Here is a 110,982-nt window from a genome sequence, read left to right on the forward strand (position 1 = left end):
CGATTTCACCGCGAGATCCCACCCCCCTGTCGTCATCCCGGAGAGGCTGCGCGAGCAGCCGGCTCCGGGAACCACGAAGTGACGGGCGTCACGAACTGCATGAAACCGCACGCCATTTCGAGATGTGTGAACACCGTAGACCCAGCGACGAGCGACCGATGCACCTCGCGACATCCGAAGCCCTGTGGTCTGCCGGTGGACCGCGGTTCCGCCCGCTTCGGCTGATGGCGCCGCTTGCCGCCGTCCTCGCCGCTGCCGCCTGGCCGGCCCTGGCCGCCGAATGGGATTTCTCCGGCTCGCTGCAGCTGGAGACCCGGGTGTTCCCGAGCGAGCCGGCCCATGCCGGCCAGAAGGACGCCACGCTCTCGCCCTCGGTCGCGGTCGAGCCGGAGCTGATCGTCGACACCGAGGCCGGCGCCGACCGCTTCACCCTGAAGCCGTTCCTGCGGCTCGACGCCGACGACGGCAACCGCAGCCACGGCGACCTGCGCGAGGCCAACTGGCTGCATTTCGGCGACGGCTACGACCTGGTGGTCGGCCTCGACAAGGTGTTCTGGGGGGTCGCGGAGTCGCGCCACCTGGTGGACATCGTCAACCAGGCCGACCTGGTCGAGGACATCGACCAGGAGGACAAGCTGGGACAGCCGATGGTGCAGCTGCAGGTCGGCACCGACTGGGGGGTGTTCCGGGGCTTCCTGATGCCGGTGTTCCGCGAGCGGACATTCCCGGACGACGACGCCCGGTTCCGCGGCCCGCTGCCGATCGCCGGCGATGCCGCCTACCAGTCGGACGCCGGGGAATTCCACCCGGACCTGGCGCTGCGCTGGACCCGGACCTTCGGCGGCTTCGACGTCGGCATCTCGCATTTCCGCGGCACCAGCCGGGAGCCGCGGCTGGTGCCCACCTTGCGCGACGGCCGCACCGAGCTGCTGCCGACCTACGACCTGATCGACCAGACCGGGGTCGACCTGCAGTACACCACCGGCGCCTGGCTGTGGAAGGTCGAGGGCATCGGCCGGGCCGGCCAGGGCGACTACTTCGTCGCCAGCGTGGCCGGCTTCGAATACACGCTGTACCAGGTCGCCGAGACCGACGCCGATCTCGGCCTGCTGCTGGAGTATCTCTACGACGGCCGCGAGGAGAGCGGCGACGCGCCGCCGACCCCGTTCCAGAACGACGTGTTCGTCGGCGCCCGGGTCACCCTGAACGACGAGGACGACACCACCTTCCTGGCCGGCGCCGTCGCCGACGCCGAGGACCGGTCGGTCTCGCTGTCGCTGGAGGCCAGCCGGCGCATCGGCAACGACCTGAAGGTCGAGCTGGAGGCCCGGCTGTTCCCCGACGTCGAGCCCGGCAACGCGCTGTACGGCATCCGCCGCGACAACGTGGTGACGCTGCGGCTCAGCCGTTTTTTCTGACCGGAAGGTCAGCATCCCGGCTTCCCGCCCTCACACGCGCTGGTTATGCTGCCGCGATCGTTCGAGGGAGTGCGGCATTGCCGATGCATGGGGCGGCCCGTCACGACATGGGTTCCGGCTCCGTCCCCCGGATCAAATCCGGGGGCCGGTCCGGAATGACGACGGGGGAGACAAGCTGGTCGGCGACGCGCCGCAACGCTCGATGGCGGCGCGACCTTCCCATTCCGTCGTCATTCCGGACGGGCGCGCCGCAGGGCGCGGCCGAGCCGGAACCCACCGGCTGCCGGGAGGACGGGCAATGATCCGGCGGCTGAGTGACCGCGTGGCGCAGGGGCAGACGATTCCTGTCCTGGTGGTGGTCGGCGCCCTGGTGGCGCTGTGGTACGGCTTCGCGGTCTACCTGAACGCGCCCTGGCAGCTCGACCTCTATGCCAAGGCGAAGGCCGACTGGACGGCGGCCGACTTGGTGCGCGACACCCTGAACCAGGAGCGCCCGGTGCTGCCGGCCGCCCACCAGGTGTTCGCCGAGATCTGGGCGACCACGGTCGACAGGCCGGTCACCTCGAAGCGCAGCCTCGTGTACCACGGCTGGATCACGCTCTCCGCGACCCTGCTCGGCTTCGCGATCGGCACCGGGCTCGGCGTGGTGCTGGCGGTGCTGATCCTGCACAACCGGGCGGTCGACCGCTCGCTGATGCCCTGGGTGGTCGCCAGCCAGACCATCCCGATCCTGGCGATCGCGCCGATGATCATCGTGGTGCTGAACGCCATCGGGCTGTCCGGCCTGCTGCCGAAGGCGCTGATCTCGGCCTATCTGAGCTTCTTCCCGGTGGTCGTCGGCATGGTGAAGGGGCTGCGCAGCCCCGAGGTCCAGCTGCTCGACCTGATGCACACCTACAACGCCAGCGCCTGGCAGACCTTCTGGAAGCTGCGCTGGCCGAGTGCCGTGCCATACCTGTTCACCTCGATGAAGGTGGCGGTGGCGATCAGCCTGGTCGGCGCCATCGTCGGCGAGCTGCCGACCGGCGCGGTCGCCGGCCTGGGGGCGCGGCTGCTGGCCGGCTCCTACTACGGCCAGACCATCCAGATCTGGTCGGCGCTGTTCGCCGCCGCGGCGCTGGCGGCGGTGCTGGTGATGCTGGTCGGGATCGGCAACCGGCTGGTGCTCAGGCGCATGGGGATGACGCCGTGAGGATGAGCCCGCAACCGCTGACGCGGCTGCAGACCGCCCTGGCGGCGGTGCTGGGCGCCGGCGGGCTGGCCGGCCTGGCGTTGCCGGCGTCGGCGACCGGCGCCACGGTGTTCGACGTGCCGGAGCTGGCGGTGTTCGCGGTGCTGGCGCTGGCCTCGCTGGCGCGCTTCCGGGTCGCCGTGCCGTACTGGATCGACGGCGTGGTCTCGCTGCTCGGCGCCATGTGCCTGCTCACCGCCCTGCCGGAGGTCGGGCGCGCCGGACCGGGCTACTGGCTGCTGCTGCTGGCGGCCTGGGCGGCGTCCTGGCTGTTCGTGGAGCGGCTGATCGCGGCCGAGCCGGGCACCGGCGGCGGGACCGGTCGCCAGGTCGCGCTGCGGCTGCTGGTGCCGGTGTATTTCGGGATCTGGATCCTGCTGCTGTGGGAGACCGTGGTGCGCGGCGCCGGGGTGCCGTTCGTGCTGCTGCCGCCGCCCTCGGCGATCGGGGCGCGGCTGCTGATGTCGGGCGCCATCCTGTGGGCCGACTTCCGGCAGACCTTCCTGCAGGCGGTGCTGATCGGCTATGCGCTCGGCTGCGGCTCGGCCTTCCTGGTCGCCGTCGCCATCGACCGCAGCCCGTTCCTGCAGCGCGGCCTGCTGCCGCTCGGCAACTTCGTGTCGGCCCTGCCGGTCATCGGCATCGCCCCGATCCTGGTGATGTGGTTCGGCTTCGACTGGCCGTCCAAGGCGGCGGTCGTGGTGGTGATGACGTTCTTCCCGATGCTGGTGAACACGGTCGCCGGGCTGGCGGCCAGCGGCGCCATGGAGCGCGACCTGATGCGCACCTACGCCGCCGGCTACTGGCAGACATTGTTCAAGCTGCGGCTGCCGGCGGCGGCGCCGTTCATCTTCAACGCCCTGAAGATCAACTCCACCCTGGCGCTGATCGGCGCCATCGTGGCGGAGTTCTTCGGGACCCCGATCGTCGGCATGGGCTTCCGGATCTCGACCGAGGTCGGGCGCATGAACATCGACATGGTATGGGCCGAGATCGCGGTCGCCGCGGTCGCCGGCTCGGCGTTCTACAGCGTCGTCGCCCTGGTCGAGCGGGCGACGACGTTCTGGCATCCCTCGGTTCGCAGTGGATAGAGGGTCAATAAGAAGGAGAGACAGGGTTATGAACAGGCTTCTGACGTCCATGGTGGCCGGCGCGGTCGCGTTGCTGGCCGGTCACGCGCATGCCGCCGACAAGGTCACCCTGCAGCTGAAATGGGTGACCCAGGCCCAGTTCGCCGGCTACTACGTGGCCAAGGACAAGGGCTTCTACGAGGCCGAGAATCTCGACGTCGAGATCAAGCCGGGCGGCCCGGACATCGCGCCGGCCCAGGTGCTGGCCGGCGGCGGTGCCGACGTGATCATCGACTGGATGCCGTCCGCGCTCGCCACCCGCGAGAAGGGCGTGAAGGTCGTCAACATCGCCCAGCCCTTCAAGTCGTCGGGCATGATGCTGACCTGCCGCAAGGAGACCGGCATCACGTCGCCCAAGGATTTCCCCGGCCGCACCCTCGGGGTCTGGTTCTTCGGCAACGAGTATCCGTTCCTGTCGTGGATGGCCCATCTCGGCATCCCGACCGACGGCAGCGCCAAGGGCGTGAAGGTCCTCAAGCAGGGCTTCAACGTCGACCCGCTGCTGCAGAAGCAGGCCGACTGCATCTCGACCATGACCTACAACGAGTACTGGCAGGTCATCGACGCCGGCATCCCGGCCTCCGACCTGGTGGTGTTCAAGTACCAGGAGCAGGGCGTGGCGACCCTCGAGGACGGCATCTACGCGCTCGAGGACAAGCTCGCGGACCCGGCCTTCGCCGACCGGATGGTGCGCTTCGTGCGGGCCTCGATGAAGGGCTGGAAGTGGGCCGAGGCGAATCCGGACGCGGCCGCCGGGATCGTGCTCGACAACGACGCCACCGGTGCCCAGACCGAGAAGCACCAGAAGCGCATGATGGGCGAGATCGCCAAGCTGACCGCCGGCTCCAACGGCGCCCTCGACCCGGCCGACTACGAGCGGACGGTCAAGACCCTGCTGGAGGGCGGCTCCGACCCGGTGATCACCAGGAAGCCGGAGGGCGCCTGGACCCACGCGATCACCGACAAGGCCCTGAAGTAGGGCTTCGCTGCCCGGCATCGGATGCGGAGGGGGCGGGCGACCGCCCCCTTCGTCGTTCCGGTCGAACCCGCGGCTCAGGTCGTTGGCCGCCCCGCTTGCCGCCGGCCGGCGCCTGCGCCATGTACCGACCATGCGCCCGCTGATCCTGCTGTTGTCGCTGCTGCTGCCGGTCGCGCTGTCCGGCTGCTACCTGTCGCGCTCGGCCGACCGGCCCGACGAGCTGGTCCGGACCTGGCGCGGCGCCACCGTCGCGGTGCCGTTCTCGACGGTCGATCCGGCGCTGGCCGACGTCGGCGGCCGGATGGCGGACGTCGAGGGCCGGCTGCGCGCGGCGGCGCCGGAAAGCCGGCTGCCGCTGGTGCTGTTCCTGCACGGCTGCAACGGCCTGCACCCCGGCTACCGGGTCGATCTCGCCTTCCTGCGGGCGCAGGGCTATGCGGTGGTGGCGCCGGACAGCTTCTCCCGCGAGTACAAGCCGCGGAGCTGCGACCGCCACAGCAAGAGCGGCGGCTTCCATCCCGGGGTGATCGGCTTCCGGCTGGCCGAGACCGAGTACGCCCTCGACCGGCTGCGCGAATTCCCGTGGGTCGACCCGGCCCGGATCGTGCTGATGGGCCAGAGCGAGGGCGGCATCACCGCCGCAAACTATGAGGGCGACGGCCTGGCCGGACGGGTCATCCTGGGCTGGACCTGCCAGATCCCGTGGCCGCCGCTCTGGGGCCTGCGCGGCGACCTGGATACCCCGGTGCTGGCGGTGGTCAGCCGCGACGACCCCTGGTTCCGGCCCTGGTACGTGGCGGGCGACTGCGGGATCGACATGGACGGCTTCGTCGACGCCCGGTCGGTGGTGCTCGACGGTTCGACCCATCACGTCATGCGGCTGCCGGCGGCACGGGAGGCGGTGGCGGATTTCCTGGCCCGGGTGGCGCCTACGTCGCCGCCATCCAGACGGCCATCGCCACCATCATGAGGTTCTCGGTCAGGGACAGGAAGCCGAGCGGGACGTTGCTGCCACCGCCGACGCAGGCGCATTTCAGCTCGCGCCGGTCGACATAGACCGCCTTGATCACCGAGACGGCGCCGACGGTGCCGATGAACAGCGCCACCGGGGCGGCGACCCAGGTCAGGACGCCGGCGATCATCAGGATGCCGGCGAACGCCTCGGCGAACGGGTAGACGTAGGCGTAGCGCACGACCCGCCGGGCCAGCAGGTCGTAGCCGAGGAACCGGTTCGAGAACCCCTCCAGGTCCTGCAGCTTCAGCAGGGCCAGGATACCCATGCTGAAGGCGACGAACCACTCGCCGGTGCGCACGGTGGCGACCGTCCCGAACGCCGCCCAGGCCGCCGCCAGCGCCATCAGCAGGGCCATGGCGAACACCGCGACCACCGGCTGGTAGCTGACGCCGTCGGGGTCCGGCGCCGGCTTGCCGAAATGCGTCCGCAGCTCGTCGTAGCCGCCGATCCGCCGGCCGTCGATGAAGGCCTGCGGGGTGGTCTCGACGCCGTGCTTGCGCATGAACGCGTCGGTCTCCTCGCGCGTGGTCAGGTGCCGGTCGTCGACCGCGTACCCCCGGCGCTTCAGAAGGTCGAGCGACTTCAGGCCGAACGGACAGAGGTGGTCGTCCATCACCATCCGGTAGAGGGTCGCCTGCTTGCCCTGGGTCGCCGTCATGCCCGTCCCGTCGGCTGGGGGTGCCTGCCCTGCCAACAGCCGGCGCGCCGGGGAGTTCCGCGAAGCCTCAGGACGCGAAGGCGTAGGCGCCGCCCTGTTCCAGGGCGCGCCGGTAGGCAGGGCGGGCGTGGGCACGCTGCAGGAACCGCCAGAGATTGGGGCGCGATGCGTCGAGGCCGGCGCGCGACACCGCGATCTCCAGCGGGAAGCTCAACATGACGTCGGCGGCGGTGAAGCCGTCGCCCATGAACCAGGGACCGTCGCCGAGCTCGGCCTCCAGGTAGTCGAGATGCGTGGTGAGCTGGCGCTCGACGAAGCCGCGCGCCGGCCGGCCGAGCCAGCCGAGGCGATTCAGGATCAGCTTCAGCTTCAGCAGCAGCGGCGGCATCGCCGAGCCCTCGGCGTAGTGCAGCCAGTAGCGGTAGCGCCAGTGGGCGTCGGAGTCCGGGTCCGGGGTCGGCGCCAGCTCCGGGCCGTAGCGGGTCACCAGGTAGTCGACCACCGCGCCGGTCTCGGCCAGCACCCGGCCGCCGTCCTCGATCACCGGCGACTTGCCGAGCGGGTGGACGCGGCGCAGCGACGCCGGCGCCAGCATGGTTCCCGGGTCCCGCTCGTAGCGGACCACCTCGTAGGGGCGGCCGAGTTCCTCGAGCAGCCACAGCACGCGCTGAGAGCGGGAGTTGTTCAGATGATGGACGCGGATCATCGCTCGGCCTTTCGGTTGCCGGTCGTCGATGATACGCGTTGCCGGCACCGCCAGATCGATTTTCCGGAGCCCGTCATGCGCCGCCGGCCGTCATCCAGGCTCCTGGTCGTCGACCCCGCCGACCGGGTCCTGCTGTTCCGCTTCATCCACCGCCGCGGCGCCTTGGCCGGCCGGGACTTCTGGGCGACGCCGGGCGGCGGCCTGGAGGACGGCGAGAGCTTCGAGCAGGCGGCGGTGCGCGAGTTGTTCGAGGAGACCGGCGTCCGGGTCGCCGCCGTCGGCGAGCCGGTCGCACGGCGCGAGTTCCCGATGCGCATGCCGGACGGCGAAATGGTGCTGGCCGACGAGCGCCTCTATCTCATCCGGGCCGAGAGCAGCACCCTGTCGCGTGCCGGCTGGACCGACGAAGAGCACGAGACCATGCAGGAGTATCGCTGGTGGTCGGTCGAGCAACTCGAGGTCACCGGCGACACCGTGTATCCCGAAGACCTGGCGGCCATCCTCGGGCGGGCGCGGGGCGCCGAGGAACCGGCGTGAGCGGGTGACCGCCCGGGCGCCCTGCCTGTTCTAGGCGGGCCCGCAGGCGCCCTCGAACGCCGACAGCGAGGCCAGCATGGGATCGATCAGATCCCGGTCACGGTCCGCAGGGTGGACCAGCCAGACCGGCAGCGTGAACTCCGGCGCCCCCGCGACCCGGCGCAGCCGGCCTGCGGAAACCAGCGGCTCGACGGAGCGGAGGGGGAAATACCCGGAGCCGCCGCAGGCCAGCAGGTGCCGGAGGCCGAGCCAGCCGACATTGACCGACAGCAGCGGCCCGGCGATGTCCGGGTAGGAAGCGCTGTGCTGGGCATAGAATTCCGGCCCCCAGTCGACATAGACATAGTCGGTGCCGGCGGCCGCCGGCGCGACCGTCTCGACCAGGATCAGGCGCTCGTCCTTCAGCGGCGTCAGTTCGAGGTTGGGGCGGCGCTGCGGGGTGTACATCACGGCGATGTCGATCCGGCCGTCGATCAGGCCCTGCATCAGGTCCGGCTCGAAGCCGATCTCGGCCCGGATCGAGACGTCGGGCGTCGAGCCGCGACACGCGGCCAGCCAATCGAGCAGAAACCCGTCCCACAGGCCGATCCGGGCGCCGACCACCACGCTGGCGCGGGAGCCTTTCGGAAGGCCGACGTCGTGCCGGGCCTGCTCGACGGTCCGGACCAGCATGGCGGCGTGCCGCTGGAACCGACGGCCGGCGTCGGTGAGGGCCGCCCCGGCCTTGTTGCGCACGAACAGCGGGCAACCGAGCAGATCCTCCAGCGTGCGGATGCGCGTGCTGACGGTCGACTGCGTGACGTGCAGCCGCTCGGCGGCGCCGACGAAGCTGCCGGCGGTGGCGACCGACAGGAAGGTGCGGGCGAGTTCGGTGTCCATGATGGAGGGATCATATATCGAATATGTCGATATTAAATATAGATATGTTTCGCTTATCGCGTTTGTTTCGACGCGCCATACTCATCCCCATCGATTCCGGGTCAGCAGTGCGGTGAGGCCGTGATGCGCATCGACGTCCACCCGTCGGAAGTCATGAGGCAGTCGTTCTGGCTCGGCGCCGTGCTGGACGGGCGCGAGCCGCACATGCACCGGCTGGCCGACTGCATCGCCCTGATCCGGCCGCGCATCGTGCACGCCGCCCGGGGCTACGACGACCGCAGCCTGATCTGGGCGCTGACGGCGATTACCGTTCATCTCGCGATCGAGGCGGACGAGGCCGAGCTGGCCGCCGCGATGTTCAGGTCCGATGCGCGCCTGCTCGAACTCGCCGGCGATACCGGGCCGGCGTCCGATCGCCGGAGGACCGGGAGATGAGTTACGCCTCGCCGCCCTGTTTCGCCCACGAACTGGCCTCCGCCGCCGCCGGCGTCACGGCGGTCGACCCGGTGGCCGCGGCCGACGTGGCGCGCTGGCGGAAGGCCGAACGCGCGCGCCTGATCGCCGCGCGGCTCCGGCTGTCCTCCGCCGAACGGCGGCGGGTGTCGCGCGCGGTCGCCGGTGAACTCGGCCGGTTCGCCGACCGGCTCGGGGCAACGGTCGTCGGCGTCTACTGGCCGTTCCGCGGCGAGCTCGACCTGGTGCCGTGGATGCGGACACTCGCCGCCGGCGGCACCCGGGTGGCCCTGCCGGTCGTCCACGAGCGCGGACGCCCCCTGGTGTTTCGCGAATGGTGGCCGGGCTGCCGGCTGGAGCGCGGCATCTGGAACATCCCGGTGCCGGCGGAGGGCCCGCCCTTGATTCCCGACCTGGTGGTGGCGCCGGTCGTCGGCTTCGATCACGACTGCTACCGCCTCGGCTACGGCGGCGGCTATTTCGACCGGACCCTGGCGGCGCTGTCGCCCCGCCCGACCGCGGTCGGCGTCGGGCACCTGGAAGCCGGCATCGCCACGATCTATCCGCAGCCGCACGACATTCCGATGGATGCCGTGATCACCGGGGACGGCCAGGTGATGCGCCGCGGCCGCGGGTGACGGAACCGATCCGGACCCGGCGGGTGTATGAGCGGTGCCGGCCGGAAGACGGCAGCCGGGTGCTGGTCGACCGGATCTGGCCGCGCGGCATCAGCAAGGGCAACCTCCGCCTGCAGCACTGGGCGAAGGAGGTGGCGCCCAGCGACGAACTGCGGCGCTGGTTCGGGCACGACCCGGAGCGCTGGGTGGAGTTCAGGCGCCGCTATGCCGGCGAGCTGGACGCCCGGCCCGAGCCGGTGGCGGCGCTGAGGGAGTGGCTGGCCTACGGGCCGCTGACCTTGCTGTATGCCGCCCGCGACGACCGCCACAACAACGCGGTCGCCCTGAAGGAATACCTGGAGGCCCGCGCGCCGGGCCGGGAGTGACGGATGGATCGCGAACGCCTGGCCGGCATGCTGCTCCGGGGCCTGCCGGACGCCCTGATCGTGTCGGACGCCGAGGGGATCATCGAGTTCTGGAACGCGGCGGCCGAGCGGGTGTTCGGCTTCTCCGTCGACGACGCGCTCGGGAGCAGCCTGGACATCATCATCCCGGAACGGCTGCGGGCCCGGCACTGGTCGGGCTATGCCGAGACCATGAAAACCGGTCATAGCCGCTACGGCGCCGGCGACCTGCTCGCCGTGCCGGCCCTGCACAAGGACGGCCGGCGGCTCTCGATCCAGTTCTCGATCATGATCCTGCGCGACGACCGCGGGCGGCCGACGGGCACCGCCGCCGTTCTGCGCGACGTGACGCACGAGTTCGAGGCGCGCCGCAAGCTGGAGCGGGATCTGGCGGAGCTGCGCCGGGCCGCCGCCGACAACAAGGACGAGGACACCGGCGCCAGCCTGGGTTGCCCCGGGCACTGGCGCCGGCAGTTCGGTTCCGCCGGGGACGGCGCCCGGATCGGCCCGGCCTGGCTGCCGAAGGCCGACTGAAGGCTCTCCTCAGACCACCGCCAGCCGCAGGTCGCCGACGCCCGCGGCATGGCCATGCAGCTTGTCGCCGCGCTTGACCGGGCCGACCCCGGACGGGGGGCCGACATGATCGGGTCGCCGGACTGCCTGATCTCGCCGTTGACCTTCAGCCACACCGCGCCCTCGCCCGGGTGGTCGCTTGCGGCCGGGCGATCACGTGGGACGTTTCGGTTTCTCGCTGATGGAGGTGAGCTGACGTCGGCGGGCAGGCGGCGGCGGGCGATCCAGGCAGGGCATGGACCCGTGGCTGTTGGAAGTGATCGGCATCGGGATCCGCCGGGCCGATCTGCCAGTCGCCGGGCGGCGGTTCCCGACGACAATTCCGAACGGCGAGCAGACCCAGGCCGACTGACGTCGCCACGTCCCGCATGAGGACGAACAACGGCTGGGTATCGTCGGTGTTGCCGAAGCAGGTCGTGGTCAGATCGGATTTCCGACCGCTTCGATCTGCCTGCTAGGAGAAGGTGAACCAGTCGGACTGGAGCTGCGAGACGGTGATGCCCGCGAGGGTCAGGGTGTTGCCGCTCCCGAGTGCGAACTGCACCCCGCCGGCGGTATCGCTCGCGCCCGCGACCAGCTCGGCGTAGGTATCGATCGTTGTCCCGTTGGCGTTGGACGCGATCTGTATCCGGTCGCCGGCGGCACCATCGAAGTCGGTTACCACGTCGACGCCGCCGTTGGCCTGTCCGACCACCACGTCGGCCCCCTCGCCGGTGGAGATCGTGTCGTTCCCCAGGCCGCCGTGGAACGAGTCGCTTCCGAGGTTGCCGATCAGCAGGTCGTTGTCCTGGCCGCCGAACAGCGCGTCGTTGCCCTGGCCGCCGAACAGCGTGTCGTCGCCCAGGTTGCCGTACAGGAAGTCGTCTCCGAGGTTGCCGTAGGCGAGGTCCGCATCCTGGCCGCCATAGGCGACATCGGCGTCCTGGCCGCCATACAGCGCGTCGGCCGCCCGGTTGCCGTACAGGAGGTCGGCGCCGACGTTGCCATAGACCACGTCGTTGTCGGTGCCGCCCCACAGCGTGTCGGAACCGGTGCCGCCGAAGACGGTGTCGTTGCCGCCGTCGCCGTAGAGCAGGTCGTTGCCGTCCCCCGAGCCGATGGTATCGTCTCCGTCGCCGCCGGACAGGGTGTCGTCGCCCTCGCCCAGCGAGAGGAACTGCGCGCTGCCGTCGCCGATCGCGAAGTTGGCGCCGGAGCCGCCGCTGACCGTGGCCGTGCCGATGATCGAGACGAACTCGATATTGTCGACCTGCAGGATCTTGCCGGTGATCGAGCGCATGTCGATCACGAACGCCTCGGACTGGCCGCCGCTCGACGTGCCGGTGATCACGATCGGGTCGTCGGTGGTGATGCCCGGGCCGATCGTCGGCACGATCGTGCGGATGTCCACCGTAGTGGTCGTCGCCAAGGCGTTCAGGAAGCTCTGCGCCCCGCCGATCATGCCGGCCTCGCCGGTCGGGTTCTGGGCGTCGATGGCGTTGACCAGGGTGGTCACTGCGCTGTCGCCGGACTGCGCGGTCGACGGCCCCGACGAAGTGATGGTCACCGACGGCGGCAGGGTCGCGGTCACCACGTTGCCGTTGTTGCCGGTGTTCTGGACGATTGCGGCCGAACCGCTGGCGCTGCCGGCGTTGGTGATCGTTCGATCGCTGCCCGAGCTGCCGCTCGCTCCGCCGTCGCTGACGGTCACGCCGCCGGACCCGGTGTCCCGCGCCGCTGTCGCGAAGTTGAGGTCGGTATTGTTGGTTATTCCTGCGAAGGAACCGCTCGAACTGCCGAGCACTTTGTTGGCCGCGATCTGGATGTAATAATCGGTCGAATATGAAAGAGTGCTGCCTGTATCAAGTGTAATTTGCGTGCCGTTTATACTGAGTCCTGAGTGCTCGGCAGAATATTGTGTCACGCGGACATCATCGCTGCTCCGGTAGATAGATATATCGACGTTTGCACTGCCGATATGCACCGCTTCCGAGAATGTCAGGACGATGTTGGCGTCGACTGCCACACCGGTCGTGTCATCGCCTGGTGAGCTGCTGACGAGTGTAACCGGCATGCGCGGATCTCCTTCACTCACGACAATCCAAGGGTCATCGCGTCCAGACCCGGCAGGCTAACGAACCTACGAAGCACCACATTCAAACGCAACATTCATGTAAAACATCACGGAAATTAAACATTAATTAACCAAGATGCGATAACTTACGTCTGTTTAAAGAAAAACATTCACACGTTGAAAACACCGCGGCGCAGCTGATAATGGAATGAGGCGGCTTGTCGACACGGATCGAAATCGGGCGCGTTGCGACCGAAACTTGCTGCGCGAGGCGCTCCTTCGCGCAGACGGAGCATCTCGAGCCTGGCGCTCTGCCGGCCGGTTCCGGCTCGACCGACAGCGGGCCTCCAGGATCGTTGCCCTGAGTGACCGATCATGACGACCGGCGGTAACCCGGTCGCCTGGACGACCCTCTTGCAGCAGGCCACGGCGCGCCTGCAGGTCGAGCCCGACGACATGCCGGCCCGGGTGATGCGGGCCGGTGCACTGCTTCATCTGGATCGCCTGGACGAGGCGGAAGCTTCGTTCCGTGAACTCGATCGCGTCCGCCCGATACAGCCATTCGGCCCGGAGGGGCTCGCCCAGGTAGCCGATCGTCGCGGCGATCGGGTCGCGGCGTTGCGTCTGTGGCGGCGGGTCCTGACAGGGTTTCCGGCGCACGCCCCGGCATGGCTCGGGCTCGGAACGCTGCAGCTGGTGGTTGGGCAGTTCGACGGTGCCGGCGGCTCCTATGCACGAGTGGGGGCGCTGGCCCCTGCCTCCCCGCTCGGTGCGGTCGGTGCCGCGGAAACCGCCGCCCACGCCCGCGACTGGGACGCCGCCCTCGAACGGTGGCTCGGGATCCTGCGCCGCTGGCCGGGGATCCCGAAGGCGGTGATCGGCGCGGTCACGGCGCTCGCCAACCTCGGACGGCTGGACGAGGCGGAGGCGCTTCTGGCGGGCCAGGGCGACGCGCTGCCCGCTCCGGATGCCGTGTTCGCCAAGGCGCTGATCCTGCAGAAGCGACAGCGCTACGCGGAGATCGCCAGCCTGCTCGACCGGAACGCCGCCACGGTCCCCGGACACCCGATGCTCCGGCTCATGCGGTTTCACGCGGCCACGGTCAGGGGCCGGCCCGAGGACGCGGCGCGCGCCCTGGCGCCCGCGGGTGGCGGACCACTGCCGCCCTGGGCCCGTGCAATGACCGCGGCGCATGCCTGCGCCGGCGGATCGGCGGAAGCGTGCGGCGAACTCCGGGCGCTCTGGCATGAGCATGGCGAGGCGCTCTTCACGCCCGACCTGATCGGCGTCCTCGCGCAGTCGCTCGGCGAAGCCGAGGGCCGCGGCGCTGTCGAACGGCTCCTGGCGTCCCTCGAGGCGTTGCATCCCTTCAGCATCAGGGCGATCAAGCTGCGGCTGTTTGCCGTGCTTGAGCGGTTGCGCTGGCAGGAAACCTGCCGACCGGGTGCCGACGGCGAGGCGATACGGGGGCTGGCAGCCGCCTTCGACCCGCAGCTGCCGTTCGGTCACGCCGCGCGCTGGCTTGCCCGGCTCGCCGACCGCTTCGATGCGCTCCGGCGGTGCCATGCGGCGTTCCCCATCGACACCGCCTGGCGCCGGGAGGCGGCCGCCGCCGTGGTGGACCGCATCCTCGACCATTGCGCGGAGAAGCGGCCGTTCAGCCTGATACGCCTCGGCGACGGCGAGGGGAATTTCCTGCCCTACCCGCCGGCCTGGGCGCGGTTCGAGGAGGCCGACCGGCGGTCGGTCCAGTATCTGTGGTGGGGAGAGCGCCGTCTCGGTCCGGCGGACGAAGCGGAAATCTCGTCCCTGCTCTGCGATTCCATACGACACGCCGATATCGTCGGCGTCCCGGACCTGTCGCGGCTGTGCTTCGGGATGCCCCTGCCGGCCCCGGCATCGCTGTACCAGAGCTGGCACGACTACCGGGGTGTGCTCGCCATTCTCGACCACCTCGATGGCGGCACGGCGGTGGGCGCCGGCACCTTGATCCGGCCGGAGCAGGTGATCACCTCCTGCAACCTGCATGTCGATCTGGCGTCGTGGGGGCTCTACGAGCGCCTGTTCGGCTCGATCCGGCGGGTGTCGGTGATCGGCTGCCACGCCGCCCTGCCGGCGGAGTTGGCCGCCCGGTTCGGGTTGACGGTGTCCCGCTTCGTTCGGATCCCGCATGAGCGGAAGTTCGGCGAGGCCTTCGGCTACGGGGACGACGGCGACCACTACCCGGATGCGTTCCGGCGGCTGCGGCGCGACCTGGTCGCGGAGCCGGGCGAAGTGTTCCTGGTCGCCGCCGGCATCCTCGGGAAGATCTACTGCGACTGGATCCGCAGCGCGGGCGGCATCGCGCTGGATATCGGCAGCGTGGTCGACCACTGGTGCGGCTTCAGTACGCGGACGCTGCGCCTGGCACCGCGCCGCTGACAGGTTCACGGGCGCCGTCCCGGGCGGTGCGAGCGGGAGGCCGGCGACGGCGTCTTCGGATCCGGGACGCCGTTGCCGTCCCTCTGCGGCGGTCGTGCCGGACCGTCGGTCAGATCACCGCCAGCTGCAGATCGCCGACGCCCGCGACATGGCCGTGCAGCTTGTCGCCGCGCTTGACCGGGCCGACCCCGGACGGGGTGCCCGACATGATCAGGTCGCCGGCCTTCAGCTCGAACAGCTCGGACAGGAAGGCGATCATCTCCGGCACCTTCCAGATCAGCTGGTTCAGGTCGCCGGACTGCCTGGTCTCGCCGTTGATCTTCAGCCAGACCGCGCCCTCGCTCGGGTGGCCGATCTCGCTCGCCGGCACCAGCGCGGTGCAGGGGGCCGAGTGCTCGAACGCCTTGCCGACCTCCCACGGGCGGCCGAGGTCCTTGGCCTGGCCCTGCAGGTCGCGCCGCGTCATGTCGAGGCCGACGGCATAGCCGTAGACGTGGTCGAGCGCGCTCTCCACCGGGATGTCGGTGCCGCCGCTCTTCAGCGCCACCACCATCTCGATCTCGTGGTGCACGTCGCTGCTCTTCGACGGGTAGGGGAAGTCCTGGCCCACCAGCAGGTTGTCCGGGTTCTTCTGGAAGAAGAACGGCGGCTCCTTGTTCGGGTCGTGGCCCATCTCGATGGCGTGGGCGGCGTAGTTGCGGCCGACGCAGTAGATCCGGTGCACCGGGAACAGGTCGGCGCTGCCGCGCACCGGCAGGGTGGCCACTTGCGGCTGGGCGATCACGTAGGGCATGTCGGTTTCTCGTTCATGGCGATGGGTCGGCGGCGACGGGCAGGCGAATGCTTCCCAGGAAATACGCCGCGCCCCGGCGGCCGTCCAGGCGAAGCTGTCGTCGCTCCGCTACCCGGCCAGCCCGCGTTCGTACAGCATGCCGAATTCCGGCTGAGGGTCGTCGACCCCGGCGAGGCGCAGGCAGTGCCAGGCCATCGCCAGGTTGCTCGACAGCAGCGGCTTGCCGGTCGCGGCCTCAACCTCGGCGACCACCGGGGCGACCTCCAGGCTGGTGCAGGACACGAACACCCCGTCGACCCCGGGCGTGCGGCCGGCGGCGATCGCGGCGTCGCGGATCGACTCCCGCGAGATCCTTGCCGCCTCCCGGTCGTCGGTGCGCAGGAAGGTGCCCATCGCCGCCACGCCGACGCCGCGACCCTCGAAGTATTTCCGCAGGTTCTCGTTGATCGCCTGGCTGTACGGGGTCAGCAGGGCGATCCGCTTCATGCCGAGCGTCCGGAACGCCGCGAAGGCGCCGGTGACCGGGTTGGTGAACTTGGCCTCGGGCCGGACCTTGCGCAGCTCGGCGGCAACGCCGTCCTCGCCGATCACCATCGACGCTGAGGTGCAGCCGAAGGCGACCACGCTGAGCGGGATGCTCGGCAGGATCAGGTCGGCGGTCGGCGCCAGGTGCGGCTTCATCGCCATCAGGTTCTCGGGCGTGACCTCGTTGGCCATCGGGATCCTCGCCTCGAAGAACGCCACGCCGGGCTGCCGGATGATGCCGCGGAACTCGTGCTCGACGGTCTGGTCCGTGGCCAGCACCACCAACCCGATGGCGGCCCGGCTGTAGATCCCCGGCGACAGGACCGAGGGCAGCACGCCGAGGTCGACGAAGCCGGAGCTGCGGTCGGTGGCGGGGCCGTCGGCGGCGAGGGCGGTGCTCATGGCGGGCCTCCCGGGTGGATGCTGGCGGGAGTTTACGCGCGGTGGCTGGGGTGGGCCACTGGTTTGGGTCGCTGCCGGCCGAGTGGACCATCCGGCCGGCAGGGCGGGGAGCGGTCGTTTGCCTTGACCTGTCCCTGGACGGCCAGCTGTGATGCGCAAACGAACGGAGAGGACTCCGAAGCTTGCGAAGGCAGTATCATTCCCGAAAGGTCGGGCTAGACCTATTCACCTGGGACATCCACCGGCTGATACGACTTTCAAGAAATCTGAAGGTCCTGTCGGTTCCGTTGAGCGAGATCGCCGAGATCGACGAAAACTGGTGGTATGGCGATCCGGGAAATCTGCCGACACCACGATCCATCGCGGCTCACATGGCGTTGGTCGAGCAGATCGACCTCGCTCATCCGATCCTGCTCTGCGCGGACGGTCGGCTGATGGACGGTATGCACCGGATTGTCAAAGCCCTGCTGGAGAACCGGACCCACGTTCCGGCCGTTCGCTTCCTGATCACGCCCGAGCCTGACTACACCAACGCCTCGGTTGATGAGCTGCCTTACACCGACGAGGAAATCTAGGGCAGACCGGCCGCAATGGGTCGACAGCAGCCACCCGACCGACCACTCAGCGTTATCCCCCTACACCGTCATCCCGTCCAGCGGCACCGCCGTCTCCCGCCCGGCGATCAGGTCCGCCGTGATCCGCGCCGAGGCGTGCGACATGGTCCAGCCCATGTGGCCGTGGCCGCTGTTGATCCAGAGATTGCCGTATTTCCGGCGGCCGAAGCGCGGCGTGCCCTCCGGCGTCATCGGGCGCAGGCCGGCCCAGCCCTGGGCGCGGTCGTAGTCGGCGCCGTCCGGGTACAGGCCGCGGACGACACCCAGCATGAAGTCGAAGTCCTGCGGCCTGTGGCTGGTGTCGTAGCCGGCGAACTCGGCGGTCGCGGTCACCCGCACCCGGTCGCCGAACCGCGAGATCGCGACCAGGTTGTCCTCGTCGACCGAGCCGACGGTCGGCCCGGCCTGGTGGTTGCCGACCGGGATGGTCAGCGAGTAGCCCTTGATCGGGTACACCGCCAGCGGGATGCCGATCCGGCGCGCGAACACCGGGCTGTAGTTGCCGAGCGCCAGGACATAGGCGTCGGCCTTGAGCGGGCCCATCGAGGTGGCGACGCCAGTGATGCGGTCGCCGTCGGTGTCGATCCGCACCACGTCGGTGCCGGTGCGGATCTCCGCGCCCATGCGCCGGCAGGCCTCGGCCAGGGCCTTGGTGAACATCCCGCAGTCGCCGGTCTCGTCGGTCGGGCAGTAGATGCCGCCGGCGATCGACCCGCCGCCTTCGGCAAGCGACGGCTCCAGCCGGACTACGGCCTCGCGGTCCAGCACCTCGGTCTGCTGGCCGTCGTCGGCGAGGATCTTCATGTGCTCGACGCCGGCCGCCAGCCGCGCCTCGGAGCGGTAGAAATACAGGATGCCGCGGGTGTTGCGGTCATAGTCCAGGCCGCCTCCCAGCTCGGCCCCCCCGAGTTCGGCCAGGGTCTCGTGCAGCACGCCCTGGGAGTACAGGCAGAGCCGGTGCTTGCGCAGGGTGTTCACCCGCGCCCGCTCCGCCGTGCACTGGGCCAGGAACTTCAGCGACCAGGACCACAGGCGCGGGTCGGCCGACGGCCGGAATCGCAGCGCCTGGTCCTTCAGGAACAGCGACTTCAGCAGGACCATGGGCGCGCGCGGCGACGACCACACGAAGGAGTGGCCGGGCGCGATCATGCCGGCGTTGCCCCAGCTGGTCTCGTCGCCGACCGCGGCGCGCCGCTCGACCAGCACGACCTCGTGGCCGTCCTTCAGCAGCTGGTAAGCCGTGGTGACCCCGACCACGCCGCCGCCCAGAACCGCAATCCGCATCGCCGCCCTCCTCCGCCGGGGAGAGCCTAGCGCCGGAGCGCGGTCGGGTGGAAGACCGACTACGCGCGCGGCGGCGGGTCTTCCGGCGGCCTCGACACCGTCCGCCGCTCGATCCACTTCAGCAGGCTGAGCACTGCGAAGGCGATGACCGTCAGGCTGAACGCCGCGGTGTAGTAGCCGCAGCCGGTCGCCACGCCGGCCGCGCCCGCCACCCACATGCCGGCGCCGGTGGTCAGGCCCAGCACCCGGTCGTGGCTCTGGATGATGGCGCCGGCCCCGAGGAAGGCGATGCCGGCGGTCACCGCCTCGACTACGCGGATCGGGTCGACGTTCTGCGAGCCCTCGGCCTGCTGCTGGACGTCGTGGTACATCGCCCAGGCCACCACCGTGAAGGCGGCGGCCGCCAGCGACGTCAGCATGTGGGTGCGCAGCCCGGCCGACTGGTTCTGGATCTCGCGCTCGATGCCGATGATCGCCCCGAGCGCCGCGGCCACCGCGAACTTGGTCAGCACCGAGGCCAGGGTCTCGCCCGGCAGGGGCGTCCAGAAGACGGTCGGATCGTACGGCATGCGACAAGACTCCGGTCGGAGGCGATGAACCGGCAACGCCCGGCGCCGCGGATGGATCCGGGATGCGGTGGCGGGCCGCATCGCCGCCCGGCGACGACCGCGACCGGGTCAACCCCCGCCGGCGTGTGGCGTGATGTATCAGGAGCGGTCACTCCAGTTGTCCCGAAGTATGAATTCAGGAAAATGCAATAGAATTCGCAAATATATTCAAGCTCATCCCGTAATAAATTTTAGAATATCGGAAATATTGCGTCGCAATTCCTTCGGCATCCCCCTATCTGAGGGAGGCGATTTGGCGCTCTCGCTCCGGCGACGCCGAAATCCCAAGAGAATCCGGTCGAGGAGACCACCGATGAATCTGCGCCCATTGCAGGACCGTGTCCTGATCCGACCGATCGAGCGGGACGCGACGTCCCCCGGCGGGATCATCATCCCCGACACCGCCAAGGAGAAGCCGTCGGAGGGCGAGGTCCTGGCCGTCGGCCCCGGAACCCGCGACGAGCACGGCAAGCTGCATCAGCCCGGCGTCCGGGCCGGCGACCGCGTGCTGTTCGGGAAGTGGTCCGGCAGCGAGGTCAAGCTCGACGGCGAGGATCTCATGATCCTGAAGGAAACCGACATCCTGGGCATCGTCGACCAGGTCGCCGCCAAGAAGAACGCCGCTTAACGCACCGGGAGAACGACCGTGAGTGCCAAGGAAGTCAGGTTCAGCACCGATGCGCGCGAAAGCATGCTGCGCGGCATCGACATTCTGGCCCACGCGGTGAAGGTGACGCTGGGCCCGAAGGGACGCAACGTCATCCTGTCGCGCGCCTACGGGGCGCCGCGTATCACCAAGGACGGCGTCACCGTCGCCAAGGAGATCGAGCTGTCCGACCGGTTCGAGAACATGGGCGCGCAGATGGTCAAGGAGGTCGCCAGCCGCAGCAGCGACCTGGCCGGCGACGGCACCACGACCGCGACGGTCCTGGCCCATGCGATCGTGCGCGAGGGCTCGAAGGCGGTCGCCGCCGGCATGAATCCGATGGATCTCAAGCGCGGCATCGACATGGCCGTCGCGGCGGTGGTCGCCGACCTCGAGAAGGTCTCGCGGAAGGTCCAGACCAATGCGGAGATCGCCCAGGTCGGCACGATCTCGGCCAATGACGACCACGAGATCGGCGAGATGATCGCGCGGGCGATGGCGAAGGTCGGCAACGAGGGCGTGATCACGATCGAGGAGTCGAAGTCACTCGAGACCGAGCTCGACATCGTCGACGGCATGCAGTTCGACCGCGGCTACCTGTCGCCCTACTTCGTGACCAACGCGGACAAGATGATCTGCGAGCTGGAAGACCCGTACATCCTGCTGCACGACAAGAAGCTGCCGGGTGTCCAGGCCATCCTGCCGCTGCTGGAGGCGGTGGTTCAGAGCGGCAAGCCGCTGCTGATCGTGGCCGACGACGTCGACGGCGAGTCGCTGGCGACCCTGGTCGTGAACAAGCTGCGCGGCGGCCTGAAGGTCGCGGCCGTGAAGGCCCCGGGCTTCGGCGACCGACGCAAGGCCATGCTCGAGGACATCGCCATCCTGACCGGCGGCCAGGTCATCAGCGACGACCTCGGCACCAAGTTCGAGAACGTCACCCTCGACATGCTCGGCACCGCCCGCAAGGTGCGGATCGAGAAGGACAACACCACGATCATCGACGGTGCCGGCAAGAAGAAGGCCATCGAGGCCCGCTGCACCCAGATCCGTGCCCAGGTCGAGGAGACCACCTCCGACTACGACAAGGAGAAGCTGCAGGAGCGGCTGGCGAAACTGTCGGGCGGGGTCGCGATCATCCGGGTCGGCGGCGCCACCGAGGTCGAGGTCAAGGAGCGCAAGGACCGTGTCGACGACGCGGTGCACGCGACCCGTGCGGCGGTCGAGGAGGGCATCGTCCCCGGCGGCGGCGTGACCCTGCTCTATGCCAGCCAGAAGCTCGGCGGCCTGAACCCGCAGAACGACGACCAGAAGGTCGGCATCGACATCATCCGGCGTGCCCTGCAGTCGCCGGCCCGGCAGATCTTCACGAACGCCGGCGCCGACGGCTCGATCGTCGTCGGGAAGCTGCTCGAGAAGGCCGACGCCGGCCACGGGTTCGACGCCCAGACCGGGACATATGTCGACATGACGAAGGCCGGGATCATCGATCCGACGAAGGTCGTCAGGCTGGCCCTGCAGGGTGCTGCCTCGGTCGCCGGCCTGCTGATCACCACCGAGGCAATGGTGGCGGCGAAGGTCGAGAAGGCCGACGCGATGGCCGGCGCCGGCATCGACTACTAGTCAGGTCGCGACACCCGTCGCGGCAGCGGTCGCCGGCAGCCCACCCTGGCTGCCGGCCGACCTCCAGCGAAGGAATCGACGTGACATGACCCTCAGGCTGGCGTCTTCCAACGACCACCAGGCGCTCGCCATCCGGGACCGCGTCCTGCCGCTGGTGCGGTCGCGCGGGACCATGGAGGAGCAGTGGGGCGGGCTCCGGCGCATCACGCTGTCGACGGGCCCCTGGTCGTTCAGCCACTGGACTCCGTTCAAGACGCTGGGGACCGGCGAGGCCTCGTCGCCGGGCTATCGCCATGCGATCGAGCAGCAGCGTGCCGGCCCGACCCTGGAGTACGGGCTCGACATCCGGCTTCGCGGCGCCAAGGTCCTGGGGCTGCTGTGGTCCGACAACGGCGCCTTCGACGTCAACCTGTTCGAGCGGGGGGATTGGGAGACGCTGGTCCTCGACCTGGCCGGCACGTTCGAAGGGCTGCCGGCCGGGACCGCGGGCGACGCCGTGCCGCCGGTCGACGGGGCGACCTGAGCCGCGGGCTTCCTTCCGTCGTGCCGGGGGCTACAGTGACGTCGCGGGATGGTGTCGCCGGCGCGCCTCGGCAACGGCATCGGCCAGGCTCGTGTATCGAAACTCGCCGACATGAAAATAGTCCATCGGCACCCTGGTGATGCCGAGCCGGGACATCTCGCTCTCGGCTTCCGACTCGAGGGGCGTCACGGCCGGCGGTTTCCGCGGTTGCGATGCCATGTGATCTACTCCTTCGACGAAATCCGGGGAGGGGCGGGGTCAGGGCAAGGCGCAGCCGGCCTTGCCGTTCCGGGCAGCAAGATCGCGCGCCACGGCGGCGTCCAGTTCGCTCGGATCGATCGTGAGCGTCTGCGACCGGCCCGGGTGATCCGGTGTCGGCCCGAGATGAAGCAGGGCCGCAACCCGTCGATACGCCGGGAACGAGACGCCTTCCAGGAGTTCCTCGTCGAACTCGATGCTGTAGGCGCCGGCCGGCAGGGGGTCGTCGAGGCCGGATAGCACGAAGGGGCGCTCGAACGTCACCTGCTCCGTGCGCGTACGGGTGGTCATCGCGGTCCTCCGTCCGTCGGCGGGCGCGGAGCGGACCGTCCGCTCCGCGCCGGCTGCTACGGCTTGGACGGCGCGGACATCGCCACAGGCGCCGGGCCCGGCTCGATCACCGGCTGAAGAACCGTCTGCACTTCCGCCGGTTTCTCGGCATGGGCAGTATCGAGCTTGTTGTTGTCCTGGTGGGTCGAGAATTTCTTGAACGACATGTGGTCCTCCGAATATACGTGAAATAAATTACCTCAAATACTTGGCCCCAAGACGCTTCGTTTACAATGAGAATGTTTCAATATAATTCCGGCTGTAGGAAAACTTACCCTGCCAGCCTCTTCGGCGCCGCGACCCCGAGCTTCCCGGCCCAGCCCTTCAGCCCGTCGACGATGCCCGGATACAGCGTCACCCCGTGCTCCAGCGCCGCCCGCCTGCGGGCCAGGGCGCCGTCGCCCGGCAGGCGCACCCGGTCGACGCCGGGGCGCGGCGGGTTGCCGCGGCAGGCCTGGGCCAGCCAGTCGGTCTGGCGGGTGTACTCCTCGACCCCGGCGAACGCGGTCGGGTCCCAGACCTGCACGAACACCCCGGCGCCCCAGCCCTCGGCCGGGTCGGCGCGGCCGTGGCCGGCCAGGCCCTGGGTCAGCGCCTCGACGATCAGTGCCAGGCCGTAGCCCTTGTGGCCGTGGTCGATGCCACCGACCGGCAGGATGGTGCCCGGCGGGTCGGTGAACAGCACCGCCGGGTCGGTCGACGGGTTGCCGTCGGCGTCGATCACCCACTCGTGGTCGAGTTTGCGGCCCTCCTTGTGCAGCCGGCCGGTCAGCCCGTTGGTGGTGATCGAGGCCGAGATGTCGACCAGGATCGGGTCGCCCGAGGTCGGGATGCCGACCGCGACCGGGTCCGGGGTGTACACCGCCCTTGTGCCGCCGAACGGCGCCACGCTGGCGACCGACGGGTCCGAGCAGGCGAGCTGGACCATCATGCCGTGTCGGGTCGCGCGCTCCAGGAACGCCGCCAGGCAGGCGATGTGGTGGGCGCGCCGGATCGACACGGTGCAGGTGCCGTACAGCCGGGCGCGCTCGACCGCCAGGTCGACGGCCGCCGCAGTCAGCCACACCCCCGACAGCCGGCGGCCGTCCCAGCTCACCACCGGGCCGCGGTCGGCCAGGACGGCCGGCTGGCCGCTCGCCGTCATGCTGCCGTCCGCGAGGGCCGCCAGGTAGGGCGGCACCAGCTGCAGGCCGTGCGTCGTGTGGCCCATCAGGTCGGCCTCGACCATCAGCGGCGCCACCACGGCGGCCTTGTCGGCGTCCAGCCCGGCGGCCGCGAACAGCGCCTCGGCATAGGCGATCAGGTCGTCGGCGGCGTAGCGTTCGGTCATGCCTCGGTCCTCCCAGGGGATCTTCGGGCCGGACCTTAGCGGGCCGTGGCGGCGCCGACTACCGGCTGCTAGACAGGCGGCGGAACGATTTCGGAGGACGCCATGGACGACCGGCCGCGGCTGCGCGACCTGGGGGTGACGATCGGCACGCTGCCGGCCGGTCCGGGCAACGCCATCACCGACGTCGCCGGCGTGGCGGTCGGCCACGTCACCCTGTCGGACGGGGCGGTGCAGACCGGGGTGACCGCGGTGATCCCGCATGCGGGCCACCCGTTCCGCGACAAGCTGCCGGCCGCCGTGCACGTGGTGAACGGCTTCGGCAAGAGCGCCGGGCTGATGCAGCTGGCCGAGCTCGGCACCCTGGAGACCCCGGTGGTGCTGACCAACACCCTGTCGGTCGGCACCGCCTCGACCGCCCTGGTCCGGCACATGCTGGAGACCACGCCGGAGATCGGCGCCAGCACCGGCACCGTCAACCCGATCGTCATGGAGTGCAACGACGGCGCCTGGCTGAACGACATCCGCGGCCTGCACGTCGGCGAGGAGCATGTCCTGCGCGCGCTGGCGGAAGCCGGCCCGGCGGTCGAGGAGGGGAACCTCGGCGCCGGCACCGGCATGAGCTGCTACGGCCTGGCCGGCGGCATCGGCACCGCCTCGCGGGTGGTCGCGCGCGGGCCGCGCCGCTACGCCCTCGGCGCCCTGACGCTCTGCAACATGGGCCGGATGGAGGATCTCAGGGTCGACGGCCGCCCGGTCGGCCGTGCCGTCGCCGAGCGGATCGTGGCCGAGAAGGCCGAGGCCCGCGAGCAGGGCTCGATCATCGTGCTGCTGGCGACCGACGCGCCGCTCGACGCCCGCCAGCTGCGCCGGCTGGCGGTGCGCGGCGGCGCCGGGATCGGCCGCACGGGAACGCATTTCGGCTCCGGCAGCGGCGACGTGGTGCTGGCCTTCGCGACCGCCGAGACGGTGCCGCACGCCATGCCGGAGGATCCCGAGGCGACGCGCCGGTCGCTGCACGAGGACGCCATGGACCCGCTGTTCCGGGCCGCCATCGAGGCCGTGGAAGAAGCGATCCTGAACGCCCTGCTGGCGGCCCGCCCGACCCGCGGCAAGCAGGGCCGCAGGCGCCGCTCGCTGGCCGAGTTCGCGGAGCTGGTGCGGGGCTGAGGCCCGGGCTACCCGGCCGCCGCCCGGCTGACCCGGTAGACGCTGTGCAGGCCGTCGGGCTCGACGTAGCAGCCCTGGAGGTGGCGGCGGCCGGCGGCGGCGAAGGCGGCGCGGCCGTGGGTCATGCGGTGGTTGTCGAACATCAGGGTGTCGCCCGGCTCGAGCCGGAACCGGATCTCGAAGGCCGGGTCGCCGAGCCGGGCGCCGAACAGGGCGCGGGCCCGGTAGAAGGCGGCCAGACGGTCCGGCGTGTCGGGCAGCACGTATTCCACGCGCGGGCTGAAGCGGATCCGCTCGAGCGTGCCGTCCTCGGCCAGCTCGACCATCCGGCCGACGTCCTCGAGCACCGAGCCGTCGCCGTCGTAGCGGTAGCGGATGCGCGCAGCGGCGAGGGCGGCGAAGGCGGCCGGGTCGTCGGCGCGCAGCGATTCGGCGACCGCGAAGCCGTCGGCCAGGGTGGATTCCCCGCCCTCCGCCTCGTTGACCAGGCAGCTCAGGAACTGCACCCCCGGGATCGGCCGTCGGTACGGGTTGTCGGTGTGGGCGTACAGCGGCAGGTCGGTGTAGGCGAGGTCGGTCGGCGCCTCGGTGACCCGCACGTCGTACAGCGTGCCGAAGTTGGTCACCCGGACCGGCCCGAACAGCCCGGCGACCCGCAGCACGGTGCCGGGCTCGGTCCCGCAGCCCCGGATCAGGCCATGGCCGCGGCGCAGGAACCGCTCCAGGTAGCCGGCCATGGCGGCCGGCCCGGCCAGATCCGCGAAGGCCGCCTCGTTGGCCCGGAAGCCGGCGGCGGCCCAGGGCTGGCGCGGCGGCAGGGCATCGGCGGTCCCGTCGACCTCGCCTTCCAGCCGGTCGAGCTCGAAGCGGACCGCCCTGCCGTCGCTGAACCGGACTTCGGTGCGCCCGCACGCCAGGACGGCGACCGACTCCACGGACAGCGCCGGGTCGAGGCGCCAGGGATCGGCCAGCCGCTGTCGCGAGGTCGGGTCGAAGTCGTCGGGCTCGCGGCTGCGCTCGCGCAGCCAGAGCGGGTGCAGCGGCACGCGGGTCCCGTCGGCCCGCCGGAACACCACCGCGCCATCCTCGACCCCCAGCGCCCGCAGCATCCCCGCCTCCCGGACCGTACGACCATCCGGCCGCGCCACGATGGTGCCGCTAGAAGCAGCCGTCGGCAATGCGGATCGGGAAGCGGCCGGCAGGCCCCGTTCAGGCCAGCCCGTACAGCGTCACCGGCTCGGTCACGCCGCGGATCGGGTGGGCGCCGACCGAGCGCAGCCTCGGGGTGCCGCAGGTCGAGGCGAAGGCCTCGGACGCCAGCAGGCTGTGCCCGAGCGGCCGGCACAGCGCCTCGATCCGGCTGGCCAGGTTGACCGCCGGGCCGATCACCGTGAAGGCCTGCCGGCCGCCGGCGCCGACATTGCCGTAGCGCACGGTGCCGACGTGCAGCGCCACCTCCAGCGGCAGCGCCGGCAGGCCGTCGTCCGCCAGCGCCGAGGCAAGCGCCGCGACCCCCTCGATCGCGGCGGTCGCCGCCTCCAGGGCGGCGGCGCAGGCCAGGGCCGGGTCGGCCTTCAGTTCGAAGGCCGCCAGGAAGCCGTCGCCCAGGAACGCCAGGATCTCGCCGCCCTGGCCGGTGACCGGCGGCACCATCGCGTCCATGTGGCGGTCCAGCAGGTCGACCAGCCGCTCGCCCGGCACGGCGTCGCTGGCGGCGGTGAAGCCGGCGAGGTCGGCGACCAGGATCACCGCGTCCATCGCCTCGGTCTCGCCCGGCTGCACGCTGCCCTCCAGGATCTGCGCGCTCGAGCGGTCGCCGACATAGGCCTCCAGCAGGTTGCGGGCGATCGAGCGTTCCAGCCCGGGCAGCGCGGCGGCGGCGGCGCGCGGCCCGACATGCTCGAAGATCGCGACGTCGGAGTCCCGGAAACCCCGGGGGTGCTTGGTCATCCAGCGGATGATCAGTCCCTCGCGGCGCGCGGTATCGTTGCCGCCGACCTCGAACAGCTGTGCCAGGTAGTCGGTGTGGCCCTCGGCCGCCAGTTCCTCGAACACCTCGAAGTCGGCGCGCTCGGCCGGATCGGCGAGGCGGCGGCGCATCCGGAAGGTGCCGGTCTCGATCATGTGCCTGAGCGGGCTGCGCATCCAGGCCGCGCCGCGGCTCTCGCTGTGCCGGAACACCCCGGTCTCGATCCCGGCGACCGTCGACCAGGACACGCCGATGGCGTCGATCGCCGGATGCAGGGTGCGGGCCGCGAGCCGGATCTGGTTGACCCGCACGCCGGCGTCGCAGACCGCGGCGGCGACGCGCTCGACCACGTCGTCTACCGGGGCGCGGCGCAGGGCCATGGCGACCAGGTCGGAATCGAGCGCCCGGATGACCGGGGCGGCGGGATCGGCGTCGGACATGCAGGCCAGCTCCAGCTCGGGAATGCCGCTTCAATCTGGGGCCTCCGGGCCGGCTTTCAAAGCCCGGGCCCCGCTGCTACACCGGAACCATGCGCTCCTCGCTCGCGTCCGTCATCGCCGCCCTGCCGGCCCTGCACGCCACCCCGGTCGGCGCCGCCTGGCGGCACGGCGACGGACGGGTCGAGCGGCCCGGGCCGGGCCGGGCGGCGGTGTGGGCGCACGAGGCGGCGCCGGTGGTCTGCCACGCCCGCTCGGTGGCGCGCCGGATCGGCGTCGACGCGGTCGAGGCGATGGACGTGCTGGAGCTGTTCGCCTTCGTGCGGCCGGCGACCTTCTGCCTGCCGACCCCGCGCGGCCTGGCCGAGGCGGTCGGGGTGCCGCCGCCGCACGGCCTGGAGGACGCCCCCGACGCCCTGCTGCGGGTCGCCGACGCACTGCTGGCCGAGCTGCCGGAGCGCGAGGCGATCGGCCGCCGCGACCGCTGGGCCCGGCCGATCGCCAGGATCATGCATGACGGCGGCTGGCGCTGGGGCCGGCTGGTGCTGCGGGCCCTGGGCGAGCCGGACCCGGGACCGCCGGCACCGATCCGGCCCTCGGGCATGGAGGTCTGGCGCGACCTCGCCGAGTGGTCCGAGCACGCGCCGCCGCCGCCGGCCGGCCACGAGCCGGTCAGCGGGGAGGAGGCCCGCGCCCGGCTGGCCGAGACCCTGGGCGACGGTGCCGAGGCGCGGCCGTCCCAGGCCGACTACGCCGCCTCGGTCGCCGCCGCCTTCCGCCCGCGCGAGCGCGAGGACGAGCCGACGGTGGTGCTGGCCGAGGCCGGCACCGGGGTCGGCAAGACCCTCGGCTATCTGGCGCCGGCCTCGGTCTGGGCCGAGAAGAACGAGGGGGCGGTGTGGATCTCCACCTACACCCGCAACCTGCAGCACCAGATCGACAGCGAGCTCGACCGGCTGTACCCGGACCCGGTCGCCAAGGCCCTCAAGGTCGTGGTCCGCAAGGGCCGCGAGAACTATCTCTGCCTGCTGAACCTGGAGGAGGCGAGCCGCACCCTGCCGATGCAGCCACAGCACGCCACCGCGCTCGGCCTGATGGCGCGCTGGGCGCGGGCGACCCGCGACGGCGACCTGCAGGGCGGCGACTTCCCGGCCTGGCTGACCGACCTGCTGGGCCGCGGCCGCACCCTGGGCCTCGCCGACCGGCGCGGCGAATGCGTCTACGCGGCCTGCCCGCACTACCACAAATGCTTCATCGAGCGCTCGGTGCGCCGGGCCCGCCGTGCCCGGGTGGTGGTCGCCAATCACGCCCTGGTGATGATCCAGGCGGCGCTCGGCGGGGTCGACGACGGCAACGTGCCGACCCGCTACGTGTTCGACGAGGGCCATCATGTGTTCGACGCCGCCGACGGGGCGTTCTCGGCCAACCTGTCGGCCCAGGAGACCGTCGAGCTGCGGCGCTGGCTGCTCGGGGTCGAGGGCCGGCGGGCCGGGCGGGCGCGCGGCCTGCGCCGGCGGGTCGAGGAACTGGTCGTCGACCGGCCGCAGGCCCTGGAGATGGTCGACGAGATCGAGGAGGCGGCCAGGGCCCTGCCCGGCGACGGCTGGACCAACCGGATCGCCGACGAGGCGCCGAAGGGGGCGGCCGAGGCGTTCCTGGTGCTGGTGCGCCGGCAGATCTACGCCCGCGTCGCCGACCCCAGGACGCCCTACGGTCTGGAATGCGAGGCCAAGCCGCCGGTCGAGGGGCTGGTCGAGGCGGCCGAGGTGCTGGACCGGGCGCTCAAGCGGCTGGTCGTGCCGATGCTGGCGCTGCGCGGCGAACTGCTGGCCCGGCTCGACGCCGAGGCCGACGAGATGGACACCGGGACCCGGCTGCGGATCGAGGCCGTGACCCGCTCGCTGACCCGGCGAGGCGAGTCCATGGTCGAGGGCTGGCGTTCGATGCTGCGCAGCCTGAGCGACGACACGCCGGCGGAATACGTCGACTGGATGGCGATCGAGCGGGTCGAGGGCCGCGACCTGGACGTCGGCCTGCACCGCCACTGGATCGACCCGACGGTGCCGTTCGCCGCCACCGTCGGCAAGGCCGCGCACGGCCTGGTGGTGACCTCGGCGACCCTGCGCGACGGCTCCGGCGACGACGCGGCGGACTGGGCCGCGGCCGAGACCCGCAGCGGCGCCGCCCACCTGCCGGCCCCGGCGATCCGCTCGGCGGTGGCGTCGCCCTTCGACTATCCGGCGCACACCCGGGTGTTCATCGTCAACGACGTGCGCAAGGACGACCTGGACCAGGTGGCGGCTGCCTACCGGGCGCTGTTCCTGGCCGCCGGCGGCGGCGCGCTCGGGCTGTTCACCGCCATCACCCGGCTGCGCGCGGTACATCAGCGGATCGCCGGCGCGCTCGACGAGGCCGGGCTGCCGCTCTACGCCCAGCATGTCGACGGCATGAACCTGACCACGCTGGTCGACATCTTCCGGGCCGAGGAGGAGGCCTGCCTGCTCGGCACCGACGCGGTGCGCGACGGGGTCGACGTGCCCGGCCGGTCGCTGCGGCTGATCGTGTTCGACCGGGTGCCGTGGCCGCGCCCGGACATCCTGTACCGGGCCCGGCGGGCGGCGTTCGGCGGAAACGTCTACACGGATATGCTGACTCGCCTTAGGCTGAAGCAGGCCTTCGGCCGATTGGTTCGCCGCGCGGATGATCAGGGGGTGTTCGTGCTCCTCGACCCGATGATGCCCAGCCGCCTGCTCGGCGCCTTCCCGGACGGGGTGGCGGTCAGCCGCTGCGGCCTGGCCGAGGCGGTAGCCGAGACCCAGGCCTTCCTGAACGGGGCGCGCCATGGCTGAGCGCGGCCGCATCCGCCGGGCCCGGCCCGGCGAGGCGGCGGCGCTGACCGAGCTGGCGCTGCGCTCCAAGGCCTACTGGCCCTACGACGACGCGTTCATGGAGGTCATGCGCCGGGTCCTGAAGATCACCGAGGAGGAGATCCGGGCACACCATGTCCTGGTGCATGAGACCGGCGGCGTGGTCGACGGGGTCGGGGCGCTGGCGCTGTTCGACGACGACTGGGAGGTCGACCACCTGTGGGTCGAGCCGGCGGCGATCGGCCGCGGCATCGGCCGGCGGCTGCTGGACGCGCTGCTGGCCCGGGCGGCGCGTCTCGGGGCCGGGCGCGTCCTGGTCGAGGCCGATCCCCACGCCGAGAGCTTCTATGCCCGACGCGGCGGCGTCCGGGTCGGCGAGCGGGCCAGCGGCATGATCGACGGACGCTCGCTGCCGGTCCTGGCGATCCATCTCGACGCCGGCTGACGCGGTGACCGGCGCGCGGATCCGCCGGGCCCGGCCCGACGAGGCGGCGGGGCTGACCGCCCTGGCGCTGCGGGCCAAGGCGCACTGGCCTTATGGCGAGGACCTGATGGCGGTGTTCCGGCGCTCGATCGTGATCGCCGCCGCCGACATCGCCGACCACCTGGTCCTGGTGCACGAGACCGGCGGAACGGTGGATGGCTTCGGCGTGCAGCGGCCGGGCGGCGGCGGTGCGGACATGGAACTCGACCATCTGTGGGTCGACCCGCCGGCAATCGGCCGCGGGGTCGGCCGGCGGCTGTTCCTGGCGTTCGCCGACGAGGCCCGGCGCTGCGGGGCTGCTCGCATCGTGCTGAATTCCGACCCGTATGCCGAGGGCTTCTACACGCGGCTCGGCGCGGTGCGGATCGGCGACCACCCGGTGGCCGAGATCCCCGGCCGGGTGCTGCCGCGCATGGCGTTCAAGCTCTGAGCTCGACTTTGGCCAAAATTGGCAGCGATGCTACCACTGCCGTGCGGCAGTGGAGCCATGCCGTGAGAATTCCTTGCTGTCCCGGTCGGCCGGCGACAGCGGGAAATTCTCATATGGCTGCGATCATCCACCCCCCCCCCCCTTTTGTCGTCATTCCGGACGCTCGCGCGCCGGCTCTTCGCGACTTCGTCGCTGCGGCCGGAATGACGACAGGGGGGGGAAGCCCGGCCCCCGCCGACGGCGTCGCCCCAACGGCGTCGCCCCAAATGCAGGTGTGGGGTCTCGCCGATGCACCGCATCGCCTTCGCCGCCGCTCCTGGCCGGTGGACTTCCTGACGCGACGCAGGCCATGCCGGAATACACTCTCAAGCTCTGAGGCTGAAGCGGGTCCAAACCGCGGTCGAGAACAGCGCCACCGCGCCGGCCTGGTGCAGGGCGCCGAGCCAGACCGGCACCACCAGCAGCAAGGCGGCGATGCCCAGCGCCACCTGCGCGGCCACCGCGACCGCCAGCAGCCGCAGCGGCAGGCGGGCGGCGTCCGGCGCCCGGCGCCCGGCCCAGTGGCAGAACCCGAGGGTGGCCAGCGCGGTGCCGACCGCCAGCCAGCGGTGGTTGAACTGCACCGCCGGGACCCACTCGGCCATCCCGGCCAGGCCCTGCTCCCAGTAGCCCTCGGGGACGAACGACCCGTCCATCAGCGGGAAGGTGTTGTAGGCGTAGCCGGCATCGGTGCCGGCGACGAAGGCGCCGGCCAGCACGGTCAGCGAGACCAGCGCCAGCACCGCCGTGGCTCCCGCCCGCAGTGCCGGAGTTGCGCCGGCCGGCCGCGGTGACAGCAGGTCGAGCGCCGTCCACAGCAGCACGCCCAGGATCAGGAACGCCATCGACAGGTGGGTGGCCAGCCGGTACGGGCTGACCTCGGGCTCGTCGGCCAGGCCGGAGGTCACCATCCACCAGCCGATGCCGCCCTGGATGGCGCCCAGCACGAACAGCGCCGCCAGCCGCGGCGCCAGCGCCCGCTCCAGCCGGCCGGCGGCCAGGAAGGCCAGGAACGGCAGCGCGAACACCACCCCGATCAGCCGGCCCCAGACCCGGTGCAGGTATTCCCAGAAGAAGATCGTCTCGAAGTCCGACAGCGTCATCCAGGCGTTGTGCAGCCTGTACTCCGGCGTCTGCCGGTACAGCGCGAACACCCGCTCCCACTCGGCCTCGGTCAGCGGCGGGATCCAGCCCATCAGCGGCCGCCACTCGACCATCGACAGGCCGCTCTCGGTCAGCCGGGTGATGCCGCCGATCACCACCATCGCCGCCACCATGGCGGCGGTCGCCAGCAGCCAGGCGGCGACCTGGGGCCGGGCCCGCAGCGCCTTGTCGGCGGCCTGGCCGCCCGCGGGCCGGTCGCGTTCCGGCCGGCGCTCAAGGGTCGGATCGGTCATGGTCATGGGGACGCTAGATGGCGCAGCCGGCCGGCCCGGTCAATCGAGCCGGCCGCCGCGGCGCTGCGGCGGATCGTCCCTCGCGGCCGGCCCGGCGGGCCGGCACCTCGGGATGACGCCTCGGGATGACGCCTCGGGGCCGGGCGGTCGCACCCGCGATCGACGCTTCCGGCGCCGCCGCTTCCTTCCTAGGATGCCGGCCTGAGATGCCGGTCCAGGATGCCGGCGGCCCGGACCGACCGGACCGCGCTACCCGCCGGATCGCCAGGAGGCCTCGATGAAGCTCCTTCGCGTCAACGACCACGACATGGCCTATCTCGACATCGGGGCGGGCAAGCCGCTGCTGTGCGTGCACGGCTCGCTGAACGACTTCCGCGCCTGGATGGCGGTGCTGAAGCCGCTGTCCGCCGGCCGCCGGCTGATCGTGCCGAGCCTGCGCCACTACTTCCCGGAGCACTGGGACGGCCGGGGCGGCCGGTTCACCATGGCCCAGCACGTGGACGACGTGATCGCCTTCATCGAGGGCCTGGGGACCGGGCCGGTCGACCTGATCGGCCACTCCCGCGGCGGTCACCTGGCGTTCCGGCTGGCGCTGCGGCGGCCCGATCTGGTCGACCGGCTGGTGCTGGCCGAGCCGGGCGGACAGCTCGACGACTCGCTGCTGCCGGAGGGGGCGGGCGACGGCCCGCCGGCCGCGGGCTCGCGCGCCCATGTGGCCGCGGCGTCGGAGAAGATCGCTGCCGGCGACCTGGACGGCGGCCTGCGCGCCTTCATCGACGGCATCAACGGGCCGGGCTCCTGGGACGCGCTGCCGGCGGCCGACCGGCAGATGCGCGAGGACAACGCCTATACCCTGATCGCCCAGGTCAACGAGGGCCGGCTGCCGTTCGCCAGGGCCGAGGCCGAGGCGCTGTCGGTGCCGACCCTGTTCGTCGGCGGGGCCGACACGCCGGGCATGCTGCCGGTGGTCCTGAAGGCCCTGGCGGCGCATGTGAAAGGCGCGCGCACCGTGACCATCCCGCAGGCCGGCCACAGCATGTTCCGCCAGCAGCCGGCGGCGTTCGCAAAGGCCGTGCTGGCGTTCCTGGAAGACTGAGCGCCGTCGCCGCATCGGCGCTTGCATCCGTCCCCGGCTTTGACTAGGTTCCCGGCCTCGGTCACGAGCCTGCGGAGAGGTGCCGGAGTGGTCGATCGGGACGGTCTCGAAAACCGTTGTGCGTGTAAGCGTACCGTGGGTTCGAATCCCACCCTCTCCGCCACTTGCTCGGGAATCCCGCAGATTCCCCAAAGGCTTCTGATCTCCACGAATGCGTCAATGGCGACATCGACCCCGGGTCCCGAGCGGGCTGCGGCGGCGGTCGTTCGCGGCGCGCGGGGGCCGGGCGGGCGGTCTCCGCGAAGCCGGGTCGGCCGGTGGCCCGAACAGCGATGGCACCGTCGTCTCGACGCAGCGGTTCCCGTGACGGCGGCGGTGTTCCGACGCGCGCGCCGACCGAATCAAATGCACCGTCAGCCAATTCCTGATGCGCCGGGCAGGCCGGGTCCGTCGACCATTCGACGCGGGTGCGACGGCGCCATATAGTCGCGGGCGTGCATTGTACCGGGGGAACTCCGATGGTCTCGCGTTGGACACGATCTGATCCGGATGCGCTTCCGGCCGACCACCTGCTGAACGTCGTCGGACGTGTCTTGTCCGGCCGGACCGGTGGCTCGCCGGCCGCCGGCATCCCGGGCGGGTCCGGAGGGGCTGGTGGCGACAGCAGGGCCATGCCGGCGGCCGCGATGGCGCCGGCCGAACTTGCCGCCGCCGACGCGGCGTTCAGCCGTGGCCTCGACCTGCACAACCACGGCGAGGTGCCGGCTGCCGAGGACCGGTACAAGCAGGCGCTCGTCCTCGATCCACATCATGCCGGGGCGTCCAAGTTCCTCGGCAAGGCCCGGTTCCGCTCGGGCGACCGCAGCGGGGCTCTTCGTCGGTTGCTGCCACTGGTCGCCGTCGCGTCCAAGGACCAGGCCGTGAGGGACATGTTCGCGGCGGTCACGCCGTTTCACCCGGGGGTGTCGAACGAGCCGATCGGCCGCCTCTACCGGCGCGACCACTTCGTCGGCGTGACCGACCGGGAGCGCGCCAAGCGCCTGTTCGCGCAAGCCATGGTCAACGTCGACCTCGAGCTGTTCTCCTACTGCAACCGGCGTTGCCTGTACTGCCCCAACGTCTTCATCGACCGGATCAGCACGAACAACTACCTGCCCGGCCCGGTCTACGAGATGATCGTCCGCGACCTTGCCGAGATCGACTACAAGGCAAAGATCACACTCAATTTCTACAACGAGCCCATGGCCGATCCGGTCACGCTGCAGGCCTGCCGCGAACTTAGGGCGGCGTTGCCGGGCGCGTCGATCCGGATGAACACCAACGGCGACTATCTCAACAGGGACTCCCTGGCCGAGATCCGCGATGCCGGGCTGAATCACCTGCTGATCTCGCTGCATGTCTCGGCCGTGGTCGACTGGGACGACGAAAAGGTCAAGTTCAGGGCCGAGCAGATCTACGATCGGGTCGGCCGCCGCCCGGAGGAGATCGACTTCCGGCCCGGCCAGTCCTATCGGGCGATCATTCCGTTCAAAGGCATGCGGGTCGAGGTGATGCAGGGCAACTACAGCCAGTTCGGCTACAATATCGGCGGACTGATGCGTCACATTCCGGCGCCGACCGAGCGCCTCTCGCCCTGCGACGAGCCGTTCAAGTCGATGACCGTCACCTACAACGGCAACCTGACGCCGTGCTGCCGCATCCGGGGCGATGCCGATGACCACAAGCCCTACGTCACCGGGAACCTCGCGGACTACGGATCGATCTACGAAGCCTGGGCGAGCGACGCCCTGGCCGGCTGGCGGCGCCACCTTCTCGGCTTCAACCCGAAGGCCAAGCCCTGCGACGAGTGCAAGGCGGTCCAGGTGAAGGACAGCCCGGCCGAGCGACGCAAGCGCGAGGCCGCGGCGCAGCTGATCCCGGACGACGAGCGCCGACTGGCCTGAGCGCCCGGCCGGGGCACGAGCCGCCCGGTTTCGGCGGCCCGCGTCCGGTCCGGGCGTGGTACAGGAGCGGTGTCGCAGGGAACGGGTCGAAACGACCCGCCGGCAGGGTTGCCGCTACTCCGCTGCGATCTTGTCCTGGGTCCTGGTCTCGAAGTCGCCGGCATCGTGGCGCTCGTGCAGCTGCTCGGCCTCCGGACCGGAGAGCCGGTTGACCATGCGGCCGCGGATCACCGCCGGGCGCCGGGCGATCTGCTGCTGCCAGCGCACCACGTTGGTGTAGCTGTGGGCCTCCAGGAAGGTGGCGGAATCGTTGTAGATCGTCCCGGCCACTAGGTTGCCGTACCAGGGCCAGATCGCCATGTCGGCGATCGAGTACTCGTCGCCCGCCATGTACTCGTTGTCCGCCAGCCGGCGGTCCAGCACGTCGAGCTGGCGCTTGGTCTCCATGGCGAAGCGGTCGATCGCGTATTCGATCTTCAACGGGGCGTAGGCGTAGAAATGCCCGAAGCCGCCGCCGAGATACGGCGCGCTGCCCATCTGCCAGAACAGCCAGTTCAGGGCCTCGGTCCGCTTGCCGTGATCCTTGGGCAGGAACGCCCCGAACTTCTCGGCCAGGTACAGCAGGATCGAGCCGGACTCGAACACCCGGGTCGGCGGGCTGGTGCTGTGGTCCATCAGCGCCGGGATCTTGGAGTTCGGGTTGACCCCGACGAAGCCGCTGCCGAACTGGTCGCCGTTGCCGATCCGGATCGGCCAGGCGTCGTATTCGGCGCCCGCATGCCCGAGCGCCAGCAGCTCCTCGAGCATCACCGTGACCTTCACGCCGTTCGGCGTCGCGAGCGAGTAGAGCTGCAGCGGGTGCTTGCCGACCGGCAGTTCCTTGTCGTGGGTGGGGCCGGCGATCGGCCGGTTGATGCTGGCGAACCGGCCGCCGTTCTCCTTGTCCCATTTCCAGACGGCCGGCGGCGTGTAGCCCGACGTATCGTTCATCTGCTGGCTTCCGTTCGTTGTTCTGCGTTGTGACAGATGGGATGCCGCCGGGCGGTTTCGACCGGTGGCCGCCATCCGGCGGGTCGACCCGCCTGCTTTTGCGCGGCATGGCTGTTTTCCGGCAATGCTAGGACGGCTGCCACAGCCGCGCCAAGCCTCGATTTCCGGGCCCGGCGACGCCCCGCGCCCTCGGCTCGCGGCGTCGCCGGCATTGCCGTTGTTCCGCACGGGCAAGGATCGGCGGCCTTGCCATGAAGGCGCTGGCGGGCGCCGCCGCAGCCGCTATCGTGGCGGGCAGCGACGACATCGACCGGGGACGTCATGACGCAGAACGACAACTGGGGCTGGAAGGCCCGGCTCGGCATGTTCATCGTCTCCAGCGAGGCGGTGCCGGAGGCCGAGTGGTGGGCGATGGCGCCGCCGCATGTCTCGGTGCACGCCGCGCGGGTGACCGCGAAGGCGCCCTGGGCGCGCTGGCGCGACGACCGCTCCGGCGTCGAGCTGGCCGACGACCTGGCGCGCGGTGCCGCCCAGTTCGCCGCCATGCGGCTGTCGGCGGTGGTGCTCGGCCACAGCTCCAGCAGCGTGCTCGGCGGATCGGGCTGGGACGAGGCGGTGGTCGCCGCACTGTCGGCGGCGGTCGCCCCGGGCACCGCGGTCACCACCAACGGCCTGGACTGCCAGGCGGGCCTGCGCGCCGCCGGGGTGCGGCGGCCGTTCGTGGTGGTGCCGGCCTGGTTCGACGAGGCGTTCGCGGTTGCGGCCGCCGGCTATTTCGCGGACCGCGGCTTCGACCCGGCCGGGCATCTGCGCTACGACCCCGGCCGCAAGTGGCGCGACATGGCGCCCGGCGAACTGTATCCGGCCGGCATGGGCTTCGAGCAGGAGGTCGAACCGCTGTACGCGCAGATCCGCACCGCCTGTCCGGCCGGCGCCGACGGCGTGCTGATCGCCGGCACCGGCTTCCGCTGCGTCGCCATCCTCGACGCCCTGGAGCAGGACCTGAAGCGCCCGGTGCTGTCGGCCAACCAGGCGAGCCTGTGGCGCGGCCTGCGGCTGAGCGGCGTGCACACGCCGGTCGCGGGCTACGGCAGCCTGCTGCGGCTGTGAACGCGCGCCGCCGGTGAACACGCGTCTGGAGAACCCGGCGCGCGGCGGCTAGCATCCTGCCCGCGCGGCGCCGAGACGCCGCGGATGCGGACGGGAGGAACGGCATGGAACTCAGGGGCGCGGTCGCGCTGGTGACCGGCGGCAACGGCGGGCTCGGGCAGCGGATCTGCCACGCGCTGGCGGCCGAGGGGGTCGACATCGCCGTGATGTACGCCCGCAGCCAGGAGCAGGCCGAGGCGGTCGCCTCAGAAGTGGCCGACCAGCACCGCGTCCGGGCCAGGGCGTTCGCCTGCGACATCACCGACGGCGCGGAAGTCGGGCGGCTGGTGGCCGACGTGACGGGGCATTTCGGCCGGCTCGACATCCTGGTGAACGACGCCGCCTACAACAAGGCGATCCCGTTCCAGGATCTCGACAACCTGACCGAGGAGGAGTGGGACAAGATCCTGGCGGTCAACCTAACCGGCCCGATGCGCCTCACCAAGGCGGTGGCGCCGGTGATGAAGGCCCAGGGCGGCGGGCGGATCGTCAACATCGCCTCGGTCGCCGGCCTCGGCCCGACCGGCTCGTCGATCGCCTATGCGGTGTCCAAGGCCGGGCTGATCCACCTGACCCGCTGCATGGCGGTTGCGCTGGCGCCGGAGACCCTGGTGAACTGCGTGGCGCCCGGCCTGCTGGAGGGCACCCGCGCGACCGCCAACCTGCGCAACGAGCAGATCGAGCGCGCCAACGCCGGCGCCCTGCTGAAGAAGGCCGCCGACAAGGACGACTGCGCCGACATGGTGGTCACCATGTGCCGGACCGAGACCATGACCGGCCAGACCGTGGTGATCGATGCCGGGCGGCTGTTCCACTGAGGGGGGGGCGACGAGGGCCGTACGACCGGTCGCCGCCCGGTTGATCGACCTCAAGGCGCCGCTTTCGGTTCCGCGATAGTCGGGGGGCTGCCGCCCCGACCGGTCCCGGATCCGCCATGCCCGACACCGTCTCGCCCTCCGTACTCGGAATCCTGCTGATCGGGCTGGTCGCGGTGCTGGCGGCGCCGATGCGGGCGGTGCTCGGGCGGCTAGGGCTGCCGGACGTGGTCGGTTACATCCTGCTCGGTCTTGCCCTCGGCGCGGTCGACTGGCGGTTCCGCCTCCTGACCGGCGAGACCCGGCACGGCCTCGACATGCTGGCGGCGGCGGGGGTCGTCCTGCTGCTGTTCCGTGCCGGGCTGGAGAGCCACCCGGCCAAGCTCATGCGCCAGCTGCCGCGTGCCAGCCTCGCGCTGCTCGGCAACGTGGTGGCCAGTGCCGGGCTCGGCTACGTCGCCTGCGTGTGGCTGCTGGGTATCGGGACGATCCCGGCGGTGTTCGTGGCGATCGCCTTGTCGGCGACCAGCGTGGGGGTGTCGCTGGCAGTCTGGCGCGAGGCCGGCGCCCTGGCGTCCGAGCAGGGCGCCCTGCTGCTGGATCTCGCCGAACTCGACGACGTCGCCGCGGTGTTCCTGCTGGCCGTGGTGCTGGCGCTGGCGCCGGTGCTGAACGGCAACGCAGACGGCGAGACCCTGCCGCAGCTGCTGGTCGCGGCCGGTTGGCTCGCGGTGAAGCTGACCCTGTTCGGCGCGGCCTGCCTGGCCTTCGCGACCTGGCTGGAGCGGCCGCTGACCCGATGGTTCGCGCGGCTCGACAACGACCCGGTGCCGATCGTCCCGGTGGCCGGCATTGCCTTCGTCATCGCCGCGATCTCCGACTGGCTCGGTTTCTCGCTCGCCATCGGGGCGCTCGCCGCCGGGCTGGCCTTCAGCCGCGATCCCGAGCGCGTGCGACTGGATGCCGGCTTCGACGTGGTCTCCCGGCTGTTCGTGCCGTTCTTCTTCGTCGGCATCGGTCTGGACGTCGCGGTCGATGCCCTGCCGGGGGCCCTGCCCGTCGGCGCCCTGCTGCTCGCGGTGGCCGTCGTCGGCAAGGTCGCCGGGACCGCCCTGCCGCTGGCCTGTGGGGTCGGCGGGGCCGGCGCGCTGCTGATCGGCGTCAGCATGGTGCCGCGCGCCGAGATCGCGATGATCGTGATGGATCGCGGCCGTGCGCTCGGCGACTGGGCGGTGCCGCCCGGGATCTATGCCGGGATGGTGGTGGTGACACTGGGCAGCTGCCTGCTGGCGCCGCCGCTGGTGGCGCTGCTGCTGCGGCGCCGGCCGCCGCCCGGGTGAGCCGGCCGGCGGCGTCGAGTACGGGGCCGCCGCAAGCATGATCGCAATCCCCCTTGCGCGCCCGTGGCGGCGATGAAAATCGCGGTGGCCGGATGCCGGCGTCCGCGCCTAGAGTAAAGCCCCTCCCATGCCGTGCGCCTGCCCGTCCGGGCCGGCTGCCCGCCGCCTTCAGCCGCCACCAGTCCCGGGGCACCGCCATGACCGATAAGACCGAAGACCTCCGCAGCTATGCCGGCGAGGAGCGCATCCGCAAGGGCACCCAGGCCGGGATGCCGCCGGTCGACCCGGCGACCAGGCGCGACCGCGGCGACGGGCCGTTCGATCGGCTGATCCTGCGCGGCGCCACCATCATCGACGGCACCGGCGCGCCGCCGATCAGCCCGGCCGACATCGTCATCGAGGGCGGCCGGATCGCCGCGATCGAGAAGGTCGGCCTGCCGCGCAAGCTGTCCCCCGATTCCCGCCGCCCGGCCAAGGGCGACCGCGAGATCGACTGCCGCGGCAAATACGTGACCCCGGGTTTCGTCGACTGCCACGCCCATATCGGCGTGCCCTACCACGCGCTGTCCGGGCCGATGGCGCCGGCCGACTACGTCTACAAGCTGTGGCTGGCGCATGGCGTGACGACGGTGCGGGAGATGGGCTGCTTCAACGGCCTGGGCTGGACCCTCGACCAGAAGGCCAAGGCGGCGTCCGGCGAGATCGCCGCCCCGCGGATCCTGGCCTATCCGTATTTCCCGGCCGTCAACGACATGCTGAAGACCATCCACACCCCGGCCCAGGCGCGCGAGTGGCTGCGTGCGGTCAAGGCCCGCGGGGCCGACGGCATCAAGTTCTTCGGCGCGCCGCCGGCGATCATGCAGGCGGCCCTGGACGAGTGCCGCGAGCTCGGCCTGCGGTCGGGCTGCCACCACGCCCAGCAGGCGGTCACCCGGATGAACAGCCTGACCACCGCGCGCTGGGGCCTGACGAGCCAGGAGCACTACTACGGGCTCGGCGAGGCGCTGTTCGAGAACCGGCTGATCCAGGACTACTCGCCGGAATACGACTACGGCGACGAGTATTTCCGGTTCTCCTTCGCCGGCCAGACCTTCAAGCAGGCGGCCGCTCCCGGCAGCGCCAAGTGGAACGCGGTGATGGACGAGTACCTGGAGCTCGGCTTCAGCTTCGTGCCGACCTTCACGATCTACGACGCCAACCGCGACCTGATGCGCACCCGGCGGGCCGACTGGCACGACGCCTACACCTACGCCAGCCTGTGGACCTTCTACCAGCCGGACGGCGGCGGCCACGGCAGCTACTGGCACCGCTGGTCGACCACCAACGAGGTCGAGTGGAAGCAGAACTACCGGCTGTGGATGCAGTTCATCAACGAGTTCAAGAACCGCGGCGGCCGGGTCGCCACCGGCTCCGACTCCGGCTTCATCTTCCAGACCTTCGGCTTCGGCTTCATCCGCGAGCTGGAGCTGCTGCAGGAGGCCGGGTTCACCCCGCTCGAGGTGCTGCGCTCGGCCACCATCCAGGGGGCGGAGCTGCTGGACGTGGCCGACGAGGTCGGCAGCATCGAGGTCGGCAAGGCCGCCGACCTGCTGGTGCACGACCAGAACCCGCTGGCCGACTTCAAGCTGCTGTACGCCACCGGCGCCATGCGGCTGAACCAGGAGACCAACAAGGTCGAATGGCCGCGGATCCTGCGCCACACCATCAAGGGCGGCATCGTCTACGACGTCGAGGAACTGCTGGCCGACGTCCGCGACATGGTGGCCGAGAGCCGGCGCGCCTCGCCCGAGCTGCCGCGGCCCTGATTCCGGCTCGGGGCCGCCGCCGCATGGCGACCGACTTCCACGTCCTGGCGGGCTTCCTGGGCAGCGGGAAGACCACCCTGCTGCTCGACTTCCTGGCCACGCCGGAGGGCGCCGACACCGCCGTGCTGGTCAACGACGTCGGCGCCATCGACGTCGACGGCGCGGTGGTGGCGTCGTCCGGCGACATGCCGGTCGCGTTCCTGTCGAACGGCTGCGTGTGCTGCTCGATCGGCAACGACCTGGTCGCCACCGTCGACGACCTGGTCTACGGCCGGATCGACGCCGGGCTGCCGCCGTTCCGGCGGATGATCCTGGAGTGCAGCGGGCTGTCGCGGCCGGGCCCGATCATCCGCTCGCTGGCCGACCTCGGCGCCCACGACTTCCGGGTGCGGGTGCTGTCGACCTTCGACGCCGGCCAGGGGGCCGAGCACGCCGCGAATTTCGAGGAGGCGGCGGCCCAGCTGGCGGCGGCCCAGACCGTGGTGCTGACCAAGCTCGATGCCGACGGCGCGCCGGCGGCCGGCGATGCGGCCGCCGCGGCGCGGGCGGTCAACCCGCTCGCCCAGCTCGTGGCCGAGCCGGACCGGGCGAGGCGGGCCGTCGCGGCGTTCGCCGCGCCGGGCGGCGGCGTCGCGCCGACTGCCGATCCGGCGGCGGAGCCGGGCGGCCTGCGCGGCATGCGCCATCCGCGCATCGGGGTGTTCCTGGCGACCGTTCCCCCGGGCCTCGAATGGGACGCGGTGGCGCACTGGATCGAGGACGTTGCGGCGCGCTGCGGCGACCGGCTGCTGCGCATGAAGGGGCCGGTCGCGGTCGCCGGGGTCGACGGCCCGCTGCTGATCCAGGGGGTCGGCACGATCTTCGGCCCGCCGATGCGGCTGCGGCCGGGCGCGGCCGGCGATCCCGGCTCGGTGGTGATCATCGCCCGCGACCTGCCGCGCGCCGAACTGGCCGAGGCCTGCGCGCCGCACGGGGTGGCGGTGGTGGAGACCTGAGGCATTGAATTCGTCATCAATCGATGACAGATTCGTGCCTGGAGGAGTCCTCGGATGCGCACCACCCTGGCCCTGGATGACGATCTGGTCGAGAGGGCCCAGTCCCTGACCGGCCTGCAGGAGAAGTCGGCGCTGGTCCGCGAGGCCCTCAAGGCACTCATCGAACGGCAGAGCGCGCGTCGGTTGGCCCTGCTCGGCGGCACCGAGCCGGATCTGGCGGCACCGCCGCGGCGCCGGCCCGACACCGCGTGATCCTGGTCGATACATCGGTCTGGATCGACCATTTCAGGGTCGCCGACCGGGTCCTCGCCGACAGGCTCGGAAGCGTTCGGGTTCTGGTGCATCCGTTCGTGATCGGCGAGTTGGCGCTCGGCAATCTGCGACAGCGGCACGAGATCCTCGCCGCCCTCGCGGACCTGCCGCGGTCCGTGGTCGCGACGGACGCGGAAGTGCTTCACTTCGTGGAGCGCGAGTCCTTGTTCGGCAGGGGCATCGGCTACATCGACGCTCATCTGCTCGCGGCTGCGCGTCTTACGGCCGGCACGCGGCTCTGGACGCGCGACCGGCGGCTGCGGGCCGTTGCCGAGACGCTGGGAATCGGGTCGGCCGAGGCATAGCCCCGGCTACGTCCGCTCGATCTCGTAGACCGCCTCGGAGTCCACGCCGTCCTGGAAGCCGGCCATGGTGCGGACGATGCGGGCGCGGTGGCGACAGGCCAGCCCCTCGATCTCGGCCGGCGGCACCGCCGCGTAGTGCAGGGCGGCCCGTTCGTCGCGGAAAACTGTGCCGTCGCGCAGCAGGCGATAGCGCATCCGGATCGTGCGGACCCCGCTGCCAGGATCGAACGTCATGCTCTCGGCGTCCTGGCGGATCGAGAGTCCGCCGGACGGAAGCGGCCGATCGAACGACAGGCCGGCGAGTTCCGCGGGCGGCACATGGCGGGTCAGCAGGTCGTGGCGCGGAACATGGATCACCAGGCGTCCGCCGCGGCGCAGGCTCTCGACCAGGCGGCCGAAGCAGGCTTCCCTGGCCCCGGCCGTCAGCAGGTGTGCGAAGCCGTAGTAGCCGATGGCGATCAGATCGACGGCGCCGGTCGCGTCGAATGTGTCGAGCCGGGCCGCCCTTACGGCGATCGGACCCATGCCGGGCGTGGTCGCCAGCTCTCTCTTGAGTCCGGCGATGAAGAAGGGCGAGCTGTCGAAGGCGAGGATCCGCCGGCCCGGATGGGCCAATGCCTTGGCGATCCGGCCGGTACCGCAGGCCGCGTCCACGATGCGGCCGCCGAGGGCGGCGGACAGCGCCCTGTAGTAGTCGAGATCGCCGGCGATGCTGGGTGCCGCGAACAGTCTGTCGTACAGTGCGGTGGCGATGCCGCGACCAGCATAGAATGCGGTTCCGTCCTCCGGGAGCACGCAAAGTTCCTCATGGTCCGTGACATTCCCCGTTCACTCCTGTCATAAGGCGCCCCTCCGCGTCCATCGCCAGTCGAGGTCCCGCATGACCGCCTTCGAGAACGCCCACCCGGCGTTGGCCGGCGCCCTCGCCGCCCAGGGCTACGAGACCCCGACCCCGGTGCAGGCCTCGGTGCTGGAGCCCGGGCACGCGACCGCCGACCTGCTGGTGTCGGCGCAGACCGGGTCTGGCAAGACCGTGGCCTTCGGCCTGGCGATCGCCCCGACCCTGCTCGACGGCGCCGACCGCTTCGCCGACCGGCCGGGCGAGCCGCTGGCCCTGGTGGTGGCGCCGACCCGCGAGCTGGCCCTGCAGGTGCGGCGCGAGCTCGACTGGCTGTACGCCCCGACCGGCGCGCGCACCGCGTCCTGCGTCGGCGGCATGGACATGCGGCGCGAGCGCGAGGCGCTGTCGGCCGGCGCCCATATCGTGGTCGGCACGCCGGGCCGGTTGCGCGACCATATCGAGCGCGGCTCGCTCGACCTGTCGCGGATCCGCGCGGCGGTGCTGGACGAGGCCGACGAGATGCTCGACCTCGGGTTCCGCGAGGACCTGGAGTACATCCTGGACGCTGCCCCGTCGGACCGCCGCACCCTGATGTTCTCGGCCACCGTCTCGGCGCCGATCGCCGAACTCGCCAAGCGCTACCAGCGCGGCGCGGTCCGGCTGGCGGCCTCGGGCGAGCGGGCGCCGCACCACGACATCGAGTACCGCGCCCATCTGGTCGCGCCGAACGACCGCGACAACGCGGTGGTCAACACCCTGCTGTTCCACGACGCCCGCAGCGCCCTGGTGTTCTGCGGAACCCGGATCGCGGTCCAGCACCTGAGCAGCCGGCTGGCCAACCGCGGGTTCTCGGTGGTGGCGCTGTCGGGCGAGCTCAGCCAGAACGAGCGCAGCCACGCCCTGCAGGCGATCCGCGACGGCCGCGCCCGGGTGTGCGTGGCGACCGACGTGGCGGCCCGCGGCATCGACCTGCCGACCCTCGACCTGGTGGTGCACGCCGACATTCCGAACAATGCCGAGACCCTGCTGCACCGCAGCGGCCGCACCGGGCGGGCCGGGCGCAAGGGGGTCAGCGTCCTGGTGGTGCCGCGCACCCGGCGCCACCACGTGATGCGCCTGCTGCAGTCCGGAAACCTGCGCGCCGCCTGGGCGCCGCCGCCGAGCTCGACCGAGATCGCCGAGCGCGACCGCGAGCGCATGCTGGCCGACGAGTCGCTGATCGCCGAGTCGTCCGCCGAGGAACTGGCGTTCGCCGCCGAACTGCTGGCGGCGCACGGAGCCGAGCGGGTGGCTGCCGCCTTCGTCCGGCTGCACCAGGCCAGCCGGCCGGCGCCCGAGGAACTGCTGGACGGCCCGGCCTTCGCCGAGGAGCCGCGCAAGGTCCGTCAGGACTTCCAGGGCGCGGTCTGGTTCCGGGTCTCGGCCGGCCACAGGGACAAGGCCGAGGCGCGCTGGCTGCTGCCGCTGATCTGCCGGGCCGGGCACGTGACCAAGAACGAGGTGGGTGCGATCCGCATCCTGCCGAACGAGAGCCAGGTCGAGATCGCCGCCGCCGCCGCCGACCGGTTCGCCGCGGCGGTCGCCGCCGGCGGCACCGGCGAGGACGGCGTCACGATCACCCGGCTGGTAGGCGAGCCGGCCCCGGCGACCAGGAGTCCGCGGCCAGCCGGCGGTCCCGGCGGCAAGAGCTTCAAGCCGGGCGCGGCGGGCCGCAAGGCGTCGAAGGCCCATCGCGAGGGCGGCAGGCCCGACGGCCCGCGTGCGGACGGCCCGCACAGGGAGGGGCCGCGCAAGGACGGCCCCCACCGCGGCAAGCCGCGCAAGCCCCGGCCCGCATGACCTGACGCGGGCGGGCGCATGCTGTCCTACCAGCACGGCTACCACGCCGGGAATCTCGGCGACCTGCACAAGCACGCCGCCCTGGCGGTGCTGCTGGATGCCCTGGCCGCCAAGGACCGGCCGCTCAGCTATCTGGAGAGCCATGCCGGCCGCGGGCTGTACGACCTGGCTGCGGCGGAGGCGCTGAAGACCGGCGAGGCGGCCGAGGGTGTGGAGGCGGCGCTGGCCCGCGGCGCCCTGCCGGACGATCATCCCTGGATGCGGGCGGTCCGGGCGGTTCGGGCGGCGCACGGCCCGAGCGCCTATCCCGGCTCGCCGGCGCTGGCGCGGGCGCTGCTGCGGCCGGCGGACCGGCTGCAGCTCATGGAACTGCACCCGCAGGAGCATGCCGCCCTGCGCCGCACCCTCCGGGGCGCCAATGTCCATGTCCATCGGCGCGACGGCTACGAGGGGCTGCCCGGCCTGGTGCCCCCGGTCCCGCGGCGCGGCATCGCCCTGATCGACCCGAGCTACGAGGTCAAGGACGAGTACGCCCGGGCCGCCCGCCTGGTGCTCGACACCCACCGCAAATGGCCGGAGGGCGTGATCCTGCTGTGGTACCCGCTGCTGGATTCCGGCCTGCACCGGGGGCTGCTGGACATCCTCGGGGCCGCCGCCCTGCCCGGGCTGTGGCGCCAGGAGGTCGGGTTCGCCGGCAGCCGGCTGCGGATGCGCGGCTCCGGGCTGGTCTGCGTCAACCTCCCCTGGGGCGTCGAGGCGGCGCTGCAGGCCGCCTCGACGGCGCTGTTCGGGTGAAGACGGAGCGGCGGGTGGGTTCCGGAGCCGGGCGCTCACGCGCCCCCTCCGGAATGACGAAGTGGGAAGGAAGACGACCTTCTGACCGTCATCCCGGAGAGTCCCGGACTTGATCCGGGACGGCTCCGGGATCCACGAGACGACGGGCGCCCCCCTACTTGACCGACGAGAACGAGGTCGGCTGCAGGATCTGGCTGGACAGCGAGGCGACGATGGCGCCGTCCTTCTCGGTCCCGGCCCGCGCCGCGAGCCATTCCGGGTCGCTGGAGAACGCCGTCCACTTCTGCTCGCGCTCGGCCAGGGAGTCCCACTCGAGCAGGTAGTACAGGTCCTGGTTGGACTCACCGATCAGCACGGTCCAGAACCCGGCCTGGCGGATGCCGTGCTTCTCCCAGATCTTCAGGGTGATGGTCTCGAACCGGTTCAGCAGGGCCGGCAGCCGCCCGGGCACGCAGTGATAGATGCGCAGCTCGTGGATCATGGAACGCTCGCTCCCTCGTCGCTCTGATTGGCGGGGCACGGTCCGGCCCCGGCGCGAGCCTGACGCGGTCCGGCCGCGATGGCGAGCGCAAACCTGTCGCCGGGGGTCCTACTTCTTCGGTCCGTAGAACGTCACGCAGGCCGGCCGGCTGCTGCCCAGCACCGCGGTCTGGTCGAAGCGCCCGGCATAGGTCTCGGCGATGGTGCGGACCGCGGCGTCGGCGGCCGGCCCGGGCGGGTGCACGACCACGAACACCAGCGTGGTCTCGTCGACCGGGCGTCCGGTCGGGCCGTCCCGCCAGTGGCCGCGGGCGTCGTACAGGGTGAAGCCGTCCGGGAACGCCGGCACGATCACCTCCCGCACGAAGGCCCGGACCTGGGCGTCGCCGACACCGCCGCCGTCGGGCTTGCCGCGGCCCATGTACAGCGTGCTCTCGATCCAGGCCTCGCCGGCGCATTCGGCGGCCGATGCCGGGACCGCCAGCAGCAGGACCGCGAGGACGAGAAGAACGCGCATGAAAGCCTCCCGATGGTTCCCGAGCAGTATCGGCAAGACGGCCGCCGGGGTCACGCGCCGCCGATTGCTGCAACCGCGTGACAAGCGTTGACCAGACAGTCAGGATACCTCCTGCCATCGCTGAAACGGGGGGCACGCCCGGGAACCGGGGACGGTGTGCGGGCGCAACCAGAACACGCTGATCGCGGGTGCAGGCAGGCCCGCGGCGTCGGGACGGAAATGCCGGACACAGGCAGAACGACGAGCGCGCAACAGGAGGCTTCTATGCGGGACTGGGGGAAGACGACGCGGCGCCGGGCGGCGGTGCGGATGGGTGCGATGCTGCTGGGCGCGGCGGCGCTGGCGGCCGGCATGGTGTCGCCGTCGGCGGCCGAGAAGATCAAGGTGGCGGGGATCTACACCCAGCCGATCCAGCAGAAGTGGGACGCCCGCCTGCACCAGGCGCTGGACAAGGCCGCCAAGGCCGGCGAGATCGAGTATGTGTTCGCCGAGAAGGTCTCCAACACCGACTATGTCCGGGTGCTGCGCGAATATGCCGACAGCGGCGTGAAGCTGATCGTCGGCGAGGCCTTCGGCATCAGCCGCGAGGCCCGCAAGGTGGCCGACGACTACCCGGGCGTGGCGTTCCTGATGGGCGACCCGTTCAAGCCGCACGGCAAGAACTTCGCGGTGTTCGACAACTACATCCACGAACCGTGCTACCTGATGGGCATGATCGCCGGGTCGATGACCAAGACCGACAGGATCGGCATGGTCGGCGGCTATCCGATCGGCGAGGTCAACCGGCTGTTCCACGCCTTCATGGCGGGCGCGAAGGCGGTCAACCCGAAGGTCGAGTTCAAGGTCAACTTCATCGGCTCCTGGTACGACCCGCCGAAGGCCAAGGAGGCGGCTTTCGCGCAGATCGAGGCGGGCGTCGACGTGCTGTACGCCGAGCGTGCCGGCGTGGTGTCGGCGGCCCGCGAGAAGGGCATCGTCGCGTTCGGCAACGTCAACGACATGAACAAGGAGGAGAACGGTACCAACGTGGTCGTCACCTCCGCGCTCTGGGACATGACCAACGCCATCAACCACGCCATCGCGCTGACCAAGGCCGGCAAGTTCATGGCCGAGGACTACAAGGAGTGGACGATGATGGCCAAGGGTGGGGCCAGCCTGGCGCCGTTCTACGAGTTCGAGGACAAGATCCCGGCCGAGGTGAAGGCCAAGGTGAAGGCGCTCGAGGCCGACATCCTGGCCGGCAAGTTCACCGTGGAGATCAACGACAACGAGCCGAAGTCGACCTTCTGAGGTCGGGTGGCAGGGGCGCCCGTCGCTCCGTGGGTTCCGGCTCCGTTCCGCCTCCGGCGGTCCGGTCCGGAATGACGGCGGGGAAGGGATGGCCATCCACCGTCGTCATTTCGGACGGCCGTGCCACTCTTGGCGCGGCCGAGCCGGAACCCACGCGGCGACGGGCGGGTGGCAATTGGAGATCTCCCACATGACGCTCGAGATCCGCGGGGTCACCAAGCGGTTCGGGGCGCTGGTCGCGAACGACGCGATCTCGCTGTCGGTGGCGCGCGGCGAGGTGCTGGCGCTGCTCGGCGAGAACGGCGCCGGCAAGACCACGCTGATGAACATCCTGTTCGGGCATTACGTGGCCGACGAGGGCGAGATCCTGGTCGACGGCACCGCGCTGCCGCCGGGCGACACCCGCGCCGCCATCGCGGCCGGCGTCGGCATGGTGCACCAGCATTTCGCGCTGGCCGACAACATGACGGTGCTGGAGAACGTCACGCTCGGCACCGAGAGCCTGTGGTCCTGGCGCTCGGACGCGGCATCGGCGCGGCGGCGGCTGCGCGGGATGGCCGAGGCCTACGGGCTGGCGGTCGACCCGGACCGGCGGGTCGACGAGCTGTCGATCGGCGAGAAGCAGCGGGTCGAGATCCTGAAGGCGCTGTACCGGAACGCCCGCATCCTGATCCTGGACGAGCCGACCTCGGTGCTGACGCCGCAGGAGGCCGACCGGCTGTTCGAGACCCTGAAGGCGATGACCGCCGAGGGGCTGTCGGTGATCTTCATCTCCCACAAGCTGCACGAGATCCTGGCGGTCAGCGACCGGGTGACGGTGCTGCGCCGCGGTGCCGTGGTCGGCACCGTCGAGACCGCCGCCGCCGACCGCGAGTCGCTGGCCGAGCTGATGGTCGGCCACAAGGTGGCGCGGCCGCGGGTCGAGCACCTGGCGCCGGGCCGGCCGGTGGTCGAGCTCGACCGCGTCACGGTCGCCGGGGCCGGCGGCGGCGCGCCGCTGCTCGACCGGGTCAGCGTGACGGTGCGCGAGCGCGAGATCGTCGGCCTCGCCGGGGTCGCCGGCAACGGCCAGTCGGCGCTGGCGGCGCTGCTGAGCGGGACCCTGGCGCCCAGCGCCGGCCATGTCCGGATCGACGGCGAAACGATCGTCCGGCACAGCGCCCGCGCGTTCATCGAGCGCCGGGTCGGCCGGATCCCCGAGGACCGCCACGCCACCGGGGTGGTCGGCGACATGGCGGTCTGGGAGAACCTGATCTCCGAGCGCCTGCGCGAGAAGCCGCTGTGGCGTTGGGGCCGGATCATCGACTTCGCGGCCTGCAAGGCCTACGCCCGGCGGCTGGTCGAGCAGTACGACATCCGCGGCGCCGGCATCGACGGCACCACAAGGCTGCTGTCCGGCGGCAACATGCAGAAGCTGATCCTGGCCCGCACCCTGGACCGGGCACCGCGCTTCATCCTGGCCAGCCAGCCGATCCGCGGCCTCGACGAGGGTGCCATCGCCGCCGTCCACAGGCGGCTGCTGGACGCCAAGCGCGACGGCGCGGCGATCCTGGTGATCTCCGAGGACCTGGACGAGATCCTGGCGATCGCCGACCGGGTGGTGGTGATCCACGCCGGCCGCACCAGCGCGCCGCTCGACGTGCGCGACGCCGACGCCCGCCGGCTCGGCCTGATGATGGCAGGCGACCTTCAGCGCGGGGTGGCGGAATGACCCTGGAGCCGCGCGAGCACGCCCCGGTCTGGCTGGCGGTGTCGGCGCCGATCCTGGCGATCGCGGCGTCCCTGGTGCTGTGCTCGGTGCTGATCCTGTGGACCGGCCAGCCGGTGCTGCGGGCCTATGCCCTGCTTCTGGGCGGCGCCTTCGGCTCGAGCTTCGGGATCGCCGAGACCCTGACCCGGGCGACCCCGCTGATCCTGACCGGGCTGGCCGCCGCGGTGGCGTTCCGGGCGAAGTTCTGGAACATCGGCGCCGAGGGCCAACTCTACTGCGGGGCGCTGGCCGCCACCTGGCTCGGCACCGGCATGGTCGACCTGCCGCCGGCGCTGATGATCCCGCTGCTGTTCGCCGGCGGCGCGGTCGCCGGCGGGGCCGCCCTGCTGCTGCCGGTGCTGCTGAAGGTCCGCCTCAAGGTCGACGAGGTGGTGACCACCCTGCTGCTGAACTTCGTGATCCTGCTGTTCGTGAACTTCCTGCTGGAAGGGCCGTGGAAGGACCCGATGTCGCTCGGCTGGCCGCAGGCCGCGCCGATCGTCGACAACGGCGTGCTGCCGGTTCTGCTGGCCAAGTCGCGGCTGCACATGGGGCTGCTGGTCGGGCTGGCGGCGGCGCTGCTGGTGTGGGCGGCGATGCGCTGGAGCATCTGGGGCTACGAGATCCGGGCGGTCGGGCTGAACCCGCAGGCGGCGGCGTTCGCCGGCATCCCGGTGAACCTGACCATGCTGCGGGTGGCGATGCTGAGCGGCGGGCTGGCCGGCATGGCCGGGGTCGGCGAGGTGGCGGGCCTGAAAGGCTACCTGACCCTCGACCTGTCGCCGGGCTTCGGCTACGCCGGCATCGCGGTCGCCATGCTGGCCGCCCTGCACCCGCTCGGCGTGGTGCTGAGCGCGGTGTTCCTGGCCGGGATCTACGTCGGCGCCGATTCCATGAGCCGGGCGATCAACATCCCGACCTACATCGCCGACGTGCTGGTGGCGTCCTCGGTGCTGGCGGTGCTGGTCAGCCTGATGCTGGTGCGGTTCCGGGTGCGGTGGCGATGAGGAACGGGCGCTGGAGCGGCGGGTGGGTTCCGGATCGGCCGCGCCGACGCGCGCCCGTCCGGAATGACGAAGCCAAAGGCTGGACCGCTCCTTCCGTTTCGTCATTCCGGACCGGACCGCCGGGGGCGGGACGGATCCGGAACCCACGCAGCGACGGGCAGATGTGGGTGCTGCGATGGACCTGATCGAGGTGTTCCTCACCGCCGGGTTCTGGGCGGCCATGATCCGGATCGCCTGTCCGCTGATCCTCGGCACCCTCGGCGAGCTGATCTGCGAGCGCGCCGGGGTGCTGAACCTCGGCATCGAGGGAATCATGACGGTCGGCGCCATGGCCGGCTGGATGTGGGTCTACCAGGGCGGCGACCTGTGGGGCGGCGTGGCGTTCGCGGCGTTCGTGGGCGCCTCCTTCGGGCTGATCCACGCCGGCTTCACGGTCTATCTCGGGCTGTCCCAGCACGTCGCCGGCATCGGGCTCACCATGTTCGCCTCGGCGCTCAGCTTCTTCACCTTCCGGATGATCCTGCCGTCCAGCACCACGCCGCCGAAGATCGAGCCGTTCCAGCAGGTCAAGGTGCCGGGGCTCAGCGACCTGCCGTTCCTGGGCGAGGCGTTCCTGAACCACACGCCGCTGACCTACGCGACCTTCCTGGCGGTGCCGGCCGTCATCTGGGTGCTGTACCGCACCCCGGTCGGGCTGGCGGTGCGGATGGCGGGCGAGAACCCGGTGGCGGTCGAGGCCCAGGGCATCGATGTGCTGGCGGTGCGCTGCGGGGCGGTGATGGCCGGCTCGGCGCTGATGGCGGTCGGCGGCGCCTACCTCACCATGTCGGCGTTCGACGCCTTCTACTTCGGCATGGTCAACGGCCGCGGCTGGATCTGCGTCGCCCTGGTGATCTTCGCGTCCTGGCGGCCGGGCAAGGCGCTGCTCGGCGCCCTGCTGTTCGCCGGGCTGGACGCCCTGCAGGTGCGGGCCCAGCAGTTCGCCGGCGGGCTCATCCCCTACCAGTTCTTCCTGATGCTGCCTTATGTGCTCAGCATCGCCGCCATGGTGGTGATGGCGCGCCGGGCGCGCTATCCCAAGGCGCTGCTGGTGCCGTACCGCCGCGGCGAGCGGCACTGACGACCGTTACGGGAGACCGACCATGCTCGACCTGATCCTGCGCCGCGCCGTCCTGCCGGCCGGCGGCGAGCCGGTGGACATCGCGGTGATGGGCGGCCGGATCGCCGAAATTCGCCCCAACCTCGAGGCCAGCGCGGCCGAGGAGATCGACGCCGGGGAACGGCTGGTCGTCCCGCCCTTCGTGGATTCGCATTTTCACATGGACTCGACGCTGAGCTACGGCCTGCCGCGGGTCAACGAGTCCGGCACCCTGCTGGAAGGCATCGCGCTGTGGGGCGAACTGAAGCCGGAACTGACGGCGGAAGCGGTCAAGGAGCGCGCCCGGCGGCTGTGCCGCTGGTCGATCGCCCGCGGCACCCTGGCGATCCGCAGCCATGTCGACACCTCGGACCCTGGGCTGCTGGCGGTGCAGGCGCTGCTGGAGGTGCGGGCGGAGATGAAGCCCTGGATCGACCTGCAGCTGGTCGCCTTCCCGCAGGACGGCGTGCTGCGCATCGAGGGCGGGCAGGACAGCCTGGAGCGGGCGCTCGACCTCGGGGTCGACGTGGTCGGCGGCATCCCGCATTTCGAGCGCACCATGGCCGACGGCGCGGAATCGGTGCGGCTGCTGTGCGAGATCGCGGCGGCCCGCGGGCTGCGGGTCGACATGCACTGCGACGAGAGTGACGACCCGCTGTCCCGCCATGTCGAGACCCTGGCATTCCAGACCCGGCGGCTCGGGCTGCACGGCCGGGTGGCGGGCTCGCACCTGACGTCCATGCACTCCATGGACAACTACTACGTCTCCAAGCTGATCCCGCTGATCGCCGAGGCCGGGCTGCACGCCATCCCGAACCCGCTGATCAACATCACCCTGCAGGGCCGGCACGACAGCTATCCCAAGCGCCGCGGCATGACCCGGGTCAAGGAACTGATGGCGGCCGGCGTCAACGTCGCCTTCGGCCACGACTGCGTCATTGACCCTTGGTACCCGCTCGGCAGCCACGACATGCTGGAGGTGGCACACATGGGCCTGCATGTCGGGCAGATGACCGGTCGGGCGGAGATGCTGGCCTGTTTCGACGCCGTCACGGTCAACGGCGCCAGGGCGCTCGGCCTCGAGGGCTACGGCCTGACGCCCGGCTGCCGGGCCGACATGGTAGTGCTGCAGTGCCGCAACCCGATCGAGGCGCTGCGCCTGCGCCCGGCCCGGCTGTTCGTGATCCGCGCCGGCCGGGTGATCGCCCGCACCGCGGCCGCCGATCCGGTGCTGTCGTTGGGGGCCGGCGAGGAGACGGTGAGCCTGGATTTCTAGAAGCCCGGGGCCCGGGCCCGTCGCGCCGTGGGTTCCGGATGCGTTCCGCCCTGGGCGGCCCGCTCCGGAATGACGACAAGAGGGAAGGGCGACAGACCGCCTGCACCCTCACCGTCGTCACTCCGGCCGGGCCGACATGGTGGTCCTGCAGTGCCGCAGCCCGATCGAGGCGCTGCGGCTGCGCCGAGGAGGCGGTCAGCCTGGATTGCTAGAGGGCAGACGATGGCAGGCCCGCCGTTCCGTGGGTTCCGGGCTCTCCGCGACCGTGTCGCTCCGGCCGGAATGACGACAGTGAAGAGTCGGCCAATTCCCTCTGTCGTCATTCCGGAGCGGGCCGCCGGAGGCGGGACGCATCCGGAACCCACGAAGCGACCTTCGGGATTCACACATTTCTCGGCGGCGGGTGGGTTCCGGAGCCGGACGCTCGCGCGTCCCCTCCGGAATGACGAAGGTGGGCAGGATTTGGCGGGTTTCCCTCCCGGATCCACCCCTCACTTCGTCATCCCGGAGGGGCTGCGCGAGCAGCCGGCTCCGGGATCCACTGCGGGACGGGCACTGCCAAATACTTCAAGAAGCTGACGTTTTCGCGATGTGTGAATACCATAGACGAAGCGACGGGCTCCTGCGCTCTCGGCTTGCTACGCCAGCGGGATCGCCGTTTCGCGGCCGCCGGCCTCGGCCGAGACGTAGCCGGCGTAGACCGTGGCGATGGTGTCGGCCGCCAGGCCGCTGTCGCTCTCGACCGGCTCGCCATAGGCCACGGTGCGGTAGAACGCCTCGATCTCCTGCGGGAAGCCGTTGGTGTGGTCCTCGTCCGGGATCGCCGGGGCCCAGCCCTGCTTGGTGCCGAGCTTCTCGACCAGGTAGACGTCCTCGAACGCCGCCTCGACCGGGTTGTAGGTCCGCATGCTGTCGTTCGGGTTGATGTTGCAGACCGCCCGATGGTTGTTGGCGATCACCTCGAGCCGGTTCTTGATGCCGCCCATCACGATCTCCGAGGCGAACACCGTGGCCAGGGTGCCGTCCTCGAAGGTGACGTGCAGCATCACCGCGTCCTCGATGTCGTGGTAGTCGGTCCGCAGGTGCCCGGCGTCGCGGTAGCCGGGCAGGCGGGTCAGCTCGTGGGTGCGGGCGGTGATGGTGGCCGGCCGGATCGGCCTGCCGTCGCGGGCCCGGCCTTCGACCCGCTTCAGGTACAGCACGGCGCTCAGCGGATGGCAGCCCTTGCCGACCATCGAGCCGCCGCCGGCGAACTTCCAGTAGCCATAGGCCGGCGAGTGAGAGCCGGAATGGCCCTGCTCGCCGTGCATCCACAGGATCTGGGCGCCGGTCTTCTCGATCACGTCGCGCTCCTTCTGGACCGCCGGCATGTAGACCCAGTTCTCGGCGTACAGCACGTCGGCGTTGGACTCCGCCTCGGCGTCCAGGATCCGGTTGACGCTGGCCATGGCGGCGTCGAGCGCCCGCTGCTTCGGCCAGGCGCGGCCGTCGAACTCGTCGCTGCCGTCGCCGAAGAAGCCGGTGAACGGCTTCTCGACGATCGGGTAGACGCCGCGCCGCAGGGCGGCGACGGCGATCGCCTCGTGGGTCACCGGCGGCGTGCAGACATGCACCACCTCGACCTGGTCGAGCAGGGCGTCGAGGTCGTCGAACACCGCGATGCCGCGCGGGGTCGCGAAGGCCTCGGCGCCGGCGCGGCTGCGGGAATGCACGCCGACGACTTCCGGCGTGACGCCGTAGACCCGTTCGACGGCGCCGTAGTGGAACGCCGCGGCGAACCGCGCTCCGACGATGCCGGCCCGGACCCGCTTCTTGTCGCGCATGACTTCCCCCTTTCAGTTCCACAACGCAACTTGCGCAGCAGCGGGTGGCTTCCGGAGCCGGGCGCTGGCGCGCCCCCTCCGGAATGACGAAAAAAAAGAACGGTCATCCCCACATTCCCGTCATCCCGGAGAGTCCCGGCCCTGGGCCGGGGCGGCTCCGGGACCCACGATGCGACGGGCGTCCGCGACATGCGGCGTGCGGGCGACGGTCACGGGATCAGCACCTCGCCCTGCATCAGCCGGCGGGCGGTGCGGAACACCAACGCGCTCCGCGCCTCGCCGCCCTCCACGACCGCCCCGACCGACAGCACGCCGGACGGGTTCGCGACCCGCACCTCGTCGCCGCCGCCGTGGCGGGCCAGGGCATGGGCGACGGTGCCGGGCAGGCGGGCCGCCACCCCCAGGCACATCGCCCCGGTCAGCGGTACCGCCCGGTGCGCCCGCTCCATGGAGATCATGCGGACCGCGATGTCCTGGGCGTCGGCGCCGACGGTCTGGCCGTCCAGGGTCCGATACGCTGCCGGCGCCGCCAGCAGCGCGACCTTCGGCACCGACAGGGCCGCCTCCTCGGGGGCGGCCGCCATGCCCATGGCGATCGCGGCCTGCCGGCGGATCCAGTCGAGCGCCGCCATGATGTCCGGCCGGGCCTCGATGGCGTCCGGCAGCTCGCTGCCGGCGAGGCCGAGGTTGCCGGCGGCCACGAACACGATCGGGTTGGCGGCGTCGACCATGCTGACCGCGACCGGGCCGACGCCGGGGACGTCGAGGTGGTCGCGGGCGTTCCCGGTCGGCAGCAGCTGCCCGGTCCCGGCGCCGCCCGGGTCCAGGAAGTCGAGCCGGATGCGCGCCCCGGTGCCGGCCACCCCGGCGATCGCGAAGTCGCCGGTCACCACCGCCTTGCCGCCGGCCACCGGGAAGCGGGCGTGGATCACCTTGGCGGTGTTGACCTGGTGGATGCGGACCAGCGCCTCGCCGTCGGCCGCCGCCACCAGTCCCTCGTCGACTGCGAACGGGCCGACCGCCGACGACAGGTTGCCGCAGTTCCCGGCCCAGTCGACCACCGGCCGGTCGACCGCGACCTGGGCGAAGCTGTAGTCGACGTCGCAGTCCGGTCGGGTCGGCGGGCCGATGATCACCGCCTTGGACAGCGACGAGATGCCGCCGCCCATGCCGTCGAGCTGGCGGCCGTAGGGATCCGGGCTGCCGATCACCGAAAGCAGGATCGGATCGAGGGCGGAACGGTCGGTCGGCAGGTCGCGGGCGTGGAAGAACACCCCCTTGCTGGAGCCGCCGCGCATGAACACCGCCGGGATCGCGCGCTGGGTCATGCCCGGGCCCGCCCGGCGAAGAACCGCCGGATCTCGGCGGCCGCCAGGTCCGGCTCCTCGTAGTGCACGAAGTGGCCGGAGCCCTCGGCGAAGCCGACCTCGAGGTCCGAGAAGTAGTCCGGCAGCATGTCTGCCCATTCCGAGCGCAGGACCGGGTCGTGGCGGCCCCACAGTACCCGCGTCGGGACCGAAATCACCGGCGGCTTCGGGGCGGTCCCTGCCATCGTCGCCAGGCGCCCCTCGTTGGCCGAGACGTACCAGTTGAAGCCGCCCTGCAGGTTGCCGGGCCGCAGGAAGTTGTCGACCCAGCGCTCCAGCACGTCGTCGAAGGCGTCCTTGCGGTGGCACCAGTGCCGGATCATGTGGCCGAAATAGGCCCGGCAGGTGTCGCGCGAGGCGCCGACCAGGGCCGGCGCGAACGGCATCTGGTGGAAGGTCTGGTACCAGATCTCGTTGATGTGGCCGGGCTCGCGCCAGCGCGCGCCGACCCCGTGGGTCGGGCAGTTGAAGAAGAACAGGCCCTTGGCCCGTTCGGGATGCCGCACGCCGATGCGCTGCAGCACATAGGCGGCGACGTCGTGGCCGACGAAGCCGACCCGCTCCAGCCCGAGCGTGTCGAGCAGGGCGACGATGTCGTCGGCCAGCACGTCGGCACCGGCCCGGTCGCTGCGCCCGGCATCCGGGTTGCCGCTTTCGCCGAAGCCTCGGAAGTCCGGTGCCAGCAGCCGGAAATCGCCGGCGAGCCGCTCGATCACCGGCTCCCAGGTCGCCCAGAACTCCGGCCAGCCGTGCAGCAGCAGCAGCGGCGGGCCGTCGCCGGCCTCGGCCAGGTGGGTGCGGAAACCGTTGGTCTCGTGGAACGAATGCCGGATCTCGGTCATCTCGGGCTTCCTCGGGGTCTACAGCCAGCCGATGCGGCGGAACACGGTGTAGGGCAGGATCGCCGACACCACCATCAGCGCCAGCGCGAACGGATAGCCCCAGGGCCAGGCCAGCTCCGGCATCGCCTGGAAGTTCATGCCGTAGATCGACGCGATCACCGTCGGCGGCAGGAACACCAGGGTGGCGATCGAGACGATCTTGATGATGGTGTTCTGCTCGTTGCTGATCATGCCGAGGGTGGCGTCCAGCAGGAAGGTCACCCGGTCGGCCAGGAAATGCGCGTGGTCGGTCAGCGAGGCGACGTCGCGCCCCAGGGTCTTGACGCGGCCGCGCACGTCCTTGGCCGGCCTGGCGTTCATCAACGCCTGCCCGAGATAGGTGGTCAGCCGGCCGATGCTCAGCAGGCTCTCCTGGATCTTGGCGTTCAGCTCGCCCTTGCGGCCGATCGCCCGCAGCACGTCCTGGTACGCCAGCTCGGTCTCGCGGCGGGCGGCGCGCGGCAGGAACACCTTGGCCGACAGCGCGTCCATCTCCGCGGCCAGTCGCTCCAGGGTGTCGGCGGCGCGGTCGATCACCGCGTCCAGCAGGCCGGCCAGGATGCCGGCGGCGTCCTCGTCGGCGCCCGGCTTCTGGCAGCGCGCCGCGTAGATCTCGAAGGAGCGCGGCTCGCTGTAGCGGATGGTCACCAGCCGGTCGGCGGCCAGGATGAAGGTGACCGGCCGGGCGACCGGCTCCTCGGTGTCGGTCTTCGACAGCAGGGTCGCGGTCATGAACAGGGTGCCGTCCTCCTGGTAGAGCCGGCTCGACGCCTCGATCTCCTGCATGTCGGCATGGCTGGGCACGTCGATGCCGATGGCCTGCTCGACCAGCCTCTCCTCCTCGGCGGTCGGCCGGAGCATGTCGATCCACACGACACCGGCCGGGATCTCGGTGGCGCCGGTCAGCCGGCCGAGGCGTCTGCCCTGGGCCAGGTAGAGGTCTAGCATGGTCGCCTCGTGCTCTGCCGGGACGTCGGGACCACCTCAGCCGGCCCCGTCGATCGGACGGTACAGGTAGCCGTCGCCGGCGCGCTCGACCCGCGCGAAGCCGGGGAACGGCACATGGGCGCCGGTGACCCGGATGCCGTCGGCGGCGACCTCGTCGAGGATCCGCCGGCGGGTGGCGATCGCGGTCTCGGGGTCGACGTCGAAGGCGAAATACCACTCCGGGTGGGCCATCTGCAGGGCCGGAAGATGCACCACGTCGCCCCAGATCAGCAGCGGGTCGGGGCCGCCGACCCGGTAGCCGACATGGCCCGGCGTGTGGCCGGGCAGCGCCACCACCGCCACCCCCGGCACCGGCTCGTCGCCCGGGTTGACCAGGGTGGTGCGGCCGGCATGGGTCGCGAAGCCCCTGCGGGCCATGTCGAGCTGGCCGCGCTGCATCTCGCTGAGCTGCTCGGGCGCGTCCCAGAACGCCCGTTCCGCTTCCGAGACGACCAGCTCGGCGTTCGGAAACACGCTGCGGTCGCCGTCGTACAGCCCGGCCACGTGGTCGCCGTGCATGTGGGTCATCAGCACCGCGTCGACGTCCTCCGGCCGCAGCCCGGCATCGGCGAGCGCCCGCAGCAGATGGCCGAGCCCCGGGCCGCGGATGCTGCCGTTGCCGGAATCCACCAGATATGTCCGGTCGGGTCCGACGATCGCGAAGGCGTTCACCGACACCGCCAGGTCGCCGGCGTCGACCCCGTGCGGTGCCGCGGCGGGCCGGGCGTCCTCGATCGCCACCCCGGGAAGCCGCGACAGGTCGAAGTCGACATGGCCGTCGCACAGCGCGACGACGCGGTAGTCCCCGGCCTCGGCGGTCACGGATCGGCCTGCGGATCGCCGGATGGCGGCGGTGACCGGCGCGGCGGTGGGGCTGTCGCTCGGCATCGGCTTCTCCCGGTCGTTCGGTTTCGGCTAGCTCAGCAGGTCGTGGGCGGCATGCCAATCCCGCAGCGACAGGCTCGGATAGGCGGGATGGGCCTCGTCGCCTGCCCGGATATCGGCCCGCACCCAGTCCGGCTTGTCGTCGAGCATGATGTGCACGATCTGCGGCGGCGCCGGCAGCGGCGTGTCGATGGCGCTGGCGAACGGATGCAGCAGTTCCGGCCAGCGCGGGTCCCAGACCCAGAGCGCCGACCCGCAGCGCCGGCAGAATCGGCGCTCGGCCGGGCTCGGGCGGCCGTCGATCACGGCGCTGAACGTCGCGACCTCTTCCGAGCCCACGACCTTCAGGCTGTCGGCATGGGCGCCGAGGTTGACGGCATAGCCGCCGCCGCCGTCGGTCTTGCGGCAGATCGAGCAGTAGCAGCGCATGTAGGGCACCGGCGCGTAGGCGTCGCAACTGAACGTCACCGCGCCGCAGCGGCAGGATCCTTCGAGGTGCATGGCGGTTCCTCATCCGTTCCGGCGGCCGGCCCGTACTGAACCGTGAGGCCGCCACGAGGTTCTCTTCCTTCGCCGGCAATGCTACCAGCAACATTGCCCCGGTCACCGTCGTCGGAGATCTTGAGTCCATGACAGTCGCGTCGCCATTGCGATTCCTGCACTTCACCGTCCTGTGCCTGACGCTGCTGGTCGCGGTTCCGGCTGCGGCGCAGGTCCCGGGCCTGCCCGGGACCGGCACGGCCGGCGACGGCCAAGCGGTGACCGGCGACCTCGAACAGCTGGTCAAGACCCTCGACGATCCGCAGCGCCGCGACCAGCTGATCCAGGACCTGAAGTCCCTGCTGGAGCTGCAGCGCAAGGCCCGGGAGGCCGAGAAGGCGGACAGCGTCGGCGTGCATATCGGCGACATGGTGGTCGGCCACTCGGAACGGGTCGGGGCGGTCTTCCAGCGCTTCGTGGACTGGCTCGGCACTTTCGACCAACTGCCGGGCTGGCTCGAGAAGCAGGTCCAGGATCCGCGCCGCCGGGCCTTCTGGATCGACGTCGGGACCGTGGTCGGTCTGACCCTCGTGGCTGTCTTCGTCGGGCGCTGGGTGGTCGGGCTGGCGCTGCGGCGACCGATCGACCGGCTTCGCAATTCCAACCCGAAGAGCCTCCAGAGCCGGGTCTTCCTGGCCGTTGCCCTCGCGCTGCTCGAGGCCTTCATCGTCGCAGCGACCATCGCCTCCGGCTATGCCACCCTGGTCCTGCTGTCCGGCCGGAACGAGATCGAGGCCGGAGCCCTGGTTCTGGTGCTGGCCTGGGCGATCCAGACCGGGGTCGGAGTCGTCGCCCGGTTCGTTCTGGCGCCCTACGCCGAGCATCTGCGGCTGATCCCGATGCGGTCGGAGACCGCCGCCTATCTGTATGTCTGGGTCATGCGACTGACCACCGTGGTGGCGATCGGCTTCGTCGGCTCGCGGCTGGCGATCCCGTTCGGGGCCGGCGCCGTCGGCGCGCGCGGCATCGAGATCGCGGCGGCCCTGGTGTTCGCCGTCCTGCTGGTCGTTCTGGCCATGCAGAGCCGGGAGGATTTCGCGGTGGTGATCCGAGGGCCGGCCGAGCAGATGGGAAGCGGGGTCCGGCGCCGGCTCGCCGACGTCTGGCACGTGCTCGCCATGCTCTACATCCTGGTCGCGTTCGGGATCTTCGTGTCCGGCGAGCAGGACGGTTTCGTGTTCCTGGTCCGCGCCACGGTCACGACGGCGACGTCGTTCGCCGCCGCCTACCTGCTGGCGCGCGGGGCGCGGCGGTTGATCGAGCGGCTGTTCCGGGTCGACGACGAGCTCAATCGACGGTTCCCGGGACTGCGGCAGCGCGCCGGTCTCTACCGCCCGGTGCTGATCCGCAGCATCGACGTCGTGCTGCTGGTGCTTGCGGCCGGCGTCTCGTTGGGGGCCTGGGGCCTCGACCTGTATACCGCGCTGGGCCCGGATGCCCGGGCCCGGATGCTGCAGAGCACAGTGGTGATCGCCTTGGTGCTGGTCATCGGCGTCGGGGTGTGGGAGTTCGCCAGCGGCGCGATCCAGCGCTCGCTGTCCAGCACCTACCCGGACGGCACGCCGCGCCAGCCGGGCGGCCGCGCCAAGACCCTGCTGCCGTTGCTGCGCCGGGTGATATCGATCGCCCTGGTGGTGCTGGTCGGCCTGATCGTGCTGTCGGAGATCGGCGTCGACACCGCCCCGCTGCTGGCCGGCGCCGGGGTCGTCGGCCTGGCCATCGGCTTCGGCTCGCAGGCCCTGGTGCGCGACATCATCACCGGGCTGTTCATCCTGATCGAGGACACCGTGTCGGTCGGCGACGTGGTGACCGCCGGCGGCCACACCGGCGTGGTCGAGGACATCTCGATCCGGACCCTCCGGCTTCGCGACGTCGAGGGTGCGGTGCACACGGTGCCGTTCGGCGACGTCACCAGCGTCGTCAACATGACCAAGGACTTCTCCTACGCGCTGATGGACATCGGGGTCGCCTATCGCGAGGACACCGACCATGTCAGCGCGCTGATCCGCGAGGTCGGCGAGGAGTTGCGGCAGGATCCGGAGCACGGTCCGAAGATCCTGGAGCCGATCGAGATGCTGGGGGTCGACCAGCTGGCCGACAGTGCGGTGGTCATCCGGGCCCGCCTGAAGACCAAGCCGATCCTGCAGTGGGGCATCAAGCGCGAGATGAACCGGCGCCTGAAGAAGCGCTTCGACGCCGAGGGCATCGAGATCCCGTTCCCGCACCAGACCCTGTATTTCGGTGTCGACAAGGACGGCACCGCCCCGCCGGGTCGGATCCTGCTGGAGGCGGAGCGGGCGGCCGCCAGGCTCAAGCAGCCGGAGCCGGTCGTGCATCCCGAGGTCGAGACCGTTTCGGCCGAGGAGAAGGATGCCGCCCGCGCCGAGCAGGAGGCCGCCGAGCAAGAGAAGAGGGAACAGGAGGACAAGAAGGGCGGTTGACGTTCCTGCCGTCGGACCGACCGGCACTCGAAGATGTCACGCGTATCTCACTGAATTGTCACTGCGGCAGCGCCAGACTCTGGCGATGCTGTTGCTCCCGTCGCCTGCTTCCATTGTCCGAATCGCGAAGGCCGGTGTCGCCGGCCTGCTGCTTCTCTTCCCACTGCCGTCCGTCGCCCTGTCCGCGGACGAGACCGACGGCGCCTTCTATTCGGCCGCGATCTTCGACAAGGCGGTGATCCCGGTCAGTGCCGCCACCCTGCGGGGCCTGCAGACGGTTTCAGGCCCGGCCCGGCTGCCGGCCTCGGTCCTGGAGTTCCGGCGGACCTGGAAGGCCGAGCAGGCGGCGCGCGACCGGTTGCTCGACAGCCTGCTCGCCACCACCGACGATCCGGTCGACCGCGAGCGGATCAGCCGGTCGGTCGCGAACGACGAGATCTGGCGCAAGTTCGACCGGCTCCTCAGCTTCGCCGGCTATTCCAGCCGCAACCTCGCCGACGTCACGACCGCCTACTACGTGATCGCCTGGGAGGTGGTCAGGGACGGCCAGGCGATCGACTATCTCGGCGGTGTCCGGCAGGTCCGCGATTCGGTGGCCGACGCGCTGCTGCATGCGCCCGACTTGATCGTGATGTCGGACGCCGACAAGCAGGAGGCCGCGGTGGCGATGGCCTATCTGGCGATCGTCTCGGCCCATCGCGTCCGCGAGTTGCGCGAGGCCGGCGACCGGGCGGGCGAGGCCCGGCTGCGCGAGCAGGTCCGGCGCGCCGTGCTGCGCGGCCAGGGCGTCGACCTGGCGACCCTGCGGCTGACCAATCTCGGCTTCGTCGCCGACTAGCACCTGATACGTCGGGGACCCGCCTGCCGGCGCGTCGACGGTGCCCCCGCTCCTGTGGAATGCTGTCCGGGGCGCGACGCGGACACGGACGGCAGCGCACGGGGGGCCTGTGGAGATTGCGATTGCCGGCGCCGGGATCGGTGGGCTGGCGGCGGCGGCGCTGCTGGCGCGGGCCGGGCATGGCGTGACGGTGTTCGACCAGTATGCCGCGCCCGCACCGGTCGGGTCCGGGCTGATCATCCAGCCGGTCGGGCAGGCCGTGCTCGACCGGCTCGGCGCCGGCACCGCGACCCGGGCCCGGGGCAACCGGGTGCGCCGGATGCTCGGGCACGAGGCGACGACCGGCCGGCCGGTGCTGGATGTGTGGTACGACCGCCGCGGCGACGCCGCCGCCGGGCTGGCGATCCACCGGGCCGCCCTGTTCGATGCCTTGCATGCGGCGGCGGTGGCCGCCGGCGCGCGGATCCGGCCCGGCCACCGGGTGACCGGCGTCGAGGCCGGCAGCCTGCTGTTCGCGGACGGTTCGGTGACGGCGCCCTTCGATCTGGTGGTCGATGCCAGCGGCGCGCGGTCGGCGATCTCGCCGCTGCGGGCACGCGATCTGCCCTATGGCGCGATCTGGGGAACGGTCGACTGGCCGGCCGGCAGCCCGCTGCCGGAGGATCGGCTCAGCCAGTGCTACCGCCGGGCCGACCGCATGCTCGGTGTGCTGCCGATCGGGACCCTGCCCGGTGGGCACCGCCGCAAGGCGGCGATCTTCTGGTCTTTGCCGGCCGACGGTCACGATGCCTGGCTGGACGGCGGGGTCGGGCGATGGCGCGACGAGGCCTGCGGCCTGTGGCCTGCGTTCGCGCCGTTCGTCGAGCAGATCGCCGAGGCCGGGCAGATGACCATGGCGCGCTATGCCCATGGCACCCTGCGCCGCCCGTGGGGCGAGCGGCTGGCGATCATCGGCGACGCCGCGCACCGGGCCAGCCCGCAGCTCGGCCAGGGCGCGAACATGGCGCTGCTGGACGCGGCGGCGCTGGCGGCCGCGCTCGGGTCTGCCGCGCTCGGGTCTGCCGGAGGCGGGACGGCCGGAAGCGGGACGGCCGGGGTGGCGCCGGCGCTGCGGCGCTACGCCGCCGCGCGACGCTGGCATGTCCGGGTCTACCAGGTCCTGAGCTGGGCCTTCACCCCGCAGTACCAGTCGGACAGCCGGATACTGCCGGTGCTGCGCGATCGGCTGCTGTACCCGCTCAGCCAGCTGCCGCCGGTCCCGGCGATCCTGAGCCGCCTGGTCCGCGGCGACCTGCTGCCGCCGCTGGCCGGCGGACTCGGTTCGTGACGCGCACGGTCCCCGTCACGGCCGGAACCGTTCCGGTCGCGTGCGGCCTTGAACGGCGCGGTCCTGCCGCTAGGATCGGCCGCCCAGATTGTCCGGAGAGACCGCCATGCCGATCGCCCAGCCGACCGTCAGCCTCGTCGAGGCCCGCACCATCATCGCCGCGACCCTCGCCAGGGCTGCCGAACTCGGGCTGAAGCCGCTGGCGGTCGCGGTGCTCGACTCGGCCGGCCACCTGAAGGCGTTCGAGCGCCAGGACGGGACCAGCCACATGCGCCTCGAGATCGCCATGGGCAAGGCGCATGGCGCGGTGGCGCTCGGCAGCGGCTCGCGCGCGCTCTTCAAGCGGGCGCAGGAACAGGCCTATTTCGTCAACGCCGTGAACACCCTGGCCCGCGGCCTGCTGGTGCCGGTTCCCGGCGGCGTGCTGATCCGCGACGCGGACGGCGCCATCGTCGGCGCGGTCGGCGTCAGCGGCGACACCTCCGACCAGGACGAAGCCGCCGCCATGGCCGGCATCGCGGCCACCGGCCTGGTCGCCGATCCGGGCTGACGGACCTCGCTCGACCGGCCTCGCGTCAATCCTCGACGGCGGTGAGGTACCGGGTCAGCGACAGGATCATGTCGGGGGTGCGTCCATCGGTGGCCAGCGGCAGGTGGATGCGCTGGGCGCGCGCATAAGTGCGCTCCGGATTGGATATCACACGGGCGGTGCAGGCGACCGGTCGGCCGTCGGCGGCACAGGTCACCAGATCCCGATAGGCGCCGGTCTTCTCGAAGTCCGGAAACACCTCGTGCATCCATTGCCCGGTATGGTTGGCGCCCACGAAGCGAACGATCGCCGTGCCGATGAGCCGGACCCGGAAGCGCCAGGGCGAGCGCGCCACGTCGACCAGCCACAGGTTCGGCAGCAGGTCGGGAATGTCCAACGGGTCCAGATCGTTGCGCCCCGGCAGGCCCTCTGCCGGATGGATCCGTTTCCAGTAGTCGGCCAGCCGTCGGACTTCCTCGCAGTAGGAGCCCGGGGCGATACCGTCGCCCGGATCGTTTTGGGACGTGAGCATGGCGGGCGCCCTGCGGTTTGACCGATGGACGCTAATTTAGAGGCAAATAATTAAATGTGTATGCCGACCGGGCGCCGCGCCTAGAGACCGGCCACCACCCGCACATGGTCGGCCGACCACGCCCCGGGCCAGACCTCGGAGCCGCGGTCGCGCAGGGCCCTCACCGCGCCGACCGGGATGTCCTTGGCCAGCAGGAACGGCCCGTCGCCCCAGTGCTCCTCGACCGCCGGGGTCTCGGAATGCACGCCGGTGTAGCCCAGCGACTTCTCGCAGGGCAGGTACACCGCGTTGCCGGACACGTTGGTCGGGTTCCAGGTGGTGCCGGGCGACGCGCCGACCACGCCGGTCACCGCCACCGCGCACATCAGCTCGACGGCGCGGGCCTTGGCACAGCCGAACACCCGGGCATAGCCGGACCGCCGCAGGGTCATCGACGGCACCAGCAGCAGGTCCGGGCGGTGCGGCGCGATCAGCGTCGACAGCGCCGGCATCTCGACGTCCAGGCAGACCAGGGTGACGATCGTCAGGCCGTCCCATTCGACGACCTGCACGCTGTCGCCGGGGGTCAGCAGCCAGGTCTTCGGGTCCTGCTCGTCCGGGGTCAGGCACAGCTTGTCCTGGTGGACGGCCCGGCCGTCCGGCAGCATCAGCCAGGCCCGGTTGCGTTGCCGGCCGTCGACGGTCCACGGCATGGTGCCGGCCAGCAGGCCGATGCCGTGCTTCGCCGGAAGCCCTTCGAGACGCTCCAGCGCCGCCGGCGCCTGCCCGGCCAGCCACGGGATCTCGCGGTCGGTGGTCAGTCCCTCGGGCTTGAACGCCAGCCACTGCTCGGCGGCGTATTCCGGCATCACCAGGATCTTTGCGCCGGCCGCCGCGGCCTCCGCCATCTTGGCGTCGATGCCGGCGGCCCAGGCGTCCAGCCCGTTCAGCGGCCGGCCGAGATTGGTGGCCCACAGGGCCAGGCTGACGGTGTCGGGTGCGGGCATGGCTGGACTCCGCGGCTCCGGTGGCTGGGGCCCGGCTCTGTGCGGCGGCGCCGCTTCGGCCGGGACGAGGTCGGCAAGCAAGTCGTGCCCAACCTACCTCATCCCGGCCGAAGCGCAGCGTCGAGCCGGGACCTGCGGGTCGACGGGCCGCTCAGAACGTCGTCGACCCGTGTGTCTTCTTGTACTCCGCCACGTGCTGGACCGCCGCGGTGACCCCGCCCGCGACGTGCGGGACGTCGAGATAGTTGAGGGTCGCCTCGACCGAGCCCAGGCAGGCGTAGAGCATCGGCGCGTTCATGTCGCCCATGTGGCCGATCCGGAACGCCTTGCCGCCGAACACGCCGAGGCCGCCGCCGACGCCGGCCAGCATCTCGTCCCGGCAGACCTCGCGGATCCGGTCGCCGCTGATGCCCTCGGCGCAGCGGATCGTGGTCACGCCCAGCGAGCGCTCGGCCGGGACCGTGGCGTTGATCTCCAGGGCGCCGCCCTGGGCCCACACGTCGATCGCCTTCCAGGTGGCGCCGGCCAGCACCCGGTGCCGCTCGAACACCCGCTCCATGCCTTCCTCGAACAGCGCGGCCAGGCCCTCGCGCAGGCCGAAGATGTGGATCTGCGGGGCGGTGCCGCAGAAGGTCCGGTAGCCGGGGCCGCTCATGCGCGGCGTCCAGTCCCAGTAGCGGCGTTCCCGGACGGCCGCCTTGTGGGCTTCGACCGCCTTGGCGTTGGCGGCGACGAAGCCGAGGCCCGGCACCATCATCAGCCCCTTCTGGGAGGCCGCGACGGTGACGTCGACGCCCCATTCGTCCATCCGGAAGTCGATGGTGCCGAGCGAGGCGATGGTGTCGACGATCAGCAGGGCCGGGTGCTTGGCGCGGTTCATCGCCTCGCGCACCGCCTTCACGTCGGTGGTGGTGCCGGTGGCGGTGTCGGTCTGCACCAGCAGCACGGCCTTGATCTCGTGGCCGGTGTCGTCGGCCAGGGCCTGGCCGATCTTCTCCGGGTCGTGGGCACGGCGCCAGTCGCCGGGGACGCTCTGGATCCGGATGCCCAGCGCCTTGGCCATGTCGGCCCAGCTCGACGAGAAGTGGCCGGTCTCCGGCACCAGCACCAGGTCGCCCGGCACCAGGACGTTGACCAGGGCCGCCTCCCAGGCGCCGTGGCCGTTCGAGATGTAGGAGAACACCTCGCCCTCGGTCCGGAACACCCGCTTCAGGCCCTCGAAGCACTCGACGGCGGCGTCGAGGAACTCCGGGTCGTTCAGGTCCATGGTGTCGCGGTGCATGGCGTTCAGCACGCGCGGCGGCACGTTGGTCGGGCCGGGGGTGTTCAGGAACTTGCGCCCGCGCTTCAGCGGGCGGTTGCTGTGACCGATCGAATCGGGCGCCATCGGCGGCTCCATGGGGTGACACGAGGGACAGGCCTGCCCGGCCCGGTGCCGCAGGGAACGGCCCGTCGCGCGGGACGACGGCCGGTCCAGCCCGCCTCACGGGCTCGACCCACCGTCGAGGGCGCGAACATAGAGCAGAAATGCGCGCGCGTCAGCGCCCGGATTCGCGTAAACCTGCTGTTTACCGCGCCTTCCCTAGAATGCCGCCGGCCGGGTGGAGCGTCTGCCGGGTCGAGCGGAGCATTGCGATGTCGTTGCCCGACTACGAGCTGCCCGAAGGGCGCAGGTTCCTCAACCTGCCGCGCGACACGCCGGCGGCGCGGTTCGGGCCGTTGGCGGGCTTCGTGGAGATCTGGCGCGGCAAGTGGCGAGGCGACCGGTTGCCGGCTTGGAGCGACTTCGACTTCTACGACTTCGTCGGTTGGCACGGGCTGATATATGTCGACCAGATCCTGGTCCGGCGGCCGCTCGAGATGCGCTGTCGGCTGTGGGGCAGCCGGCTCGTGGATCTGCTGGGACACGACGAGACCGGGCAGCTGTTCAGCCGGTCGCCGGCCGCCGGCGAACCCGGCCTGCGCGCGGCCAACGCGCAGCTGATCGATACCGGTGGCATCGGCATCGTGCTCGGCCGTGCGCTGAGCTATGGCCGAATGACCGAGTTCACGGTCGTCAAGCTGCCCTGTGCCGAGGACGGCGCGACCGTCGACCATCTGATCGGATGCAGCCAGCCGAACTTCACCCTCGCGATCGACGGGATCCGCTAGCCTGCCGGGACCTGCTGGGTGATGCAGTGGATGTTGCCGCCGCCGAGCAGGATCTCGCGGGCCGGCACGCCGACCACCTCACGGTCCGGAACCGCGTCGGCGATGATCCGCAGTGCTGCCTCGTCGGTGCGCGGATCGAGCAGCGGCACGATCGCGCGACCGTTCGCCAGGTAGAAGTTGGCGTAGGAGCCGGCCAGCCGGTCGCCGGTCCGCCGCGGCTTGCCGCCGGCCGACGGCACCAGGCCGGCGGCCTCGGCCTCGGTCATGTGCAGCGGCCCGGGCATCGGCAGCTTGCGGACCTCGAAGCGCCGGCCGTCGGCGCCCCGGGCGGCGCCGAGCGCCCGCAGGGCGGCGCGCGACCGCGGGAACTGCGGGTCGTCGGGATCGTCGGTCCAGGTCAGCAGCACGATGCCCGGTGCCGGCACATGCAGCAGGTTGTCGACATGGCCGGTGGTCTCGTCCCCGGCGACGCCCTGGGGCAGCCAGATCACCCGGGCCGCGCCGGTGTAGTCGCACAGCTGCCGCTCGGCCAGCAGGTGGCCGAGGCCGGCGTTGCGGCCCGGGCTCAGCACGCATTCCGCCGTGACGAACAGGGTACCGGCGCCGTCGCTGTGCAGCCCGCCGCCCTCCTGCACCAGCGGGCAGCGGTAGCCGGCCATGCCCTCGGCGTCGGCGACCGCCGCCGCGACCCGGTCGTCGGCCGCCCAGTCCGGGTACAGGCCGTGCACGGCGCCGCCCCAGGCGTTGAAGGTCCAGTCGACGGCCCGGCGCTCGCCGCCCGGCCCGACCAGCACGGTCGGACCGACGTCGCGCATCCAGGCGTCGTCGGACTCCATAGCCACGGTCCGCACGCGGGCCGGCAGCACGGCGCGCGCCCGGTCCAGCCGGTCGGGTCGGACGCCGACCGTCACCGGCTCGGCCTCGGCGATCGCCGAGGCGACCGTCGCGAAGGCCTGTTCGGCGGGCTCGGCGTCGGCGCGCCAGGTGTCGGCGCGGCACGGCCACAGCATCCAGGTTCCGGCGTGCGGGGCGAACTCGCCGGGCAGTCGGAACCCGTCGGCGACGGGTGGGCCGGTCAGGCGTTCCAGTTCACACGCTCCGGGAACCGCCGCATCAGGACGGCATTCAACCGCGCCTCGAGCCGCTTGGTCGGTACCGGCTTGACCAGCAGGCCGTCGACCGCCAGCCGCTTGGCCTCCATGACCCCCGGCGAGCCGGCCTCGCCGGCCAGCATGACGACCGGGACGCCGGTCGGCAGGGTGGTCGAGTCGGCGCGGATGCGGAACAGCAGCTCCAGCCCGTCGGTCCCGTCCGGACCCTCCAGCTGCATGTCGCAGATCACCAGGCTCGGCTCCAGCTCCGCTGCCTGCGCCAGCGCCCCGGCGGCGGTCGCCGCCTCGGAGGGCTGTGGCAGCCCGAGCGCCACGAGGGCCCGGACCAGTGCGGCGCGGCTGTCGTCGTCGGGCTCGACCACCAGCACCTGCAGCCCGGCGTAGTCGAAGCGGGCGAACAGCCCGTCCATGACGCGCGTCAGCTTTCTCGGTGCCGTCAGGCTCATTTGCCGCGATATCCTTCCAGGCCGGTCATCCCATCTTTGCCATTTCGATGACCGACTCGATACTGTCTGAAAGTCTAGTCCACTCGCGCGTTGCTCGAAAGCGACCCCGGATAGGGAATCTACGTATGAACGAGATGGTTACGACCGAGACGGACCTCCGCTCCCGCTACGGCGAGACCAGCCGGCTGGCGGCCCGGAAGCAGCTCGACCGGCTCGACGTCCACGCCCGCCGCTTCATCGAGCTGTCGCCGTTCCTGGTGATCTCCAGCCATGGCGCCGACGGGCTCGGCGACGTGTCGCCCAAGGGCGACGCGCCGGGTTTCGTGCAGGTGCTCGACGACCGCACCCTGCTGATCCCGGACCGGCCCGGCAACAACCGGCTCGACACCCTGTCGAACCTGATGACCAACGACGGGGTCGGCCTGCTGTTCCTGGTGCCGGGGGTGTGCGAGACCCTGCGGGTCAACGGCCGCGCCCGGGTGGTGACCGGGGACGACCTGCTGGCGCCGACCGCGGTGCGCGGCCGACTGCCGACCGCCGGCGTCCTGGTGGCGGTCGAGGAGGTCTACCTGCACTGCGCCAAGGCGCTGGTCCGCTCCAAGCTGTGGGAGGACGACCACCGGGTCGAGCGCCGGACCCTGCCGAGCCTGGGGCAGATGCTGGCCGACCAGGTCGACGGCATCGACGCGGGCGACGCGGACGCCCGGATCGAGGATTCGCTGAAGAACAAGCTGTATTGAGCGCGGCACGGAACGCCGTCAGCGCCGCCGCGCCCGGCGGTGCGGGCTGACGAACTCCGGCGGCTTGCGGGCTACCCAGCGCAGGAAGGCCGCGATCCCGGGATGGCCGCGCAGCGCCTCCAGGTTGGCGTAGGCCGTGGCGATCTCGCGCTCGCTCAGCACCGCGTGGATCTTGCGGCGGCAGACGGTGTGCAGCGTCGCCGCCTCGCGCCCGCCCTCCTTGCGCGGCACCCAGTGGTGCCGGTCGACGCTGGCGCCCGCCAGCATCGGCCGGCCGCACAGCGGGCAGGGGCCGAGGTCGTCGCCCGGCTCGATGCCGGTCATGCCGGCTGCTCCCGGCCCGCCTCGATCTCGGCCAGGTCGTGCCGCAGGCGGCCGACCGCATAGGTTCGGCGCGCCGGCAGGCCGAGGGTCCGCGCCCGGCTGAGGTGGTGCAGGGCCACGACGGGGGCCAGCAGGCGTGCGGCGCCGGCCAGCGCCGTCGCGCTTTCACGGTCGGCGGTATAGCCCGCGAGCGTCCGGCCGACGGCGCCGGCGCCGTGGAAGTGCCGCAGCAGGGCGAAGTCCCAGGCCGGGACCAGCACGGCGGCGTCGGCGAGGTCCAGCAGGCCCCGCAGCCGGCCGTCGGCGTGCCGAATGTTGGCGCCGTTCAGGTCGCCATGGATGATCGCCGGCACGGCGTCGGCGGCGCGGCGGATGGCGTCCTCCAGCTGCTGCAGGCGCGGCACCAGGTCGGGCGCGGCTTCGGCCAGCGGGTGCCCGGCCAGCCGCGAGCCGTCGAACGGCCAGGGCTGGTCGAAGCGGTCGGCGACCCCGGCGCCCGGCCCGGCGAGGCGGCCCTCCAGCCGGTCCCCGGCGACCCGCAGCCGGCCGTGGCCCCGGGCCGGCAGGCCGTGGAGATCGGCCAGCAGGACGCCGAGATCGTGCCAGACCGTATCCGCCGTGGCGGCATCGGCGCGCCCGCCCTCGATCCAGCGGTCGACCGCCCAGGCCGGGGCGTGCGCCGCGACCGTCAGGTCCGGGCGGTCGCGGCGGTCGAGCAGCGGCGCCGCCACGCGTGCTCCCCGCGCCGAGAGCGCCCGGCGCAGCGCCACGTCGGCGTCGAAATCGGCCGGCTTGCCGGGATGGGGCGCCAGGATGCGGACCGCCAGCGGTCCGGCCGCGGTCTCGGCCTTCCAGACCTCCGAGGTCGATGCCTTGGCGACGAAGTCGAGCCGGCGGACGCCGAGGTCGAGGGCGTCGAGCAGTGCCGCCACCGCGTCGCGCGGCACCGTGCATCCGGCGGCGCGTTCCGCCCCGGCGGCGGCAAGGCCGCGCGGGCGCGCCGGGTCGAGATCGGGTGACACGGGTTCGCCGCCTCCCTATGTCTGTTCAGGTGCCGACACCGAGGAGAATGCCATGACACGCCCCGCCGTCGACTGGGACGACGAGTATTCCGCACCGCGACGGCGGTTGCTGCCGGGCAAGGGCGTGCTGCGCTGGAGCGGCTGGGGCGTTGCCGCGCTGGTGGTCCTCGCCCTGCTGTACTACCTGGTCGGCGGCCTCGTGATGAACGTGGTCGACGACGACCCGGACTTCCGGCCGGTCGACACCAAGCCCGGCGCCAGCCGGGCGGTGGCCGCCGCCGCCGGGCTGATCGACCGCGAGGTGAACCGGCATCACTGGGTCGCCAACGACCCGTTCTTCTATCCCTCGGCCTGGCTCGACAACACGCCGAACTACCAGCAGGGCGTCGTCTACGCGCTGTCGCGCTTCGCGATCGAGATGACCGACCAGATCGGCCGCACCCGCGGCTCGTCGGAGGCCGATGCCGATCTCGACCGGGCGGCCGGGCTGCTGAAATATCCCGGCAACGTGTGGATCTACGACATCTCGACCTCGCTGCTGCCGACGGCGTCGTCGGAATCGCAGTACCGGTCGGCGCGCCGCGCGCTGCTCGCCTACAACGACCGGCTGGCGGGCGGGCAGGCGATCTTCGAGCGCCGGGCCGACAACCTGCTGGCCACCATCGACCGGATCGCCGCCGATCTGGGCTCGGCGTCGGCGACCATCGACCAGCACCTGGCGCAGACCCGGGACGCCTGGATCGATACCCGGGTCGACGACGTGTTCTACGGGGTCAAGGGCCGGCTGTACGGGTACTACATCCTGCTGCGCGAGATCGGCGACGACTTCGAGCCGGTGCTGAAGGAGAAGCAGCTCGGCCAGGTTTGGACCCAGATGCTGGATTCCCTGCGCCAAGCGGCGGTGCTGAACCCGCTGGTGGTGGTCAACGGCTCCCCGGACGGGCTGTACTTCCCCAGCCACCTGGCGGTGCAGGGCTTCTACCTGCTGCGCGCCCGCACCCAGCTGCGCGAGATCGGCAGCATCCTGCTGCGCTGACCGACGGTCGGCGGATCTAGGCCGGCCGGTCCGGCGGCAGCGTCAGCCCGGCGAACCGCGCGCGGTCGACGGTTTCCCGGGTCTCCCGGTACAGCGCCGCGACCGACCCGGCGCCCCGGACGCCGGCTGTGCCGGGGGACTCCGCCTCCAACTCCTGCCCGATCGCCTGGGCCAGGAAGGTCGACGACGGCCGCGGTCGCGGCCGCCCGGCCCTGATCTCCTCGAATTCCGGCCCGGCGCCGGACCGGTCGTACCGCGGATCCTGGCCGGCGTCGTCCGGGCCGCCGGGCGCGGCGCGCTGCGGGAGCGCACGGCCGGCCGCCGGGGCATCGGCACGGTCGCCGCGCGCCGCCTGCTCGGGGCGGAGCGTCTCGATGCGGGGCGGTGGCGGGACCCGGCGCGGATCCGCGGCAGCGGCCGACTGGCGAGGCTGGCCGGAATCCGTGGCCGGCACGCGCAACTCGGTCCCGGCCGGACGGTCGCCGGCCGGGGTCGCGGCGTATGGGGCCGGGACCGGTCCCGGCGGAATGATGGGCGTGATCATGCGACCTCGCGCCCGCTGTCAACGGGTCAGGATCGCACGGTCCGGTTGACCAAGGGTTAACCCGGCGGGAGCCCGCCGGTCACGAACCGGCGAGGGCGGTCAGCCCTTGCCCTTGTCGTCGCCCAGCCGGTCGAGCTGGTGCCGGAGCTGCTCGACCTGCGCCTGCAGGGTGCGCACCGCGGCCGCCGTCTGGTCGCCGCTCGAGGCCGGATCGGCCGGGGCGGTCGGCTTGCCGTCGGCGCCCGTGGCCGGCGGCGTGAACATCTTCATGGCCTGCTCGAACATGGCGAGGTTGGTCTTCGTCATGTCTTCGAACTGGGTGAAGGGGAACAGCCCGCCGAACGCCTCCTGCATGTAGCTGCGCATGCGCTCCTGGTTGTCGGCGAAGGTCGACATCGCCGTCTCCAGGTAGCGCGGCACCACCATCTGCAGGTTGTCGCCGTAGAAGCCGATGAGCTGGCGCAGGAAGCTGATGGGCAGCAGGTTCTGGCCCTTCGCCTCCTCCTCCACGATGATCTGGGTCAGCACCGCGCGGGTGATGTCCTCGCCGGTCTTGGCGTCGTACACCACGAAGTCCACGTCGTCCTTCACCATCTGGCACAGGTGGTCGAGGGTGACGTAGCTGCTGGTCGCGGTGTTGTAGAGGCGGCGGTTGGCGTATTTCTTGATGGTGACGACGTTGCTGTCGCCGTCGGCCTTGCCGTTCTGGGCACGGGTGGTCTTGGTCTTCTCTGCCATAGCGTCGTCCGCTGCTCCCTGTCGATGCGCCCGCCCGGGGCGCTGAAGGTTCCACGGTGCTCGCGACCCGGTCCCGAACCGCGACAAAGACTGCGCGTTTGCCTGTTGCTTTGCAACGGGTAACGTGGCCAAGCCTCGGAAATGCTGGGGTTCCGGGTCTGCCGCGACGCGAAACCGCAGGCGCGTCGTAACCGCTCCGTCGCTTGGCCCCGATCCGGTCGCGTGACATACTCCGCCGCCATGACGCGAACCCCCGACCCGCAAGAACTGGCCCGCCGGTTCCTGGACCTTTGGCAGGACCAGGTGCAGGCGATGGCGACCGATCCCGAGGTGACGGACGCGGTCCGGCGCTGGACCGCGCTGTGGGGCACCGCGATGGGCGGGGCGGCCATGGCGGGCGGCCCGGGACGGCCTTTCGGGGCAGCCGCGGCGGCCGACGGCGACGACGGCCTGCAGCCGGGGTACCGGCCGGCCGCCGGCAGGGCGTATGATGGCCCGGCAGGCGACGAACGGGACGAGCATGGCCGGCCGATACAGCAGCGCACAACGCCCGAGCGGCGGCCCGTCGCGGCCGGGTCCGCGGCCGCTGCCGCTGTATCTGACCGCGGCCCTGACGACCTGGCTGTCGTCCTACGCGAGCTCCGCCGCCTGGAAGCGCGGATCGCTCGACTGGAAGACCGGCTCGAGCGAGGCGGCGACCGGCCTGCGGGACCAGCTGGCGGCGCTGGAGGCCGCGCGGGCCGCGGCAAGGGCCGGCCAGGAGGCTGACCCGGCCACCGGGCCCGCGATGCCCGGTTCCTTCGACGATGCGCTCGACGACGAGGTTCGCCGCCGGCTCGACCGCTTCATGGCCGGCATCGAGGCCTATCGCGCCCATCCCTACCGCCGCCCGCCGCTGGATCCGCCGGTGTGCTGGAAGGAAGGCAGCACCCTGCTGCTCGACTACGGCGCGGTGCCGGAGGCGGCGGTGCCGGCCACCGCCCGCACCGGCGGCGCGCCGGTCCTGGTGATCCCGTCCCTGGTGAACCGCGGCTACGTGCTCGACCTGGCGCCGGAGCGCTCGCTGATGCGCGGGCTGGCGGCCGCCGGGTTCCGGCCGTTCCTGGTGGAGTGGGGGTTCCCGGGAGAGACCGAGCGGCGCTTCACCATGACCGACTACGTGGCCGGCCGCCTGGAGGGCGCGCTGGAGGCGGTGCTGGCCATCACCGGCCGCCGGCCGGCGGTTCTCGGCTACTGCATGGGCGGGCTGCTGGCGCTGGCGCTGGCCCAGCGCCGGCCGCGCGACACGACCGGTCTCGCCCTGCTGGCGACGCCCTGGGACTTCGCCGCCGACGCGCCGCCGGTGGCGGCGTCGCTGCCCCTGGCGGAACCCTGGCTGACGGGTATGATCGAGGCAGCCGGCTGGCTTCCCACCGACCTGATCCAGACCCTGTTCTTCTCGCTCGACCCGATGCTGGTCATCCGCAAGTTCCTGCGCTTCGCCGAGCTCGACCCCGGCAGCCCCGAGGCCGCCGAGTTCGTGGCGCTCGAGGACTGGCTGAACGACGGCGTGCCGCTGGCCGCCCCGGTCGCCCGCGAGGCGCTGTTCGACTGGTACGGGCGCAACACGCCGATGGCCGGCGAGTGGCGGATCGCCGGCCGCCCGGTGCTGCCGGAGCGGATCGATCTCCCGGCCCTGGTGATGGTGCCGGCGCGCGACCGCATCGTGCCGCCGGCCTCCGCCCGGGCGCTCGCCGACCGGCTGCCGAACGCCACCCGCGCCGACCTGGCGCTCGGACACATCGGCATGGTGGTCGGCTCCAGCGCGCCGAAGCGCGCCTGGAGCACCCTGATCGACTGGCTGACCGAAACCCTGGAGACGACAACGGCATGAACGACACTATCCGGCCCCGGCAGGCGGAGACCATCGAGGAGCTTCGCGAGGCCTGCCAGACCCTGCACGAGGTCGTCGACCGGGCCCGCAGCCGGCTGGACGGCAACGTCTGGGACTATCTGCGCGGCGGTACCGAGAGCGAGACCACCGTGCGGCGCAACCGCCTGGCCTTCGACCGCTGGGCGTTCCGGCCGCGGGTGCTGGAGGACATGCGCGAGGTCGACTGCGGCGGATCTTTCCTCGGCCGCAGGCTCCGGCTGCCGGTGCTGCTGTGCCCGATCGGTTCGCTCGAGAGCTTCCACCCGGACGGGCCGCGCGCCGCCATGCAGGCGGCCGCGGATTTCGGGGTGCCGCTGTTCCTGTCCTCGGTCGGCACCTTCCCGCTGGAGTCGATCGCCGAGGTGCCGGCCGGCAACGGCATGAAGGTGTTCTGCCTGTACAAGCGCGGCGACGACGCCTGGCTGGACGGCGTGGTCGGGCGGGCGATCGACCACGGTTACGACGCCTTCGCGATCACCGTCGACAGCGCCTGGTACAGCCGGCGCGAGCGCGACATCTCGAACCGCTTCGTCAAGCCGTGGCGCCAGGTGCCGGGCATGGAGTTCCAGAAGGCGCTGAACTGGGGCGACATCGCGCGCTTCAAGAAGACCTACGATATCCCGCTGATCCTGAAGGGCATCGCCACCGCCGAGGATGCCCGGCTGGCGGTCGAGCACGGCGCCGACGCGGTGTTCGTGTCCAACCACGGCGGTCGCCAGCTCGACCACGGCCTGGGCGCGCTGGACGTGCTGCCGGAGGTGGTCGACGCGGTGCGCGGCCGGGCTGCGGTGGTGGTCGACGGCGGCATCACCCGCGGCAGCGACATCGCCAAGGCGCGGGCGCTCGGCGCCGACATGGTCGGGATCGGCCGGCTGCTGTGCTGCGGCCTGGCGGCCGGCGGCGCCGCCGGCGTGGTGCGGGTGCTGGAGCTGCTCGAGGAGGAGGCGCGGGTCGACCTCGGCCTGCTCGGGGCACCCGGTTTCGGCCGGCTCGACGGCCGCTACCTGGCGCGCGCCGAGCCGGTGATGGAGCCGTCGCTGTGGAGCCAGTACCCGCTGCTCGGCGAGGCTGCCCGGAGTTGAGCCCGGGCGTCCGGGCCGGCCGGTCAGGCCGCCCGGGGCCTGGCCAGCAGGCCGTGGTCGCCGGCGTGCGGTCCGGCGAGCGCCGCCGAGACGTGCTGCTGTAGTTCGGCCAGCCGGGCGCCGATCTCGTCGGTGGCGGGCACCGCCCGGGCGGCCAGTGTCGCGATCCTGCCGGCCGCCGCCGCGAGGTCGGAGCCGGCCGGCGGGGCCACGTGGGACAGGGGGGCGGCCAGCAGGTTGCCGAGGCCGGCGATGTCGGTGGCCAGCGAGTCGATCTCGCGGGCCAGGAAGACGGCCTGCACCAGTCGGTTGACGCTGTCGGCGCTGCCTGATGTAGCGTCGGTCCGGGTCGACTTGGAGTCCGCGATCATCTGGCGGATCGCCTGGTCGACCGAGCGGCGCAGACCGCCGGTGATGGCGGCGATCCGGTGCAGCCCGGCCGAGACCTGCCGGATCGCCGCGGTCGCCGTCCGGACGTCGGGGCCGCCGGTCGCGGCGACCGCCTCCACCGTCGAGGCGGCGACGGCGATGCCGGCGACGGTCCGGTAGACCTCCGCGCCGAAGCGGTCCGCCAGGCTTTCCACGATGTGCCGCCATTCGACGACCTTGGCCGGATGTTCCTGTGTCATCGCGCAGCTCCCAGCGATTGCGGAACCAGGTTGATCGGCTCCCAGGCTACCGGGCGATCCGTTAAGGATCGCTGAGCCGAAGCGGTTAACGAGATTCGGTTGACGGTGGTTGGCCGCAATCGCACGGGAGGGACGGCGGGGCCGGACACGACCCCGCCGTCGACCCGATTGGACGCCCGATCAGGCGGCCCGGACTTCGCCGAGGAAGCGGTCGACGGCCAGGCGGAGGTCGCCGGCGCGCTGACCGAGGGTGTTCGAAGAAGACAGCACCTGGGCCGACGCCGAACCGGTCTCGGTGGCGGCCTGACTGACGCCTTCGATGTTGCTCGCCACCTCCTGGACCCCGCCCGCCGCCTGCTGGACGTTGCGGGTGATCTCGGTGGTGGCGGCGTTCTGCTCCTCGGCGGCCGAGGCGATCGACGCGGCGTTGCGATCGAGCTGGACGATGATGTGCGAGACCGCGGTGATGGCCTCGGCCGCCTGGTCGACCCGACCCTGGATCTCGCCGATCTGCTGCGAGATCTCTTCGGTCGCCCTTGCGGTCTGGGTGGCCAGGGTCTTCACCTCGGAAGCGACCACTGCGAATCCCTTGCCGGCGTCGCCGGCCCGGGCCGCCTCGATGGTGGCGTTGAGCGCCAGCAGGTTGGTCTGGGCCGCGATGTCGGAGATCAGCGACACGATCTCGCCGATCCGCCGGGCCGCCTGGGTCAGATGCTCGACGTTGTTCTCGCTGGTCTGTGCCTTGTCGGCACCGTCGCGCGCCAGCTTCGAGGCTTCGGACATCTGCCGGGCGATCTCGCCGATCGAGCTGCTCAGTTCCTCGGTCGAGGCCGCCACTGTCTGGACGTTGGCCGAGGTCTGTTCGGTCGCCACGGACACCGACGTCGACTGCCGGCTCGCCTCCTCGGCCATGGCCGAGAGCTGGGTGGCGGTGGCCTGAAGTTCTGTGGCGGCGGTCGAGACGCCGCCGACAACCGCGCCGACCTCCTTCTCGAACCGGTCGGCGAGCGCCAACATTGCGCTGCGGCGCTCGGCGGCGTTGCGCTCGCGCTCCTCGTCGGCCTCGCGCTCCATGTCCCGGACCCGTTGCAGGTTGCCCTTGAACACATCGGCGGTGCGGGCGATGTCGCCGACCTCGTCACGCCGCGCGGTGCCGGTCACCTCGACCGACAGGTCGCCCTCGGCCAGGCGCTTCAGGCAGGCGACGATGGCGGCGATCGGCTTGACGATGCCCCAGCGCGCGACGGCCATGGCCGCGGCGGCGCCGATCAGGATTCCGAGGCCGGCGACGGCGAAGAGGATCAGGCGGGTGCGCTCGTAGATGGCGGTGGCAGTGGCCGAGATCGTGCCCGCCGCTTGTTCGGTGATGGAAACGTAGCCGCGCACGGTGTCCCGCAGGGCGGCGGCGGCGGCGCGGCTGGACTGCACCGAGGCGATGATGCGGTCGCGGGCCGCGTCGCGGCCGATGCCGGCGCTCTCGGCCCCGGCGACCGCGAGGGTGTCGTCGAGCTCGCCGAGATAGCTCCGATACGACTCCTCGATCCGGTCCAGAAGCTTGGCCTGTTCCGCGGTGGCGGTCGACCGCGCCAGGGCCAGGCGCTCCTCGAACAGCTCGCGGTCCTCGGCGACCGAACGGCGGACTTCGGCAACGGTTTCCGCCGCCGGGTCGGCGGCGACCCGGTACTCCGCGCGGTTGAGGGCGACGACCAGCGTGTTCAGACCGGCGCCGAGGGTGGTTTCGCGCCCGGCCACCTCGAGCTCGTCGGCCGAGCTGTCGAGAGTGCCGAGCGAGGAGATGCTGAGGCCGGTGACGCCGACGGTTACCATGCAGAGGAATGCGACCACCGCGACGATCTTGGTCGCGGTTCGATAGGAGCCGAGTTCGAACATGCTGGGCATGGAAGGATCCCTGTTGGCGACCGCGTTCTCGACGCGGCCAAGGAGGAGGAGGGGAGCCTGTACTCCGCCGACGACCGCGGGGTGTTGCGTTGACACAATGAAATTCGCGTTAACCGGTTTGTGCCAGGCGGGGTGCCTGATCCATCTCAACTACCCGCGCCGCCGGTTGTGGGATACCGGGCTGCGGCCTATGTTGACCGGGAGGCCGGACGCCGCGAGAAGGGTCCGGCAGAGCGCCGACAGGCGAGTGAACGAACGACGTTCCAAAGAGGGGAGACTGCCATGACCCAGGTCGTGATCGCCGGCGCCGCCCGTACGCCGGTGGGTGCGTTCAACGGCGCGTTCGGCACCGTGCCGGCGAGCCAGCTCGGCGAGGTCGCCATCCGGGCCGCGCTGTCGCGCGCCAAGACCGAGGCCGCCGAGGTCGACGAGGTGGTGCTGGGCCAGGTGCTGACCGCCGCCCAGGGCCAGAACCCGGCCCGCCAGGCGGCGATCGCCGCCGGCATCCCGGTCGAGCGCACCGCCTACGGCATCAACCAGGTGTGCGGCTCCGGCCTGCGGACCGTGGCGCTCGGCTACCAGGCGATCGCGCTCGGCGACGCCGAGGTCATGGTGTGCGGCGGCCAGGAGAGCATGAGCATGTCGACCCATGCCCAGCACCTGCGCGGCGGCCAGCGCATGGGCGACCTGCAGTTCATCGACACCATGATCAAGGACGGGCTGTGGGACGCCTTCCATGGCTACCACATGGGCAACACCGCCGAGAACGTCGCCCAGAAGTTCCAGATCACCCGCGAGCAGCAGGACGCGTTCGCGCTCGCCTCGCAGCAGAAGGCCGCCGCCGCCCAGGCCGCCGGCAGGTTCAAGGACGAGATCGCCGCGGTCACGGTGAAGGGCCGCCGGGGCGACACCGTGGTCGAGGCCGACGAGTACCTGAAGCCCGACACCACCATGGAAAACCTGACCAAGCTGCGGCCGGCGTTCCTGCGCGACGGCGGCACCGTGACCGCCGGCAACGCCTCGGGCATCAACGACGGCGCCGCCGCGATGGTGCTGATGAGCGCCGAGAACGCCGCCAGGCGCGGCGTCACCCCGCTCGCCCGCATCGCCTCCTGGGCGACCGCCGGCGTCGACCCGACGATCATGGGCACCGGGCCGATCCCGGCCAGCCGCCTCGCCCTGAAGAAGGCCGGCTGGTCGATCGACGACCTCGACCTGGTGGAGGCCAACGAGGCGTTCGCCGCCCAGGCTTGCGCCGTCAACAAGGACATGGCCTGGGATCCGTCCAAGGTGAACGTCAATGGCGGCGCCATCGCCATCGGCCACCCGATCGGCGCGTCCGGCGCCCGGGTGCTGATTACCCTGCTGCACGAGATGCAGCGCCGCGACGCCAAGAAGGGGCTGGCGACGCTGTGCATCGGCGGCGGCATGGGGGTCGCGATGTGCGTCGAGCGCGACTGACGCGGCAGCGCGCGGTCGCATGAGGATCGGGGAGCGCGCCTCCGCAGAGGGGCGGCTTCCGGGGAAGGCAACGAACAGAGGGAGTGACGGTCAATGGCACGCGTGGCACTGGTGACGGGCGGGACCCGGGGTATCGGCGAGGCGATCTCGATCGCGCTCAAGGAGGCCGGCTGCAAGGTGGCCGCCAACTATGCCGGCAATGACGAGCGCGCGAAGGAGTTCACCCAGCGCACCGGCATCCCGTCGTTCAAGTGGGACGTCTCGGACTTCGCGGCCTGCCAGGCCGGGGTCGCCAAGGTCGAGGCAGAGGTCGGCCCGATCGACATCCTGGTGAACAACGCCGGCATCACCCGCGACGGCACCATCCACAAGATGGACCACGAGATGTGGCAGGCGGTGATCGACACCAACCTGGGCTCCTGCTTCAACATGTGCCGCTGCACCATCGAGGGCATGCGGGCCCGCAAGTTCGGCCGGGTGGTGAACATCGGCTCGATCAACGGCCAGGCCGGCCAGTACGGCCAGGTCAACTACGCCGCCGCCAAGTCCGGCATCCACGGCTTCACCAAGGCCCTGGCCCAGGAGGGCGCGCGCTCGAACATCACGGTCAACGCCATCGCGCCCGGCTACATCGATACCGACATGGTGGCCGCCGTGCCAGCCGACGTGCTCGAGAAGATCAAGGCCCGCATCCCGGTCGGCCGCCTCGGCCACGCCTCGGAGATCGCCCGCGGCGTGGTGTTCCTGACCGCCGACGAGGGCGGCTTCATCACCGGCTCGACCCTCAGCATCAACGGCGGCCAGCATATGTATTGAGGTGGCGTCGGGTTTCGGAAGCAGCGGGTGGGTTCCGGAGCCGGGCGCTGTTGCGCCCCCTCCGGAATGACGAGGCAAATGATCGTCATCCCGGAGAGTCCGCGGGAGCGGACGGCTCCGGGACCCACGAGGCGACGTGCCCCGCTCAGCCGCGCCCTCGTATCCCCAGCACCAGCACCAGCGACACCGCGAACACGATCCCCAGCACCCACCAGGCGTCGTTGAACGCCATCACCAGGGCGGCGCGCTCGACCAGTGGGGCGACGTAGGCGCGGGTCGTCTCGTCGATCGGGCCGAGCGGGGTGCCGTCGAAGCGGTCGAGCGGCAGGCCGACGAAGCCGGCGGCGTCGCGGCCGCCGGCCTGCAGGCGCTCGACCAGGGCGGCACCGTGGCCGGCCGGGCGCCGGGACAGGATGGTGTCGACCACGGCGATGCCGACGGCGCCGCCGAGGTTGCGCAGCAGGTTGAACAGCGCGCTGGCGTTGGCGAGCGCGTCGCCGGTGAAGCGCTCGAGCGCCGCCGCGGTGGTCGGCAGCAGGCACAACATCACCGCCACCCCGCGCAGCACCTGCGGCCAGAACAGCCCGTCGAAATCGGTCGCCGGCGTGGTCCAGGCGTTCGAGACGAGGCCGGCGGCGAACAGCGCGTAGCCGAGCCCGGCGAGCCAGCGCGGGTCGCAGCGCCGCTCGGCCCAGGCAGCCACCGGCGCGGCCAGCAGCTGGGCGGCGCCGGTCACCATCATGGTGGTGCCGATGGCGATCGGGCCGTGGCCACGCACGAAGCCGAGATACAGCGGCAGCAGGTAGGTCGCCCCGTACAGCCCGGCGCCGAGCACGAAGCTGAGGGCGCACGCTGCCGCGAACGGCCGGTCGGCGAAGGCGCGCAAGTCGACCAGCGGCTCGCGGTGCTGGAGGCAGCGCCAGACCGTGGCGGCCGCGCCGGTGGCGCAGGCGGCAGCGAGCGCCCAGACCACCGGCCCGGCCCAGCCGCGCTCCGGCCCCTGCTTCAGGGTCAGCTCCAGCCCGGCCAGGAACACCGCCGCGAACAGCAGCCCGGCGAGGTCGACCCGGCGCAGCAGCCGCGGCTCCGGCCGGCCGATCCTGACGCAGCGGGCGGCGACCGCCGCGGCGACGACACCGGGGCCGAGGTTGACCAGGAACAGCCAGTGCCAGGACAGGGTCTCGGTGAGATACCCGCCGACCACCGGGCCGAGGGTCGGGGCCAGCATCGCGAACACCCCGGCGACCGTGGTCGGCACCACCCGCCGGTCGGCCGGGAACAGCACGAACACTGCGGTGAACACCGCCGGGATCACCATGCCGCCGAAGAAGCCCTGGACGATCCGGAACCCGACCAGCGAGCCGAAGCCGGTGCTGAGCGCGCAGCCCAGGCTGGCGGCGACGAAGCCGAGGATGGCGGCGACGAACAGCCCGCCGAGGGTCAGCGGCCGGGTCAGCCGGGCGGTCAGCGGGATCGCCACCACCTCGGCGACCAGATAGGCGGTCTGGATCCAGCTGAGCCGGTCGGCCGGGATGGCCAGCGCGTCGCGGAGCGCCGGCAGCGAGCTGGCGACCACCTGGATGTCCAGGATCGCCATGAACATGCCGACGCACATGGCGAGGAAGCCGGCCCAGGCGGCGGCGGGAGACAGCTTCGGTGTACTGTCGCCGGTGATGCCCATCGGCCCGTCACGTCGTGGGTTCCGGCTCCATCCCGCCGTTGGCGGTCCGGTCCGGAATGACGAAAGCTAAAGGAAGACGGCGGCCCGATATTCCTTGCCGTCATTCCGGACGGACGCGCCGCCCTCGGCGCGGCCGAGCCGGAACCCACCCACCGCGCCGAGGTGGGTATTGCAGGGACTCAGTGCCCGACCGCGAAGTCGTTCCTGCCGCAGAGATCCTTGCCGCGCATCAGCCACAGGGCGCGGGTGCCGAAGTCGACCTGGCCGGAGCGCTTCTGCAGCTCGGCGCCGTAGCCGTGGTCGAAATGCGAGCTGGTCGGCATGTAGCGGCAGACGTAGCCGGCGCGGCGCTTCGTCGAGCGGTTCGGCTCCGAGCCGTGCACCAGGTAGACGTCGTGCAGCGACAGCTGGCCGGCCTCCAGCACGATGTCGACCGCGTCGGCCTCATCGTATTCCTCGGCGTTCAGCTCCTGGTTCAGCACCAGGTCCGGGCTGTCCTTCCGGGTGTGGGCGCGCAGCCGGTTCCCCTTGTGGCTGCCCGGGATCACCCGCAGGCAGCCGTTCTCCGGGGTGGCGTCGTCGAGCGCGATCCAGGCCGAGCAGGTGGCCAGCGGGCGGATCGGCCAGTACTCGCCGTCCTGGTGCCAGGGCACCCGCTTGCCGGTCCCGGCCGGCTTGCCGAACACCGTGGTGCCCCACAGCAGGAAGTCCGGGCCGATCGCCTGGCCGACCATGTCCAGCACCTCCGGGATGCGGGCGTGCTCCAGCCAGGTTTCCGAGCCCCGCAGGCCCTGGGTGCCGCCCTGGGCGATGTGCGGGCAGAACATCGAGTCGCGGCTGACGCCCTCGTTCGCTGCCAGCAGCTCGTCCAGGTCGGCGCGCATGCGCTGCAGCAGGTCGGCGGGCAGCCGCCAGCGCGGAACCACGTAGCCGCGCTCGTGATAGTGCTCGATCTCTTCCTGGGTCAGCAGATGGCTGATGCGTGCCGGCGCGTTCATGGAGGTCCTCCCGGATCGGCTTTTGCGCGAATGCTACGGCCGATCCCCGAGCGCGTGAAGCACCGCTTCCAGGCGCCGGTCGCGCAGCCCGAGCGCGTGGATGTGCTCGACCACCGATTTCAGGTAGTCGCGATTGGCGCCCGAGAGGCCGTGCGCCACGGCGACGATGGCCGCCTGTTGCTCGACCGTCAGGTGGCCGGCGTAGTCCGGGTCCGTCCGGTCTATCACGTAGGTCACCGAGCGCACGGTGCGCGGCGTCGGGCCGTCCAGCACCACCGGAAGGTCGGCACGCCGGTACACCGGGTAGTGCGCGGTCTCGCGCTCGTGCAGGTAGGCGAGGGTCCCGGCGACCGCTGCGGACGGCACCCGGTAGGCGATCCCGCGGCAGGATCCGCCGCGATCCAGCCCCATCACCAGGCCCGGCCGGGCGGCGTCGCCGCGGTGGTGGCGCGAAATCACGCACAGCCGCCGGTGGCGGCCCAGCAGCCGCGCGTTCGCGCGTTCGACGAACGGAAAGCCCGGGTTCCACATCAGCGAGCCGTAGCCGAAAATCCAGATCCCGCCCTCGCCTTCTTCGGCGCCATCGCCGCCGCCGCCGGCATCCGCCTCTTTCATCCGACGCTCCGCAAGCCTATGTTTCCGCGGTCTCGACAACCGGCCGGACCGCATACGCAATGTCGTCGCCAGACACAACCCGGCCCGGGCCGGGACGCCCGCAGCCGGCCGACCGCAAGCCGTTGCGTCGCCGGCTCGGGCTGGTCGCGGGGGGCGCGGCCCTGCTGCTGGTCGCGGGCTGGATCATCGCCTGGCAGCTCGTGGCGCTGCGGGTCGAGGCCTCGCTCGGCAGCTGGATCGATCAGCGGCGCGCCCTCGGCGACCGGATCGAGCACGGTCCGATGGCGCTCGGCGGTTTCCCGCTGACCGTCGCCGTCACCCTGCGCCAGGTCCACTGGACCCGCGAGGACGGACCGACCCTGCTGGCGGCGGCGGCCTCCGAAGTGGTGGCCAGCAGCCCGCTGTGGAATCCGTTCCGCGTCACCGTGGTGCCGACCGGCGGCGGCCGGGCCAGCGCCGCCGGGTCCTGGGGCTCGGTCACCGCCGATGCCGGCCTGATGGTCGCGGTGGTGAGCCTCGGTCAGCACGGTCCCCGGCAGGTCGAGCTGACCCTGCGCAATCTCGACCTGATCGGCCCCGGCGGTGCGGTCCTGGCGACGGTCGAGGCGGTCGACGCGCATATCGATCCGACGCCTGAGCCGGAATCCGGCGCGGTGGCGGCGGTGCCGACCACCCTCGAGGTCTCGGGAAGTGCCGCGGGCGTCCGGCCCACCGGCGTCGAGCGGCTGCCGTTCGAGGGGCCGGCGACGCTGTCCTGGCAGGCCGCGCTGCGCGGCGCCGTCGACCCGACCGCCGGCCTGCCGGGCCTGGCGATGTGGCGCGATGCCGGCGGTGTCATCGACGTCAACCACCTGTCGGTCTCGTGGTCGCCGGTCGATCTGGTCGGCGACGGCACCGTGGCGCTCGACGCCGCGATGCGGCCGGAGGGGGCGGGCGTCGCGCAGGTGCAGGGCGTGGCCGAGGCGCTCGACCGGCTGGTCGCCCTCGGTCGCCTGAAGCCGGGCGACGCGGCCCTGCTGAAGATCGCGGCGATCGCGGCCAGCGAGCCGTCGGAGGATGGTTCACGCCAGCGCCTCAAGGCACCGGTCAGTGCTCAGGACGGCACACTGAGGATCGGCCAGTTCCCGGTCGCCCGGGTCCGCTCGATCGCGGACTAGCAACCGCGCTACTGCGCCTCCGCCAGCTCCGTAACGAACCGTTCCGCGGCCGCAAGGAAGTGCCCGATCAGGGCGTCGACCTGGCCCGCGCCGAGCACCTCGCCGGCGATGTCGAGCTCCAGCCACAGCGCGCCGTTCTGCTCCCGATAGGCGCGGACCCAGCGCGCGGCGCTGTTCCAGTCGTTGACCGCGGCCAGCGGCACCTGTCGCTCGGGCTCGACGCCCAGATACATCATGCCGCTGCCGCACAGCCCGTCCGGGCCGCAATCGTAAAGCTCGACCGTCAGGGTCTGGCCGTCCAGCGCGTCCTTGAGCGCGGCGGTGACCGTCTGCGTGCCCGCGCCGTCGTCGGCGACGCTTGCTCCGAGGCCGAGCTCCTCGAGTCGCTCGGCGATCAGCGCCGCCGAGAGCCCGCCCGCCGCCGCCGGGGGCGCCGTCGGGTCCGCCGTCGGGTCCGCCGTCGGGGCCGGCGCGTCCGGGGGGCCGGCCTCGAGTGACGCCAGTCCCTGGGCGAACAGCGCGCTGACGTCGTTGCCGTTCAGGAGGGAGCGACCGTCGCCGTCACGCACGAATCCCCAGTGGTGGGTAACCTTGCCGTCCACGCCTTGGGTGCGCTGGCCGAGCGCGGCGGCGAGCTGCAGGGCGGCGAGCTCGTCGCCGGCCAGGCCGCCGAGCGCCGCCACGATCCGGTCGAGATTGACCACCGTCAGCGCGAACTGGCCGACCGCGCCGTCGGGGGCGGTCGGAGAGGCGGCGACGCTGCCGGTCAGCTCGGCGCCGGTGTCGCCGACCGCGACGCGCGCGCGGTCGATCCGTGCGGTCGCGCCGGTGCGTTGCAGCAGGGCCAGGAGGTCGGGGCCGGCACGGTCGCCGGACTCGAGAAGGCGGAACAGGTCGCGGCCGGGCAGCTTCTCGACCGAGACCTCGAGCGCGACGCTGTCCGGCACCACGTTGCCGTCGACCGGCAATGCGCCGGCGAAGGCGAGACCGTCGTGCCAGTAGCCGACGGTCGCCGAAACGGCGTCGCCGGACAGCCCGGAGAAGCCGAACCGGAAGCCGAGCCGGCCGATCCCGCCGGGGCCGCCGGCCGCCGCGGACAGGCGGGCGTCCTGCAGGTCGAAGCGGAACGCGGCACCGTCGGCGACCGCATCCGGCACCGTCGCCAGGGCCTCGGCGCGGCGCGCCAGCGCCGGGTCGGCTGCGGCCGCCGCCTGGTCGGGAGCGGTCGCGAGGAGGGCCTGCAGCTCGACCAGCCGGGGCCAGTCGACGCCGCCGAGGCTCGCCTCGCTGGCGATCGACTTCACGCGGAACAGCTCTTCCGCCGGGACGCCCTGGGCGGCCGGCGCGGAGGTGACGATCAGGTCGTCGATCCGGTAGCTGGAGGTGAGCTCCATCCTGCCGCCGCCGCCCGGGCGAAGGTCGCTGGCGACGGCCGCCTTGGCGATGCTCAGCCGGGCGACCGGCTCCATGGCAACCGAAATGTCGCCGGCCTCGACGGCCGAGCGGCTGACCGCGCCGGTGCGCGGATCGATCACCAGGTCAAAGGCCGACCGGAGCGCCGAGACCACCGTCGTGGGCTGGCCGGGCGCGTCCACGGTCATCCGGGCCGGCAGCGCGCCGGTCAGCCGCCACAGCCCGCCCGCCACGTCGGTCCGGACGATCTCGACGTCGCCGAACCCGATGACCGAGCCGGGTGTCCGCCAGGCCAGGCCGGGCAGTCGCACCAGTTCGCCGTCGGCTCGAGCGGTGGCGGTGGGGCTCCCGGACATGGTCAGCTCGCCGGCGCCGGATGCGCGCAGCCAGTCGGACAGGGCCGCAACTCCCTGCTGCAGGGCGCCGGACGGCGTGTCGGCGGCCGAGGCGCCGGCGGTCGACGTGATGGCCGCCGCGGCGATGGCGCCGGCCAGCAGCGCGGCCGCGAACGGTCTGCGGGTTCGGATCGGCGTTCGCATGGCAGTCACATCCCCGGCGGTCCCTGGCACCCGGAGCATCGCCGGTTTCGGCGGAACCGTGCAGCGCTATTTCCGCATGGCGGCAGGCTGCCGGCGGCTACTTTCCGTTGCCGCCGCCGTTGCCGCCATAGGGGAAGGGCTTGGCCTGCTTGGCCTCGATGACGCCCTGGCGGATCTCGCGGGTCTTGGTGAACAGCTCCTGCAGCTTGTCGCCCTCGCCCCAGCGGATGGCGCGCTGCAGATAGCTCAGGTCCTCGCTGAAGCGCTGCAGCATCTCCAGCACCGCCTCGCGGTTGTTCAGGAAGATGTCGCGCCACATGATCGGGTTGGAGCCGGCGATCCGGGTGAAGTCCCGGAAGCCGCCGGCCGAGAACCGGATGACGTCGCGCTGCTCCTGGCCTTCCAGGTCGAAGGCGGTGCCGACGATGGTGTAGGCGATCAGGTGCGGCAGGTGCGAGGTCACGGCCAGCACCTTGTCGTGATAGGCCGCCGGCAGTTCCTCGACCAGGGCGCCGCAGCGGGTCCAAAGGCTCGCGAGCTTCGCCACCGCCGCCGGGTCGCTCCCCTCGATCGGCGTGAGGATCCAGAACCGGCCCTCGAACAGCGCGCCGGAACCGGCGTCCGGCCCGGATTTCTCGGTGCCGGCGATCGGGTGGCCGGGGACGAAGTGCACGCCGGACGGGACATGCGGCTGCACCGCCGCGACCACCGCCTGCTTGACCGAGCCGATGTCGGTCAGCACCGCGCCCGGCTTCAGATGCGGGGCGATGCCTTCGGCGATCGCGCCATAGGTTCCGATCGGGGTGCAGATCACCACCACGTCGGCGTCCCGCACGGCGTCCGCCGGGCTCTCGAAGAACGCGTCGGCGAGGCCGAGCTCGGCGGCCCGGGCGCGGGCCTCGTCCGACAGGTCGGCGACCGCCACCGATCGCACCAGGCCGCGCTCGCGCACCGCACGGGCGATCGACGAGCCGAGGTTGCCGATCCCGATCAGCGCCATGCGCTCGAACACGACGCCGTCGTCGCTGTTGCCTGGATCGCTCATGAGTTCGCCCCGTTCAGGAAGTCGCGGACGGCGTCGACCAGCAGGCGGTTCTCGTCCTCCGTGCCGACCGACAGCCGTATGTACGCCGGCGCTCCGTATCCGGCCATCTCGCGGACCAGGATGCCGCGGCCGGCCAGGAACGGCCGCACCGCCTCGGCGTTGCGACCCGGCTCGGCCGGGAACCGGACCATCATGAAGTTGGCGGCCGTCGGCATCGGCTCCAGGCCGAGTTCCCGGAACCGCTCCTGCAGCCACGGCATCCAGCGGGCGTTGTGGGCCACCGTGGCGTCCTGGAACGCCTGGTCCTCGACGGCGGCGACGGCCGCCGCCAGCGACGGCGAGTTCACCCCGTAGGGCGGCCGCACCGAATACAGGACGTCGGCCACCGGCTGCGGGCAGTAGGCCCAGCCGAGCCTCAGCCCGGCCATGCCGAAGGCCTTGGAGAAGGTCCGCAGCATGACGGTGTTGTCGGTCGCCTCGACCAGCTCGATGCCGGCGGTGTAGTCGGGCCGCTGGACGTATTCGGCATAGGCGGCGTCGACCACCAGCAGCACGCGGTCGGGCAGGCGCTCGCGCAGACGGCGCACCTCCTCCGCCGGCAGGGCGGTCCCGGTCGGGTTGTTCGGATTGGCCAGGAACACCAGCTTGGTGCGCGCCGTGACCCGCTCCAGGATCGCGTCGACGCTGGCGGTGAAGCCGTCGTCCGGAGCCGAGACCGGGATACCGCCGGCGATCCGGGTGGCGATCGGGAACTGCACGAAGCCGTACTGGGTATGGATCACTTCCTCGCCGGGCTCGACATAGGCCAGGCACAGGAACTGGATCAGCTCGTCCGAGCCGCAGCCGAGCACGATCCGCGCCGGGTCGATCCCGTGCTTCTGGCCCAGCGCGACCACCAGGCCCGAGGCGTCGATGCCGGGATAGCGGTCGATCCGCCCGACCATCTCCCGCATGGCCGCGATCGCCCGCGGCGACGGCCCGAGTGCGCCCTCGTTCAGGTGCAGCCGCACGATGCGCGCGCCGGTCGGCGCGCCGGCCAGGGCCGGCTTGCCGGCGACCAGGCCGGCAATGGACGCTTTCGGGGCGACGCTGGGCATCGGATTCTCCCGGTGGAGGCGGCGGATCAGCAGTGATGAGTGCGGGCGTAGGCGCCGATCGCGGCGGCGCCGGCCGGCAGGGCGCCGGCCGCCGGCCAGCCGTCGAGCGCGACCAGCGACAGTACGGCACCGTCCGGCCCGGCGGCGGTGTCGACGGCGCCGTCGGCCCGGCCCGGGCACACCCACAGGGTGACGTCGTCGCCGGACGGGTCCGGGTCCTGGAAGGCGACACCGACGCCGGCGACCGGCGCGGAAACCGGGCCCCCGAAAAGCGGAAGCCGCGCAACGATGCGCGGCTTCGGGTCGGACTCCACGAGCAGGGACGGCCACCAGCGCCACGCCGTCAGTTCGGGTGCCGGCAGCACCGCCAGGGTCGCCCGGCCGTCGGCCACCGCGGCCAGCGCCATCGCCGGCCCGGTCACGGTCTCGACCCGGGTCGAGGAGCCGCCGCGGTCGCGCGCGAGATCGATCAGCGCCTCGGCGCCCTCGGGTGCCCACACCACGGTGACCGGATCCACCTGGCGCGCCAGGTTGGCGGCCAGGATTTCCCGCCAGACCCGCTCCATGACGGGGACCGGCAGGTCGGAGCCGTCCAGGCGGGCGGCCAGCCGGCGCAGGATCTGGGCCTCGCGGCCGGGCCGCAGGAACGGGCCGGACGCGTCGCCCTTTGCGGCGGCGACCCGGCGGCCGATCGCGATGCGGCGTTCCAGCAGCGTCAGCAGGCCGTCGTCGATTTCGTCGATCTCGGCGCGCAGTTGAGCCAGCGAGGGAGAGGCGTCGGCCATGATTCCAGGGCATCTCGAAGCCGTAAGGACCAGGACACTTATCGGGCGGCGGGGCGGAAGGCAAGAACCACCGGGGCCTCGGCGGTGTGCCGGGGATCGCGGCCGGCCCCGACCGGTGGACGATCGCCGCGCTGTCGGCCCGGCCGGCGTTGCGCTAGATTCTCGCGCCGCCCGCCGGCGGCCGGTACGGGCGAGGCGACATGGACAGGCTGGGCTTCCTTTCGCAGCATGTCGGCCTGTCGGGGCTGACCGCCATCGAGATCGGCGCCCTCGACCATCCGGTGCTGGTGCCCGGGTCAGCCGGTGTCGGCTATCTCGATCACCTGGACACGCCGGGGCTGCGCGCCAAGTATCGGAACGACCCGGCGGTCGACAAGGAGCGGATCGTCGAGGTGTCGCACGTCTGGAGCGGCGGGCCGATGAGCTCGGCGGTTCCGGCCGGGCTGCGGGTCGACCTGCTGGTCGCCAGCCACGTGTTCGAGCACATTCCCGATCCGGTCGGCTGGCTGCTCGACGCCCGCCGGCTGCTGCGCGACGACGGCCGCGTCTTCCTGGTGCTTCCGGACCGCCGCTTCACCTTCGACCTGAAGCGCCGCGACACCGCCCTGACCGACTGGCTCGGCTGGCACCTGCGGCGGCTCGAGCGGCCCGGCCCGGACCAGGTGTTCGATCATTTCGCCGGGGTCTGCGCGGTATCGACCTCGCGCGCCTGGGGCGGCGCCGACGAGGCCGAGTTCCCGGCGATGCAGGACGTCAGGGTCGCCCACGACCTGGCCGTGTCGGTGGCCGCCGGCGGCGACTATCTCGACGTTCACTGCAGCGTGTTCACGCCGTTCCACTTCGTCGCGCTGTGCCGGGCGCTGTCGCGGCTCGGGCTGTTCCCGTACCGGATCGAGGCGTTCCGGCCGACCGAGCCGCACGACATCGAATTCGCCGTATTGCTGCGGGCGGCCGACCGGACACCGGTCGGGCCGGGCCAGGACGATCTCCGGGCGATTGCCCGCGCCGCCGGCTATCGTGGCGAGTTCGGCGGCGGGCGGCTCCGGGGCGCGCTGGATGCCGACCCGGCGTTGCGCGGCCGTTACGAGTCCGCGGTCGCCGCGGTTCACGCCGAGGTGGACGCCCAGTGGGCTGTCCGCCTGGCCGACTTCCCGGCCCTCGATCCGGCCCTGCACCACGAGCGGCCGCGGCCGGGCGACCCCCGGTTGTGACCCGGACCGAATTCGCCTACGCCGCCTTGACGTCCGACAGGAAGCGCTCGACCTGGGCGCGCAGCGATTCTGACTGCTGAGACAGCTCACTGGACGACGCCAGCACCTGCGAGGCGGCGGCACCGGTATCGCCGGCGGCTTGCTTGACGCCGGCGATGTTCCGGGTGACCTCGCCGGTGCCGTTGGCGGCTTCCTGAACGTTGCGCGCGATCTCGAGCGTTGCGGCCGATTGCTGCTCGACCGCGGAGGCGATCATCGTCGAGATCTGGTTGACCTCCTCGATCACCTTGGCGATGCCCTCGATCGAGTGCACGGACTCGGTGGTCGCGGACTGGATCGTCGCGATCTGGGCCGAGATCTCCTCGGTGGCCCTGGCGGTCTGGGCGGCCAGGTTCTTCACCTCGGCGGCCACGACCGCGAAGCCCTTGCCCATCTCGCCGGCCCGCGCCGCCTCGATGGTGGCATTCAGGGCCAGCAGGTTTGTCTGCGCCGCGATGTCGCTGATCAGGGTGACGACCTCGCCGACCTGCTGGGCCGCGCTGGCCAGCCCCTTGACCCGGACATTGGCCTGGTCGGCCTCGTCCTTGGCACGGTTGGCGATGTCGGTCGACTGCCGGACCTGGCTGCCGATCTCGGAGATCGAGCTCGACAGCTCCTCGGAGGCGGAGGCCACGGTCTGGACGTTGGCGCCCGCCTCCTCGGCCGCCGCCGACACCGCCAGCGCCTGCTGGCTTGTCTGCTCGGCGGTGGCGGTCAGCGAGGCGGCCGTGCTCTGAAGCTCGGTCGACGCCGAGGCGACGGTCTTCAGCACCGCCGAGATCTCGGCGTCGAAGCCGCTGGTCAGGGCGGTGAGCCTGCTGGCCCGGGCCTCCTTCTCGCGCGTGGCGCGCTGCTCCTCCTGGCGGGTTTCCTCCAGCTTCGTCTGCATGCCGACGAGATGCTCGAGCGCCTGTCCGATCTCGTCCCGGCGCTCGATCTCGATGCGGTTGTCGTAGTTGCCGTTCGCGATCTCCCCCATGGCGGCGATCAGCCGCTCGAGCGGGCGCGAAATCGCGCGGATCGTCGACAGGGCGATCAGCGCCCCGACCACGATGCCGCCGACCAGCAGGGCGATGGCGGCCAGGAAGGCGGTCGTGAAGGTCGAGGTGGCGGCCGCATATTCCCGCGCGGCGACCTCGGTCTGCAGCACCATCAGCTTCTCGGCGATCGGCTTGGCGATTTCGTACAGCGGGATCGCGGTCTCCGACACCAGGTCGTCCAGCTCGTCGTACTTTCCGGCTTCCAGCAGCTTCATCGCCGGGTGCAGGCCGTCCTTGACGAAGGTCGCGCGGGCGGTCTGGTAGGCCTTGGCGAGCTCGGCTTCCTCGACCGTCAGGGTGGTCGCCATGTAGGCCTTCCAGATCTCGCCGATCGCCGCGATGTTGGCTTCCTCGGCTCGCAGGATCGCCGCGGTGTCGACGGCCCGCCCACTGACGCCGGCGCTGGCGGCGTCGTACAGGGCGAGAATGTTCGCGGCCATGCGGTTGTTGATCTCGGCCAGCTGTCCCAGCGGTACGGTGCGGTCGGCATAGACCGTCTGCAGCCGGTTGTTGGAGTAGTTGGCGGTCAGAAGCCCGACGGCCCCGACGGTGACCAGGCCGGCCATCAGGACGGCGACCAGCGTGATCAGCCGGGCTCGTATGGTGCCGGTCAGCTTGCGGATTAGAGTGAACATGTTCGGCCGCCCCTGCTCTCGATACTGCTCGGTTGAGGAAAGACTCAAGGACCGTGCGGCAGCCGACATGTGCGGACGGACGCCGGATCCGCCACCGGTTCCGAGCAAGTCTTCGTCCGCAGTTCTTAAGAAAGCGTTTCGACCGTTCGGCGATTATTTGAGGTTCAGCTAGTTCTATTATTCCGTGATCTTGTATCGAAATCGTCAACCTGAAAATCGACCAGGGGCCGGGAACCGGTCGACGCTCGATGGTGGCCGCCGCGGACCGGCGACCACCCGTTCCGGACGTCGTCAGGCCGCCGCCCGGCTCACGCCGCCAGCCCCGGCATGGTGAAGCCGAAGGCCTCCAGGTCGCGGCCCAGCTTGCCGACGGTCTCCTCGTCGAGCGCCACCAGCGGCGGGCGCACCCGGCGCCAGCCGAGGTCGTCGGAGTAGTGCGCGATGGTGGCCTTCAGGGCCGAGATCATCACGTACTGCCCGACCCGGTTGCGCAGGGCGGTCAGGGCCTCCTGGCGCCGCTCGGCGTCCGGCTCCTGCCAGGTCTTGTAGAACTCGACGATACCATGGGCGTTGACGTTGCAGGTCGCCGAGATGCAGCCCATGCCGCCGGCCTGCATGGTCTTCAGCAGCACCGTCTCGTTGCCGGCGAATACCCCCCAGCCGGGGAACCGCTCGATCATCGCGCGGGTGTTCTCCCAGTCGCCGGAGCTGTCCTTGATGCCTGCCACGATACCCGGGAAGTCCCCGATCAGCCGCTCGATCAGGTCGAGGCTGAAGCCGACCTGGGCGACCGGCGGGATGTGGTAGAGGTAGACCCGCAGCCGGTCGTCGCCGACCCGGTCGATGACCTCGGCGATCGCGCGGTAGATGCCCTCGTCGCTGACCCCCTTGTAATAGAACGGCGGCAGCATCAGCACGCCGCCGACGCCGCGCTCGGTCATGTGGCGGGACAGCCTGACGGTGTCGGGGAGGGCGCAGCAGCCGGTGCCCGGCATCATGCGCGACGGGTCGATGCCGGCTTCGACCAGTCGGTCGACGATGTCGATCTTCTCCTCGACCGAAAGCGAGTTGCCTTCGCTGTTGGTGCCGAAGATGGCGAGCCCGCAGTCGTGCGACAGCAGCCAGCGGCAGTGCCGGATCAGCCGGTCGACGTCGGGTTCCAGCCGCTCGTCGAACGGCGTCACCACGGGCGAGAGCACGCCGCGCATCGGCGTCTGGTCGGTCATCTGTCGTCTCCTTGATTCGGGCCGCCGGGTTGCGGACCGGTGGATGTCGGAAGGGTGGACGTCGGAGCCGGCGCGGTCGAGCCCCGAACGATCAGGCTGGTCGCCACCTCGGTGACGGTCGCCACGGTGCGGCCCTCGAGCCGGTCGATGAGATACTCGGCGCTGCGCCGGCCGATCTCCTCGGCCGGCACCCGCAGGGTGGTGAGCGGCGGGTCGAGTTCGGCTGCGAACTCCAGGTCGTCGATACCGGCGATCGACAACTCGCCGGGCACCGCGATGCCGTGCTTGCGGGCTTCCAGCAGGGCGCCGAACGCCAGCAGGTCGTTGCCGCAGATCACCGCGGTCGGGCGCGGCTCGCTGGCCAGCAGGGCGCGCAGGCCGATCTGGCCCTCGGCGATCCGGTAGGGCCGCTCGATCAGGTGCTCGCGGGCCAGGGCCAGGCCGCGCGCCGCCAGGGCCTCGGCGATGCCGGCCACGCGGGCGGCCGCCCGGTCGTTGCCGCGGGTGACGCCGGCGATCACCCCGATATGGCGATGCCCGAGGTCGAGAAGGTAGTCGGCGAGCTGCCGGCCGACCGCCCGGTTGTCGAAGCCGACGCAGGCCGCGTCCGGCCGCAGCGTCCAGGTCTGGACCAGCGGTACGCCGCGGGCGGCGCACAGCTGCTCGATCTCGGCGTGATGGCTGCCGCCGACCACCACCACGCCCTCCACCCCGCGGGTCAGCAGGGTACGGACCTGGGTGCTCTCATTCGCGCTGTCGTAGCCGGAACTCGCCAGCAGCAGGGTGTAGCCGGCGGCGCGCAGCCGGGCCTGCAGGGCCTCCACGGCGATCGCGAAGCTGGCGTTCTCCAGGGTCGGCACCACCGCGCCGATGGTCTCGGAGCGGCTGCGCACCAGGGCCCGGGCGGCGGCGTTCGGCGTGTAGCCCAGGATCTCGACCGCGGCGACGACCTGCCGGCGCACCTTGTCGGCGACCGGCCCGCTGGCGTTCAGGACCCGGCTGACGGTCGCGACCGACACGCCCGCATGCCGTGCCACGTCGCGCGCCGACACCCGGTCGGGTCCGGCGGGTCGGCGGCGGGCTCGGCGGCGGGTTGCCGGCTTGTCTACGTCCATCCCTCGAGGGTCCATCGTTCTGCGACGCGGGCATCGGGATCAAAGCCGAGGCCCGGACCGATTGGCAACAGCGGGCTGCCGCCGGTGCCGATCGGCTTCTGGTGGGCGGTCGGACGCCGGCGGCCCGGCACCCGGTCATCGGCCGGCTTCCCCTGGATTGCCTCATGTGTAACCGAGTTCATGCGAGAGTATCCGACGCAAGAGCGCGCCCGTGATTATTCGTCGACCGGGCAGCTGTGGGAAGCCCGACGTGTAATCGATTACACGCGTGTCCGACGGACACCGGGTTCTCGCCCATCGAGAGGATCCGCGCCGTGGTTAATGATTCACGGTCTTTTAAGGAATTTCGAACGACATATCCGCCGCGCGGGTTGGCGCCGGGATCGTCGGGAGGGCTTCCATGAGACAGCTGAAGATCGCAGCGCGCACGCTGCTGATCAGTATCGTCGCGTTGACCGGTTTCGTCGCCGTCGCCGCAGTCACCATCTGGGGCAGCGTCAGCCATACGCAGACGGCCGCCATGCAGCAATCCGCCGTCGAGAAGCTCACCCTGGTGAAGGACCTGTCGACCGACTTCCTGAACGCCCGGCGCCGCGAGAAGGATTTCCTGCTGCGGCTGGACGAGAGCTATGTCGGCAAGCACGCCGGGGTCTCCGCGACGATCCGCAAGGATATCGAGGGCCTGTCGGCGCGGGTGGCCGCCGAGCGAACCGGGGTCGTCCGGACCCTGGCGGAACAGTACGCGGCCTACGAGAAGCAGTTCGGCGTGGTCGCGGCCCAGTGGGTCGAGATGGGGCTCACCGAGAAGCTCGGGCTGCAGGGCAAGCTGCGGGCGGCGGTGCACGAGGCCGAGGAGCTGATCAAGGCGAACGCCAGCGACGACCTGATGGTCAAGCTGCTGATGATGCGGCGGCACGAGAAGGACTTCATCCTCCGCAAGGATCCGAAATATGTGGTGTCCCTCGACGACCGGGTCGCCGAGTTCAAGGCGCTGCTGGCGGACAAGCCGGTCGACGCCGGAAGCAAGACCGGGATCGAGGCCGCCCTGGGAGCCTACCAGGCCACGTTCCATGACTACGCCAAGTTGATGCTCGGGATCGAGCAGCAGACCACGGCGTTGTCCGACCTGTATGCCGCCGCCGAGCCGACGCTCGCCGATCTGCGCGGTGGCATCGAATCGGAATACGCCGCGACCGCGGCATCGCTCCATTCGATCAACCAGCGGACCTTCTGGATCACCATCGCCCTGATCGTCGCGATCGCGGGTATCTGCGTCGCCGTCAGCCTGTTCGTCGGGCGCTCGATCAGCCGGCCGATCACCCGCCTCGCCGGGCTGATGCGGCAACTGGCCGATGGTGACAAGGCGATCGAGGTCGACACCGACGGGCGCGACGAGGTCGCCGACATGGCGGGCGCGGTCCAGGTGTTCAAGGAGAACCTGATCCGGACCGAGGCCCTGCAGGCCGAGGCCGCGGCGAAGCAGTCCGCCGAGGTGGCCCGCGGCCGGAAGCTGTCGGAGCTGACCAACGGCTTCGACGGCGAGGCCAAGGGCCTGATCGACGAGCTGATGTCGGCCGCCGGCCAGCTGCAGTCGACGTCCCGGGAGATGTCGGGCCTGGCCGCGGACTCCGGCCGGCGAGCCGTGACCGTGGCGACCGCGACCGAGGAGACCACCGCCAACGTCCAGACGGTGGCGACCGCCACCACCGAGCTGTCGGCGTCGATTTCCGAGATCGCGAGCCAGGTGTCGAGCGCGAGCGCGGTGGCGGGCGAGACCGCCCGGCAGGCCCAGGAGACCTCGGCGGTGATCGACGAGCTGAACGTCACCGTCAGCCGGATCGGCGAGATCGTCACCCTGATCCGCGACATCGCCGAGCAGACCAACCTGCTGGCGCTGAACGCGACCATCGAGTCGGCGCGGGCCGGCGAGGCCGGCAAGGGCTTCGCGGTGGTGGCGTCGGAGGTCAAGAGCCTGGCCGGCCAGACCGGCCGGGCGACCGAAGAGATCGCCGCCCAGATCGACGCGGTCCAGAACCGCACGGCCGGGGCAGTCGAGGCCATCAAGGCGATCGTCGGCAAGGTCGGCGAAATGGAGGGAATCACCGCCGCGGTGGCCGCCGCCATCGAGGAGCAGAACGCCGCCACCCAGGAGATCTCGCGCAATATCGAGGACGTCTCGGTGGCTGCCGAGGCCGTGAGCCAGAACGTCGTCCATGTCAGCGAGGCGTCGCAGCGGACCGGGACGATGGCCGGCGAGGTCATGCAGGCGTCGGACCGGGTGAGTTCGCACTCGGACCGGCTGAGCGAGCGGGTCCACAGCTTCCTCGGCGAGGTTCGCGCGGTCTGACGGGCGGGCGGCCGCCGGGACCGGGGCGAATGAGCCGCGGTCCCGGGGCCGGCGGCGTCACACGATCAGGTTGCCGGTCGCCAGCACCCGGTTCTTCAGCAGCGGGCCGGCGAATTTCCCGAACTCGGCCATGAAATCGGCCGCCTTGTGCGCCTCGAAGGCGGCGGCGTCCTTGTAGACCTCCCAGAGGTGGAACGAGGCCGGGTTGTCGTGGTCGCGGCTGACCGAGAAGCCGAGGCAGCCGTCCTGGGTCAGGCTGTTCTTGGCGTGCTGCTTGATGCGCTCGGCGAAGTTGTCGGCATCCTTGGGGTCGACCACCAGGTTCACGGCGACGATGTACATTGCTTCTCCTCCCTGCGGCCCGCGGCCGGCGCCCGGATGGCACCGTCGGACGGACCGATACGAAATGGCCCGCCGTCAGGCGGTCCGGTCACGGTTGGCGGGCACCGGGACCGACGGCCTGCCGGACGGCAGCAGCGCCCGGGCCCGGGCCAGGACCCGCTTGCGGACCCGGCGGGGGGCGTAGACTTCCTTCTGGGCCTCGATCATGACCACGCCGGCGAAACGGGTAAACCAGCGGTGTCCGACCTGTTCCAGCGCCGGCGCGGAACGGATGACCAGCCCGGAGGTGTAGGGCGGCGCGTACAGCGCATGCACGGTGCGGGTCGGGGTGAAGCGACTGTCGCGCAGCAGCCGCGACAGCTGCGAGACCGTGTAGGGCTGGCCGTGCCCGAACGGCGTGTGGTCGAAGCGCGCCCACAGGCCGCGCCGGTTCGGCACCACCACCAGCAGCCGGCCGTTGCCGGCCAGCACCCGCCAGGCCTCGGTCATCATCGCGGCGCGCTGCTCGGTGTTCTCCAGGGCGTGCACCAGCAGGATCCGGTCGACCGAGGCGTCCTCCAGCGGCAGCTCGGCCTCGTCGACCAGGACCGAGGCGTTCGGCCCCTCGGCCGGCCAGTGCAGCACGCCCTGCTGGGCCGGCATCGCCGCCAGTACGCGCTCGGCCTCGCCGCGATAGGGCCGCAGATAGGGCACCGTGTAGCCGAGCCCGAGCAGCGACTGGCCGCGCAGGTTCGGCCACAGCTCGCGCACCCGCCGGCGGATCATGCGCCGGGCGAGCAGGCCCAGATGGCCGTCGTAGAAGTCCCGCAGTTCGACCACGTCGAGAAACATGGCGCGGAGGGTAACCGCGGCGGCGGCTGGCCGGAAGCGGCTTGGCCGCCGGGTGGGTTCCGGCTCCGTCCCACCTGCGGCGGTCCGGTCCGGAATGACGGCATATTGATCGTCATTCCGGACGAACGCGCCGCCGCGGCGCGGGCGTGCCGGAACCCACGGGGCGACGGGCGTTGGGCGACGGCCGCCGGCCGGCTACGCCACCCGGTACTCCCTGATCACCGCCGGATCCGGGTCGAGCCCGAGGCCGGGGCCGTCGGGCACCCGGAAGGCGCCGTCGACCGGGGTGATCCAGTCGCCGTACAGGCTGGCCTCCGGGTTGATGTAGAAGCGTTCCACCAGGCCCGGGTTCGGCATCGCCGCGGCCAGCTGCAGGGTGGCCAGGAAGCCCGGGCCGAAATACGGCGAGTGCGGCATGACCTGCACGCCGGCGGCCTCGGACAGGGCGGCGACCTTGCGGAACTCGGTGATGCCGCCGACCTTGGTCACGCTCGGCTGGGTGTAGTCGACGGCGCCGGCCGCCAGGGCCTGGGCGAACTGGAACGAGGTGCACCAGTTCTCGCCGGCCGCGATCGGCACCCCGGTCTCGCCGCGGATGCGGGCCAGCGAGGCGAAGTCCTCCGGCGGGAACACCGGCTCCTCCAGCCAGTGCAGGTCGAACTGGTCGAGCTCGAGCGCCATGCGCTTGGCCTGCTCCGGGGTCCACGGGCAGTTGACGTCGACCATGATCGGGATGTCGTCGCCGGCGGCCTCGCGGGCGGCCCCGACCTCGACGGCGCCGATCTCGTGCAGCTTGATGTAGCGGTAGCCCTCGGCCAGCGACCGCTGCACGTCGGCGATCACCGCCTCCTTGTCGCGCAGGATGAACAGCGACGAATAGGCCGGCAGGGTGCGGTCGGCGCTGCCGCCGAACATCTGCGCCAGCGGCAGGCCGGCGGCCTTGCCGGCGATGTCCCAGAGCGCGATGTCCAGCCCCGACAGCGCGAACAGGGTGACGCCGTAGCGGCCGAACAGGTGGAACTTCTGCTGCAGCCGGTGGCTGATGCCGGCGACGTCGCGGGCGTCCATGCCCAGCACCGCCGGCTTCACCATGTGCTCGACCGCCGCGGTCACCGCCTCGCGGCAGTGATAGGCGAAGGCGTCGCCCCAGCCGGTAATGCCGGTGTCGGTGGTCACCTTGACCAGGCAGAAATCCAGGGCGGGCCAGCCGCCGGCGGTCAGGTCGCGGGATGCGCCGGCGTGGTCGAACGGCATGCGCAGCGGCACCGCTTCGACATGGGCGATCTTCATGGTCGTCTCCCCTGGCTGGTCGGCTTCCCGATGGTCGGGCGGCCGATAATAGGTTCGGTCCCGGCGGGTTTTGAGGGCCGATGGGTGGATGCACTGTTGCCGGTTCGCGATCCCGGCGTCGGTGGCAGGCTCCGGATCTTAATGCTACCGTGCCGGCCGCTGTCGATCCCGGCAGACACGCGGCGCATCCGCACCGATCGTCAAGACACCAGGAGGCCCCGATGGCAGCCCTCGAAATCGTGCTGGTCCCGGCCCTGTCGGACAACTACGTCTACCTGCTCCACGACGCCGCCAGCGGCAAGACCGCGGTCGTCGACCCCGGCGAGGCGGCGCCGGTCGAGGCGGCGCTGAAGCAGCGCGGCTGGACGCTGACGCAGATCGTCAACACCCATCACCATGCCGACCACATCGACGGCAACGAGGCGCTGAAGGCCAGGTACGGCGTGCCGCTGGTCGGGCCGCGGGCGGAGAAGGCGCGGATCCCCGGCATGGACGTGACGGTCGGCGACGGCGACACCGTCGACATCATCGGCCACACGGCGACGGTCTACGAGACCCCCGGCCACACCACCGGCCACATCGCGTTCCACATCCCCGACTCGGCGGCGCTGTTCTGCGGCGACACCCTGTTCGCGCTCGGCTGCGGGCGGATGTTCGAGGGCACGCCGGCGCAGTTCTGGAAGTCGCTGTCGACCCTGCGGGCGCTGCCGGCCGAGACCCGGATCTACTGCGGCCACGAGTACACCCAGTCGAACGCCAGGTTCGCCCTGGCGATTGACGGCGGCAACGCCAGGCTGAAGGCCCGGGCCGAGGAGATCGACCGCAAGCGCGCCGCCGGCCAGCCGACGGTGCCCTCGACGATCGCCGACGAACTCGACACCAACCCGTTCCTGCGCGCCGACGATCCGGCGATGGCGGCGGCCGTCGGCATGGCCGGCGCCGATCCGACCGCGGTGTTCGCCGAGATCCGCAGGCGCAAGGACTCGTTCTAGGCCAACGACGTCACGCGACGTCATCGGGAGAAGAAACGCCATGAAGCTCTACCATTCGCCGGCCTCGCCCTATGTCCGCAAGGTCATGGTCGTGGCCCAGGAAACCGGCCTGCTCGGCAAGCTCGAACTCGCCACCATCGCCACCACCCCGATGCAGCCGGATCCCGGCGTCGCCGCTGCCAACCCGGTGCGCAAGATCCCGGCGCTGGTCACCGACGACGGCATGACGCTGTTCGACTCGCCGGTGATCTGCGAGTACCTCGACAGCCTGCACGGCGGCGCGAAGATGTTCCCGGACGGCAAGGCGCGCTGGCAGGCGCTGCGGCTGCAGGCCGCCGCCGACGGCATGCTCGATGCCGCCCTGCTGGTGGTCTACGAGGGCCGCTTCCGCGAGGAGGCGATGCGCAACAAGGCCTGGACCGACGCCCAACTCTCGAAGATCGCCGGGGCGCTGGACGCCTTCGAGGCCGAGGCCGACAGCTTCGGCGACCGGGTCGACATCGGCACCATCACGGTTGCCTGCGGCCTCGGCTACGTCGATTTCCGGCTCGGCCACCTGAACTGGCGCGACGGCCGGCCGAAGCTCGCGGCCTGGTACGAGAAGTTCTCGGCCCGGCCGTCCATGCAGGCGACCGTTCCGCCGGCGGCATGAGCGCCGGCGAAGTCAGGCGGCTGGTCGAGACCCTCGGGCTGCAGCCGCATCCCGAGGGCGGCTGGTACGGCGAGACGTTCCGCGACCGGCCGGCCGGCGGCGGCCGCGGGGCGCTCACCCAGATCTTCTACCTGCTGGGGGCCGGCGAGATCTCGGCCTGGCACCGGGTGACCGACGCCACCGAGGTCTGGCACCACTACGCCGGCGGGCCGCTGCTGCTGTCGCTGTCGGCCGACGGGCGGGAGACGGCCGAGCATGTGATGGGGCCGGACGTGCTGGCCGGCCAGACGCCGCATGTGGTGGTGCCGCCGGGGGTCTGGCAGAGCGCCCGTCCGCTCGGCGACTGGGCCCTGTGCGGCTGCACGGTGGCGCCGGCCTTCGAGTTCGCGGGCTTCGAGATGGCCCCGCCGGGCTGGGAGCCGGGCAGCTGAGATCGGGTCGCGACGGTCAGCGCCGGACCACGGCGAGGCCGTAACGGGCGGCCAGTTCGCCCAGGTCCCGGACCTTGACCGGCTGCTCGCGGACGTCGCCGACCGGAATCGGCTTGGTCATGCCGATCGCCAGCGTGCCGCCCAGGTGGACGAACTCCTGCACCACCGCCAGCCAGCGCAGCAGGCGCGGGTCGGCGCTCGGGCTCATGTCCTTCAGGAACACGCCGATCTGCTCGGCGACGGCGCCACGCAACCGCCCGGCCGGGACGGTCCTGTCGGCGGCGAACGCCAGCACCGCCCGGTCGATTCCGCCGGAATCGGTCAGCGACAGCGAGATGCCGTTGATCTGCAGCGCGGCCAGCCGGGGATCGCCCTTCTTCGCGTCCCGCCACTCGCCGATCGACAGGTCGGGCAGGCCGGACAGGTCGACCTGCAGGTTGAACGACCCGAAGTCCTCCACCGACATCTCCTGCCGGTAGCCGACGAAGCCGGCGTCGACGTCGTAGGCGATGTCGCCGGTCCACTGCATCGGCACCTCGCCGTCGGGCGGGAACAGCGCCTGCAGCAGCGGCGCGAACCGGTTCGGGATGTCCTTGGCCTGGCTCCGCATGCCGTCGCTGCCGAACGACAGGACGCCGGCGCGTCCGGGCCGCGTGCTCTTGGTCCGGAACCACATCCGGTCGACGCTAGACGTGCCGGTCAGCGAGGACTCGGCCCGGAACCCCTCGATCTCGAACCGGCCGATGCCGACGCCGGCGAGCGCGGCGAACGGCCGGGCCGTATCGGGATCGTCGCTCATGTCATAGACGGCGGGCGCGATCGTCAGGTCGTCGGCGCGAAGCTCCGCCATCGAGGTCGTCACCAACTCGCCGTCCGGCCCGGTCGCGGATTGCCAGGCGCCGTCGATCTCCAGATGCTGGATGCGCCCGGTATCGGCGCCGACCGCGAGCAAGCGGTCGAAGCGGATATCGAGCGGCCCATCGTCCGAGACGAAGACGCCCTTCAGGTCCCGGATTTCCATCCGTTCGACGGTCAGCCGGCGCGACCACGGGAAGCGGTTCGTGGGGCCAGTTTGGACGACGTATCTCTCCAGTTGCTGGCCGATCGCGCCGAGATCCGGCTGCGCGATGTCGATGCGCCCGACCGTGTAGGCATGGGGTCCGCCGACCGTGACGTCGCCGATCGACAGGGCCACGGCCGTCAGCGACCCGTCGGCCCCGGTCGTCGGCTCCTCTACGGTCATGACGCCGATCCTGAGCCGCTCGAGCCCCTGCTGGTCGGTGCCGCGCAGGTCGCGGACGGTGACGTCGCCGCCGAACAGGCTGGTCGACATCGCGCCCCAGGACAGCCGGTACCCGGCCACCGCCAGCGACATCGAGGTCCGGTTGAGCCAGTCCTGCACCCGGTCCGCGCTCGGACCGGCCAGCGCCGGGGCGAACGGCACCAGCCCGACGGTCGCGGCGAGCAGCCCCGCGAGGATGGCGCACCGGACGCGGTGGACGGTCATGCGATGCTCCTGCGGATCGCTTCGACAGCTTTAGATTGATCCGACTATATCATGCGAGTGTGCGGCGTGGAGCGCTCAGACCGGCACGATCCGCAGAATTCCGGCGTGCGCGAGCCAGAATGCCGCCCGCAGTCCGGCCCGCATTTCACGCATCTGGCCCTGCGGCGGGTCGAGCTGCACCAGCAGGCTGCCCTGGTCCGCCAGCCGCTCCAGCAGGGCCCGCGCGTCGCCAGGCAGCCGCGGGTCGACCACGGCCTTCGGCAACGCCGCGACCCGGGCCAGCTCGGCCATCGCGTCCAGCCCTTCGACCGGCTCGATGCGCAGCCCGCGGCCGCCGCCCGGGGTGGCGAAGCCGGCGAACGCCTCGAACGGGTCGGGCGCGACGCTCGCGACCCGGCCGGTCGGCGATCCGGCGGCTGCCCGCCGCTCCGCCAGTTCGCCCCACAGCGCCTCGTAGGCCCGGATCACCCGGGGCCAGGCATAGGTGGCGTGCGCCCGCGCCCGCCCGGCCTCGCCGATCCGGCGGCGCAGGGCCGGATCGTCGGCCAGCCGTGCGATCGCCTCGGCGGCGGCCTCGGTGTCGACCGCCACGGTCTCGCAGGTCAGCGCGTGGAACACCGAGTCGTCGTCGATCCCGAGCAGCCGGCGCCAGGCCAGCTCCGACCCGGCGCCCGCCGGCGGCAGCGCGGTCGGCACCCGGAAGCCGGTGACGTCGTCGATCACCGTGTCGCGGTAGCCGTCCCAGTCGCTGACCACGCAGGGCAGGCCGGCGGCCATCGCCTCGATCGGGGTCAGGCCGAAGCTCTCCTGCAGGTTGTCGGCCAGCGACAGGAACACGTCGCAGCCGGCCAGCGCCGCCCGCTTGACCTCGGGCGGCCGGGCGTCGAGCGCGATCACCCGCACCGTCGGGGCCAGCGCCGCCGCCGTCGCCTCGAAGGCCCGCCGGGTGTCGTCGTCGTGGTACCAGCCGGCCAGCACCGCCACGATCGGCCGGTCGGTGCGTGCCGCCGCCCGGCCCAGCGCCCGGAACATCGGCAGCGGATGGGCCTTGGCATGGGCCGACAGCCGGCCCAGGTAGAGCACCGCCACCGCGTCCTCCAGCAGGCCGTGCTCCGCGCGGAACGCCGCCCGGTCGCCGTGCTGCAGTGCCGGCATGTCGACGCCGAGCGGGATCACCGGCAACTGCAGGGGGATGTCCATCGCGCCGCCGCCGGTGCGTTCCGCCAGGTGCTCGGCATGCCGTTCCAGCACCCCGGTGACCAGATCCCGGATCGAGCGCGAGGCGCAGATCAGGGCGTCCCAGGGCCGGGTCGGGGCCACCAGCAGCTCGCGCACCGCGTCGAGCGCGCGAGCGGTCGACATGGTGTGGGTGACCCCGGTCAGCGAGTAGGCGGCGTCGCCGACGGTGCGCCGGCGCCAGGCGAACGGGGCGAGCACCGGTCCCGGCACGAACAGCGCGCCGGGGGTGCCGAGCCGGCGGGTCTCCAGCCGGTGCACCAGCTCGACGCTCCGGTCGGTCGGGAACCGGGCGCGGAACCCCTCGGCGGTGGTGCTCTCGTCGGTCGGATGCAGCCAGACCGGGCCGGGTCCGGCGTGGTCGAGCCAGGCGCGCAGGAACCCGGCGCTGGCGGTCGCCAGCCCGGTCATGCGCTCCTTGCCGGCGTCGAAGCCGCGGCTGTCGTACAGGATGGCGGCGCGGCTCACGGTGCCGGCGTCCGGGCATTCGCGACCTTCAGAAATGGCCGGAGGGCCATCGTCGACACTGTCAATCCAATCAATCCGACGGCTCCCCCGGTGTGGTCGGGGCACGTCACCGGTCTGCCCGACGCGAGTTGCGTGTAGCCTGCAACGGACTGTCCGGCAAGGGGGAGCGCCGAAGTTGCGCAAAGCCTCTCCTCTAAGGCTTAAGATGGATGCGCTCGAGCTTCTGCAGGGTCTCGACGTCCGATGGTGAAAGGAGGCGGTCCGCGATCTCCGGTGTCACGCCGATCGGCACGCGAGTGTCGATCAGCGACAGCATAGCTTCGGGCGTGTTGGCGATCGGGTAGACGAGAACCATGTCGGACGTTACCGACGACCGTTCGGTTCTCTGCACGGCTCCGATCGCGACGAGCTCACCGGTATCGGAAACCGAGACCCGGTACGGCAAGATTTCTCTGGGTGTCTCTAACGTCAGCAGTTCGACCGCCTCCGGGACGGAGTAGACGCCGACACGACCGGTGGAGTGCAAGGCAACGAACGATCGGCCATCGCCGCTGAGCGAGGCGGCACAGATCCGGACGAGATTCTTGGGCAGGACGCTGGCCAGCGCGTTCAAGGCCGAAGCGATGGACGGCTCTTCCAGCCCGGCGGGCGGTGTGCAATTGGCAAGGGAAGGATCCGCCGTAGGCTGCAATAGTGCCTCCGACCAGGAGCCGGCGTCCCACTTCCCACTGGGGTGAATAGGCCGGACGCTGAAGTGCCGTTGCCGAACGATCTTCCGGATGAAGTCGTTGGTGGTGCTCACGACGATCGAATCGTCGGACTCGACCGGGGCGGGGCTACCGACATGCTCGTCCTTGCGGATCGAGAGGTCTTCCTTTGGTTCGAGCGCGGCGCCGCGGTCGCCCGACCGCGACACCGTGAACAACCGCAGCATGCCGTCTGCGCCACCAACAATCAGGGTGCCGCCGGCGGCGCCCCAGCGGGCGTCGTAGACCTTGCCGGTCAGGTCCGTCGAAGCCACCACTTCCAGGGTGTCCGCGCGCCGCAGGGTCAGTCGGGACGCGCCCTCGGTGGTGGCGAGCCACTCCCCGTTCGGCGCAAACCGGACCACCGAGACGCCTCGTCGGCCCGGCCTGGGGACGTCCTGCTCCGAACTCCTGGTATCCCCGTCCGCAGACAGCTTCCCGTCATCGAACCTGAATGCCAGCAGCGCGCCCCCGGACGTTCCGGCCACGAGCCGACGGCCGGCGCCGTCGAAGTCCACGCCGAGGACCCTCAACTCGTCGTCTTCGCGGGGCCGGGCGGTCTCCATCCGCGGCGGGATGAAGCCCGAAGAATTCCCGGTCAGCACATTCAGAACCCGAAGGCCCGGTTGCGTGGCGTCGGCCGCGACGATCCAGTCTCCCGACGGATGCACGGCCAGTTCCATCCCGACCTCGTAGTTCGCCTTGCCTTCGTTGGGGAACCGCCGGACCAGGACGCCGTCCTCGCTGACGACGTCGACTTCCCCGGATTTCCGCAGGACCGCGAGAGTGCGACCGTCGGGCAGGTACTCGACATCCGCGACGTCGCCGTCGCTGCTGGTCTCCGACAGATCGATCCGTCCGAGGACGGCGAGGTCGGCCGCGTCCAGGACGACCACTTCTGGCTGGCTGAAGAGACCGGCGGCGATCCGGCGTTGGTCCGGCGACTGCGCCAGCCGGAACACGGACGAACCGACGTCGGCTATCGCGACTTCCCGCAACGTCTTGAGCGAGTTGTAACCGGCCGCGATCAACCGCACGTCCGGATCGACGGCCTGGGACAGGACCAAACGAAGCGCACGCCGCAGAAACATGAGGGCGCCGACATCGTCGTTCTGCGACTGCAGACGTTGCGCAATAGCGGTCAGCGAGGTGACCCCGAGTTGCTTCGATTCCGCTTCTGCGACCCTGGTCTGCTCCTCGGCGGTGGTTCGGGCTTCGATCTGAGCTAGCAGTTCTTCGGCCTTGTTCTCGAGTTGGAGGTTGAGCGTCCTGATCTTCTCCAGAGCGGCCTGAGCGACTCGTGTCTGTTCCTCCGCGATCACCCTCTGGCGCTCGGTTTCCGCAAGAGCCAGTCGGACGGCTTCTCGCTCTTCGACGAGTTGACCGTTCAATCGCGTCAGTTCGGCATTCTGGTACTGGAGCGAGATGACGACGGTTATTGCTAGCGCGGCGGCGCTGGCGGTACCCAGCAGGGCATGGCGAAGATATCGCTCCCATCTCGCCTTTCGCTGCGCAGCCGTCAGGAACGCCGAAGTGAGTTGATCGATCTGCTCGATGTTGCCGCCCAGCCGGCGGGTCATGTCCGAGGTCAGGTACCGAAGTCCCCAGCGGGCGCCGTGGCCGTTCACGGAGGCCGTCTCGACGTAGCTGATCAGCTTCGGGCCGCCCGGGAGGGTGAAATTGTCGTAGCGCCAGCCGAGTGCGTCGCCGACCATCAGAGAGTACTGGCGGCCGTCACGCGCCTCGTCCTGCAGCCAGCCGCGGATGGTGCTGGTTCCGCTTATCTGGGGCCATTGGCGGATCAGGCTCTCGTGCGTGATGTCGACCACGATGTCGGGCTGCAGTGGCTTCGGAGCCGGGGGCATCAGGAAAAATGCTGGTGGTGCGCGGAACGCCTCGATGACGCGGATCAGCCGGACATAGCCCTCCAGCCACGAGAGATCCTCGTCACCCAGGCCATGGTCCGCCGCGAACCGCCGCAAGCCGACCGGTCCGACGGCCTTGCCCGTGGCGGCG

106 protein-coding genes, 1 tRNA gene and 1 pseudogene (1 of these 108 only partly in view) are annotated in these 110,982 nt (G+C 71.4%); 54 read left to right on the top strand and 54 right to left on the bottom strand.

All coding sequences use genetic code 11. The annotated features are described in order from the left end of the window. The first annotated feature begins 158 nt into the window (after positions 1–158). The 5 genes from RIC31_RS18035 to RIC31_RS18055 all read left to right on the top strand — a co-directional run bounded on the left by RIC31_RS18035 (position 159) and on the right by RIC31_RS18055 (position 5,728). Positions 159–1,418: a hypothetical protein gene (locus tag RIC31_RS18035; protein ID WP_350110894.1), complete on the top strand. Its 1,260-nt coding sequence runs from the start codon at positions 159–161 to the stop codon at positions 1,416–1,418. 298 nt (positions 1,419–1,716) lie between these two features. After that, a complete protein-coding gene (locus RIC31_RS18040) occupies positions 1,717–2,610 on the top strand; it encodes an ABC transporter permease (RefSeq protein WP_350110897.1) in 894 nt (297 codons plus the stop codon). Between the two features lie 2 nt (positions 2,611–2,612). Then, a complete protein-coding gene (locus RIC31_RS18045) occupies positions 2,613–3,740 on the top strand; it encodes an ABC transporter permease (RefSeq protein WP_350110900.1) in 1,128 nt (375 codons plus the stop codon). Between the two features lie 28 nt (positions 3,741–3,768). Then, entirely contained in the window at positions 3,769–4,758 is a 990-nt protein-coding gene (locus tag RIC31_RS18050) for an ABC transporter substrate-binding protein (RefSeq protein ID WP_350110903.1), read from the top strand. Between the two features lie 82 nt (positions 4,759–4,840). Beyond that, positions 4,841–5,728 carry a dienelactone hydrolase family protein gene (locus RIC31_RS18055; RefSeq protein ID WP_350110906.1) on the top strand — a complete coding sequence of 296 codons (888 nt, stop codon included), beginning with the start codon at positions 4,841–4,843 and terminating at the stop codon, positions 5,726–5,728. Here the strand turns inward: RIC31_RS18055 and RIC31_RS18060 are convergent. Further along, positions 5,688–6,431 carry a MauE/DoxX family redox-associated membrane protein gene (locus tag RIC31_RS18060; protein WP_350110909.1) on the bottom strand — a complete coding sequence of 248 codons (744 nt, stop codon included), beginning with the start codon at positions 6,429–6,431 and terminating at the stop codon, positions 5,688–5,690. The genes RIC31_RS18055 and RIC31_RS18060 overlap by 41 nt on opposite strands. Before the next feature lie 67 nt (positions 6,432–6,498). Continuing rightward, positions 6,499–7,137: a glutathione S-transferase family protein gene (locus tag RIC31_RS18065; protein WP_350110912.1), complete on the bottom strand. Its 639-nt coding sequence runs from the start codon at positions 7,135–7,137 to the stop codon at positions 6,499–6,501. Positions 7,138–7,212: 75 nt separating this feature from the next. On the opposite strand from RIC31_RS18065, the gene RIC31_RS18070 reads away from it, so the two are divergent. Further along, the gene (locus RIC31_RS18070) at positions 7,213–7,674 is read left to right on the top strand and encodes an NUDIX hydrolase (RefSeq protein ID WP_350110915.1); all 462 of its coding nucleotides are present in this window, start codon (positions 7,213–7,215) and stop codon (positions 7,672–7,674) included. A 30-nt stretch (positions 7,675–7,704) separates the two neighbouring features. Here the strand turns inward: RIC31_RS18070 and RIC31_RS18075 are convergent, their stop codons facing one another. Continuing rightward, complete coding sequence (locus RIC31_RS18075) at positions 7,705–8,553, bottom strand: LysR family transcriptional regulator (protein WP_350110918.1); 849 nt, start codon at positions 8,551–8,553, stop codon at positions 7,705–7,707. A 123-nt stretch (positions 8,554–8,676) separates the two neighbouring features. Between RIC31_RS18075 and RIC31_RS18080 the strand changes: the two genes are divergently transcribed. The 4 genes from RIC31_RS18080 to RIC31_RS18095 are packed head-to-tail and all read left to right on the top strand — an operon-like array spanning position 8,677 to position 10,561. Continuing rightward, positions 8,677–8,988 carry a hypothetical protein gene (locus RIC31_RS18080; RefSeq protein WP_350110921.1) on the top strand — a complete coding sequence of 104 codons (312 nt, stop codon included), beginning with the start codon at positions 8,677–8,679 and terminating at the stop codon, positions 8,986–8,988. Next, on the top strand, positions 8,985–9,644 hold the full coding sequence (locus RIC31_RS18085) for a 5-formyltetrahydrofolate cyclo-ligase (protein WP_350110924.1): 660 nt from the start codon (positions 8,985–8,987) through the stop codon (positions 9,642–9,644). Before RIC31_RS18080 ends, RIC31_RS18085 begins: the two co-directional genes overlap by 4 nt. Further along, positions 9,641–10,009, top strand: a complete 369-nt coding sequence (locus tag RIC31_RS18090; RefSeq protein ID WP_350110927.1) for a DUF488 domain-containing protein — start codon at positions 9,641–9,643, stop codon at positions 10,007–10,009. Before RIC31_RS18085 ends, RIC31_RS18090 begins: the two co-directional genes overlap by 4 nt. Before the next feature lie 3 nt (positions 10,010–10,012). Further along, the gene (locus RIC31_RS18095) at positions 10,013–10,561 is read left to right on the top strand and encodes a PAS domain S-box protein (RefSeq protein WP_350110930.1); all 549 of its coding nucleotides are present in this window, start codon (positions 10,013–10,015) and stop codon (positions 10,559–10,561) included. 9 nt (positions 10,562–10,570) lie between these two features. On the opposite strand, the gene RIC31_RS18100 is transcribed toward RIC31_RS18095, so the two are convergent. After that, positions 10,571–10,714, bottom strand: coding sequence for a hypothetical protein (locus tag RIC31_RS18100; protein WP_350110933.1), 144 nt, complete (start codon positions 10,712–10,714; stop codon positions 10,571–10,573). A 340-nt stretch (positions 10,715–11,054) separates the two neighbouring features. Next, on the bottom strand, positions 11,055–12,095 hold the full coding sequence (locus RIC31_RS18105; protein WP_350111344.1) for a calcium-binding protein: 1,041 nt from the start codon (positions 12,093–12,095) through the stop codon (positions 11,055–11,057). On the opposite strand from RIC31_RS18105, the gene RIC31_RS18110 reads away from it, so the two are divergent. Continuing rightward, positions 12,088–12,408, top strand: a complete 321-nt coding sequence (locus RIC31_RS18110) for a hypothetical protein (RefSeq protein WP_350111350.1) — start codon at positions 12,088–12,090, stop codon at positions 12,406–12,408. The genes RIC31_RS18105 and RIC31_RS18110 overlap by 8 nt on opposite strands. On the opposite strand, the pseudogene RIC31_RS18115 reads toward RIC31_RS18110, so the two are convergent. Then, a pseudogene (locus RIC31_RS18115) lies at positions 12,378–12,653 on the bottom strand (Ig-like domain-containing domain); the annotation flags it as partial. The gene RIC31_RS18110 and the pseudogene RIC31_RS18115 overlap by 31 nt on opposite strands. A gap of 375 nt (positions 12,654–13,028) precedes the next feature. Here RIC31_RS18115 and RIC31_RS18120 point away from each other — a divergent pair. Further along, positions 13,029–15,074, top strand: a complete 2,046-nt coding sequence (locus tag RIC31_RS18120) for a GT-D fold domain-containing protein (RefSeq protein ID WP_350110936.1) — start codon at positions 13,029–13,031, stop codon at positions 15,072–15,074. 109 nt (positions 15,075–15,183) lie between these two features. On the opposite strand, the gene RIC31_RS18125 is transcribed toward RIC31_RS18120, so the two are convergent. Further along, positions 15,184–15,867, bottom strand: coding sequence for a fumarylacetoacetate hydrolase family protein (locus RIC31_RS18125; RefSeq protein WP_350110938.1), 684 nt, complete (start codon positions 15,865–15,867; stop codon positions 15,184–15,186). A 108-nt stretch (positions 15,868–15,975) separates the two neighbouring features. Continuing rightward, positions 15,976–16,794, bottom strand: coding sequence for a maleate cis-trans isomerase family protein (locus tag RIC31_RS18130; RefSeq protein ID WP_350110941.1), 819 nt, complete (start codon positions 16,792–16,794; stop codon positions 15,976–15,978). A gap of 287 nt (positions 16,795–17,081) precedes the next feature. On the opposite strand from RIC31_RS18130, the gene RIC31_RS18135 reads away from it, so the two are divergent. Further along, entirely contained in the window at positions 17,082–17,369 is a 288-nt protein-coding gene (locus tag RIC31_RS18135) for a hypothetical protein (protein ID WP_350110945.1), read from the top strand. A gap of 60 nt (positions 17,370–17,429) precedes the next feature. Here RIC31_RS18135 and RIC31_RS18140 read toward each other — a convergent pair whose 3' ends face one another. Both RIC31_RS18140 and RIC31_RS18145 read right to left on the bottom strand, forming a co-directional pair. Beyond that, positions 17,430–18,692: a D-amino acid dehydrogenase gene (locus RIC31_RS18140; protein WP_350110948.1), complete on the bottom strand. Its 1,263-nt coding sequence runs from the start codon at positions 18,690–18,692 to the stop codon at positions 17,430–17,432. A gap of 59 nt (positions 18,693–18,751) precedes the next feature. Continuing rightward, complete coding sequence (locus RIC31_RS18145; protein WP_350110951.1) at positions 18,752–19,261, bottom strand: MgtC/SapB family protein; 510 nt, start codon at positions 19,259–19,261, stop codon at positions 18,752–18,754. Between the two features lie 352 nt (positions 19,262–19,613). On the opposite strand from RIC31_RS18145, the gene RIC31_RS18150 reads away from it, so the two are divergent. The 3 genes from RIC31_RS18150 (at position 19,614) to RIC31_RS18160 (ending at position 22,089) form a co-directional block, all read left to right on the top strand. After that, entirely contained in the window at positions 19,614–19,928 is a 315-nt protein-coding gene (locus RIC31_RS18150) for a co-chaperone GroES (RefSeq protein WP_350110954.1), read from the top strand. A gap of 18 nt (positions 19,929–19,946) precedes the next feature. Further along, positions 19,947–21,566, top strand: coding sequence for a chaperonin GroEL (gene groL / locus RIC31_RS18155; RefSeq protein ID WP_350110957.1), 1,620 nt, complete (start codon positions 19,947–19,949; stop codon positions 21,564–21,566). An 85-nt stretch (positions 21,567–21,651) separates the two neighbouring features. Then, on the top strand, positions 21,652–22,089 hold the full coding sequence (locus RIC31_RS18160; RefSeq protein WP_350110959.1) for a hypothetical protein: 438 nt from the start codon (positions 21,652–21,654) through the stop codon (positions 22,087–22,089). Positions 22,090–22,119: 30 nt separating this feature from the next. On the opposite strand, the gene RIC31_RS18165 is transcribed toward RIC31_RS18160, so the two are convergent. The 4 genes from RIC31_RS18165 to RIC31_RS18180 all read right to left on the bottom strand — a co-directional run bounded on the left by RIC31_RS18165 (position 22,120) and on the right by RIC31_RS18180 (position 24,007). Then, positions 22,120–22,278, bottom strand: a complete 159-nt coding sequence (locus RIC31_RS18165; protein WP_350110963.1) for a hypothetical protein — start codon at positions 22,276–22,278, stop codon at positions 22,120–22,122. A 69-nt stretch (positions 22,279–22,347) separates the two neighbouring features. Continuing rightward, entirely contained in the window at positions 22,348–22,638 is a 291-nt protein-coding gene (locus tag RIC31_RS18170; protein WP_350110965.1) for a hypothetical protein, read from the bottom strand. Between the two features lie 56 nt (positions 22,639–22,694). Continuing rightward, the gene (locus RIC31_RS18175) at positions 22,695–22,844 is read right to left on the bottom strand and encodes a hypothetical protein (protein WP_350110968.1); all 150 of its coding nucleotides are present in this window, start codon (positions 22,842–22,844) and stop codon (positions 22,695–22,697) included. A gap of 104 nt (positions 22,845–22,948) precedes the next feature. Next, positions 22,949–24,007, bottom strand: a complete 1,059-nt coding sequence (locus RIC31_RS18180; RefSeq protein ID WP_350110971.1) for an Ldh family oxidoreductase — start codon at positions 24,005–24,007, stop codon at positions 22,949–22,951. Positions 24,008–24,109: 102 nt separating this feature from the next. On the opposite strand from RIC31_RS18180, the gene RIC31_RS18185 reads away from it, so the two are divergent. Further along, positions 24,110–25,174 (top strand): DmpA family aminopeptidase, encoded by a 1,065-nt coding sequence (locus tag RIC31_RS18185; protein WP_350110974.1) that lies wholly within the window; start codon positions 24,110–24,112, stop codon positions 25,172–25,174. An 8-nt stretch (positions 25,175–25,182) separates the two neighbouring features. On the opposite strand, the gene RIC31_RS18190 is transcribed toward RIC31_RS18185, so the two are convergent. Continuing rightward, a complete protein-coding gene (locus tag RIC31_RS18190; protein ID WP_350110977.1) occupies positions 25,183–26,283 on the bottom strand; it encodes a TauD/TfdA family dioxygenase in 1,101 nt (366 codons plus the stop codon). Between the two features lie 100 nt (positions 26,284–26,383). After that, complete coding sequence (locus RIC31_RS18195; protein ID WP_350110980.1) at positions 26,384–27,583, bottom strand: adenylate/guanylate cyclase domain-containing protein; 1,200 nt, start codon at positions 27,581–27,583, stop codon at positions 26,384–26,386. Between the two features lie 89 nt (positions 27,584–27,672). Here RIC31_RS18195 and RIC31_RS18200 point away from each other — a divergent pair, with 89 nt between their 5' ends. The 3 genes from RIC31_RS18200 to RIC31_RS18210 are packed head-to-tail and all read left to right on the top strand — an operon-like array spanning position 27,673 to position 31,361. After that, the gene (locus RIC31_RS18200) at positions 27,673–30,429 is read left to right on the top strand and encodes an ATP-dependent DNA helicase (RefSeq protein WP_350110983.1); all 2,757 of its coding nucleotides are present in this window, start codon (positions 27,673–27,675) and stop codon (positions 30,427–30,429) included. Next, complete coding sequence (locus RIC31_RS18205; protein WP_350110986.1) at positions 30,422–30,892, top strand: GNAT family N-acetyltransferase; 471 nt, start codon at positions 30,422–30,424, stop codon at positions 30,890–30,892. The genes RIC31_RS18200 and RIC31_RS18205 overlap by 8 nt, the downstream gene beginning before the upstream one ends. 4 nt (positions 30,893–30,896) lie before the next feature. Further along, positions 30,897–31,361: a GNAT family N-acetyltransferase gene (locus tag RIC31_RS18210; RefSeq protein WP_350110988.1), complete on the top strand. Its 465-nt coding sequence runs from the start codon at positions 30,897–30,899 to the stop codon at positions 31,359–31,361. 365 nt (positions 31,362–31,726) lie between these two features. Here the strand turns inward: RIC31_RS18210 and RIC31_RS18215 are convergent, their stop codons facing one another. After that, positions 31,727–32,803 carry a COX15/CtaA family protein gene (locus RIC31_RS18215; protein WP_350110991.1) on the bottom strand — a complete coding sequence of 359 codons (1,077 nt, stop codon included), beginning with the start codon at positions 32,801–32,803 and terminating at the stop codon, positions 31,727–31,729. 271 nt (positions 32,804–33,074) lie between these two features. On the opposite strand from RIC31_RS18215, the gene RIC31_RS18220 reads away from it, so the two are divergent. The 3 genes from RIC31_RS18220 (at position 33,075) to RIC31_RS18230 (ending at position 35,836) form a co-directional block, all read left to right on the top strand. Beyond that, a complete protein-coding gene (locus tag RIC31_RS18220) occupies positions 33,075–33,893 on the top strand; it encodes an alpha/beta fold hydrolase (protein WP_350110994.1) in 819 nt (272 codons plus the stop codon). Between the two features lie 73 nt (positions 33,894–33,966). Next, a tRNA-Ser gene (locus RIC31_RS18225) sits at positions 33,967–34,056 on the top strand. A gap of 508 nt (positions 34,057–34,564) precedes the next feature. Then, positions 34,565–35,836 carry a radical SAM protein gene (locus RIC31_RS18230; protein WP_350110997.1) on the top strand — a complete coding sequence of 424 codons (1,272 nt, stop codon included), beginning with the start codon at positions 34,565–34,567 and terminating at the stop codon, positions 35,834–35,836. Positions 35,837–35,950: 114 nt separating this feature from the next. Here the strand turns inward: RIC31_RS18230 and yghU are convergent, their stop codons facing one another. After that, positions 35,951–36,826: a glutathione-dependent disulfide-bond oxidoreductase gene (yghU, locus tag RIC31_RS18235; protein ID WP_350111000.1), complete on the bottom strand. Its 876-nt coding sequence runs from the start codon at positions 36,824–36,826 to the stop codon at positions 35,951–35,953. Positions 36,827–37,147: 321 nt separating this feature from the next. On the opposite strand from yghU, the gene RIC31_RS18240 reads away from it, so the two are divergent. The 7 genes from RIC31_RS18240 to RIC31_RS18270 all read left to right on the top strand — a co-directional run bounded on the left by RIC31_RS18240 (position 37,148) and on the right by RIC31_RS18270 (position 43,547). Further along, entirely contained in the window at positions 37,148–37,936 is a 789-nt protein-coding gene (locus tag RIC31_RS18240) for an aspartate racemase/maleate isomerase family protein (protein WP_350111003.1), read from the top strand. 104 nt (positions 37,937–38,040) lie between these two features. Continuing rightward, entirely contained in the window at positions 38,041–38,793 is a 753-nt protein-coding gene (locus tag RIC31_RS18245; protein WP_350111006.1) for an SDR family NAD(P)-dependent oxidoreductase, read from the top strand. Positions 38,794–38,909: 116 nt separating this feature from the next. Beyond that, positions 38,910–40,130, top strand: a complete 1,221-nt coding sequence (locus RIC31_RS18250) for a cation:proton antiporter (RefSeq protein WP_350111009.1) — start codon at positions 38,910–38,912, stop codon at positions 40,128–40,130. Between the two features lie 197 nt (positions 40,131–40,327). After that, positions 40,328–41,935, top strand: coding sequence for an amidohydrolase family protein (locus RIC31_RS18255; RefSeq protein WP_350111012.1), 1,608 nt, complete (start codon positions 40,328–40,330; stop codon positions 41,933–41,935). 23 nt (positions 41,936–41,958) lie between these two features. Continuing rightward, on the top strand, positions 41,959–42,930 hold the full coding sequence (locus RIC31_RS18260) for a CobW family GTP-binding protein (protein ID WP_350111015.1): 972 nt from the start codon (positions 41,959–41,961) through the stop codon (positions 42,928–42,930). A gap of 54 nt (positions 42,931–42,984) precedes the next feature. After that, complete coding sequence (locus tag RIC31_RS18265; RefSeq protein WP_350111018.1) at positions 42,985–43,182, top strand: type II toxin-antitoxin system VapB family antitoxin; 198 nt, start codon at positions 42,985–42,987, stop codon at positions 43,180–43,182. Beyond that, the gene (locus RIC31_RS18270) at positions 43,179–43,547 is read left to right on the top strand and encodes a type II toxin-antitoxin system VapC family toxin (protein WP_350111021.1); all 369 of its coding nucleotides are present in this window, start codon (positions 43,179–43,181) and stop codon (positions 43,545–43,547) included. The genes RIC31_RS18265 and RIC31_RS18270 overlap by 4 nt, the downstream gene beginning before the upstream one ends. Positions 43,548–43,553: 6 nt before the next feature. Here the strand turns inward: RIC31_RS18270 and RIC31_RS18275 are convergent, their stop codons facing one another. Then, complete coding sequence (locus RIC31_RS18275) at positions 43,554–44,342, bottom strand: class I SAM-dependent methyltransferase (RefSeq protein ID WP_350111024.1); 789 nt, start codon at positions 44,340–44,342, stop codon at positions 43,554–43,556. An 85-nt stretch (positions 44,343–44,427) separates the two neighbouring features. On the opposite strand from RIC31_RS18275, the gene RIC31_RS18280 reads away from it, so the two are divergent. Beyond that, entirely contained in the window at positions 44,428–46,227 is a 1,800-nt protein-coding gene (locus RIC31_RS18280) for a DEAD/DEAH box helicase (RefSeq protein WP_350111028.1), read from the top strand. Between the two features lie 18 nt (positions 46,228–46,245). Beyond that, on the top strand, positions 46,246–47,022 hold the full coding sequence (gene rlmJ, locus RIC31_RS18285) for a 23S rRNA (adenine(2030)-N(6))-methyltransferase RlmJ (RefSeq protein WP_350111031.1): 777 nt from the start codon (positions 46,246–46,248) through the stop codon (positions 47,020–47,022). 154 nt (positions 47,023–47,176) lie between these two features. Here rlmJ and RIC31_RS18290 read toward each other — a convergent pair whose 3' ends face one another. Together RIC31_RS18290 and RIC31_RS18295 are read right to left on the bottom strand one after the other, a co-directional pair. Then, positions 47,177–47,503: an NIPSNAP family protein gene (locus tag RIC31_RS18290; RefSeq protein WP_350111034.1), complete on the bottom strand. Its 327-nt coding sequence runs from the start codon at positions 47,501–47,503 to the stop codon at positions 47,177–47,179. Between the two features lie 108 nt (positions 47,504–47,611). Beyond that, positions 47,612–48,019 (bottom strand): DUF3574 domain-containing protein, encoded by a 408-nt coding sequence (locus RIC31_RS18295; protein ID WP_350111037.1) that lies wholly within the window; start codon positions 48,017–48,019, stop codon positions 47,612–47,614. Between the two features lie 264 nt (positions 48,020–48,283). On the opposite strand from RIC31_RS18295, the gene RIC31_RS18300 reads away from it, so the two are divergent. From RIC31_RS18300 to RIC31_RS18320, 5 genes are all read left to right on the top strand, one after another. Further along, entirely contained in the window at positions 48,284–49,309 is a 1,026-nt protein-coding gene (locus tag RIC31_RS18300; RefSeq protein ID WP_350111040.1) for a BMP family protein, read from the top strand. 190 nt (positions 49,310–49,499) lie between these two features. Further along, the gene (locus tag RIC31_RS18305; RefSeq protein ID WP_350111043.1) at positions 49,500–51,020 is read left to right on the top strand and encodes an ABC transporter ATP-binding protein; all 1,521 of its coding nucleotides are present in this window, start codon (positions 49,500–49,502) and stop codon (positions 51,018–51,020) included. After that, entirely contained in the window at positions 51,017–52,066 is a 1,050-nt protein-coding gene (locus tag RIC31_RS18310) for an ABC transporter permease (RefSeq protein WP_350111046.1), read from the top strand. The genes RIC31_RS18305 and RIC31_RS18310 overlap by 4 nt, the downstream gene beginning before the upstream one ends. A gap of 175 nt (positions 52,067–52,241) precedes the next feature. After that, a complete protein-coding gene (locus RIC31_RS18315) occupies positions 52,242–53,186 on the top strand; it encodes an ABC transporter permease (protein ID WP_350111049.1) in 945 nt (314 codons plus the stop codon). Between the two features lie 22 nt (positions 53,187–53,208). Next, the gene (locus RIC31_RS18320) at positions 53,209–54,480 is read left to right on the top strand and encodes an amidohydrolase family protein (protein ID WP_350111052.1); all 1,272 of its coding nucleotides are present in this window, start codon (positions 53,209–53,211) and stop codon (positions 54,478–54,480) included. A gap of 638 nt (positions 54,481–55,118) precedes the next feature. On the opposite strand, the gene RIC31_RS18325 is transcribed toward RIC31_RS18320, so the two are convergent. The 6 genes from RIC31_RS18325 to RIC31_RS18350 all read right to left on the bottom strand — a co-directional run bounded on the left by RIC31_RS18325 (position 55,119) and on the right by RIC31_RS18350 (position 60,924). Further along, positions 55,119–56,303, bottom strand: a complete 1,185-nt coding sequence (locus tag RIC31_RS18325; RefSeq protein WP_350111055.1) for a Gfo/Idh/MocA family protein — start codon at positions 56,301–56,303, stop codon at positions 55,119–55,121. Positions 56,304–56,512: 209 nt separating this feature from the next. Further along, complete coding sequence (locus RIC31_RS18330; protein ID WP_350111058.1) at positions 56,513–57,631, bottom strand: 2-methylaconitate cis-trans isomerase PrpF family protein; 1,119 nt, start codon at positions 57,629–57,631, stop codon at positions 56,513–56,515. Continuing rightward, positions 57,628–58,512, bottom strand: a complete 885-nt coding sequence (locus tag RIC31_RS18335) for an alpha/beta fold hydrolase (protein WP_350111061.1) — start codon at positions 58,510–58,512, stop codon at positions 57,628–57,630. The genes RIC31_RS18330 and RIC31_RS18335 overlap by 4 nt, the downstream gene beginning before the upstream one ends. 18 nt (positions 58,513–58,530) lie before the next feature. Next, the gene (locus RIC31_RS18340; RefSeq protein ID WP_350111064.1) at positions 58,531–59,499 is read right to left on the bottom strand and encodes a magnesium transporter CorA family protein; all 969 of its coding nucleotides are present in this window, start codon (positions 59,497–59,499) and stop codon (positions 58,531–58,533) included. A 36-nt stretch (positions 59,500–59,535) separates the two neighbouring features. Next, positions 59,536–60,426 carry an MBL fold metallo-hydrolase gene (locus tag RIC31_RS18345; RefSeq protein ID WP_350111068.1) on the bottom strand — a complete coding sequence of 297 codons (891 nt, stop codon included), beginning with the start codon at positions 60,424–60,426 and terminating at the stop codon, positions 59,536–59,538. Between the two features lie 27 nt (positions 60,427–60,453). Next, the gene (locus RIC31_RS18350; protein ID WP_350111071.1) at positions 60,454–60,924 is read right to left on the bottom strand and encodes a GFA family protein; all 471 of its coding nucleotides are present in this window, start codon (positions 60,922–60,924) and stop codon (positions 60,454–60,456) included. A 128-nt stretch (positions 60,925–61,052) separates the two neighbouring features. On the opposite strand from RIC31_RS18350, the gene RIC31_RS18355 reads away from it, so the two are divergent. The 4 genes from RIC31_RS18355 to RIC31_RS18370 all read left to right on the top strand — a co-directional run bounded on the left by RIC31_RS18355 (position 61,053) and on the right by RIC31_RS18370 (position 66,119). Continuing rightward, positions 61,053–63,404 (top strand): mechanosensitive ion channel domain-containing protein, encoded by a 2,352-nt coding sequence (locus RIC31_RS18355; RefSeq protein WP_350111074.1) that lies wholly within the window; start codon positions 61,053–61,055, stop codon positions 63,402–63,404. 85 nt (positions 63,405–63,489) lie between these two features. Next, complete coding sequence (locus tag RIC31_RS18360; RefSeq protein ID WP_350111077.1) at positions 63,490–64,242, top strand: hypothetical protein; 753 nt, start codon at positions 63,490–63,492, stop codon at positions 64,240–64,242. Between the two features lie 109 nt (positions 64,243–64,351). Further along, positions 64,352–65,569, top strand: a complete 1,218-nt coding sequence (locus tag RIC31_RS18365; protein ID WP_350111080.1) for an FAD-dependent oxidoreductase — start codon at positions 64,352–64,354, stop codon at positions 65,567–65,569. A 106-nt stretch (positions 65,570–65,675) separates the two neighbouring features. Further along, positions 65,676–66,119: a GlcG/HbpS family heme-binding protein gene (locus tag RIC31_RS18370; RefSeq protein WP_350111083.1), complete on the top strand. Its 444-nt coding sequence runs from the start codon at positions 65,676–65,678 to the stop codon at positions 66,117–66,119. A gap of 25 nt (positions 66,120–66,144) precedes the next feature. Here RIC31_RS18370 and RIC31_RS18375 read toward each other — a convergent pair whose 3' ends face one another. The 3 genes from RIC31_RS18375 to RIC31_RS18385 form a co-directional block, all read right to left on the bottom strand. Next, positions 66,145–66,630 carry a PAS domain-containing protein gene (locus tag RIC31_RS18375; protein WP_350111086.1) on the bottom strand — a complete coding sequence of 162 codons (486 nt, stop codon included), beginning with the start codon at positions 66,628–66,630 and terminating at the stop codon, positions 66,145–66,147. An 80-nt stretch (positions 66,631–66,710) separates the two neighbouring features. After that, positions 66,711–67,616: a nitrilase-related carbon-nitrogen hydrolase gene (locus RIC31_RS18380; RefSeq protein WP_350111089.1), complete on the bottom strand. Its 906-nt coding sequence runs from the start codon at positions 67,614–67,616 to the stop codon at positions 66,711–66,713. A gap of 151 nt (positions 67,617–67,767) precedes the next feature. Then, positions 67,768–69,003, bottom strand: coding sequence for a pyridoxal-phosphate-dependent aminotransferase family protein (locus RIC31_RS18385; protein ID WP_350111092.1), 1,236 nt, complete (start codon positions 69,001–69,003; stop codon positions 67,768–67,770). Positions 69,004–69,251: 248 nt separating this feature from the next. On the opposite strand from RIC31_RS18385, the gene RIC31_RS18390 reads away from it, so the two are divergent. Next, complete coding sequence (locus RIC31_RS18390; RefSeq protein WP_350111095.1) at positions 69,252–69,767, top strand: PAS domain-containing protein; 516 nt, start codon at positions 69,252–69,254, stop codon at positions 69,765–69,767. Here the strand turns inward: RIC31_RS18390 and aguA are convergent. Both aguA and RIC31_RS18400 read right to left on the bottom strand, forming a co-directional pair. Then, positions 69,764–70,855 (bottom strand): agmatine deiminase, encoded by a 1,092-nt coding sequence (gene aguA, locus RIC31_RS18395; protein WP_350111347.1) that lies wholly within the window; start codon positions 70,853–70,855, stop codon positions 69,764–69,766. The two genes, RIC31_RS18390 and aguA, sit on opposite strands and share 4 nt — an antisense overlap. After that, a complete protein-coding gene (locus RIC31_RS18400; protein ID WP_350111098.1) occupies positions 70,843–71,325 on the bottom strand; it encodes a response regulator in 483 nt (160 codons plus the stop codon). Before RIC31_RS18400 ends, aguA begins: the two co-directional genes overlap by 13 nt. 125 nt (positions 71,326–71,450) lie before the next feature. On the opposite strand from RIC31_RS18400, the gene RIC31_RS18405 reads away from it, so the two are divergent. Then, positions 71,451–72,065, top strand: coding sequence for a pyridoxamine 5'-phosphate oxidase family protein (locus RIC31_RS18405; RefSeq protein ID WP_350111101.1), 615 nt, complete (start codon positions 71,451–71,453; stop codon positions 72,063–72,065). Positions 72,066–72,083: 18 nt separating this feature from the next. On the opposite strand, the gene RIC31_RS18410 is transcribed toward RIC31_RS18405, so the two are convergent. Together RIC31_RS18410 and RIC31_RS18415 are read right to left on the bottom strand one after the other, a co-directional pair. Further along, positions 72,084–72,389 (bottom strand): HNH endonuclease, encoded by a 306-nt coding sequence (locus RIC31_RS18410; protein WP_350111104.1) that lies wholly within the window; start codon positions 72,387–72,389, stop codon positions 72,084–72,086. After that, entirely contained in the window at positions 72,386–73,411 is a 1,026-nt protein-coding gene (locus RIC31_RS18415) for a phosphotransferase (RefSeq protein WP_350111107.1), read from the bottom strand. Before RIC31_RS18415 ends, RIC31_RS18410 begins: the two co-directional genes overlap by 4 nt. A gap of 52 nt (positions 73,412–73,463) precedes the next feature. Between RIC31_RS18415 and RIC31_RS18420 the strand changes: the two genes are divergently transcribed. Further along, a complete protein-coding gene (locus RIC31_RS18420) occupies positions 73,464–74,447 on the top strand; it encodes a DUF2333 family protein (protein ID WP_350111110.1) in 984 nt (327 codons plus the stop codon). A 16-nt stretch (positions 74,448–74,463) separates the two neighbouring features. On the opposite strand, the gene RIC31_RS18425 is transcribed toward RIC31_RS18420, so the two are convergent. Then, entirely contained in the window at positions 74,464–74,991 is a 528-nt protein-coding gene (locus RIC31_RS18425; protein ID WP_350111113.1) for a hypothetical protein, read from the bottom strand. 99 nt (positions 74,992–75,090) lie between these two features. After that, a complete protein-coding gene (phaR, locus tag RIC31_RS18430) occupies positions 75,091–75,729 on the bottom strand; it encodes a polyhydroxyalkanoate synthesis repressor PhaR (protein WP_350111116.1) in 639 nt (212 codons plus the stop codon). A gap of 520 nt (positions 75,730–76,249) precedes the next feature. Here phaR and RIC31_RS18435 point away from each other — a divergent pair. Then, entirely contained in the window at positions 76,250–77,602 is a 1,353-nt protein-coding gene (locus tag RIC31_RS18435; RefSeq protein WP_350111119.1) for an alpha/beta fold hydrolase, read from the top strand. Next, positions 77,599–78,723: an alpha-hydroxy acid oxidase gene (locus RIC31_RS18440; protein WP_350111122.1), complete on the top strand. Its 1,125-nt coding sequence runs from the start codon at positions 77,599–77,601 to the stop codon at positions 78,721–78,723. The genes RIC31_RS18435 and RIC31_RS18440 overlap by 4 nt, the downstream gene beginning before the upstream one ends. Positions 78,724–78,746: 23 nt before the next feature. Here RIC31_RS18440 and RIC31_RS18445 read toward each other — a convergent pair whose 3' ends face one another. Both RIC31_RS18445 and RIC31_RS18450 read right to left on the bottom strand, forming a co-directional pair. Next, on the bottom strand, positions 78,747–79,352 hold the full coding sequence (locus RIC31_RS18445; RefSeq protein ID WP_350111125.1) for a hypothetical protein: 606 nt from the start codon (positions 79,350–79,352) through the stop codon (positions 78,747–78,749). Positions 79,353–79,532: 180 nt separating this feature from the next. Beyond that, positions 79,533–81,251, bottom strand: a complete 1,719-nt coding sequence (locus tag RIC31_RS18450; protein ID WP_350111128.1) for a methyl-accepting chemotaxis protein — start codon at positions 81,249–81,251, stop codon at positions 79,533–79,535. A 282-nt stretch (positions 81,252–81,533) separates the two neighbouring features. Between RIC31_RS18450 and RIC31_RS18455 the strand changes: the two genes are divergently transcribed. Further along, positions 81,534–82,712, top strand: coding sequence for an acetyl-CoA C-acetyltransferase (locus RIC31_RS18455; protein WP_350111132.1), 1,179 nt, complete (start codon positions 81,534–81,536; stop codon positions 82,710–82,712). Positions 82,713–82,805: 93 nt separating this feature from the next. After that, entirely contained in the window at positions 82,806–83,528 is a 723-nt protein-coding gene (gene phbB, locus RIC31_RS18460; protein ID WP_350111135.1) for an acetoacetyl-CoA reductase, read from the top strand. Positions 83,529–83,673: 145 nt separating this feature from the next. On the opposite strand, the gene RIC31_RS18465 is transcribed toward phbB, so the two are convergent. From RIC31_RS18465 to RIC31_RS18475, 3 genes are all read right to left on the bottom strand, one after another. Further along, the gene (locus tag RIC31_RS18465; RefSeq protein WP_350111138.1) at positions 83,674–85,209 is read right to left on the bottom strand and encodes a DHA2 family efflux MFS transporter permease subunit; all 1,536 of its coding nucleotides are present in this window, start codon (positions 85,207–85,209) and stop codon (positions 83,674–83,676) included. 179 nt (positions 85,210–85,388) lie between these two features. Then, a complete protein-coding gene (locus tag RIC31_RS18470) occupies positions 85,389–86,207 on the bottom strand; it encodes a phytanoyl-CoA dioxygenase family protein (protein WP_350111141.1) in 819 nt (272 codons plus the stop codon). Between the two features lie 33 nt (positions 86,208–86,240). Beyond that, on the bottom strand, positions 86,241–86,822 hold the full coding sequence (locus tag RIC31_RS18475) for a gamma-glutamylcyclotransferase (protein WP_350111144.1): 582 nt from the start codon (positions 86,820–86,822) through the stop codon (positions 86,241–86,243). A gap of 59 nt (positions 86,823–86,881) precedes the next feature. On the opposite strand from RIC31_RS18475, the gene RIC31_RS18480 reads away from it, so the two are divergent. Next, positions 86,882–87,979, top strand: coding sequence for a DUF2125 domain-containing protein (locus RIC31_RS18480; RefSeq protein ID WP_350111147.1), 1,098 nt, complete (start codon positions 86,882–86,884; stop codon positions 87,977–87,979). 8 nt (positions 87,980–87,987) lie between these two features. Here RIC31_RS18480 and RIC31_RS18485 read toward each other — a convergent pair whose 3' ends face one another. From RIC31_RS18485 to RIC31_RS18500, 4 genes are all read right to left on the bottom strand, one after another. Next, positions 87,988–89,931, bottom strand: coding sequence for a YbjN domain-containing protein (locus RIC31_RS18485; RefSeq protein ID WP_350111150.1), 1,944 nt, complete (start codon positions 89,929–89,931; stop codon positions 87,988–87,990). 97 nt (positions 89,932–90,028) lie between these two features. Next, positions 90,029–90,976: a prephenate/arogenate dehydrogenase family protein gene (locus RIC31_RS18490; protein ID WP_350111153.1), complete on the bottom strand. Its 948-nt coding sequence runs from the start codon at positions 90,974–90,976 to the stop codon at positions 90,029–90,031. Beyond that, positions 90,973–92,073, bottom strand: coding sequence for a pyridoxal phosphate-dependent aminotransferase (locus RIC31_RS18495; RefSeq protein WP_350111156.1), 1,101 nt, complete (start codon positions 92,071–92,073; stop codon positions 90,973–90,975). Before RIC31_RS18495 ends, RIC31_RS18490 begins: the two co-directional genes overlap by 4 nt. A 26-nt stretch (positions 92,074–92,099) precedes the next feature. Continuing rightward, a complete protein-coding gene (locus RIC31_RS18500) occupies positions 92,100–92,858 on the bottom strand; it encodes a chorismate mutase (protein WP_350111159.1) in 759 nt (252 codons plus the stop codon). A 200-nt stretch (positions 92,859–93,058) separates the two neighbouring features. Between RIC31_RS18500 and RIC31_RS18505 the strand changes: the two genes are divergently transcribed. After that, a complete protein-coding gene (locus RIC31_RS18505; RefSeq protein ID WP_350111162.1) occupies positions 93,059–94,069 on the top strand; it encodes a methyltransferase domain-containing protein in 1,011 nt (336 codons plus the stop codon). A 16-nt stretch (positions 94,070–94,085) separates the two neighbouring features. On the opposite strand, the gene RIC31_RS18510 is transcribed toward RIC31_RS18505, so the two are convergent. The 3 genes from RIC31_RS18510 to RIC31_RS18520 form a co-directional block, all read right to left on the bottom strand. After that, positions 94,086–95,783 (bottom strand): methyl-accepting chemotaxis protein, encoded by a 1,698-nt coding sequence (locus RIC31_RS18510; protein ID WP_350111165.1) that lies wholly within the window; start codon positions 95,781–95,783, stop codon positions 94,086–94,088. 308 nt (positions 95,784–96,091) lie between these two features. Further along, complete coding sequence (locus tag RIC31_RS18515; RefSeq protein ID WP_350111168.1) at positions 96,092–97,009, bottom strand: dihydrodipicolinate synthase family protein; 918 nt, start codon at positions 97,007–97,009, stop codon at positions 96,092–96,094. Beyond that, positions 97,006–98,046, bottom strand: coding sequence for a LacI family DNA-binding transcriptional regulator (locus RIC31_RS18520; protein ID WP_350111171.1), 1,041 nt, complete (start codon positions 98,044–98,046; stop codon positions 97,006–97,008). Before RIC31_RS18520 ends, RIC31_RS18515 begins: the two co-directional genes overlap by 4 nt. A 478-nt stretch (positions 98,047–98,524) precedes the next feature. On the opposite strand from RIC31_RS18520, the gene RIC31_RS18525 reads away from it, so the two are divergent. Then, a complete protein-coding gene (locus RIC31_RS18525) occupies positions 98,525–100,471 on the top strand; it encodes a methyl-accepting chemotaxis protein (RefSeq protein ID WP_350111174.1) in 1,947 nt (648 codons plus the stop codon). Between the two features lie 57 nt (positions 100,472–100,528). On the opposite strand, the gene RIC31_RS18530 is transcribed toward RIC31_RS18525, so the two are convergent. From RIC31_RS18530 to RIC31_RS18540, 3 genes are all read right to left on the bottom strand, one after another. Then, the gene (locus RIC31_RS18530) at positions 100,529–100,813 is read right to left on the bottom strand and encodes a putative quinol monooxygenase (protein WP_350111177.1); all 285 of its coding nucleotides are present in this window, start codon (positions 100,811–100,813) and stop codon (positions 100,529–100,531) included. A 75-nt stretch (positions 100,814–100,888) separates the two neighbouring features. Beyond that, entirely contained in the window at positions 100,889–101,644 is a 756-nt protein-coding gene (locus tag RIC31_RS18535) for a class I SAM-dependent methyltransferase (protein ID WP_350111180.1), read from the bottom strand. 195 nt (positions 101,645–101,839) lie between these two features. After that, positions 101,840–102,934: a mandelate racemase/muconate lactonizing enzyme family protein gene (locus tag RIC31_RS18540; protein ID WP_350111183.1), complete on the bottom strand. Its 1,095-nt coding sequence runs from the start codon at positions 102,932–102,934 to the stop codon at positions 101,840–101,842. Between the two features lie 221 nt (positions 102,935–103,155). Between RIC31_RS18540 and gloB the strand changes: the two genes are divergently transcribed. Genes gloB through RIC31_RS18555 form a run of 3 tightly spaced genes read left to right on the top strand, consistent with a single transcriptional unit; the run spans position 103,156 to position 105,009 of the window. Further along, on the top strand, positions 103,156–103,926 hold the full coding sequence (gene gloB / locus RIC31_RS18545; RefSeq protein WP_350111186.1) for a hydroxyacylglutathione hydrolase: 771 nt from the start codon (positions 103,156–103,158) through the stop codon (positions 103,924–103,926). Positions 103,927–103,966: 40 nt separating this feature from the next. Beyond that, positions 103,967–104,578: a glutathione S-transferase gene (locus RIC31_RS18550; RefSeq protein ID WP_350111189.1), complete on the top strand. Its 612-nt coding sequence runs from the start codon at positions 103,967–103,969 to the stop codon at positions 104,576–104,578. Further along, on the top strand, positions 104,575–105,009 hold the full coding sequence (locus tag RIC31_RS18555; RefSeq protein ID WP_350111192.1) for a cupin domain-containing protein: 435 nt from the start codon (positions 104,575–104,577) through the stop codon (positions 105,007–105,009). The genes RIC31_RS18550 and RIC31_RS18555 overlap by 4 nt, the downstream gene beginning before the upstream one ends. A 16-nt stretch (positions 105,010–105,025) precedes the next feature. Here RIC31_RS18555 and RIC31_RS18560 read toward each other — a convergent pair whose 3' ends face one another. From RIC31_RS18560 to RIC31_RS18570, 3 genes are all read right to left on the bottom strand, one after another. Continuing rightward, positions 105,026–106,516 (bottom strand): aq_1923 C-terminal domain, encoded by a 1,491-nt coding sequence (locus RIC31_RS18560; protein ID WP_350111195.1) that lies wholly within the window; start codon positions 106,514–106,516, stop codon positions 105,026–105,028. Positions 106,517–106,591: 75 nt separating this feature from the next. Then, positions 106,592–108,220, bottom strand: coding sequence for a glycosyltransferase family 4 protein (locus RIC31_RS18565; protein WP_350111198.1), 1,629 nt, complete (start codon positions 108,218–108,220; stop codon positions 106,592–106,594). Between the two features lie 193 nt (positions 108,221–108,413). Next, on the bottom strand, positions 108,414–110,982 hold the 3' portion of the coding sequence (locus RIC31_RS18570) for an NACHT and WD repeat domain-containing protein (protein WP_350111201.1). Its footprint extends 1,142 nt past the window's final position; only the last 2,569 of its 3,711 coding nucleotides appear in the window; its start codon lies off the right edge, out of view — the gene reads right to left on this strand; it ends in the stop codon at positions 108,414–108,416.

The organism is Thalassobaculum sp., assembly GCF_040219615.1.
Taxonomy (GTDB): Bacteria; Pseudomonadota; Alphaproteobacteria; order Thalassobaculales; family Thalassobaculaceae; genus Thalassobaculum_A.

Bases quoted from the DNA above. Each gene is read 5' to 3' on its own strand.
- RIC31_RS18035 (WP_350110894.1), top strand. From the start codon at position 159: ATGCACCTCGCGACATCCGAAGCCCTGTGGTCTGCCGGTGGACCGCGG.
- RIC31_RS18040 (WP_350110897.1), top strand. From the start codon at position 1,717: ATGATCCGGCGGCTGAGTGACCGCGTGGCGCAGGGGCAGACGATTCCT.
- RIC31_RS18045 (WP_350110900.1), top strand. From the start codon at position 2,613: ATGAGCCCGCAACCGCTGACGCGGCTGCAGACCGCCCTGGCGGCGGTG.
- RIC31_RS18050 (WP_350110903.1), top strand. From the start codon at position 3,769: ATGAACAGGCTTCTGACGTCCATGGTGGCCGGCGCGGTCGCGTTGCTG.
- RIC31_RS18060 (WP_350110909.1), bottom strand. From the start codon at position 6,431: ATGACGGCGACCCAGGGCAAGCAGGCGACCCTCTACCGGATGGTGATG.
- RIC31_RS18065 (WP_350110912.1), bottom strand. From the start codon at position 7,137: ATGATCCGCGTCCATCATCTGAACAACTCCCGCTCTCAGCGCGTGCTG.
- RIC31_RS18070 (WP_350110915.1), top strand. From the start codon at position 7,213: ATGCGCCGCCGGCCGTCATCCAGGCTCCTGGTCGTCGACCCCGCCGAC.
- RIC31_RS18075 (WP_350110918.1), bottom strand. From the start codon at position 8,553: ATGGACACCGAACTCGCCCGCACCTTCCTGTCGGTCGCCACCGCCGGC.
- RIC31_RS18080 (WP_350110921.1), top strand. From the start codon at position 8,677: ATGCGCATCGACGTCCACCCGTCGGAAGTCATGAGGCAGTCGTTCTGG.
- RIC31_RS18085 (WP_350110924.1), top strand. From the start codon at position 8,985: ATGAGTTACGCCTCGCCGCCCTGTTTCGCCCACGAACTGGCCTCCGCC.
- RIC31_RS18095 (WP_350110930.1), top strand. From the start codon at position 10,013: ATGGATCGCGAACGCCTGGCCGGCATGCTGCTCCGGGGCCTGCCGGAC.
- RIC31_RS18120 (WP_350110936.1), top strand. From the start codon at position 13,029: ATGACGACCGGCGGTAACCCGGTCGCCTGGACGACCCTCTTGCAGCAG.
- RIC31_RS18125 (WP_350110938.1), bottom strand. From the start codon at position 15,867: ATGCCCTACGTGATCGCCCAGCCGCAAGTGGCCACCCTGCCGGTGCGC.
- RIC31_RS18130 (WP_350110941.1), bottom strand. From the start codon at position 16,794: ATGAGCACCGCCCTCGCCGCCGACGGCCCCGCCACCGACCGCAGCTCC.
- RIC31_RS18140 (WP_350110948.1), bottom strand. From the start codon at position 18,692: ATGCGGATTGCGGTTCTGGGCGGCGGCGTGGTCGGGGTCACCACGGCT.
- RIC31_RS18145 (WP_350110951.1), bottom strand. From the start codon at position 19,261: ATGCCGTACGATCCGACCGTCTTCTGGACGCCCCTGCCGGGCGAGACC.
- RIC31_RS18150 (WP_350110954.1), top strand. From the start codon at position 19,614: ATGAATCTGCGCCCATTGCAGGACCGTGTCCTGATCCGACCGATCGAG.
- RIC31_RS18160 (WP_350110959.1), top strand. From the start codon at position 21,652: ATGACCCTCAGGCTGGCGTCTTCCAACGACCACCAGGCGCTCGCCATC.
- RIC31_RS18170 (WP_350110965.1), bottom strand. From the start codon at position 22,638: ATGACCACCCGTACGCGCACGGAGCAGGTGACGTTCGAGCGCCCCTTC.
- RIC31_RS18175 (WP_350110968.1), bottom strand. From the start codon at position 22,844: ATGTCGTTCAAGAAATTCTCGACCCACCAGGACAACAACAAGCTCGAT.
- RIC31_RS18180 (WP_350110971.1), bottom strand. From the start codon at position 24,007: ATGACCGAACGCTACGCCGCCGACGACCTGATCGCCTATGCCGAGGCG.
- RIC31_RS18185 (WP_350110974.1), top strand. From the start codon at position 24,110: ATGGACGACCGGCCGCGGCTGCGCGACCTGGGGGTGACGATCGGCACG.
- RIC31_RS18190 (WP_350110977.1), bottom strand. From the start codon at position 26,283: ATGCTGCGGGCGCTGGGGGTCGAGGATGGCGCGGTGGTGTTCCGGCGG.
- RIC31_RS18195 (WP_350110980.1), bottom strand. From the start codon at position 27,583: ATGTCCGACGCCGATCCCGCCGCCCCGGTCATCCGGGCGCTCGATTCC.
- RIC31_RS18200 (WP_350110983.1), top strand. From the start codon at position 27,673: ATGCGCTCCTCGCTCGCGTCCGTCATCGCCGCCCTGCCGGCCCTGCAC.
- RIC31_RS18205 (WP_350110986.1), top strand. From the start codon at position 30,422: ATGGCTGAGCGCGGCCGCATCCGCCGGGCCCGGCCCGGCGAGGCGGCG.
- RIC31_RS18215 (WP_350110991.1), bottom strand. From the start codon at position 32,803: ATGACCATGACCGATCCGACCCTTGAGCGCCGGCCGGAACGCGACCGG.
- RIC31_RS18220 (WP_350110994.1), top strand. From the start codon at position 33,075: ATGAAGCTCCTTCGCGTCAACGACCACGACATGGCCTATCTCGACATC.
- RIC31_RS18230 (WP_350110997.1), top strand. From the start codon at position 34,565: ATGCCGGCGGCCGCGATGGCGCCGGCCGAACTTGCCGCCGCCGACGCG.
- yghU (WP_350111000.1), bottom strand. From the start codon at position 36,826: ATGAACGATACGTCGGGCTACACGCCGCCGGCCGTCTGGAAATGGGAC.
- RIC31_RS18240 (WP_350111003.1), top strand. From the start codon at position 37,148: ATGACGCAGAACGACAACTGGGGCTGGAAGGCCCGGCTCGGCATGTTC.
- RIC31_RS18245 (WP_350111006.1), top strand. From the start codon at position 38,041: ATGGAACTCAGGGGCGCGGTCGCGCTGGTGACCGGCGGCAACGGCGGG.
- RIC31_RS18250 (WP_350111009.1), top strand. From the start codon at position 38,910: ATGCCCGACACCGTCTCGCCCTCCGTACTCGGAATCCTGCTGATCGGG.
- RIC31_RS18255 (WP_350111012.1), top strand. From the start codon at position 40,328: ATGACCGATAAGACCGAAGACCTCCGCAGCTATGCCGGCGAGGAGCGC.
- RIC31_RS18260 (WP_350111015.1), top strand. From the start codon at position 41,959: ATGGCGACCGACTTCCACGTCCTGGCGGGCTTCCTGGGCAGCGGGAAG.
- RIC31_RS18265 (WP_350111018.1), top strand. From the start codon at position 42,985: ATGCGCACCACCCTGGCCCTGGATGACGATCTGGTCGAGAGGGCCCAG.
- RIC31_RS18280 (WP_350111028.1), top strand. From the start codon at position 44,428: ATGACCGCCTTCGAGAACGCCCACCCGGCGTTGGCCGGCGCCCTCGCC.
- rlmJ (WP_350111031.1), top strand. From the start codon at position 46,246: ATGCTGTCCTACCAGCACGGCTACCACGCCGGGAATCTCGGCGACCTG.
- RIC31_RS18290 (WP_350111034.1), bottom strand. From the start codon at position 47,503: ATGATCCACGAGCTGCGCATCTATCACTGCGTGCCCGGGCGGCTGCCG.
- RIC31_RS18295 (WP_350111037.1), bottom strand. From the start codon at position 48,019: ATGCGCGTTCTTCTCGTCCTCGCGGTCCTGCTGCTGGCGGTCCCGGCA.
- RIC31_RS18300 (WP_350111040.1), top strand. From the start codon at position 48,284: ATGCGGGACTGGGGGAAGACGACGCGGCGCCGGGCGGCGGTGCGGATG.
- RIC31_RS18305 (WP_350111043.1), top strand. From the start codon at position 49,500: ATGACGCTCGAGATCCGCGGGGTCACCAAGCGGTTCGGGGCGCTGGTC.
- RIC31_RS18310 (WP_350111046.1), top strand. From the start codon at position 51,017: ATGACCCTGGAGCCGCGCGAGCACGCCCCGGTCTGGCTGGCGGTGTCG.
- RIC31_RS18315 (WP_350111049.1), top strand. From the start codon at position 52,242: ATGGACCTGATCGAGGTGTTCCTCACCGCCGGGTTCTGGGCGGCCATG.
- RIC31_RS18320 (WP_350111052.1), top strand. From the start codon at position 53,209: ATGCTCGACCTGATCCTGCGCCGCGCCGTCCTGCCGGCCGGCGGCGAG.
- RIC31_RS18325 (WP_350111055.1), bottom strand. From the start codon at position 56,303: ATGCGCGACAAGAAGCGGGTCCGGGCCGGCATCGTCGGAGCGCGGTTC.
- RIC31_RS18330 (WP_350111058.1), bottom strand. From the start codon at position 57,631: ATGACCCAGCGCGCGATCCCGGCGGTGTTCATGCGCGGCGGCTCCAGC.
- RIC31_RS18335 (WP_350111061.1), bottom strand. From the start codon at position 58,512: ATGACCGAGATCCGGCATTCGTTCCACGAGACCAACGGTTTCCGCACC.
- RIC31_RS18340 (WP_350111064.1), bottom strand. From the start codon at position 59,499: ATGCTAGACCTCTACCTGGCCCAGGGCAGACGCCTCGGCCGGCTGACC.
- RIC31_RS18345 (WP_350111068.1), bottom strand. From the start codon at position 60,426: ATGCCGAGCGACAGCCCCACCGCCGCGCCGGTCACCGCCGCCATCCGG.
- RIC31_RS18350 (WP_350111071.1), bottom strand. From the start codon at position 60,924: ATGCACCTCGAAGGATCCTGCCGCTGCGGCGCGGTGACGTTCAGTTGC.
- RIC31_RS18355 (WP_350111074.1), top strand. From the start codon at position 61,053: ATGACAGTCGCGTCGCCATTGCGATTCCTGCACTTCACCGTCCTGTGC.
- RIC31_RS18360 (WP_350111077.1), top strand. From the start codon at position 63,490: ATGCTGTTGCTCCCGTCGCCTGCTTCCATTGTCCGAATCGCGAAGGCC.
- RIC31_RS18370 (WP_350111083.1), top strand. From the start codon at position 65,676: ATGCCGATCGCCCAGCCGACCGTCAGCCTCGTCGAGGCCCGCACCATC.
- RIC31_RS18375 (WP_350111086.1), bottom strand. From the start codon at position 66,630: ATGCTCACGTCCCAAAACGATCCGGGCGACGGTATCGCCCCGGGCTCC.
- RIC31_RS18380 (WP_350111089.1), bottom strand. From the start codon at position 67,616: ATGCCCGCACCCGACACCGTCAGCCTGGCCCTGTGGGCCACCAATCTC.
- RIC31_RS18385 (WP_350111092.1), bottom strand. From the start codon at position 69,003: ATGGCGCCCGATTCGATCGGTCACAGCAACCGCCCGCTGAAGCGCGGG.
- RIC31_RS18390 (WP_350111095.1), top strand. From the start codon at position 69,252: ATGTCGTTGCCCGACTACGAGCTGCCCGAAGGGCGCAGGTTCCTCAAC.
- RIC31_RS18400 (WP_350111098.1), bottom strand. From the start codon at position 71,325: ATGAGCCTGACGGCACCGAGAAAGCTGACGCGCGTCATGGACGGGCTG.
- RIC31_RS18405 (WP_350111101.1), top strand. From the start codon at position 71,451: ATGAACGAGATGGTTACGACCGAGACGGACCTCCGCTCCCGCTACGGC.
- RIC31_RS18410 (WP_350111104.1), bottom strand. From the start codon at position 72,389: ATGACCGGCATCGAGCCGGGCGACGACCTCGGCCCCTGCCCGCTGTGC.
- RIC31_RS18420 (WP_350111110.1), top strand. From the start codon at position 73,464: ATGACACGCCCCGCCGTCGACTGGGACGACGAGTATTCCGCACCGCGA.
- RIC31_RS18425 (WP_350111113.1), bottom strand. From the start codon at position 74,991: ATGATCACGCCCATCATTCCGCCGGGACCGGTCCCGGCCCCATACGCC.
- phaR (WP_350111116.1), bottom strand. From the start codon at position 75,729: ATGGCAGAGAAGACCAAGACCACCCGTGCCCAGAACGGCAAGGCCGAC.
- RIC31_RS18435 (WP_350111119.1), top strand. From the start codon at position 76,250: ATGGCCGGCCGATACAGCAGCGCACAACGCCCGAGCGGCGGCCCGTCG.
- RIC31_RS18440 (WP_350111122.1), top strand. From the start codon at position 77,599: ATGAACGACACTATCCGGCCCCGGCAGGCGGAGACCATCGAGGAGCTT.
- RIC31_RS18445 (WP_350111125.1), bottom strand. From the start codon at position 79,352: ATGACACAGGAACATCCGGCCAAGGTCGTCGAATGGCGGCACATCGTG.
- RIC31_RS18450 (WP_350111128.1), bottom strand. From the start codon at position 81,251: ATGCCCAGCATGTTCGAACTCGGCTCCTATCGAACCGCGACCAAGATC.
- RIC31_RS18455 (WP_350111132.1), top strand. From the start codon at position 81,534: ATGACCCAGGTCGTGATCGCCGGCGCCGCCCGTACGCCGGTGGGTGCG.
- phbB (WP_350111135.1), top strand. From the start codon at position 82,806: ATGGCACGCGTGGCACTGGTGACGGGCGGGACCCGGGGTATCGGCGAG.
- RIC31_RS18465 (WP_350111138.1), bottom strand. From the start codon at position 85,209: ATGGGCATCACCGGCGACAGTACACCGAAGCTGTCTCCCGCCGCCGCC.
- RIC31_RS18470 (WP_350111141.1), bottom strand. From the start codon at position 86,207: ATGAACGCGCCGGCACGCATCAGCCATCTGCTGACCCAGGAAGAGATC.
- RIC31_RS18475 (WP_350111144.1), bottom strand. From the start codon at position 86,822: ATGAAAGAGGCGGATGCCGGCGGCGGCGGCGATGGCGCCGAAGAAGGC.
- RIC31_RS18480 (WP_350111147.1), top strand. From the start codon at position 86,882: ATGTCGTCGCCAGACACAACCCGGCCCGGGCCGGGACGCCCGCAGCCG.
- RIC31_RS18485 (WP_350111150.1), bottom strand. From the start codon at position 89,931: ATGCGAACGCCGATCCGAACCCGCAGACCGTTCGCGGCCGCGCTGCTG.
- RIC31_RS18490 (WP_350111153.1), bottom strand. From the start codon at position 90,976: ATGAGCGATCCAGGCAACAGCGACGACGGCGTCGTGTTCGAGCGCATG.
- RIC31_RS18495 (WP_350111156.1), bottom strand. From the start codon at position 92,073: ATGCCCAGCGTCGCCCCGAAAGCGTCCATTGCCGGCCTGGTCGCCGGC.
- RIC31_RS18500 (WP_350111159.1), bottom strand. From the start codon at position 92,858: ATGGCCGACGCCTCTCCCTCGCTGGCTCAACTGCGCGCCGAGATCGAC.
- RIC31_RS18505 (WP_350111162.1), top strand. From the start codon at position 93,059: ATGGACAGGCTGGGCTTCCTTTCGCAGCATGTCGGCCTGTCGGGGCTG.
- RIC31_RS18510 (WP_350111165.1), bottom strand. From the start codon at position 95,783: ATGTTCACTCTAATCCGCAAGCTGACCGGCACCATACGAGCCCGGCTG.
- RIC31_RS18515 (WP_350111168.1), bottom strand. From the start codon at position 97,009: ATGACCGACCAGACGCCGATGCGCGGCGTGCTCTCGCCCGTGGTGACG.
- RIC31_RS18525 (WP_350111174.1), top strand. From the start codon at position 98,525: ATGAGACAGCTGAAGATCGCAGCGCGCACGCTGCTGATCAGTATCGTC.
- RIC31_RS18530 (WP_350111177.1), bottom strand. From the start codon at position 100,813: ATGTACATCGTCGCCGTGAACCTGGTGGTCGACCCCAAGGATGCCGAC.
- RIC31_RS18535 (WP_350111180.1), bottom strand. From the start codon at position 101,644: ATGTTTCTCGACGTGGTCGAACTGCGGGACTTCTACGACGGCCATCTG.
- RIC31_RS18540 (WP_350111183.1), bottom strand. From the start codon at position 102,934: ATGAAGATCGCCCATGTCGAAGCGGTGCCGCTGCGCATGCCGTTCGAC.
- gloB (WP_350111186.1), top strand. From the start codon at position 103,156: ATGGCAGCCCTCGAAATCGTGCTGGTCCCGGCCCTGTCGGACAACTAC.
- RIC31_RS18550 (WP_350111189.1), top strand. From the start codon at position 103,967: ATGAAGCTCTACCATTCGCCGGCCTCGCCCTATGTCCGCAAGGTCATG.
- RIC31_RS18555 (WP_350111192.1), top strand. From the start codon at position 104,575: ATGAGCGCCGGCGAAGTCAGGCGGCTGGTCGAGACCCTCGGGCTGCAG.
- RIC31_RS18560 (WP_350111195.1), bottom strand. From the start codon at position 106,516: ATGACCGTCCACCGCGTCCGGTGCGCCATCCTCGCGGGGCTGCTCGCC.